This window comes from Thermosphaera aggregans (assembly GCF_014962245.1).
GTDB lineage: Archaea > Thermoproteota > Thermoprotei_A > Sulfolobales > Desulfurococcaceae > Thermosphaera > Thermosphaera chiliense.
This window is the reverse complement of the sequence record NZ_CP063144.1, coordinates 563085-678427: the sequence shown is the minus strand read 5'-3', so window position 1 is coordinate 678427 and position 115343 is coordinate 563085. Positions and strand designations below refer to the sequence as shown.

Here is a 115343-nt window from a genome sequence, read left to right as displayed (position 1 = left end):
AACGATAATCCCTCTTACGTCGATATCGCTCCTACTAATCATCTTGTCAAGGATTTCTTGGGAAAGGTGTTGGAGGGCGTACTTGGGAATAATGTGGCCATAGCAAACATTCTCTTTCAAAGCTATTTCCGTGTGCTTTCTAGGGTAATGTCCACCACCTATCCCGATTACCGGCTTACAATCTGCCGGTGGCGATTCAAGGAGCTTTACAATCGAAGAGGCAATAATGAAGTGGTTTGACGGGTCTCCCCACTCGTCCACGCTGCTACCGATTTCCACGAAGACCAGCGGCTTAGATAGGGAGGTTGGGCCGTGATGTGTTGCCTCGTAGCTAACCTCGTACTCGGCTCGACTACTATTCCTCCAGCTATCATGCAATGCTCGCAAAAGAAGCCAAGAAACCATAGGCGATGATATACCGAGTTCCCCTGGGTTGCCACCGTACAAAGCGTTCCCACCAAAGTTGCCTGTGTGGTGGACCGTGTAACTTTTAACTCGTGCCTCGCTGGAGTGTCTCGACAAGATGATGTATATTTCAACCTCCGGAGGCATTCTATCATCTAGAAAATCAAAATATATCACATCCTCCCTGAATCCTGCTAAAACAATATTCCCGCCTTGAAAGCAGGTTATGCTGTTCTTGCAAACAGAGGATTCTGAAAGCCCCATCTTATCCCTGAGAGCGCGCGCTATTCCCGCACCGGCGGGATCGTTTATGCTGTAAGCAAGACCGTACATTCCCTACACCAATCTGCAATTATAAGCAGAATTCGTTTTTAATAATAAGGGGTTGGAATGAAATTCAACATTGAATCTTGGAGAAAGAGGAAGAAATCCTTCTGGAGGCGAATTCTGGAGGATCTGGAAATAGGGTATTTGGATAAGGACCTTCTCCCTCTCCTCCTATTGCTCAACCTTGACGCACGCATTTACACGATGAGTAGCTGTAGCGGTAGGATCACCCTTGTCGACGGTGACAATCCTTGGAGCAGGGAGGATACTAGCGTGGTTTTTAAAAAGCATCTCCCAATTACTCTCGATGAACTAGCAAGCATTTACCGGGTGAAAGTAGCTAGGAAATTATGGATCGTTGTTACGGGACCCATAATCCATCTCTCTTCTTCCCAGATACCTCTAGCCCTCCGGATCCTTGAACACGCGAGGAAAGAAGGCTATAAACACAGCGGCATCATGCATTTAAGCCGTTCGAAAGGGTTTTTATTAGAATTGTCCACGGGGATCTGGGTCTCGCAGCTTTTGCGAACCGTTGAAAATCTTGTGGTACCCGAGGAGGGTTTAAGCCTTGTTGTCAAAGAGTATAACAGGATACTTTTGGAGGGGAAGAAGCGTCTCGACAAGCTGTATAGCTCTTTAAAACAGATAATCCCTGAAGAAGTGGACCTCGAAGTAAACGAAGACATCGGTAAGAAACTAATGTATCTTGGAAATGTGACTCCGCTACAAGTGTTTTGTGAGCTGGCTGGGATAAACGAGGATTTTATGACTCAGAGGTAAACCACTTCAGACTCATGAATGATATTTTCCAAGTCTTTCTCAGCCTGTTTTAAGTACTCTGCTAGAATATCCCGTACCTCCTTACCCGAGAATGTCGCCGGGCTGTCCGGTTTCAACTTGCATTCGCCGACTTCTCGTGAAAGAACTGAGAATCCAATTTTCCTCGATGCCTCAATTATTTCTTCCTTGTCTATGAAAATCAGCGGACGCGTGACCGGCTTGTCGACGAGTCTTGTTAAGGTTTTAAGATTACTGGAGGTTTGACTGGCAACCTGCCCCAGTGATTCGCCTGTGATGATAAGGTCGCAGTTTTCCTTCTCAGCTATCAGGCTAGCAATCCTGTACATGGTTGCTTTGCATGCTAAGCACCTGTACTTTAGAGGTATCTCAGCGTTTGCAACGATTCTTGAAGCATTCTTCACAATATATGCTTTAAGCCTGTCCCACGGGGTTTTCTCAGCAAGAAGCTTTAAACCCTCCATCGCTCTTTCAACAGCTTGCGGGGACCAGTAAGGGGACATGTCTACGAAGACAGGAATTACTCTAACCCCCCTCTTAACGGCTTGAATGGATGCCAGCGCGGAGTCAACGCCTCCTGAGAACAAGACTACTCCACAACCTTGAATGCCATATGGTAGCCCGCCCATCCCCTTGTAGACCTTGTTGTAAACAAACATTACCCGGGTTCTGACGTCGACTCCTATAACGGCCTCGGGCTCCACCAGGTCGACAACGGCTCCTGTTTCATCAACTACTGCTTTAGATATGAGAGCTGTAAGCTCTTTTCTACCAACGCCGAGACTTCCCTGGAGCTCTATCTTAAACCTTCTAACCCTATCCCTTACCAGGATGTTAGAAATGGTTTCAATAAGAACGGAATAATCTTTCCCGATTCCCACGACAGGGCTGAAAGAAGAGATCCCGGGGACATATCGCAGAATACTTAAGTATTGATCCAAGGGTGAGCCTAACGGATCTATTAGTATTCTAACATTATCTACAACTTTCAATTGCGCCTTTAAGCCTTTCCTTTCAAACACTTTCTCAATGCTTTCTCTCAGGAAAGATAAGTAGGTAGCCCTAGTATTCACTCTTACCATGTATTCCCCGGGTCGCACGAGTATGGCATTAAACATTTATACCAGCCTGTTTAATTAGTGATAGGCGAAAAGACTCTATTAAGGTGATTATATGAGCCAGGAAGTAGGGATCGAGGACTTTTCGCGCATCGAGCTGAGAGTTGGACTGGTCAAATCCGCAGAGAAGGTGCAGGGGAGTGAGAAGCTTATCAGGCTAGTCGTTGACCTCGGGGCCTTGGGCGAGAGGCAGATCATAGCGGGCCTGGGTAAATGGTACCCACCCGAATACTTCATTGGTAAATACATCATTGTGGTTGCAAACCTGAAGCCGAAAAAAATGATGGGGCTTGAAAGCAAAGGCATGCTACTAGCAACAGATACTGATCCGCCCGTGATAGCCACTGTTGAAAAACCAGTTGCTCCGGGAAGCAGGTTGTTTTAAGGAAAAATTTTCGATTCTACTTAGCGAGAGGAAGAAATGTATTTACTGTACCATATCATCCTAGATAAGGCGTAAACAGCTCTCTCAGGCGCTCCGTAGGCTGGTATTCCGTTTCTGTTCAAATACCTTATAGCTTCGTACGTGTCCTCGCCGCCCACGAAACCTGCCACTATAGGCTTAGAAGCCCCGTTTGACTGGTAGAACTCAACAATTGCCTTAGCGAGTTCTCTTGGATCGAGAATCGCAGTTCTACAATACAGCAAAACTATATTGTCAATCTCATCGGAATCTAGTGCAGCCTTCAAAGCTTTCAAGTAATTATCGGCCACGGCCTGTCCCGTTAAGTCAACAGGGTTCTTAGGACTGCCGAACCAGGGCATGGAGGCTTTAAGCTTCTCCTTCAACTTCGGGGACGGGTCCACCAGCTTAACATTGTTCAGCTCGGCTGCATCGGTGGCTAGCACTCCAACCCCTCCTCCATTCGTAATTATGATCGTTCTATCACCTTTAGGTAGTGGTTGTAGAGCGAAAGCCCTTGCAACATCGAACATGTCTTCAACAGTGTATGTTCTTATGATTCCCGCCTGCTTGAAAGCCGCCTCGTAAAGGGAGTCGCTTCCCGCTAAACTCCCGGTGTGACTAGCCGCTGCGGACGCACCTCTCTGGGTTCTGCCAGCTTTAATGACTATTACAGGCTTTTTCTTACTCACCTTCCTCATTCTCTCAACGAACTCTCTACCATACCCGGGCTTCAACCCCTCCAGGTAGATGGTTATCACCTTAGTGTTGGGATCGTCTGCAAGGTATTCCGAGAGCTCGATAACGTCCAGGTCAGCCATGTTGCCAACGCTTACGAGAGCCGACAAGCCTATCTCGTTCATTATGGTCCAACCCATTAACGCAATGCCTAACGCCCCGCTCTGAGTGATGAACGCTATGTTACCTTTCGAAAGCTCAAGCGGCCCGAATGTCGCGTTTATGTTTAACGGGGTGTAAGCGTATCCGAATATGTTTGGGCCTAGAATCCTCATACCATACTTTCTAGCGGTCTCAACCATTTTCTCCTCGGTTTCAACGTTTCCGACTTCCGAGAAACCAGCAGTTATAACTACCGCTACTTTGACACCTTTACGCGCACACTCCTCTATGACGGGCGGAACCTCTTGGGCTGGCACGGTGATAACCGCTACGTCAACCTCGTCGGGAATGCTTGAGATTGAAGGATACGCTTTCAATCCCAGGATTTCATCAGCATTTGGGTTGACCGGGTACAGTTTCCCCGAGTATCCGAAGTATTTTATGTTTTTAAGAACTACATGACCGATCTTTCCGGGAGACCTGCTTGCTCCCACTACCGCTATGCTTTTGGGTTCGAACAAGGCTTTTACCATTTATAAGCACCCCTCAATTCATACGTATTTATCCTCGCATATATAAATTATGATTCAGTGGCTTAAGTGAGCTACATCTTCATTCTCAGGTTCTCGAATACGATGTTGAACCTTCCCGTGAAATACTCAATCACTCCGACCCATCCCAGGTAGGCATAGCCCGGTGAGACCACCTTCCCATTCACGCAGGGATGCGGGCACGCTCCCGTTATTACAAGGTTCGCCTCAGTTTTTTCTAAAACCTCGTCAACGATCCCGGTTGATAAACCACTGCAACACTTGTGTAATCTCCCGTTCAAGAATGAGACGAATACTGTTGCTTCCACGTTCGAGCGGCAGGAATATTCCATCTGGGATCCTGTAAGTCCTAGCCCAATAAACCTTAAATTATCAATTAGGTGGGGTTTCGTCTCGAGCAAGGATCCTTTCGAGGCGAGAACCGAGGCTAGTGAAGAATCGTCAAGATTGCCTGTTACCCCTAAAACCGTTGCCCCGCACTTATCGATCAACCATTCCACGAGGCTTGGTGAAACAGTGTTCCCGGCAAGCACGACGAGCCGTATTCCCCTCTCTTTCAAGTAGTAGCAGAGGAGTCTACCAATAGTCTTGTCGCCGTAAAGCCAGGATGCAACAGCTATTTTTAAACTAGGAGACTGGCTTGACAAACCCCTTACCCTCCACTCCTCCTACTAAAACCCTGCAACTCTCCAATCTGTCACTGCACTGAAGTAACCCTTTTACGAGAACATCACCACCCTCGAATAGTATTGAAGTATATAGTGATTCGAAACTCGTGATCTCAGTGACATCGTAAAGCGGTTCCACAGTAGAGTATAAAACCGTGTAGCTTTCAAGCGCTCCTCGTGAAGGATAGGAGAGCGCGTCCAAACCCCCCTTGATAATCCCGGATAACGTGATTTCGCCAAGGCTTTTGAAATGAGGCTTCAGCAACACGTTCTCTCCTTGACGGGAGTTAAACATGATTGAGTAAGGTGTTCCATTGAACAAACCTCTCCTATATTTCCGATATAAGTGTTTCACCATTCCCACAGGTAGTCCAGATGTTTTTGAAATCCTGGAAGACCAGTCTTCCATCAACCCTTCTGTGAAGGGTTGAAACAGGTCTAACTCTTTCACACACTCTATGATTTTCAGCGACTCTCTCCAACCGTAAATAACTATGTCGATATCGCTAACAGCTGGATTGTGAATTCCTGGCAGGATAGACCCTGTCACACCTATCCCGGTGGTTAAGCCTGTGCAATCATGTAGTGCTTGAATGAGGGATGAAGCCTTCGCTTCCAAGGCATCCACAGGTTTAGATAACAATTGCCTAGCTCGCTCAACAGGATCGTAAATCTTGCGTATCATTGAAACCGGTATCACCGGAACCTGGGCGTCGTAGAAGGGGATGTATTCTTTTAAAACAGCGTGTTCGTGGACTTGAAACGGGTCGTAGGTTTTAACAAGCCTTTCGTAAGATAAACCCCCACTCCTCCAGTAGGTTTCACCGGGAGATGGACAATACTTCAAATAGCCAATAAAGTAGTAAGGAGTATGGTCGTTTCCAACTATAACCCCGTAGCAGTTGTCAATCGTCCCAACATAGTAGTGATCTAAAACAGTGTCCTGTGAAACCAGCACTCCATCCAACCCGTTTTTAATAAATATTCTTAACGTTATCTTAAACTAGTACCTCTGTGAAAGGTGTAATAATGGATCAAATCATCATAGCGCTTGACTATGATGGAGTACTCGTCGACAGCTACAATGGTTTGGAAGAATTCTACCTTGAAGACCTGCCCGCGTTGACAGGGCTTGATAGATCGTTCGGAAGGTATCTTCTATACATGGAATACTTGACGGAGGGATGTGGCCTCTTAAGAATTGACTGGTGGCCGAGCATTATAGAAGTACATGAAGAATTATTCAACCACCTATTGTGGAAATACTGGGAGAGGCGAATCGAAAACTCCGCGATACTACCTGGCGTATTGACAGCTCTAGAGAGGTTTAGGGAAAGAAACTATCGAATAATTCACGTAGGCTTTATGGATGACATACCAGGACTAAAGAAATGGAGGCTGGAAGCAGATGGCCTTGCCCCTTACTTCGACGAAATAATCGTCGTAGGCGAGGATTATCCCTCAAGGCATGAAGCATTAAAATACTTAGAGAAGAAATATGAAAACTCCCTGATCGTTTACGTGGATGATAAACCAGTAAACTTATTCAAGATCAACGTTAAACTGGAGAATAATCCCCGCATCCTCCTCGTTAGGAAAGAGTTCAGGAAGCAATGGAGCTTTCCATGGGATGATCCTGCTGGAAGCTATCCAACTATTAAAAATCTGCTGGAACTCGAAAAGATTTTGGAAATGCCGCGTGAAGTCTCGTAAGAGGCGAGAGGGATCGTGTAGAACTGGGTTTAAAAAGAACTCTAGTAAGTATCCGGGAGCTCTTTCAACTGCTCCAGCACGTAGTCCCTTATTTCAGATATAGCGGGAGGCTTTCCCACAAGCTTTCCATCGATAATATAGGGTTTTAGAAGTGGGTGGTAGCCCGGAGGAACCTCTCCAGGAGAGTCCAGAAGCCTTACTATGTCGTTCAACCCTGGTCTCTTCCTGTAAACCTGCTTAGCACCAGGGAGCTTCCCTCTTTTAGCAACGGGTTTCCAAACCCCGTTCTCGTAAACCTCAACTACATCAGCACTAATATCGATGCTAGGGGGGAATGAAACACTCGTACCTATTCCAAAAGCGTCCACAATATCTCTCAGCTTAACCAGTTCCTCCTCGTCGATGCCTCCGCTGACAACGATCTTAACATTCTTATACCCGTACAGATCCAGTGTCCACCTAACCTCTTCAACAATTTTCCTCATGTTTCCTCTCCTACTTCCCGGCGTGTCAAGCCTAACTCCGTGGAGCCTTTGCCTAAGTGTTTCAGCAGCCATCAAAGCCTCCGTTCTTTCATCATAGAAGGTATCCACCAGCATTATACGGGGAACATTCTCCTCCACGTTTTCGTCGAAAGCCTTCCAAGCTTCTCTTTGATCCCCGAACACAACTATAAGAGCGTGCGGCATCGTCCCAGATGGTGTTAAGCCTAAATACTTCTCGCTAGCAACTCCCGAGACCGCGTCCATCCCACCTATAAACGCCGCCCTGTCAACCATGGGGGCGAGAGCCGGGTGAACTGCTCTCAAGCCGAAGAAAAGCAGTGTCTTATTCATTGCAAGCTTCTTCAGCCTCGCAGCTTTTGTTGAGATGCTCGAATAGTGTCGTAGAATCCCTAGCAAGGCTGTCTCGTAGATGATGAAATCGTCCAGGTATCCCTCGACAATCATTAACGGCTCGCCAGGCTTAAACAGCGTTCCCTCATCCATTGAGTATACATTAACAGGCTTCCCCTCCAGGAGCTTGAGGGCTTCTTCAAGACCCGTGAAAACCGCCCACTCGTAACCTTCGGGGAGGCTCATGGAATGAAACTCCACCCTCACCTTTTTCCGCATATTTCTAGCTCTCAGAATTTTAACCGTCCTCTTGAAGTAAATATCGGTTACCACACCGTTCAACAAATCCTCCTCGGAAGCTACGTAGAACCTCATAACTACTCACCCAGAACAGTTAACACTATTTTCCTCTCACCTCTAGGACCATCCATCTCTAAGAGGAAAATATCTTGCCAAATCCCTTTTAAGATCCTGCAGTCGATGATGGGGAAAACTCTTTCATGCCCGAATAGAGCTGAACCTATGTGAGCGTGAGCATTGTCATCGATCGAATTGTGAAGCCATTTGCTACTTCCCGGTTCAGTTATCTCCTTAACCTTCTCGATTATATCGGAAAGAAGCCCTGGCTCGTTCTCATTAACGATTATGCTAGCCGTGGCGTGTGGAACACTAACTATTAAAATCCCCTGGCAAATCCCCGACTCCTTCACGAATGATTCAACCTCCCTGGTTATGTTGACGAGCTGAAACCTCTCCTTCGTTGAAACCCTTATTACCCTGTTAACGGTTTTCAAAATCCAACACCACTTATACTATTTAATAGCAGGCGAGGCTTAATAACGCAATATTTATAGTTAGCCTAAACAAGAAATACTCAAGGTGGTCTTAGTGGAGGATGACTGGGAATACAGGAGGAGGCGAAGATACTTCTGGTGGGATATTGAAAGAGACATTGAGAGAATGTTCGAAGACATGTTGCGGGAGTTTGAGGAATTATTCAACCCGATGAGGCTGAGAGAGCTGGAGAAGGAGCTGGAGAAACAAGGGATTAAACCATATGTTTACGGGTTTAGAATAACCGTTGGCCCTGATGGGAGACCGGTTGTGGAAGAGTTTGGAAACGTTAGAAGAGTTAAAGGACGACCCATGATAACTGAGGAGAGAGAGCCTTTGGTTGACGTGTTCGAAAGCGGTGACGAGATCACCGTTGTAGCTGAAATCCCCGGTGTTGAGAAAGATAAAATAGAGACCAAGATAAGCGAGGATGGCAAGACGCTGGTTATAAGTGCAAGCGATACTAATAGAAAGTACTATAAAGAGGTTGAACTCCCCTCAGAGGTTGACCCCTCCTCTGCGAAAGCAGTCTACAAGAACGGAGTGTTAGAAATCAAGATGAAAAAGACGAAAAAAGAGAAGAAAGGTTTTAAGATTAGCGTAGAGTAAGGGGTTGTTATTGCTCCTAGGTGTCGTGAGCGACACTCATGACAATATTTTTTCAACTGAAAGAATCGTTAGAGAACTCCTAGACCACGGGGTCAACGCGATCATTCACTTAGGAGATATTGTAAGCCCTTTCACAGTTAAAATGATGAAAAACCTTGTTGGAGATGTGAAAGTGATTGCTGTAAAAGGCAACAATGACGGCGACGTCTACCTCTTGACAACGCTTTTCAGAAATTACGGCTGGTTTTTCAGCCAGGAACCCTTAATCTACGAGATTGATGGTAGAAGGCTCTTCCTACTCCACGGGATGAGTGACGCCTCCTTCACGGTAGAGGTAGCAAGAGCGCTTGCTAAAAGCCTACGCGTTGACGCAGTATTATATGGGCACACGCATCAGCCGCACCAAGAGAATGTTAATGGTGTGGTCCTGTTCAACCCTGGCGAGGGATGCGGGTATTTAACAGGTAAAGTTTCCTATGGAGTAGTTGACACGGCTTCGATGGAAACTAAAATATACTACCTATAGTAAATTATAACATGTGATTTGGGGAGGCTTAATGGTTAAGACTTTGAAGAGTGCGAGTACTCCTGAAACCGAGGAGGGAAGACAGTACCATTTAGAAGTAAAACCAGGCGATGTCAGCAGGTACGTGCTACTACCAGGTGATCCAGGAAGGGTTGAGCTCATAGCCAGCTTCTGGGAGAAAAACTGGAAAGTCTCTCAGCATAGAGAATACGTAACGTACAGCGGCTACTACAAAAACGTGTTCATCACTGCCACCAGCACAGGGATAGGGGGCCCCGCCACCGCCATCGCCGTTGAGGAACTAGCTAGAGTAGGCGCCGACACCTTCATCCGCGTGGGTACAACAGGTGCCTTAATCAAAAACATTGAGGTAGGAGACCTCGTTATCTCAACAGGCGCGGTAAGGCTTGATGGAACAAGTAGACACTACGTGATCCCAGAGTACCCGGCTGTCGCAAGCATAGATGTTACATTGGCTCTTATAGAGGCCGCCGACTCCTTAGGCGTTAAGTATCATGTAGGGTTAACTGCGAGCAGTGACAGCTTCTACGTGGGACAGGAGAGGCCTGGGTTCAAAGGCTACATGCCTCCTTTTCAAAAAGGGCTTATAGAGTTTCTGAGGAGTGTTAACGTTTTAAACTTCGAAATGGAGGCTTCAGTAATATTCACGCTGGCAAACATTTATGGATTGAGAGCCGGGGCTGTCTGCGCTGCGATAGCTAATCGTGAAACAGAGGTTTTTATACCGAACGCTGGAGTTAAGGAAGCTGTGAAAGTTGCAAATGAGGCTGTGAAAATCCTCAGCGAATGGGATGCCGAGCTCCAAAAATCTGGAAGGAAAATTATCACCCCCTCATTAATTACTGAAATTTTGGGAAAGAGGCGCAATGGGTTTGAAAACCAGTGAGAACTATCTTCACGTGAGCGTGGGAAATCTCAACCTTGACATCGTAACATACGTGAGCAAGCCTTTGGAGCCCGATGAGAGCTTGATAGCCGACTCCCTTGAGATTAGGCCAGGGGGCGCAGCTACAAACTACGCTGTAGCCGTTTCCTGGTATGGGCACCGGGCTGTCCTGATCTCATCAGTATCGAACCACGCCCTCTCCATGAGCGCGCTTGAAGCTGTCAGTGAGAAAGGCGTCATAACAACCTTTGCTAAAATAGTTGAGGACGGTCCAGGCATGGTTATAATCATGGTTTACCCTGACGGCAACAGGTCGATGATCAGATATCTCGGCGCAAACCAGTCTCTGACCCCGAGAGACGTGCCGCTGGACTTGCTGAAAGAGGCACACGTGTTGCACGTGGCATCCGTTAACCCTAGCTTAGCCTGCGAGGTAGCGAGCGTGGCTGAGAAATACGTTCCCCTTGTTTCATACGATCCAGGCGGATTCGTAAGCACAGCCCGCTCCAGGGTTTTGAAAACATTGAAGCACGTAGATGTCTTATTCCTCAACAAGCATGAAGCGTTGGTGCTTACCGAGGGTTCTCTCAGTAAGCTGGAAAACCTGAACGTAGAGCTTATCGCGTTAAAACTAGGGAGTAAAGGAGCTGTGGCAATAAATCACGGTAAAGCATGGTACTCTCATGCAGAGCCTGTTGAAAAACCTGCTGATACAACAGGCTCCGGGGACGCTTTCAACGCGCTATTTAATGCGATCTACATTGAAACCGGGAGCGTGGAGAAGGCGTTGAAGTACGCTGTAGCAGCCGGGGCTTTAAAAGCTTCTTGCCGAAGCAGCTTCATATGTGGCGATAAGAGAGTTTTCAGGAAACAGTTAATGAAGACAACGGTTAGGCCGTTATCAGGGAGCATAAGCGATATTGTGAATGAGTAACATGTCCTGTGCTGAACTAGCTAAAACCGTAGGACTCCTGTTGAGTAAAAACGCCTTTTACGGGTACAGAGCGGGGAAATCTAATAGCAAGGTAGTAATGGTTTTAGAAAACCAAGATTTAAAAACAGAGCTCAAATTCTTGAAATCCCATATAGTATTCAACTGCGACCCGGATAACCTTTACCTGACCAGTATTCCAGTTTACTTCGACTCAACGCTATGGGAGGTAATCGACACTCTATCAATGCTTGCCAGCTTCATATCTATTCATAGAATAGGTAAGCTAACAATTATTTACGAGAAGAAAAGCCCTAGAAACATTCAAGTAACGAGAATTTTTAACAAACTGGCATACGCTAGAAGGGTTGATTTTACAACTGTGTCGGATAGACTTAATGCTGCAATTCTCTTAGGAGACTTGCTGGAAACTTCCGAGAAGATAAGGATTATAAAAAGGGATTATTTAAGACGTGAAAACTACGAAGAGTACCAGGTGGAGTTGGAAAAACTCAGCAAGTTGTTGAGGAATGCTGAAAAATTGTTCGGACCCGAATTCACTGAGCTTTTGAAAATTATTGGTGAGACAGTTGAAAAATCTGGAGAGGGATTGTCCGGGGAGGATATTATTAAAGAGATTGTGAGAGAGAAGACTATTTATTCTGGATGGGAAGCAAATACCTTGTTTATAACGCCATCGGATTTAAACATTAACATGGAGCTAGATGTTGTTTCGCAGATTAACGCCGTAATTAATAGGTTGGAGAAGAGTAACATAGAAATATTCGTCTACATTCCCTTCAAGTATTCATTTCTTAGAAGCTATATCACGCTGACCAGCAGATTCATCATTTTCTAACTCGCTCATTGAAAACTTGATCAGCATTGATTCACACATAAAAATGAAAATGTCGAATACTTAAATATTGCCGGAAAGCGGTTGATCCTTATGGAAAAACCCATCAAAATATATCGAAACGAGGATGTCAAAAAGATCGTGGCTTGTATTCCTCAAGGACACTTCCACACAAGATTCATGATAGAGTTAAACGACCAGATAATAGTACTCCAAGAGGCTACTGTTGCGGGATTGGTAAGGGCTTTCGCCCTCACATCTCTACACCCCACGAGACGCTCCATAGTTTTAGTCTCTCAAGCACCCGAAGATCTTAAACAAGGTTTCGCTAAATATCAGTTAATTGAGAGTGGGGAGAAAGCTACATGCGATTTTGATTGAAAAGGATTGTTTCACGATCGTTTCAACGACGCGGAACGCGTATTCATGTAGAAAATTTTTATTTAACAGAAAGAAATATAGATTAAGGTTGATTTGAATTTGACTGGTACTAATAAAATAACAGCTACTACTAGTCTTAAAACATGTTTTGAGCTACTCCCTCTGAATATTCTCAGGCAGAAGCTTGAGGTTACATTGATAGTAACTCTCAACCAGCCTGGTCGTAAGATATATGAATTCGCAGTAAAGGAGTCAGCAAACTATCCGGTTTACGTAGATATTCGCGGCCCTACCTCGAACTGCAACCTAGTCATGATCGGGGAGCAGGTAACTCACGTATACTGCAAGGATATACCTGGTTTCGAAGACACCGTGAAGGAATTAAACCGTATTTTATCTTCGCGAGACTTGTTTGAGGCGAGAGTTTATAAGATAGAACTATACCTTTCCTTAACCGAGCCGGAGCCTCTTGTGAGGCTGGTGCACGCACTCTATCTCTCAACAATAATGTGTAAGTTTGAGGAATCTATCTTCTTCATTCGCGAGCTAGAGAAGAGGTTGCAAGAGGAGTTAACGTCTAAAGCCTTGTTCAAGAAAGACCAAAGCTGCGCGGGCAATTTAAGGAGAGAATTTCGCGAGTTGAAGAAAAAATTTGAAAAAATGCAGTTAGCAGAGTTTCTGGACCAGCTCCAGGCTTTCGCTAAAATATATGCCTCTTGCAAAGCTTAACTCTAGATCCTTGGAAAATCCACTACTGTTTAAATAAGACACGATACTCGGCAAGGCTAACTCAGCGGGTCAGACGATGCTCCCAGTCTTATTCAATACTCAGGACCCAGCCAATCGGAGCTGCTTCCCCGTTGATATCGTTCAAGACCCATGGGCTTGTACGAGAACTATTAACATTTTTTACGGCTCAATACTGCCCGAAATCTTTACTTAATAATTCATTGTTAAAGATAAAAACTGTGTATCAAGTCCTTGAAAACGCATTCAGGGCAAGGCTTCCATATCGTCTTAATTCGTACGAAGCCGTTACGTCGTATCCAGTCCCCGGTGTCTCTAGCGAAAACTAGAGAAGCTTGCACCTTTATCAAGGATTTCACTCAAAATCAAGCCTCTTCAAATATTAGTCACGAGCATTATTCAGAAACAGGGTTCGGGTCCGATGTTTAAGAGGTGACTCATGATTAGGCTTTGCCCCAATAATGGACAGAGGATATAAAAGCCTGAGTTAGATTTTTATATATTCGAATACGATAGAACTCCTGGAGGTTGAAGGTATTGAGTCGTGATCAAATGATAGGATGGTTACTTGTACTATCCTCGTTGATAATTATCATTGTCTACGGATACGTGCTTTTCCTTACAGAGTACAGCTTCATACTCGTCCAGCTAACCCTGATGATCGCTGTAATCGGCGTTTTCGGCATACTGGGATGGATAGGGTACACTCTAGCCACAACGCCTCCGCCTAAACCTATTGAGGAAATTGAGAAAGAGATTGAGGAAGAGTTGAAAAAGCTTGAGCAGGAGGCTAAAGAGGAGAAGACAGGAGAGGCTAAAACGGGTTAAACAGTGCAGTAAACCCCGCATTTTTCAAGAAGAAAGCTTGTGAACTCCTTATCCTCCCTTAACATGTAGTCTAAATAGGTTAGTAGGAACTGGTACTGCTGAATGTACAGATCTACAAACCGGCCTTCATCCACGGTTTGAACAAGCCTCTTAACAATGTTTTCAAACTCTGCATGGCTTTCTTCATGCTCCCTCCTCTTAGCCCGAGGGTAGTTATACTTCGTCATCAACTGCTCTTCAACCCTGAAATGCTCCAGAATAGACTCGTAGGCTGCTTTAATCAAGCCGGGAACCTGGTCCACTCTCCCGTCTAGGATAGCGGTAAAGACCTTTTGGAATTCGGTGAACATTTTCTCATGAGCCTTGTCAAGAACAGGTATCCCGACCTCGTACTTCTTCAACCACTCGATAAAGATAGGTTTAACTCTGTAAACTCGAAGCTCACCCCTGCCTTCTATGCATGCATGAGCAAGAAGCTCGACGTATTTATCAGCGTTTTTTTCAACCCCAAGACACTCAACGTTGACGATCGTTGAAGCCTTCGCCAAAATTAAGCAGTTAACACCTTTCTCATTCCTATAATCTAATAGCAAGTAATCTTCCTCCCGAGCCTTTGAAACCTCCCGTGCCAAATCCCTCAAGGTTTGACCAAGATGCTCCAGTCTTTCAAGCTCAAGCAGGTCTCTTAGCCTGCTTAAGCTTATCTTCTGAGAAGCGTCTCGAAGCATTGGCGAAAAACTCACGCCACAATCATTGCTCAATGAATCGGTGGCTCCTGCTTCTGGTATCAAGACCAACTCCTCATAATTTGTAAATTAATTTTCAAGCTTATAATTCATTATTCAATACACCCTTAGTAATGTCCTCTCGTTTTTAAGGAAACCGCGAGAAATCATGATCCTGAAAAGAGGGAGACTATGCAAGCCGGAAAGTATATACTGGGTTTAACCGTTGCAACGATCTTAGCAAGTATAGTATTCGCCAGCGTATTCGTATACTATCCTGCGAGCGTTCAGGTCTCCCCTACCCCACCACCAGTCATATTTGTCGAAGGAAGCAATAACAATCAGAGAGACTTGTACGGGACAACTATTTCAACCATCATTGATGCAACAGGTACCAGTGCATCAGTCACGCTACACCCCACCTATCAGAGAACATACTACTTGGACGTGTTAAGAATTAAGAACCTGGACTCCCAGGTCTACTACGTGAAAGTGAACATCCACTCGACAATCACTGATGGGAACCTGGCTCGTGCCAAACTACTTCTCTACGACGGGGCAACCAAGGTAGGAGAGGTGGACTTGTTAACAACTCAGCTGCAACCAGGTGGCTGGGTGGTTCTAAACGGCAACGGGGAGCTTAGAATTGACTTTGAATTCATATACGGAACCAACGGAGGTAGCTCAACAACGCCCCCAACCGGAGGCGGGACTATCCTTCTAGAACTAGTATACAGCACTGTAAACACTGAGACGCCGCCGTGAGGTGAATCATCATTGTGGACCAAATCCACTTTTTCGACAAATTTTTTAAAACATCATTGAAAACCCTACTCGTCTTGTTCCTTGCGGCTTCCTGCTTCACAAGCTTGCACGCAGGGGTTTACGTGTTTAACCCTTTGCAAGCACAAATCACTCCTGTTCCACCTCCCGTTATTTTAACAGTTTTAGACAGCCCGCTCGTGCCTTTCAATATCACCAAGAGGTCTAACAACACTATTTACTGGAGCGATTTCGAGCAAACCTCCCCTGATTGGTTGGCAAGAGGGGGTAGCTGGTGGATCTCTGGAAGTGGTCATAAAGGAGGCGGGGTGAGTGGTCAGGATAACAATGGTGGAATAGGAGGAGCGTCACAATATTATTTAAACCTTGCTTTGAGCTCGTACGTGGGGTTCTACGTGGGTGTTAAAATAAGATACGCGGGAACAGGTTGGGCTGGAATAGTCTTGATTAACAATAACCTTAACCGCTTGTATGAGATCTCCATAAACCCTTCTGGCGCTAGCGCAAGACTAAACATTTGGAGCTATAACGTTGAAAGTCTTAATGGGTGGAGTCAATTGGCATCTTCCCCGAACTTCTCCTATACTGACCAATGGTACACATTAATAGTACGCTACCAGTACAGTCCAACCTCCATCGTCATCACCGCGGAAGTCTACTCGGAAAACGGTGTATACTTAACCTCGGTTTCAGCAACAAGCACCAGCAACAGAAGGTTCCCTGCTCAATACGTGGGGTTGGAGATAGATGGGGGGAGCGCTATGTTCGACGACTTCGTCATTTCGAAAAGGAACCCTGCATACCTGAATGTCACAGGACTCTCCCCCAATGCTTCTGCTCGGTTATACGATTCGAATGGAAGCCTCGTAGGGGAGGGGCTGTCAGATGTTAATGGGATAGCGATGCTAAGCGTTGTCAAAGACCTTGTCACGGGAGTGGGCGATGGCGGTGTACTACAGATCTCTTCGAATAATACTTCTTGCTCGGTGAAAACATCTATTCCACTGATAGGTGGCGAGGATTATTTGGTCTCAAGCACTAAGGCTTTCGAGGGATACGCAGATCCTACGTATACAGGTGCTACAGTATTCTTCTACATTAATTCCTCCGACCTGAAACTAAGTGTAATTCAACTGTATTCAATCCTTGCAGAAGAGTTTGAGGTAAGCCTCATCCTAGAATCTATTGAAGCGGTAGGCGAGGCTACATTTAATATCACGCTGGAATCTTCAAGCACGAGTTCATACCCGATAATGGTTGTGAACGGGGAGGTAATATCCCCTCGCACGTCTACCTTGACCCTTCGAGACGGAGGTTTAAAAATAACTGTAAGCGGACTCTTTTTCAGAAGCGTCTACACGGCTAAACTCTCCGTTGAGTACTGTTTTTCGAGTAAATCTGTCTGTGTCTCATATCCTCTTATTCTCTACGGTTTAGGAGGTGGAGAACCGTGAAGGAGAGGATGAGAAGAATTATCCGAATAATATACCTAATTCTAATAGTAAGTTTTAGTATTGGAGCAAGATTCATACCCACTCCGCTAGGTTTTTTCACAGTTTCAGGCTTTTCAATGTATCCCACGCTGAAGCCGGGCGACCTTGTTATCGGGGTGGGATCCTTCATTAGTTCGTATAAGGAGGGAGATGTGGTAATCTATTGTATCGATGTATCAACATGTGTCGTACATAGGCTTATACAGGTGGACGGAACTTACGCTATTACCAGGGGCGATTATAATCCTTCTAACGACCCCCCTATTTCGACCGAGCTTATAAGGTTTAAAGTAATAGGTGCCATACCGTTGCTAATATGGCTTCCATTAATCATGATATCACTCATATTCGTCTTCTTCCCAGTAAGTCCGTGGAAAGGTCTCAAACAAGCCTTTGTACTGGAAACATTCGTGTTCCTTATTTTTCTGCTACTCAATCTTACCTATCTCACTATTTATGTTTTGCAAACCCCTCCGGCTCTGACAAAGTTATCGCTTCCTAGCATGAGCCTTGCAAGATTATTCTCAGAAGCCGGTTACTCGGCATTAACCATAGACTATCACTCAACGGAGTTGAGAATAAAGGGGGTTGAGGAATGTCTTTTAATTTCTCAATCATTAACAATGCAATGCTCCAGCTACTATATCGATAGCGATAAAGTTCTGGTTCATCCGCCCGCCGAGTTTTACGCGCAACTTTACGTTAACAATCTCTCAGCTTTCATGGTTAAGCTAAGACTTTCACTAGACCTGGGATTCCTAATAGGGAAATACCCCTTTGTAATAGACTGGAAGAAGCCCGTTTTATCAGTCATGAATGATAAACTAGTGATTTTTAACCCTAATCCCGTCCCCATTGAAATACTCGGCTACAAGATCAGGAGCAACGTTGAAGGTCTAAGAGTCCAGTATATGGGTGAGGTTAGAGAATTCTCTGCACCTGGCTTCACCCTCCAGCCTTTTGAGACCAGGGAAATCGACCTCGCAGGGATTACAACACAAGGCTATGTTGAAGTAAGATACACCTTCATGAACCAGACCCTTACATGGGTGGGGAGGCTTGACAAGTAATAAGAATAATTTACTGGCCTATCAGTTTATTGCAGGATGCTTTGCAATAGTCTACAGCTTAACCATACTCCTCGTGCTAATAATACCTCTTTACATCCTGGACGGGGTATTAAAGGGCTTCATAGCCTTCTCCTTCTACCAGTTGAAAATAGGTGATACACTGGTCAGAATACCTGAGCTTGAGAAAGCCGTAAGCCTCAGCCTACCGATCACTTTGAACAGTCTTTTCCTACTAGTCCTAGGACTCAATTCAGTTACATACTGGGTCTACAAGAGGCATAATCCATTACTAGCCAGGCTAATGTTCCCGACCTCCTTGGCCTTTATATTCTCCACAACCTTCTTCTATATGACTCACACCGTTTACATAGGGAGAGTGGTTGAATCCCTTATCGGGGAGTGTGTCGAGACAAATTCTGCTGGAATCTTGATCCTTGGGAGAATAAGCATGGAGATATCGCCTCTAGCCAACATCGTACTATCCCCTATTCCACTCTTATTTCTCTCCATTCTCAACGCTGTGGTCGCGACAATGTGGGTTTTACGGACCTATGAAAGGCTACCTCCTTGAAGCATGTAGGACCGAGATTAACAGCAACGTGGAGATAAGCAAGCCCGCGATCACTATTCCTATGAAATCATAGAGGGTTGCCCCCACCCCTGTGCTCACCGTGATCACCAAACCTATAAGAGAGCACAGCAAGCCCGTGATAACGGTGAGAGTGACTTTGTGCCTCCCGTACTTAGAGGCGGTCCCCGCTATAGAAACTATGCCGTAAAGAGCCAGTGAGAACCCTAGAAGCGTGATCATTACCCCGTAGGAGAAGTTAAAAACCCTGAGCAATGCTAAGCGAATGGTCTTAAACTCCCGAGAGATCAATCCCAAGGCAAGTCCGATTAGTGAGCCGACGAAAACTATGTTGTTAGCCCCCGGGTAGACTCCTTTCTCAGCGTCGAACTCGCCTAGGTAGCTTGGGATGAAGCCGTCGCGGGATAAAGCATGAATCGCCCTTAAGGATGAAGCCCATGAAGTCAAAGCCGTGTTGAAAAAGAAGAGGAAGCCTGCGAAGCCAAGCAGTGTAATCAGTAAGGGGTTGCGAAGCGTTAGATAAAATGGGAGGAAAAGCGAAGGCTGCGGTATCATTTCAAGGGTGATAAACCTTTGAAGCAAATCAGGGTTGTTAAAATAGAGGTATGAGTATGCTGCGAGTGATTCGACCCCCGCTGCTTTCACAACACTGCTTGAGAAGAGATAGGTTAGAAGAACCGTGAAATAAGCCGTGAACCCTCCGATTACATAGGCTTTCTCTGGCTCCTTTACCTCGCCCGAGAGAAACGCAGGTATCTCTAAACCCAGGTATGACCAGAAAACTATTAAGGCGTAGTTTAAAGTGGCCGACCTAATATCCGCGGGTAAAAGCGGCTGTAGAAAATGCTGTGCCGCTTCCTCACCGTTAAACACTATTCCCGCAATACTGTGGAACCCCACAATATCATTCTCAACTAATGAAATCGTTGAGAAAGATAGTATTGTGAAGCCGTAGAGGGCGAATAAAACTGTGAGGGGGAGTAGAGTGGTGAAGTATAAAGCCTTTCTAACAGCACCATATCCACCAGTATTGATCATCCAGATTGATGCTACCACAATGACTGAGAAAACCATCATGGAAACCGTTGAGTTTAGAACCAGGCCGAGCCTTGTCAGGAAGCCGTTCCCGGAGTAATATCCGGCGAGATATATTGGTGTGGATAAAAACTCGATGGAAAGAGATGTTAGAAAACCTATGGTGAGAAGCGCGCCGCTGGCAAACATGTAGAAGGCTGTTGATATGAAGGCCATGTAGGGTGAAATTGTCTTAGATATCAAGACGTACGGTCCCCCGATATCCCTCACGTACATTCCTACTTGAATCGTTGTGAGCACTATAGGGAGGAATGCTAGTCCTCCAACAACGTAAGAAATAGCTACGTCGGCACCATACACGCCTTGCCTTCCAATATCCTGCACAGAGTAGATGAGCAGTCCTGATGCGATTGAGTTAGCGATACCCCACAATGCTAGATCATACCATTTGAAAACACGCGCCATCAGACCAGCCCTGAAAAATGTAGAGGTCGATCCGACTATAATATCCTTTGGTTTAAAACATCTCCCATTGAGGATTAATACTAAGGGATTAGATGGCAGTAGCCGCAAGCAAGGAGGTCTCAGCGAAACTATTGCTGTTATAAGACTTAGACAGCATTGTCGACTTCTCCAGGGCTAACAACCAGTTCACCATTATTCTCTGGTTAGCGGAGCAACCTGATCTCGTCTCGGTAGGAGAGGTTGCGAGGGTAGTAGGAGACACCAGGAAGTCAATACTAGACTCTCTGAGAAAATTGGAGAAGAAAGGATTAATCACCAAGTTAGAGAAAAACGGAGAGCTATACGTGGGATTGAGCGACCAGGGGAAGAGTTTTGTAAAGAAGCTTCTAGAGCTCCTCTCACCTATTAGGGACTCTGACGAGGTTTTAGACACGCCTGTTAGGTTGAACATTTCAAAAGAGTTGGTAACGTCGATCAACCTCTACAGGTTAATAGTTCACGCAGGCTTATCGAGGAAGGGTTACTTAATACTGGAAGAAGCCTCTAGGCTCGTAATAGATGGGGGTAGGAATATCAATATTATACTAGAATCCTTCACTAGAAATCCGACCCGGTTTTTCAAGATAGCAAAGCACAAGGGAAAAGACGTATTAATGCTTGACAAGCAGGGGGTAGAAGTCTTAAAGAAGACCCCTCACTACAAAGTCTTCCAGGAAAACCCCATTTACAGGTTATTAGTTGTCTTAACTGGGAGCCCCTGGGCTAGGGAAATTTCGGGCAAGTTGAACACTTTCCTAGGAGTCCTCGTGGCAGGAACCATTACTATGTCAATACTGCTTGAAACTTTCATCCCTCTCGCAATTGGAATAGGGACCTCAGTGCTCATTATAGGGTTAAACCTAGTGTTCGCCAGATTGGGTTTCATCGATGCCGAATAGCCTATCCAATCTTTTCAAAGCCCTCAGCAACCTCTCCCCCATTTTCTCACCATTAACCCTCTTATCAATTTCGAGAGCAAGCAATCTCTCCTCGTTTAAAATGACGAGAAACTTCTTGCCAAGCCTTAAACTGTAAAGAACAAGATAAGCGTGGCCTGGAACCTGGATGTAGAGCTTGTTGAAAATGTTTAAAACTGACTCCTCCAGGCTTGGCGGCCAGTAAGCCAGGATTCCCTCCGAAAAACCTGCTATCAATACGGATTTAACCACAACACCGTCGACCACGGCGCTGAGGCTCTCCCATGCCAACGCCTTCTCCAAAGCCGGCACCAACTTAATCCTTTACGTCAACCTTAAAAACCATGTTCGCTTAATCGGTGAAAAACCTCGTAGATTCGCCGGCTTGCCGATTCCCTGCTTTATGCTTCAGCGTCGCCGGCTGGGCGAATTCTGGGTGAGGGTTTTAAATAACGTTGGGGAGAGATCCCCGTGGTGAAGCCTGTATGGCGAAGAAGGGTATCGTGGGCATTGAGGCCGCGATCGTTCTCATAGCCTTCGTAATAGTCGCGGCCGCACTAGCCTTCGTAGTAATAAACATGGGAATGTACACAACCCAGAAGAGCAAAGAAGTAATGCAGCAAGGATTAAACGAGGCTACAACAGCACTAGAGGTCGATGGGTCAGTATTGGGATACGTTGAAACCGGCCCTGAGGTGACATACATCTACATACCATTGAAGGTTTCACCGGGGCAACTGGCTGTAGACTTCTCGAGCGATAAGATAGACATAGTCATCAACCTCCCAACCGGAGCATACAGTAAGATAAACATGGGCAACGATCCCACGCAAGCAACCGCGCCTGTTGACCTATCCACTCTGCAGCCCTCAGCAACTACTACGCCGGTTGCAGAGATATACATTGTACAGGGAGATGCTGACTATGTGCTGGAACCGGGCGAGAAGTTCATAGTGGTCATCGGACTACCTACAGGTCTAACCCAATACCAGAAGTTCACGGTCGAGATCAGGCCGTTGCAGGGAGCACCGCTAATAGTTGAGAGAACAATACCTCCAACCCTCACAGAGGACGAATTCGTGAACCTAGGGTGATCAGGTTGAATCTAAACCTTTTTTTAACCCCTTACCCTCTTTCCCGGGTGGTTTCATGGCTTCATGTTTTAAGCAAAGTGTTTTGAGGAGGGGTTTGAAAATGGTTTTCATGTGCTCGGCTTGCATGTTTACCGGTTTGCTGAGTGGCTTCATCCTAGCCTCGCAGTGGATAATAACGGTTGTACCTGGTTTAACAGGGATTGGGCTGGCAGTTGCCCTTGGGTTCTCCATTCTTCCAGTGGCAGCCTACATTCTACACGTCATCGTGGATTCCGTTCTCGCGTTAAGGAATCCATCTTACTTTACTGAAAGGGGGCTGGAGGTATGTGCTTGAAGCTCAGACAGCTCTCAACAAGATCTGGCCCTGCGACTGCTGGTTTTGCAGGTTGTTCACGAGGAGAATTCTCTCCCACTACGTTAAAAGTGCGTACGTGTATAGGGTTGAACCCCGTGTCATTCCGGGAGGTGAGACTGAGTTGTCCCAGGAGCTAGATATTGGTAAGGAGTTGAAAGATTTGAAAAACGCGGTCTCAGAGCTTAGGAGCGCCGTGGCTGAGATAAAAGCAGTACTAGCAGATCTAACAGGACCATACAGCTACTATAAGCCTAAGGAGGAGGTGGAGCCAACTCAGCATAGAGCTGAGCAGGTAGCGGTAACCCCGGCTGGGGTTGGCGGAGCACCTGGACCCTCGGCTGAGCCGGGAAGAGCTGAGAAGCCGGTTGAAAAACAGTTAAAGCCTAGTGGGAAGGGTTTTGAGGAGCTTGTAGACATCCTAAGCGAAGCTGGTAGGGTTGTAAGAGAGGAGAGGGAGGCTTTTACAAGTATAAGTCTCAAGCAGACGATCAACCTTATGAAAATGATCTACGAGGTTAGGAAGCTCTATCCTAAAGCAAGTGTTGAAAGAATACTGGACTTGATGGAACAGTTGAGAATAGTGTCGAAGGAGGAGGCAAGCATCTTGAGAACAACGATTAACATTGTTGAGCAATCACTTGAGGAGAACATAACGCCGGAAGAGAACACGCTACTAATGTATATGTTGCTGAAGAATCTCGGGATAAGGGAGGAAGGTGTTGAAGACGAGGTTATGAGGACTGTTTTGAAAACCCTGGCGTTACAGAGGACGAAGAGCCAGCATGCTGTGGAGGCTGAGGAAAATAAGAGCGAGAAGCACCCTAGAAGGGCGAGGAAGGAGGAGTCACCGCAGGGTGTTAGCGATAAATGGGAGAATCAACAACAATAACACACGCGATTTTGACAATCGTCGCAGTGTTAATGGCTTCCCTCTTCGCAGCCGTAGTCATAGGCCAGATTAACACTGTCTTAAACGTAATCTCGAATAGTATTAAGAGCAAATCAGATTCCTATAGGTTGAGCGTAACCATTATACATGGATCACTGGATAGGCAGGCAAGCACCGTATACTTGTATGCTAAAAACACCGGGGATGTAGTATACAGCGATCTCGGAAACATTGACTTCATTGTAACAGATTACTCCGGCAAAACCTTTTACTTCTCAACAAGGGGTGGAACAGTAGAGGTTGTAGAGTACGGGATGCAAAACGGGGTGTTCGAGAAAGGGGAGACAGTACTGTTCCAGATAACGCTGCCGGGATCCTACACGCCTCCGCTAGAGGTGAAGATGGTGCTGTCTAATGGTTATTCGACAGTGTATACTGTTGGATGAGGGTTCCCGATGCCCTCCGAGATCATTATACCGGGTTTCACCGCTATCGTATTACTGCTAATGGTAGCCCTGTCCGTAACGGGGGTCTTAACCACCTCGCTCTCATTAATCGTCAACGCTGTAAGAGAAGCTCAGGAAGACTCGTTAAGAAAGATGAGCAGGGTTTTCATCAAGCAAGCTATCGTCAACTACAGAGACGGGGCTTTGGAGGCTGAGATTCTTGTAGAAAACAGTGGTCCCAACCCTGTTTATAAGCTAGAAGAATGCGATTTAATCATAGAGTACTTCTCTACTGATGGATTGCTTAAATCTATAAGGCTCTCGTATCCTTCCGACTGGCTTGTTGAAAAGGTTTTCCTGGTCGAAAACTACAGTGTAAGCTTCACGGAGCACTCTCTAATAGATCGCGGGGAGTTGGGAGAGATAAGAGTCCTTGCTCACATAAACGATTTAAGTGTTGAAAAGCCTCTCAGAATAGTGTTCACAACGCATTACGGCTCCTCCGACTCTAAATGGGTGTTTGCTAATGCTCAGGGTTAGAATGATCACTACCGGGAATGAAGAGCTCGACACGAAAATGGCTGGGGGGCTACCGTTTCCAGCACTGATAGTTATCGAGGGGGGACATGGTACTGGTAAATCTGTTCTCGTCCAACAGTTTGCTTATGGTTCTTTAAAGAGCGGGTTGAAAGTAACGGTGGTGACCACTGAAACAACCACTATAGGATACGTTAGAGGGATGATTAATGTCGGATTCGACGTTCTCGACGAGTATTTGCGGGGTCAGTTAGTGGTTTACTCGACCCAGATTCCAAGGGTTAAATGGGTTACCTCGACCAGCAAGGACCTGCTCTTCCTAACCCTTAAACACATGGTTTCCAACATTGACAAATACGATGTGTTCGTAATAGATTCTTTCAGCATCCTCGTGAAGGGTTCTAAGAGAGAAGATATTGCAAACTTCCTTACTGTGGTTAAGAAAATTGTTGATAAAGGCAAGCTGATAATTCTGACGATCCATCCAGAAGGGCTCTCGGAGTCGCTGCACGCTGGGCTGAAAGCCATAGCGGACGGCTACATAGAATTAAAAAATGTTGAAATGGGTGGCAGGGCTCTTAAAGTAATGAACATTATAAAACTAAAGGGGGTTCCAACTGTTTTCGAGAACACTATAACTTTCGACGTCGACCCTGCATTCGGTATTAAACTCGTCCCAATGGCTCTTGCGAAAGTCTAGGGTGGGAACATGTCCAGGTTCCAATTGTTAAAGGTAAAGGGCAGGAAGAAGGAAAGGGCGGTTAAGGAGCCTGATTTCGGCGAGAAACCAGCTTACCTTCTAACGTATATGGAGTCTTTTGGAAAACAACATGGGGAGGAACCGAGGTTTGTTGATAGGCCCACTGGAGACATGAAGATGTGGTCCAGGATCAACATAGTGTACCCTGTAGGGGGCGGAGTTTTCATACACGTCACAAACCTGGTTAAAACAGTTACAGGGTACAACCAGTATGTTTCCATCGAGCCCCCGCGGCCCCCGTCCAACGTGTTGAAAGCTATTGAAGAGGCCTTAGCCCTGAAGATTAAGCCGGAGCACGCTTTAGAATCCGCAGAGGAAAGGAAGAAGATCCTGCTGGAGCTTCTTGAAGATGTTTTAGACATAAAGGATAAACCAGTTAACTATGCAACTGTAAAACCAGGCTTCCCCAGAATACCCGTTTACAAAGACGATGCTGATTACGTGAAATATCATTTGATAAGGGATAAAATAGGGGTTGGAATAATAGAACCATTCCTCAGAGACCCTTACCTAGAGGATATAAGCGCTAAGGGTTTAGGAAACATATACGTTGTGCACAAGATATTCGGATCCCTGGAGACAAATGTAGGCTTTCAAAGCGAGGATGAACTAGATGAGTTCATAATTAAACTAGGCGAGAAGATAGGAAAGCCCATATCGAGAGCGCGCCCCGTTGTCGACGCAACCCTGCCTGATGGGAGCAGAATAAACATCGTGTACGGCACGGATGTCAGTCTTTTCGGAAGCAACTTCACTATTCGTAAAGTAGCTAAAACGCCCATTAGCATTACCCAGCTGATAAAGTGGAATACTTTCAACGAGTACGCCGCAGCCTACATGTGGATGATGCTTGCAGAAGGAATGAGCGCTTTCATATGTGGTGAAACCGCGAGCGGTAAGACAACCGCTTTAAACGCGCTCGCCGTCTTCATAAGGCCTAATTACAAGATTGTGTCTATTGAGGATACCGCAGAAGTAGTCCTACCTCACAAGAACTGGGTTAGGGAGCTTACAAGGGACACTGGAAAGCAGGAGAGCAGTGTCACAATGTTCGATCTCCTCAAAGCTGCCCTCCGTCAGCGTCCAAACTACATCATTGTTGGAGAGATCAGGGGCGCCGAGGGCAATATTGCTTTCCAAGCAATGCAGACCGGCCATCCCGTGCTCTCAACATTCCACGCAGCAAACTTGGAGAGGTTGTTGCAGAGGCTGACCAACCCGCCTATAAGCGTCCCGAAGACAAATCTAGATACTTTAAACATTGCCTGGTTCCAGTCATCAGTGTACGATAAGCGGGGAATGCTAGTTCGTAGAATGATCACGATAAACGAGATAATAGGGTACGACCCTAGGTCGGACTCTATAGCAGCCATACCGGTTTTCAACTGGGATCCTACAACAGATGTTCACAGGTTTGCTGGAAGAGGTTCGAGCTACCTGTTAGAGGAGAAGATAGCTGTCATGAGAGGTATTTCGAGAAGAGATATTAAACTAGTTTACGAGGAGCTGGAGTTAAGAGCCAGGTTCCTAAGGCTCTTGGTTGAGAAGAATGTTTTAGACTACAATGATGTTTACAAGGCAGTTATTAAAACATACGAGCTAGGTTTGGAGGAAGCTTATAAGAGGCTTTACAAGGGGGAGTTATTCTAGTTGAGCAAAAGAAAGTTGTTCACCAGCATTAAGGAGAAGCTTTCAGAGTACTTGAGGAGTTTTGTTTTCAAAGCAGTTACTAACAAGTGGTCAACTATCGCCATAGCTATTGCAGACTCTATAGCAGTATACTACATAGTTACAACAATACCCTACTATGTAAACATAATCCTAGGAGGATTTGTCATACTGGGCTCCTTCCTCCTCATCTACTACTTCAATATTCTGAAAAGAATAGGCATAGTCCCTGTTTCAGATGATCTAATATTCATCCTAGTCCATTTAAGATGTTTGGTAACAGGTAATCCTCCTTTAACAACGCTTTTCGGAAAAGTGGGTGAAACACCATTCTATAAGAAGAAGTACTCTGGGATGTTCCATAAGCTGAGAGGCTTGATTAAAAACTGGGGTTACAGCGCTCCCGAAGCCCTCAAGCTTGTTGCGCGGGAGACTCCCTCAAAGGTTGATGAAATGCTTCTCCAGCGGCTCTCAGCCATTGTTGCAACAGGCGGGGATATTAAAGAGTATTTGCGAATAGAGTATAACACGTTGTTCGCAGAATACAAGGCATCCTACAATAGAATGATAGACACGTTAAGAGTTGTTCTCGGAGTTTACACCACGCTCCTAGGTGCATTAACGTTCATGCTTGCAAACCTTATGTTGCTCGGCATGATCTTCGGCAACGTCTCCGAGCTAATCACCACGGGTGTTCTAGGAGTAGGTTTCGCGTTGATAAGTATGGCCCTACTCCTCTACGTGTTCGTGAGAAAACCGTTGTTCGAGTCTAAGCCTAGAAAGAAAACCGGATTCGTAATGCTAATCTCGCTACTAGGTTTAACCGGCTTATTCGTTTTTGCAATAATAGCAGTCTACCTCGTGGTTTCACTGAATATTTTCAATGTTGAATACGTTGCCCTCAGCCTTATGCTGACCGGTGTGTCCCTGCTCCCTGCCGCCATCCTCGTGAAGGTTCATGAGGGAAGAATAACCGAGTACGACATGTTTTTCCCTGCATTCATAAGAAGCTTTGGAGAACACCTTGCTGTTCTCCCAAACATGATCGAATCTCTTAAACCGCTCCTTATAGCTGAATTAGGAAAGCTTAGAAATCTCCTTAAAAGAGTTTACGCAAGGCTTCTAAACAGGGTTGACCCAAGGATTGCCTGGAGCTTGTTCGCGGATGAGTCTTCGAGCGAGATGGTATCAAGAGGTACTCACATCTTCATAGATACTGTTGAAACCGGCGGAGACCTAGGGGAGGCGGGAGCTCTTCTCTCCGACCATGTCAACGAACTGTTCAGGCTCAGGGCGAGCTACGTCCAGGTTTTCAAAACTTTCGAGATAACTCTTTACCTCATGCATTTGATCGTGATAATCCTGCTTATGTTTGTCGGAAGCTTCATAAACATTTTCACCAGCGTTATAGCAAGCTTCGCGGAAAGCATCCCGGGCGAGTATGCTGGGATTATAGGCTTCTTCAACGTCTCCCCTCAGGACGTATCCCTGGTTACAAACCTGATCATGCTTATGATAACGATCGCGGATACCTTAGCCGTTTACTCGGTTAACCCGGGGTCAAAATACGCGATATACTACTACTTATGTATCATGCTGATAATAACAGGTGCAGCCATGTACGCTGGATCTATAATTATCAACGGGCTGATAAGCGGGATCCTGGGACCCACGGGGCTGGGAGGAATTACTTAGGCGCTTTCCTCCCCCCGCTTTTCCTCAGCAAGGGATCAGGGAACATTCTCACATCAACATGGTAGATGAGCTCCGACTCCTTACGGGCAAGCCTGACTATTTTCCTTTTAACAGCGTGAGCCTTGTATATTGGCATCTCCGGATCTAGGAATACGTCAACGCTTACAATGTAGAATGAACCGATCTTCCTAGCCTCCACCGTTTTCAACCTAACCCCGTATAACTCCTTCTCCAAGGCCAGCGTGATCCTGCTCGTTAACTCTGGATCCACGTTGGTACCGCTCAATACTTTAAAGCTATCCTTGAACAGTTCCAGCACGCTGTGGATTATGAAAACCAGCAGGATTATTGTGAACAGTATCTCCAGCGAGTGACTCCTGGTCAAGGCGGTTGCCACCACGCCAACAGTTGCAAAGAACGAGGATAGCGTGTCCATTAACGCATGAGTATAGTCAATCCTTAAAATCTCGAGTCCATATCTCCTGAAATTCCTGCGCTGAATAAGGAACGCTGTAAAGGTTATGAAGCCGCCGGCAATGGTTACGAGCGAGATCCACGGGTCTGTTGTTGATACCTCGTAAGTCACTACCAGGTTGTTAACATAGTCCAGCATGACCCATCCGTAGAAGGCTAGGAGAACAATCATTACGAGAAGGCTTGTGGAAAACTCGACTATCAAAATGCTCCATGGAAATTTTTTACCAACCCTGCTAGCATAGTAGATTGAGAAAAGCATGATAAACTCGACAATAGTGTCGAGAGTCCAGTGGAAGAAGTCTGTTAAGAGAATAACGCTCGAATAAACAGTGAGGGCAAGCCCCTCAATAATCACTCCTGACAAACTGAGAAGGGCTGAAGCGATGAAGGCTTTCCTAGCTTCGATGAGGCGTGTGCTGAGTCCAAAACCCAATGAAACCACCCCCATAGGCAAGCCATAAAAACAGTGCAAGGCTTGCGAGGTTTAATCATGCTTCACAGTTATTTCTAAATAGTGCTTATATATTATATTGCCAGTTACGTATAAGTTTTTCTTTTAAACTAGTCCAGCGATAACTGTGCTAAATGGGATCGGCTGTTGGCGCGAGGAGAGGAAAACCTGGAGATTAAAGCCAGGGATCCGGCTACGGAGGCATACCTGGTCAGGGCTTTGAAAACCACGATACCCTTGGTCCTCGTGGAAACCGTCTCCAGTCTCTACTCACTAGCAGACACCTACTTTGTATCCGGTCTCGGCGAGGAAGCCCTCGCAGGGGTTGGAGTAGCAGGCTATATTCTATGGCTTTACACCGTGGTTTTCGCACTATTCCAAGCTCCTTTAATGATTCTTGTATCCCAATCCATCGGTGCTGGTCTGAGAGAGAAGGCTCGCGGAGTAATCGGCGAGGTTTGCGTGAAAGGGGGCTTTACAATCCTCCTAGTGACAATAGCGTACTATCTAGCATCCCCAGTCTTTCTAGCGGTTCAGTCAGGATTATCGGGCACCGTCTATGATAACGCACTAACATATCTTTTAATACGAGTAGCCGGTCTCCCGGTCTTCTATTTCTCAATGTGTTTCGACACCGCGATAATAGCTACAGCCAGGACTAAGATAACCCTGCTGGTGAACACGCTCGGTTTAACCGCTAACATAATCCTCGACCCCTTGCTCATATACGGCTACCTCGGCTTCCCTAGGCTAGGCATTGCCGGTGCTGCGTACGCTACGGTAATATCCAGTGTTTTCACGATCCCGTTGCAGCTCCACTACCTCGGCAAACTAGGTCTCAAACCCGCTCTACGCAATGGCAACAGCTTTTTCACAAAAATAATCAGCCTTGGAGCCCCGGCATTCCTTGAAAGACTAGTCTTCTCCCTGGGTAACAATGTTTACGCAGGCGTTATCTCTCGAATCAGCCCCCGGGTCATGGCAGCCCATAACATAGGGCTGAGGATTGAAAGCCTCATCTATATGCCAGGCTTCGCGTTCGCTACAACAGCTTCGACGCTTGTAGGGCAGAAGATCGGGGAAGGAAGGGTTGACGAGGCTCATAAAGTAGGGTTTGAAACAATAAAGCTAGGGGCATTGACCATGGGGTTGCTGGGGCTCGTGGTTGCGGCTGGCGGCAGGGTTCTGGTAACCCCTTTCTCGCCTGACGAGGAGATCGCAGGATTAGCGGCCACGTACCTGCTTATCGCAGGGCTTAGCGAGCTCGGGCTCGGTCTCTCAATGGTTGTTGGAGGAGCGATAAGAGGGGCTGGAAACACTAAAATACCCTTCCTAGTCAACACCGCCTCCCTCTACCTGTTCAGAGTGGCTCCTTCAATACTTCTCTCAAAACCCCTGGGCGTGATCGGTCCTTGGCTGGCAATGTTCCTCGACGTGTATGCGAGAGGCATCATCCTCCTCGCTGTTTACAGGAGAATGTTTCATAAGCTAGCTGTAAAGCATGTTTAGGTTTTATATAATTGAATAACGATATCAAACCATGGGCTGAAGACCTTTGACCCAGGGAGTGACTGCTGTAGTATTGGCAGGCGGGATGGGCACACGCTTCCATCCTTACACCGAGGTTGTTCCGAAACCCATGATCCCAATAGGTGTTGACGAGAAACCTGTTCTTGAATACATTGTCAGATGGCTTAGCAGATTCGGCGTGAAAAAGTTCATCTTCCTGGTTAACTATCGGTGGAAGTATATTCAAAACTACTTCGGAGACGGATCACGCTTCAACGTTGAAATCAAATACTCTATCGACGAGCCAGACGGGTATACCAACACAGGCGGCTCAATACTTAAAGCATACAGGGAAGGATTATTCACAGGCACGGCCATAATATGGTATGGAGACATACTGGCACCTCTGAACGTTGAAGACCTGCTCCGCTACCATCAGGATAAGGGGGGCGATTTAACATTAGTGGTTACTAAGAAGTACAAGGTGCCAGTTGGCGTGGCTACTCTTGGCAACGATTTCTCAATAATAGGGATGAGGGAAAAGCCTGATTTAGATATCAATGCCACCATAGGCGTAGGCGTTCTCGAGACAAGGGTGCTTGACGACGAGTTGGAGAAGGATCTCGGATTAGACTTCGACTTCATGGGAGACCTGGTACCGTGGTTGATCATGAGGGGTTCGAAAATTTACGGCTACGTTTACAGCGGGGACTGGTTCGACGTGGGAAGCTTGGAGAAGTATAAAAAACTGGACAACAACTATTTGAGCGAGCTTTTCAAGGTATAACCTAGGATCCGAAAGCCCTGTCGCCAGCGTCCCCGAGCCCTGGCACTATGTAACCTTTCTGATTCACCTCGGGATCTATCCATATAGCGTACATTTTCAAATCCACGCCGAGCTCGTCCGCCTTATCCCTGAGCTTTGCCACCGCTACAGGTGTTGAGAGAACTGATGCAATATAATACTTCTTAGCCCTCCCCTTCTTCACAACCTCCTCAAGAATTCTTGCAAGCGTGGAGCCTGTTGCAACCATGACGTCACTTATAATCACTACATCGTTAGAGGTTACAGAGGGCATTTTAACATATGAAACATCTATTTCGAACTCATAGTTCTGCATTCCCTTCTCCTCAACTCTTTTCGCAGCGATAACGCCCTGCCTAGCATTGTAGAAGACTTTTATAAGTCCCTCCGTCAAAGGCCATGCAGCCCTTAAGACAGTGACGATTATCGTGTTATCCATGTCCTTAATCCTGATCCCTTTAACCTTAACGCCAAGCGGTGTCTCAACAACCGCTTCCTCAGTCTCCATGTCCTCGGCTATCTCCATTCCAAGGATCCTGCCTAGCTTGACGAGGCCTTTCCTGAACTCTATCTGCGAGGAATCCTTATTCCTTAAAAGAGTTAGGATGTGATGAGCATACTTCCTGTTTACAACCTGAACCTCGAACACGAACCCACGCCCAACTATTCACAATTGGATTTAAAAAGCTTTTCAGCAAGGGAGAATGTAAAGCAAATCCCAGCGTTCCTAGGAAGACTTAAATATTGCAGAACCCACTAACTATATACTTGGTGGGTATTCAGAGGGATATGTATGAAGAAAATACTTGTACTAATATCTATCCTACTCTTAACCGGGTTAATCATCCCTGTAGCTACTCCTGTGACATCTGAGTCGGTAGCAGCTAGGTCTGGCTTCGGTAAAGCATTCGTAAGCCCGTTCCTCAACGATGACTCATTCTGGAGTATTGGAGCATATGCTGAGGATCCAAGCCTGTTATCCTTTGACGCTCCCGAAGAGCCTTTCACGCTTGTGAACGAGGGTAGGGAGACAGGCAGAGTCATAATAGTGTTGGATAAAGCAACACCTATCAGCGTTTTAAAAGGAAAAACAGCAGGGTTACTAGGAGCATTCCCCACACACCTGTACAACGTGATCTTCGCGATTGTTACCAGGGATCAGGTTGAGCCCTTATCCAGGACGCCTGGAGTGCTAGCTATCCTACCCGATGTCAGGATTGATGCTTTGATAAATAAGGAGGCAAGGGCGATTCAGGAGCTCTTGGCAGAGGAGCCGGCTCAAACCGGGGGTTTAGAAGCCTTTGACTACAGCAGCTATCACTACACCTTGAACATAACGGGCGCGCTGGATACATGGGCAACCTACGGCATCACTGGAGAAGAGGTTACGCTCGCAATCATAGACACGGGTGTCGACTTCGGATCACCCGGGCTTGGCTTAGACTCAATAGCCAGGGACAAAAAGACTGGTCTCCCGTTAATCCTGGACGTGAGCAGTCTCGGACTAGTCTTAACACCGGTTGCAGGCCAGGATGTGGGAGAAGGATACATTTACGTAAACGCTTCAGAGCTATACGTGTTCCAGCCTCCATACTATGTTTGGAAGTGGACCAACCAGCTGTGGGTCAGGGTGTCGGGGTGTAGATCCGCGAACATATGGGTTCCATGGCTCGCTAACTCAACATGGTATATTGGTAACATAACCCGTTATGGGCCTGTGAAGTTTGGATTAATGCTCCAGTACATGACAACCTCGGTCGCAGGCACTTCAACAACCATTTACTACACAGTGCCGATTATAGTGGTAGACAGTGATGGCGACGGATCCTATGACACCTTATACGCTGACACTACCACCGCTCTCTACCTGTTAAGGCAGGCCCTGGCTCCAAGCCCCTGTAGCGTGAACATACCGGGAACCCTAGGCTTAACCCCCGACTTCTCCTTCGCCGACGAGGAACCAATTAGATACGGGAACGAGGTGATAGCAAGAGATCTCGATGGTGATGGCTTAACAGACTACTCTATTGGAACGCTTGCAGGAGGCGTTTACGATGCAGCCTTCGCTATACTCTTAGACAAGATTGGCATCTGGAGGAATTATGTCCTCCCGCTCCCACCGCTCAATGGTTACCAAACCACCGAGATTTTATCAATACCTGAGATATGGAGGGGCGAGCCGGTAGCCTTTATATGGCCAGGTCTGGACCCTGAAGGAGACTACGTGGTTTTAGAATACGATTACAACAGCCATGGAACATACTGCGCGAACACTGCTGCAGGCAGGGGCATCTACGCGCAAACAGGCTACGGGGTTAGAAGCATTGCGGGCCAGGCTCCAGCAGTAAAGCTTGGAGCCGCCCCAGGCCTCTACTACGGGACCGTGGCAACAGCGATATACTTCTTCAGCGGTTTCGACATAGTAACTCCGTACGGGGAGGGATCAATATATCTCTGGCCCAACCTGCTCGCGAACCCGTGGATAGCTTTCGAAGGCTACACGTGGAGCTGGGCATACATCGGGGAGCACCAGGTCGACATCACTAGCAATTCCTGGGGCGCGAGCGGCTGGGCCCTATGGGGCTGGAACACAGGCTTCGACCCCACTAGCGTGATATTCGACTACACCATAATCACGTCTGGAACAATTCACTTCGTCGCAGCCGGTAATGGTGGTCCAGGATACGGCACGGTTTCATCGCCCGCTGCCTCAACCCTCGCGATAAGTGTTGGAGCCGCCACGGAGTTCACCTACAGACCGCTCTACGGCTACCTCTGGCCGGGCTCGAGCAGGCAGGTTATCACGTGGAGCAACAGGGGTCCAAGCGAGCTGGGTGTTGTGAAGCCTGACGTCGTAGCTGTGGGAGCTTTCGCGTGGGCTGTCGGCAGGACATGGGATGCCCTAGGCAATGTTTACGGCATAAGAAACCTCACGGGATGGCTGGCATACAACCTGTTCAGCGGAACCAGCCAGGCAACCCCGATGTCCGCTGGTGTTGGAGCACTAGTGGTTTCAGCGTACAAGGCTAAGTATGGTGAGAGGATGCCGCCGCACTTGTTGAAGACCATTTTAATGAATACCGCGCAGGACATGGGCTTCGACGAGCTTTCCCAGGGAGCCGGCTTCGTCAACGCTTACAAGGCCGTCAAGGCAGTGCTGGATGGCAATATTCCACTGGTCTATTCAACAAGCATTCTCAACGACCTGTTGAGCGAGACAGCTCTGTCATATGAGTTAATGACCTATGGCGATGTATTAACAGGGAGCTGGTTTGAACCGAAAATATTCATCCCATCAGTCAGGGCCGGGGCAAGAGCCACCAGGCCGTTAACAGTGAAGGGTGCTGGAAGCTACGAGATCTATCCCATGGTTTTGAAACAGGTTAACACTACAGGGATTTGTGATATAACGCTCGGTGTGCTCGATCCAACCGTAATCACCGCGTGCAACGGTGATCAGCTAAACTTCAGCGTAACAGCAGCTACAAGGTATGGACACTTAGTGCTTGACATAGAGGCTTTAAAAACCTACGACTACTTTGAGATCGAGGTCATATACCCGTACGAGTACTTTGAAGCCGGTGGCAGGGCAGGAGCTTACAGCCTGCGGATTGGGACATCGATAGCTGAGCTCGCCTACTGGATAGATGGGAACGCGGACGGCGTATTCTCCTGGAGTGAAACCGCTAGAATGATGTACGATATTAGGAGGGCCAACGCGCTCAGGATTCAGTATGGAGACCTAGAGGGAAGCATTGCCGAGATTGAAAACCTTGCAAGGGAGCTGATGGGGGTCGACCCTACACAGTATCCAAGGTATCTGGTTATGAGGCTTGGAGTATCAGGCGCAACCTACAGGGGCACCCTCCCCGTGAAGGTGAGGGTTGTAGGGTACAAGTATCAGAGCTGGGATGCCGTGACTGTTAGCCCCTCAAGGTTCATACTATCCGGTGGCGAGAGAACGGTCACGGTTACCGTTAAGGGCCCGTCAACCCCTGGCTTCTACAGCGGCTACATCGTGGTTGTTGAGAAGACAAAGAGTCTGAGATACCTTGTACCGATCTCATTCTTCGTGCCAATAGAGCTGAGAGGGACCAGGCCGATCGTGTTAAACCCTGTCGAGGAGCTAACCCCGAGGAAGAACACGTATCTGAGAGGAGCATTCGACTACACGTGGAGGTATGAGTCAGGAGATTGGAGAGTGTTCAAGGTTGTCGTGCCTCCAACCTTTAAGAACATATGGGGGCTCGGCATACAGGTGACTTGGCCAACCTTTAACAATGAAAACTATGCCAGCAACCTGGACGTACACTTCTACGGGCCTTACACGTACTACATGGTTGACGATGAAACCTCGCTAGTATATGAGTTCAAGGCGCCTGGTCTACAGCTGGCTGCTGAGCTGACAAGGGACCCAGCCGGTGGAAGCAGCTACAACCCGACAAGATTCTGGGATAGCGTGGCCCCAGGGTTGTCAGTTATTGTTAGCCCGATGTCCGGTCCTGGAATATACAGGCTTGTTGTGAGGAACATACAGTTCAGGGGAGCAGAATACGTTGAGCCCTTCACTGTGACCCTGACCCCGCTTACAATGTCATCGGTGAAGATCCACAACCCCGCGGCCGGCAAGATACACTACACGGTCATCATCAACGCTCCAAGCCAGTTCCAGCCTGACGTGGTGTACTACACTGGGGAAGGAGTCTACACGTCACCATTAACCGGTGAAACATATTATGTTGAAGATGTTTCCGAGCTTGGACTATCAGTGAGCCTTGGAACCCCATTGACCAGCTCGGGCAGGTACAGGTTTACGGCAACAATAACATACACGGGCGAGACCCCGCAGGCATCCTACATACTACCTCTCTCAGCAGTGATGAAATACCCTGTTACGACTTCAGGTTGGCTAAACGTCAACGCAACAGTCTACTTCTACTGGGACGAGATACCTGTCTACTTGAAGTTCGACATCTAAACCCAAGCTTTTTTCAACCCAATCCTTCCTCAACCTCGGTGAAAAACTTATAAACAACACAACACTCTCTTTAAACTATTAGAGGGCCCGTCGTCTAGCCTGGTATGGACGCCGCCCTCACACGGCGGAGGACCGGGGTTCAAATCCCCGCGGGCCCATTAAAACCATATAGTTCAACACGTGCTCAATGGGTTACAGCGCTTCAATGCAAGCCCTTACTCCGCAACAGCTCCTTGTTCTTCCTCGGGTCGTAGCATACTGGGCATTTTTTCCAGTTAACAGGTATGTAGAAGACCCCTTGTTCCGGATGACGGGGGCACTTATATTCTTTCAAATTCTCGCCCATGTTAACCCATTCAGCATTGACGCCTGTCTTATCAAACTTTAAAACCCAGTAGCAACCAATCATTGGCTTAGCCCCATGGGAGTCATCCCTGTATAGGAAGCCCAGGTTCAGGTAGTTGTTGAGTTTTTGACCATAGTGGACATGCCCTTCTATTTGGATCAACGCGTTTGTAAGCTTCTTGAAATGGTGTACGAGGAACACTGTTTTACCATCGACCAGTTGAGGCGTCGATGTTATCTTATACTTGCCGAGGCTTTCAACCCTGCCGTGCTCCAAGCACTTGCCGTGCTTGAGGGAGGAAATCAGTGATTCCGTCTCCTTACCTATCCTTAACAAATCCTGGTACTCCTTTCTTGAATACGCTTTCATACGGGGGTGATCCTTGGAAGCCTTTCTCAGAGCTAACGAAAGCACTATTGTTAATTCCCTGAATGGAATCCCCCATACGAAATAGTAAGGGATCTCTAAACTCTCAATTAAGTGGAAAACCTCATACACCTGTTTCAAAACACTCTCTGGATCACTGATTAAATCTGCATTGGTTAAATCACCCGCGATCAACATGTAGTCAAAATTCTCTCCTTCCAGCCTTTTCGCAAGCATTTTCAAAACATCAACATTGCCGTGGAGATCGCTAAAGGCTAGAACCCTCAACTAACGTGCCACCTCAAACACCCTGCAGGTTGAAATCTCTCGAGGCATCCCGAATATTCCCCCGGTGTTCTCACTCCCAGAAGTAACATCTCTTTCAATATGCTGGATTTACCATTACTGAAATCAATTAAGTTCACTGCTCTCCACTTTGCCCTTCACAATTAAATAGATGTTTTAAAGAGAAAAACATTAGTGTTCACTTAGTTAGGACAAGCCTGCCGAAAATGTTAACACTGTTGGAGAAATCCCTTGCTAGTGCGAGGGCGTGGTCAACAGTTTATCAAGTGCTTTTCACTAGCCGCTTTTCTCAGCCTGTTCATAATGGTTAGTCCTAGCCCCTGGTCAGGGAATCCCTCGGCATACACTATGGAGCACTCTTCCTCATCAACTTTTCTCAGGATGGTGAAAAGGTTTCGAGCAATCTCGAAGGGGTTCTCCCTAGATCCCAGCGTGAACGTTTCAGCTCCAACACCTGAGTAGTGCTGAAGGGTCTCCAAGGTTGCCAGTATGCATGGTTTCCCATCGCTTCCAGCCAAGGCCTGGGTCTTTATGTACTCAGCCAATGCTTTAAGGCATTCCCGAGTGTAAGAAGAGGGTTCGACAAGCACCAGCTTCGCCTCCGGAGCGTAATGCCTGTACTTCATGCCTGGGGCAAGCGGTTTCTCCACCTGTCCCAAGCCTTTAGCAAACTCTGGGATAAGTATCTTCCTCCCCAGTATTTTCTCGACTTCCTCAACAGGTATAGCACCAGGTCTCAACAATACAGGGGGTTCCGTGACAATGTTCACCACTGTTGACTCAACCCCATAAAGGGTTTCTCCAGCGTCAAGGATTACTTCAACCCTGCCGATCAAATCCCTGACTACATGGGTTCCGCTTGTCGGACTGGGCTTCCCTGATGGGTTCGCGCTAGGAGCAGCTACCGGCTCTCCAGTCTCCCTTATAAGGGATAGAGCAACCGGGTGGGAGGGCATTCTGACAGCAACAGTGTCAAGCCCTGCTGTAACGATCCTGGGAACCCTTTCGCTTTTAGGCAGGACTATTGTGAGAGGGCCTGGCCAAGCCTTCTCCATCAACTTGTAAGCATCCTCAGGTATCCGCGAAGCAACCTTCTCAACCATTTCAATAGAGGATACGTGAACTATTAATGGATTATCGCTAGGCCTCCCCTTCACTTGGAAAATCTTGGAGACAGCTCCCTCATCCCAAACCAGTGCTCCAAGCCCGTAAACAGTTTCTGTGGGAAACGCGACTAAGCCGCCTCTCATGAGCACTCCGGCGGCATACCGTATTTCGAAACAATCCTGCTCGAAACCCTTCAGCCTGAAAACAATTGTCAAGCCTAACCACCCTTTCCAAGGGCGTCAAACGATAATAATGTGTTTAAGGAATTATTAACCGGTGGAGTTTTTGGAGAGGCTTCCAACAGGGGTTAGAGGGCTTGACGAGCTAATAGAGGGCGGAATACCTAAGGGATTCACGGTAGTAGCTGTTGGAGAACCGGGAACTGGCAAAACAGTTTTCTCAATACAGTTCACAGCCACGGGACTAGCAAGAGGTGAGAAATGCATATACGTTACAACGGAGGAGTCGAGGGAGAGCATTATCAACCAGGCGGCGAGGCTTGGCTTCGATTTTGAGGACGCCTTGAGAAAAGGAAGCCTTGTCATCATAGACGCGTTGATGTGGGAGTACGGGGATGTTTGGAGCATTAAGGAACTGGATGTGGAGGAGTTGATCTCTAAGGTGATAGAAGCCAAGAAGTACTTGGGCCCTGGTCACACAAGGCTAGTAGTTGACTCAATGAGCGCTTTCTGGCTAGATAAGCCGGTGATGGCTAGAAAGTACAGTTACATGTTGAAGAGAGGTCTGGCGAAGTGGGATTTAACAATAGTGGCTACGGCTCAGTACGCTGTTACATCAGCCCTTGGATTCGGGTTCGGAGTGGAGCACGTGGCTGACGGCATACTAAGGTTCAGGAAAGCCATCATATCAGGAGTGCTCAAGAAACTCCTCATAATCGAGAAGATGAGACAGACAAACCATGATAGAAGAGTTTTCGAAATAGAGGTTAGGGATGGAGAAGGCTTGGTTGTTGTAAAACCGATCGAAATATCGGGGGATGCCCTCCGGAGGCTAAGTCCTTCTCCTTACTTCGAGGAAGGCGAGGTCAGGTTTTAAAATTACTCATCAACCTGAAGAACCATGTTAGGCAAAAGGAGTACTGCACAGGAGGTTTAAATCCATAACTAGTACAGGCTTCTTCCCCCAGGGGTCTAATCCGGCAACCCTGAAGCCTTTGTTTACAAGAATTCTTGTCAAAGCCTGATTCTCACACCAAACAAACCCGTAATCCCCGAGTCCAAGACCCTTAACCGCGGCTAGATACGCTAGGGATTTCTCCAATGCCAGGTCCTTATAGTCCACAGAGCCTGTGTTAACAATGTCGAGTAGTTGAATAGATCCTTTGACAGGTAAACCTACAGCTCTTGCAAGCCTCTCCCACTCATCCCCCGAGGGTTCTCTGAAGACAATTACCGCACAGGATTCACCCTGTGCTGCAAGTTTGAAAAACAATGCTCCTTCGGAGGCTTCCGCGGTAATCCTTTCAGTCTCTTCCCGACCAGCCTTCTCAACCCACGTTCTAACCTCATCCTTTAGACACTCCCTTACATATTTGACAGCGTTCCTGACCGACACCTCGGAAATGCAAAAGACTGTTGCTAAATCCTTCTCGAAAACCTTCTTCCCTGTAACGAGCCCTGACTCGTAGAGAGCTCCTGCGGCGAGAGCTGACCTGCTTAGAGCCCTCACAGGATGGTCAACCTTCAACCTGGTTGAGGAAAAGCGGTCGAGAAGCCTCAAAACAATCCACACGGCATTGCCGGCAACGGATGGATCCAGCCTCAGCTTCTTCGAAGCATAGATAACGTAATCTAAAGGTTCGCAACCTGGTAGTCCTAACGCTTTAAGAACATAAGTGAAAAGGTTTCTACCGCCTGTAACCCATGCTTCGAGGCATCTAGGGCTTATACATATGTTTCTGCTTCTGAGCGCGACATAGACTGCTAGAGCTACTTTAGTCCTCCCGTTGAGCTGCTTGGTCGCATGCTTGAAGGAAGGATTGTGAAGGACTTCTAAAGCATCACTTACCAATTCTTCGGGAAAGAAAGTATTGGTTTTCACGGATACTTCGCTAAGGATTTCGACAACAGTATTCTTAAACCTGTTTAAACGCTCTTCTTCCAGGATTGCCTACACCAATATATAATTGTCTCCGCAAGGTGTTAAATCTTTTGCCTCATGAAGCGGCTACCTTTTCTAATAACCCGTTAAAACACATAGGATTTTGGAGGAAACCATGGGTAGCTGCAAGCTCTGCGGGAGGGCCTCCCCTGTCATTAGCAGTGTGATCGGTGTATGCGCCGAATGCTTGAGAAGTAGAGGGGGTGAAGCGTTAAGCATTGCCCGCGAAGCCCACGCCAAGTATAGGGCAGGGCTAGGGTTACCGGTGACGCCTCCGCGAGCTGAGGAAGGGGTTAGATGCAGTATCTGCGTCAACAATTGCGTGATACCTGAGTCGGGGAAGGGGTTCTGCGGGATCTGGGTTTCCGAGAAAGGGTTATTGAAAACCGTAGCGGGCGTGGATGCTTCCATAGGTTACTATTATTTCGACCCCTTACCCACGAACTGCGTTGCCACACCAGTCTGCCCAGCCGCAACCGGAAAGGGTTATCCCAAGTATGCTGTAAACCCCAGGGTTGAACACGGGTTTTACAACCTTGCAGTTTTCTTCGCAGGATGCAGCCTAGACTGCTTGTTCTGCCAGAACTGGGAGCATAAAGACATGGTTGCCGAGCCTGAATCAAGGAAGCGGCCTGTTTTCAATGTGGATGAGCTTCTACGAGCAGGCTTGAACAGCAAGGTGACCTGCGTATGCTTCTTCGGCGGCGACCCAGGGCCTCACGTAGTGTTCGCTCTCAAGTTTTCACGACAGCTTTTAAAGGAAGCTCGTGAAAGAAGCTTTGTTAAAAGAATCTGCTGGGAGACCAATGGACTCGTCCACCCCTCTTTATTCAAGGAGATGGTGAAGCTCAGCTTGGAATCCGGCGGCATTGTAAAGGTTGATTGGAAGGCTTGGAACCCTTGGATTTACGAGGCTTTAACAGGCGTGGATGGAGTAAAAGCTCTCGAGTATTTGAAAACAAATGTTAAGACCGCATTAGAGGTTTGGAATGAGAGAAGGGAAATACCAATACTTGTTGTCAGCATGCTACTGGTTCCAGGGTACGTGGACGAGGTAGAGGTAGCGAACGTTGCAGAATATGTTTCCTCGCTGAACCCTGAAACACCCTTAATCCTGCTGGCATTCCACCCCAACCACCTGCTCAGGGATCTTCCTCCCACAAGCACGAGGCATGCCATGAAAGCTTATGAAGAAGCCGTGAACAAGGGTTTAAAGAACGTATATGTAGGGAATGAGTGGTTGCTCGGCAACTATTACTAAGTAGTATGATATGGAAAGGGTGGAGTTTTCAACGAGGCAAAGAGTTTTAGATAAGATTATATTACATTAGTGGGACATTGGTACATTGCTTTATATATTTGTTTGAAGAATTTAGAAATGGTGGATAACTTGTTCGGTAACTGGGGAAAAATCATTCGAGTAGACATGTCCTCCGGAAACATCAAGGTTGAAGAATGGGGAGAGGATGTAGCGAGGAAGTGGATTGGCAGCAGGGGGTTAGGGATATACCTGTTGCTCAAGGAGATGGATCCCGGAGTTGAGCCTCTTTCAGCTGAGAACAAGCTAGTGATATCTGCTGGGCCCTTAACGGGAACCTCTGCTCCGACCGCTTCCAGGTATAACGTGATCACTAAGAGCCCGCTCACAGGGTACATCGCCTTCAGCAACTCGGGCGGTTACTGGGCAGCCGAGTTGAAGAGGGCAGGCTACGACGCAATCATCGTAGAGGGTGCTTCCGACAAACCCTACTACCTATTCATTCACGACGACCACGTAGAGCTTAAAGACGCCACCCCCCTCTGGGGCTTGAAGATGTCTGAGACGGAGTCCTGGATTAGGAGGCAACATAATGACCCACACATCAAGGTGCTGGGGGTTGGACCGGCGGGAGAGAAGCTTGTCAGGTTTGCAGCCGTGATGAACGATGGTCACAGAGCAGCAGGTAGAGCTGGCGTGGGAGCTGTGATGGGGTTCAAGAAGCTTAAAGCAATCGCTGTGAGAGGAAGTAAAACAGTGAGAGTTGCAGACCCCGAGAAATTCATGCTCGTTGTGAGGGAGAAGGTTAACAAGATCAGGAATGACCCGGTTGGGGGTGGAGGGCTCCCGAAGTTTGGGACATCTGTGCTAGTTAACATCATCAATGAAAACGGTCTCTATCCGTATAAGAACTTCCAGGAATCACAGTTCCAGTATGCCTATGAGCAGAGCGGTGAGGCGATGGTTAAGAAATACTTGGTTAAGAATAAGCCGTGCTACGCCTGCCCAATAGGGTGTGCAAGAGTTAACAAGTTGCCCACGATTGGCGAGACCGAGGGGCCTGAGTATGAGAGTATATGGGCGTTAGGCTCGAACATGGGTATTAACGACTTGGCAACGATCATTGAAGCAAACCACATGGCTGATGAATACGGCTTCGACACTATTTCTCTCGGCGGGACATTGGCCACAGCCATGGAGCTTTACGAGAGGAAACTTATAAAGGATGAAGACCTTGGCGATTTCCCACCTCCACGCTTCGGAAACACCGAGGTTCTCCACTACTATATTGAGAAAATTGCTAAGAGAGAGGGCTTCGGCAACCTCCTGGCAGAGGGAGGCTACAGGCTGGCTAAACACTTCAACGGGGAACAATACTTCATGGGGGTTAAGAAGCTGGAGCTACCGGCTTACGACCCAAGGGGTGCGGAGGGACATGGCCTGGGATACGCTACTAACAATCGTGGAGGCTGCCACATTAAGAACTACATGATAAGCCCCGAGATACTTGGCTACCCGAAGAAGATGGATCCCCACGACATAAGCGACGAGAAGATCAACATGCTAATACTCTTCCAACACCTGACAGCAGTCATAGACTCGTCGGGCTTGTGCTTGTTCAGCACGTTCGGCTTGTGGGCAGATGACTACAGGGACTTATTGAACGCCGCTCTTGGATGGGACTACACCACCGAGGACTACTTGAAGATTGGAGAGAGAATATGGAACGCTGAAAGGCTTTTCAACCTTAAGGCAGGCTTAAAACCGCTTGAGGAGGACACTCTCCCGAAGCGGCTTTTAGAGGAGCCTGTTCCAAGCGGGCCAAACAAGGGCAGGGTTGTAAGGCTGAAAGAAATGTTGCCGAGGTACTACAAGCTCAGAGGCTGGGGCGAGGACGGGACAATACCCTATGAAAAACTCAAAGAGCTGGGACTTGAAGAGTTCGCTTAGTTTTTAACCCTTTTTTCACAAAACCCTTATCCAAAAGGTGTTCTCAATGCCCATAGAAGTCAAGGTTTTCGCAACACTCATCGATCTCGTAGGGAAGAGAAGGCTGTACGTTGAGAAAGCGGATACTGTTAAGGAGCTATTAGACGTCCTCGACGAGCAGTACCCTGGTTTCAAGAAACAATTAGAGGGAGGATACACTATTCTCGTAAACGGGTTGAACATTGAGCATTTGAATGGGTTTGAAACAAGCCTCAAAGATGGAGATGTAGTCTCAATCTTCCCGCCAGCTGGAGGAGGCTAGAAGTGTCGGCTAAGCCTGGGGAAGAGGAAACCAGTTATGTCTTCCCAGCCTATGATGGAGAGTTCGTGGTGAAGCCGAGGCTTGATTTAAGAATCCTCTTCATAGAGCCCACGACAAGGTGTAACCTGAGGTGCGAGATGTGCTTTAAACAGCACTGGACGGATCGGGAAGGGGATATGGAGTGGGATTTGTTCGAGAAAGTACTTGGAGAAGCCGCAAAGTTTCCGAGGCTGGAGGCAATTGTTTTCGGAGGGATAGGTGAGCCGACAGTTCACCCTCGGATTAGTGAGATGATCGGGAGAGCGAGTGGAATGGGTTTCAAAACATACGTAACCACTAATGGATTATTCCTAAATTCTTCCGAAATGTTGGAACTGGTTGAGATGGGGTTAACCGGAATCTACTTCTCAGTGGACTACATGCCTTTTTTAGAGACCCATCTCCAACACGCATCATCTAGTGTCGTGCTGGAAAGAATTAAAAATATTGCAGAGTGGAGGGCTGAACACAGGTCTGAAAAGCCTTTTCTAGGAGTTCAAGTAGTTGTTACTAAGCATAACTATAAGTATCTTCCAGAACTTGTGAAATTGTTGAAGAATCATGGGGTAGACGAGGTTCTTGTTTCAAACCTGATACCGGTTCATCATTCTGCGCGAGACATGATTGTTTACGATGGCTCGGTGAACATGGAGCCCGTGGTTGAGGAGCTGGAGAGGTTAGCCTCAAGGGGCGTGAGGCTCAGGCTTTCATTATTCAGTTTGAAAACTGAGAGAAGATGCTTTTTCGATGAGGCACGGTCAACGGTTGTAAGATGGGATGGTGAGGTATCACCGTGCTACCGTTTCCTCCACAGCTATAAAGAATATGTCTTCGGAAGAGAGAAGCAGATCAACCATTACTCCTTCGGCAATGTGAAGGATAAGGGTTTAGATGAGATCTGGATGAGCAGGGAATACACGAGGTTCAGGTTTATCACTCGAAACTACTACTACCCGTCGTGCACGGATTGCTGGCTAAGGGATTCATGTGACTTTGTAAGGTCTAGCGATGTAGACTGCTGGGCTAATCAACCATCCTGCGGAGACTGCTTATGGGCTAGGAACCTGATACAGTGTCCCATACCTATTTAACCCTTACAGGATCGATAGCATGATTGATTAGGGAAAAATATATAAATGAGAAGAATTTTAACGCCGAAACTACTTGAACACCTCAGCCATCTCCTCATTGCCGGGTAGTTTCAACATAGCGTCTATTGCTTCCTCGGCCTGAGAAACAGACCTGGTTCTCACATCATACATCAACCACTCCAGCAAGACATCCCTGCCCGGTTCAAGGAACGCTTGAAGAGCCCACTCCATCCTCATCATTCTCGGCAACAGCACTTGTTTCAAGACTTTATTGTTCGGCGGGGTGACGCTGATTCTTTTCACACCTCTGGCATCTATTACTGCTGGAACCTCCACGGCTACACTATCGGGTAACCCAGGTATCAAACCATTGTTCAAAATGTTGACTTGATATTTTCTCGGTATATCAGCCACTATAGACTCTACGATATCGATTACTTGCTCACCGCTGGGTTTTGGAGGAATGAGCATTGTCAATGGAGCATTCTCAGCCTGCATGAAGCCCTTAATCATCTCCATTTGATATGCAAGGTAAGTTGTATAGAGTGCCCACCCTATCTCCGAGTCGGGTCCGCCGTAGGGTCCATACCATCTCTTTTTCGTCTCAAGATTCCAGTGATATTTCCAGGTACCACCCCTGACCGTGTCTCCTATCGGGAACATTCCATACCTCAAGTACATGTTGACCGCGGCAGGCGAGAGCTGAATGTCAAAGGGGTTGCTGGTGGTTGCCCGCCACCTCTCCCAGTACCTCTCAGCATCCTCCTTTATCCACTTGTCTATTAACTCGTAACCGTTGAGACCGTTGTATCTAAACTTTGTAAGCCAAATTACATGATTGAACCCTGTCATCTCTGCTTCAACCTTTGAAGGGTCAAGGCGCAGCTCTCTAACAATATTCCAGAACTCCATGTGCCCATGGCAAATACCTATATTCTTTACCTTGGTAATCCTGCTTAGCAACGTGGTCAGCTCGAAAACAGGGTTCGCGACATTGATAAGCCATGCATCCGGCGCATACTCCTCAATATCCCTTGCAATGCCCAGAGCAAGCTTGAACTGATGATAACCCCATATGGTATGGTAGTCGCTTACCATGTTCCACTCGACACTGTTTATCCCCCTGTAGTACCCCTTCCTCTCGGTAGCCTCCCTCAGCATTTCATAGTACCTGTGCCCCTTGGCCATTGCACTGTTGATTACGAAATCCGAGTCGCTTATAGCCTCGACACGGTTAGTGGTCGCGTGGAACTCTATGTCGGCGTGTATCTCTCCAGCATATCTTTTCGCAAAAGCGTAAACCAGTTTCAACCTTTCCTCGTCAATATCCATTAAAAATACTTTAGCACCCTGTAGAGTTTTCTTCAACATGATGTCAACAAGAACCCTTGTGGACCATACTGCAGAGCCTGCTCCTATAATGGATATTTTAACTGATCTACCTGGAGAACTCATGAGTCCCACAATTAAATATCTTCAATGATAAGGTAAAATAACTATTGCTTAAAGGCTAAATATGTGGGAGATTGCTAAATTCTAACACCGGGCTTGTAGTCCTCCCTGGATATGCCTGTAATGTGAGAGAAGTACGTGCACGCTATGTCGTGAGCCTCCTTCTGAAGATGCTTGGGACTGGATTTCAGAATACTTGATGCTTCATCCCATGTCAAGCCCTGGAGACCCTTAGTGATCAAGATCAACTCCATAAGTCTTGTCAACCTGGGCCTCTTCTCTGGCGGGAGAAGCCAGTGTGTTCTAGCAAGAGTGAACATAAGGTCAGCAGCAGCCTCAAACGTCATCGGTCCGAGGCAGTACGTCCAGAGCCTGTCAAGCTGTATCGGAGTGAGGAGCCTGCTCAGGTCGATATCGTAGAAGGGCTTGCTGGACAGGAGGATGTGAGCAATCTCCGGCTCCATTTCCCTGTAGTTCACCGGGAGGCTGTTGAGAAGCTTATGCTTGAACTCCTCTCTCGCTCGTTCCACCATTACACCAACCCTTTCCGTGATAGGCTTCAACACTAGAATAGTGTACTCGCCGCTCACAGGGTTTCTGTCAGGGCTGATGTGAAGGGGTGTAAACCCGTTCCTAACCCAGAAGCGTAGAAGCTCCTCGCTCACGCCGAACCCTGAGCCAACCCAGTCGAGCCCGCGCTCCCCAGCCTCCTCCACCAGTTTTCCAAGCGCCCAGGACCCTATCCCTTTTCCCTGGGCGCTTGGATGGGTTGCTATCCTCACAATCCTCCAGCCCCTTGTAGCGGCGAAATCAATTATTCGGATATGTTTCAGAAACCTATCGGGGATAATGTTGCCCGGTATTTTAGATCCTTTCAACAACTCCTGCGCTGTTGCCTCGTCAATAGGGCCCTCCTCAGCAACCTGCATAGCGCACACTATTTTACCGGTTTTAGTTTTGACAGCACGGATAAGGTGGTGTGGAGCATCCGCTATCATGCCGAGGTCATCGGGCTCATTCCTGTAGTGGGCGAGCACGTATATGCCGAAGAGCTCCCTGAGCTCTTTCTCGTTTTCAAATAGCTCGGCTGGCTCGTACTTCACATATATGAGGTCTTTTTTCTCAATTGCTTCAAGATCCTCCTGGGAAAGCTCAGCTGGCTCAGCATCAAGCAGGAGGGTATCAAACTGCCACCTCTCAACTGGGTCGTTCAAACCATACCTTATAGGCTCAACCATTTCATACTCTATGAGCCTAGTGCCCTGGTGGCTTCTTATTCTTTTCAGAAATCTTACCGTGAAGCCTCTTCCAGCTCCTTCATATCCGTGTATTGTTGACGAGAAGATAATCCTGTCATGCGCCTCCCATATCTTGTATAGAAGGGGTACATGGATGCCGGCTGCCTCGTCTACAACAACAATGTCTCCACGTATCTTCGGGATGTTTATGGGCTCCCAATACTCTATGCTGAACTTTTCACTCCTCAACTCTATAACGTTTCCCTCACGCTTAACCTCCTCATACTTGTAATCAAGCGAGTCCAGGGCTTTCTTAGCCAGCATCATTAGTGATTGAACATTGCTCGGCTCAGGCGCTGTGACGAGAATTCTCGGCTTAGGCTTAACCCTCCTGAGCAGGTGAATTAATCCGACCACTCCTATTCCTATAGAGCAGCTCTTTCCCCTCCCCCTGTCAGCTGTTAAAACCATCACCGTCTTCTCACTCTTCCTAGGCTTCTCGAACAGGTTCTCCATTAGTTTTAAAACATTAACCTGATCCTGGGTTAAAGCATGTTCGTAAATTATTTTGGGGAACAGCATTTCCACAGGCAGTGTTATGCCCTCTCTACGTCCTGCTGAACCCAGCTTGAAGCTCAGCTTCTTAATTAAGCGATTGTTGTCAACATCGTATATGCATATCCCGTCATGTTTCAATAACTGTTTTTTAAACCAGGTTATGAAGACATGTCTCGGCTCAGGATACTGGGGCGTAGTCAAACCTACTTTAAAAATTGTTTTCAACCCGTCCCACGAGGACCATGGAGGGGCTAGAAATATTATAAGCCCCCCGCCTTCAACAATTCCGACAAGCCTGCCAACATCGTTCGGCTTCAAATCCTTGGTTAAATCCATTACGAGAAAGCTGAAGGTCATTCCCAAGTATTTATCGCTCTTCTCGTACACGCTGAACTGGAATCTAACCGGTTTAAAACCCTCCATTATTTTCTCGAAAGCCTTCTTCAACTCCTCCGCTTCAGGGAACTCGTCGTGGTAGATATAGAGCCCGTTAAGCTCCCTCTTCCCCAGCCTCATCCAGCGTTTCGAGTGGTATTGTATGAGTCTAGATGCGACAGCAGCCATTTTACCTGTGTCACTGCCTGTTAAAACATATAGGGCCCTAACCCTGTTCTCAACCAGCTGGTCAACGATCCTGCCATGACTAGTAAGTATTTTTAAAAAAGATGCTGGGATCTTTTCCGGCAATCAGAAAGCACCCAGAGAAGGTTTTACCCGTAGGGTAGGGAAACTCTTCTCACCGGGCCGCTCCCGCTCACTCTCTTCAACTCTCTTGCCAGCCTCTCATACATTTCAATATCTTCCTTCGAGAGTGAAGGCGGCACTTTCTTCAATGCTTCTATGAAATGCCGCATCTCCACCTTCTTAACGGAGGGCTTATCGCTCTCCCCGATGGACTCCCTTATAGCCATCATTGCAGCCTCCCTGCACACTGCCGCTATGTCCGCGCCTGTGTATCCCTCCGTTCTCCTTGCAAGCTCTTCAATGTTCACGTCCTCCGCTATAGGGGTTTTCCTAGTGTGGACTTTAAATATCTCAACCCTGGCCCTGAGATCGGGCGGTGGAACATATACTAGCCGGTCAAACCTGCCTGGGCGGAGAAGGGCTGGATCAAGTAAATCCGGCCTGTTCGTCGCCGCTATCACCACTACCTTCCTCAACGGCTGAATACCATCCATCTCTGTGAGGAGCTGGTTAACAATCCTGTCAACGACGCCGCTCGGGTCTGACCCTCTTGCCCCTGCTATCGAGTCGATCTCGTCGAAGAATACTACCGATGGCGCGACCATCTTGGCCCTTCTGAATATTTGTCTAATAGCCTTCTCCGACTCGCCAACCCACTTGCTCAAGACCTCGGGTCCTCTAACAGTTATGAAGTTAGCACCGCTCTCGGTGGCCACGGCCTTTGCTAGCAGTGTTTTACCTGTGCCAGGAGGCCCAAACAGCAATATTCCTTTCGGAGGCTCGATACCCATTTTCTCAAACACGGAGGGATACTTCATCGGCCATTCAACAGCTTCTTTCAGCTCTTGCTTAACGGTTTCCAACCCTCCAATATCCGCCCACCTCACCTCCGGAACCTCCACGAACACCTCCCTGATTAGCGAGGGCTGCACGTTTTTCATCGCTGTCAGGAAATCGTTCATCGTAACCTTCAGCTTGGATAGCTTGTCAGCGGGTATGGGTTGACCGATCTCTATCCCCTCTTCCTGCATGAATCTTCTCAGGGCACTAATAGCAGCCTCCTTCGCCAGCGCCGCTATGTCAGCACCGGTGTATCCGTGCGTTATATCAGCTATCTTATCCAGGTCTACATCCTCGCTCAGCGGCATATTCCTCGTGTGAACAGCCAGGATCTCTCTCCTAGCTTTTTTATCGGGAGGCGGAATCTCTATCTCCCTGTCAAACCTGCCCGGTCTCCTCAAAGCCGGGTCCAGGGCGTCCGGCCTGTTCGTCGCGCCTATGACTATTACCCTACCTCTCTCCTTCAAACCATCCATCAACGTTAGAAGCTGGGCTACAACTCTTTTCTCAACCTCGCCCGTAACCTCCTCCCTCTTGGGGGCAATGCTGTCTATCTCATCAATGAAAATGACAGAGGGCGCGTTGGCTTCTGCTTCTTCGAAAATCTTCCTCAACCTCTCCTCGGACTCCCCGTAGAACTTGCTCATTATCTCCGGGCCATTAATCGTTGTAAAGTAGGCTCCAATCTCGTTGGCAAGCGCCTTGGCCAGCAAGGTCTTACCGGTGCCCGGGGGCCCGTAGAGGAGGATCCCCTTAGGGGGTTCTATGCCGAGGTGTTCGAAAAGCTCAGGATTCTTTAAAGGAAGCTCCACAATCTCTCTTATCTTCTGCTTAGCCTCCTCTAAATCCCCTATGTCCTCCCAGGTTATCTTGGGGACACCCTCCCTAATAGCCTCGGGCCTAACCGGCTCCTCCCTGACTTCAATATATGTCCTATCGGTAACGTAGACTATGGGAGCCGGCTGAGTATTGGTGACCACGAACCTTAAAACCATGCCGAAGATAGGTATTTCAACAACCTCGCCCCTCTTCACCGGGTTGCCAATAATTCTCTCCCTAACATACTCTGACAAATCACCCATCACCGGCAACCTGCCCACAGGGGCAAGCGTGATCCTTGTAGCAGCCTCAACCTTTACAGGTCTAACAGTCACGTAGTCTCCTGGCGAAACCCCAATGCTTTTTCTAACATAGCCATCAATCCTTATCAAACCAGCATCCTCATCCTCAGGATAGGCCCTCCAAGCCTTTACAACCTCGCTTCCCTTGGGCCCGATAACCTCTATGAAGTCTCCTATGGTTATCCCGAGTGCTCTCATACTGGCTGTGTCGATTCTGCCTATTTTCCTCCCAACATCCCTCTGCCTAGCTTCGCCGACGCGTAAGCGTATTTCTCTATCAGACTTACCTTGTGAAGGCATGTAAAACACCTTGCCGTAACGCTAATATTTTGAATGCTTAAATAACATTTTAACTCTTAGGATATATTTAGTGAATCCAAATGGTTGAGAGAGTTAAGACAGGCATTCCTGGCTTCGATGAAATTTTAAACGGGGGTATACCAAAGAGGAACGTGGTATTACTGAGCGGGGGTCCGGGGACAGGTAAATCCATTTTCGGGACACAGTTCCTGTGGAACGGCCTCCACCTGGGTGAGGGAGGAGTATACGTTGCCTTGGAAGAACATCCTGTCCAGGTAAGAGTGAACATGAGGCAGTTCGGCTGGGATGTGAGGCAGTTTGAAGCCGAGGGGAAGTTCGCCGTTGTCGACGCCTTCACCGGAGGTGTCGGGGAAGCTGCTAAGAAGGAGAAATACGTGTTGAAAGACCCTGACGATGTCAACGAGCTTGTTGACGTGTTGAGAACTGCTATTAAGGAGATTAATGCTCAAAGGGTTGTAGTGGATAGTGTGTCAACACTCTACCTGACAAGGCCCGCTGTAGCTAGGAGCATTGTTCTCCAGCTGAAAAAGGTCTTATCAGGCATGGGGACTACTTCAATACTTGTTTCACAGGTATCCGTAACGGAGAGAGGGTTTGGAGGGCCCGGTGTAGAGCACGCCGCGGACGGTATTGTGAGGTTAGATCTTGACGAGGTTGATGGAGAGCTTGTGAGAAGCATGATAATTTGGAAAATGAGGGGGACCGCGCACAGCATGAAGAGGCATATTTTCAACATCACGGACAAGGGGATAATCGTCTATCCTGACAAGGTGCTGAAGACCAAGCGGTACTACCTTGTCTCAGAATAAAGTTTAAAACCTTTACACAATCCTTTTTAAATTGGATTGATTTAGCATGAGTAATTTGCTTAATCCTTACGGATTTTACCGACACGCGTGTCCAAACTGCGGGGGCGAGATAAGCGATCACCGGCTTTTCTACAAAGCCCCTTGCGAGAAGTGCTTAAGCGAGGACGCTTTCAAAAAAGTTTTGAAAAGGATTAGGGAGGGAGCTCTTCGAGATTATAGGAGTGTATTAGAGGCTTACTACGAAGGCCTAAAAGACCCTAGAGGCTTGAAGCAGTTGCTTGACGAGGAACTAGCACTTGGGGATTTCGAAGAGTTCTTTGAGAAAGCTACCAAGGGTAATAAGCTGTGGAGTGCTCAGAAGACATGGGCCAGGAGGGTGTTGAAGAACAAGTCTTTCAGCATAATAGCTCCAACCGGGACCGGTAAGACTGTTTTCTCTTTAATCATCTCCCTCTACACTGCATCGAAAACCTCTTCAAATGGAGGTGTGAGACGCGTCTACCTTGTCTTCCCAACACTTCCCCTACTTCTCCAGGCTGAATCCAAGATAAAACAGTTCGCAGTAAACGCTGGCTTGAAGATCTGTGAGGAGGCGGAAGACAAGTCCTGTCTCAAAATCCTAGCGGTTCATGGGAAGAGCGATAAAAAATCTAAGGAAGAGTTAATGGAGCGGGTGAGGAACGGAGATTTCGACATACTCTTATCGACGAGCGCGTTTTTCCACAAGAATTTTGAACTCTTGAAGAATAAGGATTTCGCCCTCATAATAATGGATGATGTCGATGCGGTGCTTAAAAGCGGTAAGGCTGTTAAAAAGCTCCTGAACCTTGTAAATGTTACAGACGATGCAATAAACGATGGCTTGAACCTTATTAAACTACGCCAGAGAATCGTGTTCTCCACTGGTGAGGAAAAGGAGAAGCTTTCTGCTGAAATAGAAGAGCTGGAGAAGAGAGTAGCCAGGGTGAAATCAGGGATTAAGACAACCCTGGTAGTGAACAGCGCGACTGGGAGACCCCGAGGAATATACCCTAAACTGTTCAAGGTATTCCTGGATTTCGAAGCTGGTTCAAAGCCTGAGGCTATTAGGAACATCGTGGATGCTTACGTGGAAGCAGATGACCCGGAAAATGCTCTTCTCGAAATAGCTAGCAAGTTGAAGGATGGCTTCCTGGTTTTCGTACCCGTTGACAAGGGGGTTGAATACGCTGATAGGGTTGCCGAGCTTCTTAGAACCAGGGGTTTGAAATCCGAATCATTCCATGCGAAGAAGAAAGTAGATGTTTTAAACGATTTCGCCCGAGGCGAGTTAAACTGCCTTGTCGGCGTTGCAACCTATTATGGGGTGATGGTTCGAGGAATAGACCTTCCTGAAAGAGTTAAATATGTGGTGTTCCTAGGGGTTCCAAGACACAAGTTCAGCACAACCCTTGAGGAAATCTCACCCAGCGACCTGCTAAGAATTATCACCGTGTTAAGGGAGATCGCGCCCGAGGATTCGAAGAAGGAGTTGGAATCCCTGACGGGAAGATTGTCTAATAGGTTGAAGCGTATTAGCCAAGGAGCATTATTCAAGTTGAGAGAAGACTTTGCTAAAAAATTGAGAGGCGAGCTAGTTGAGGAAACCCCTTTGATAAAGGACTTGGTTAGAGCGTATGAGCTAGCCCGAGAGTTGTTGAGAGATGAGGAGACCTGGAAGAAGCTGTCGAGGCTGGGCGATGTTGGACTGTTAAGAGAGAACGGGAGGCAATACTTGTTAATCCCGGATGTGGCAACTTATATACAGGCTAGTGGAAGATGCTCAAGGCTGTATCCTGGAGGGATAACGAAAGGCTTGTCTGTAATCATTGTCGACGACAGGAGGCTGTTAAACGGGCTGAGCAAGAGGTTGAGATGGGTTTTCGAGGGATTATCCATAACCGACCTCAGAGAGCTTGAGCTGGGAAAGCTGATCGCGGAGATAGAACAGGAGAGGGTGATTGTTGGGAAAATCCTGCGAGGAGAGTATCGCCCGGAGGGACAGGTAGACCTGATCAAGTCCGCCCTCCTCATCGTTGAATCTCCGAACAAGGCTAAAACGATCGCAAACTTCTTCGGCAAGCCTAGCGTGAGAGTCCTTGGAAGAAACCTGCAGGCCTACGAGGTCACCATAGGGGATTACGTGCTAACAATCGTTGCCAGCGCAGGACACGTTTACGACCTTGTCGTCGACCTACAGGAAAACTACGGTGTCAGACGGATTGACTCAAGATTCATCCCAGTGTACACCGACATAAAGAAGTGTGTTAACGGCCACCAGTTCGTGGATGAAGCCGATAAGTGCCCGAGATGTGGAACAAGCACGGTGGTGAGGAAGGCGGACATTGTGAGAGCGTTGAAAGAGTTGACGAGGGAGGTTGACCTGGTGCTGATAGGCACAGACCCGGATTCCGAGGGAGAGAAGATAGGGTGGGATCTAAGAGTCCTGCTGGAGCCTTACGCGAGAGATGTGAGAAGGGTTGAGTTTCATGAGGTTACTCGTAAAGCAATTCTCGAGGCTATAAGGAATCCGAGATCTTTCGATACACGGCTGATTGGGGCACAAATAGTGAGAAGAGTAGAAGATAGGTGGATAGGGTTCTCACTCTCGGGGATAGTGCAGAAGTATGCCTGGGCCTCATACTGTTTTGAAAACCTCCAAGATAAAGGACATGACTGTTGCAGGGAGAACAGAAACCTCAGCGCTGGCAGAGTGCAAACACCTGTACTCGGTTACATTATAAAAAGGTATAAGGAGAAAGAGGATAAGAGCCTTTACAAGTACAGGATCCTTGCTGATAAAAACGGTGAAAAAATCCAGTTCACTATTGACAGGGTTCAAGCAGTTAACGCCGGGTTAGTAAGCATCCTGGAAAACACCGAGAAAAGAAGGAAAAAGGATAGGAATTACCCGCGCTTGTTGGTAAAAGAGAAGGAAGTGATCGTGGAAGTTAAGAATCCTCCCCCACCATTCAGCACTGATGCTCTCCTTGAGGAGGCTTCAAGAAGCCTTGGATTAGCGACGACAAGGACTATGGAGATTGCGCAGGACTTGTTTGAAATGGGCTTGATAACTTACCATAGAACTGATAGCACAAGGGTTAGTGAAGCAGGCTTAACAGTGGCGAGACAGTATCTTGAGGAAAGGTTTGGCGAGAAGTACAAGGAGGTTTTCCAGCCTAGGACATGGGGGGAGGGAGGCGCTCACGAGGCGATACGTCCTACAAGACCTATAGATGCTGACCGGCTTGCCGAGCTCGTCAGGGAAGGTGTTATAGTGCTCACTGGAAGATTAACAAGGCAGCACATACTGGTTTACGACCTCATATTCAGGCGTTTCATAGCCAGCCAGATGAAGCCTGCAAAGATTGGAAAGCAAATCCTCACGGTAACGATTAACAGTGTTGAAACGGCTGTGGAGAGAGTTGTTGAAATCGTTGAAAAAGGCTACCTTGAAGTATACCAGGATGTAAGGATAGAGGCGAGGATCACTGAGGGCGAGGGGGAGATTAAGGAAGTAGTGGAGATCAAGCCCCCTATGGCTAGGTATCACGACGTTATCAGGTGGATGAAGGAAAATGGCATCGGGAGGCCTAGCACCTATGCCAAGATTATTCAGACCCTCCTGGATAGGAGGTATGTCGATGTTACCAAGAAACATAAGGCTTTGAGACCAACAGAGAGGGGTATGTTTATCCATAAGTTCCTGAACGAGAAGTTTGGAGAAGTAGTAAGCGTTGAAACCACCAGAAGGCTTGAGGAAGATATGGAAATGATCGAGAAAGGGAGGATAAGCTATATGAAAATCCTCGAGAAACTATACGACGAGCTACGCGAGAAAATCCTTGATAATCCTGTTACCAAGAGTTTAGAAGAGGAGTATTCTGAGAAATGCGGTAGAAAACAGTGATGCTGTATGACTAGCGGGTTTGAAATCATAAATACCGAGGAAACTGGCCACTCCAGGATAGGCATAGCTCATATACCCGTGGTACTTGACGGGTTAAACATGAATATTGAGAAAGCAAGGAGGATTGTATTCTACGCTAACGAGTTGAACATTAAGACAATAATCCTTCCCTACTCACTGCCCCATGGCCCAGTAATAGGTTTCTACAACCCCTTAAAGCTCAGCAAGCAGGAGTTGAAGAAACGGTTTGGTGTTTCGAAAACGCATCTAGTACAGAAAGTGTTCAAATTCGCTTCTAACACGTATGGAATAAATATTTTCCTGCCGGGCATTGTAGAAGTATCTGGGCACGCAATCTATCATTCAACCTTCCTCTACACACCGCACGCAGAGGACAATAATCCTTTTTCCCAGAGAAAAATGTTTCTATCTCCAGTTGAGGAGAAGCTTGGGTTTGCACGTGGAAGAAGCCTGTTTGTTTTCAACCTGGGCAATTTTTCCTACGGGGTTTTGCACGACGAGGAAATCCTCATACCCGAGCTACTTAGAGCGTGCAGGCTCCTAGGGGCTTCCACACTCATTCTTTCAGCCTCTCCGCTCCTCCAAAACATGGGGAAAACGGTTGAAATCGCCAAATCCCTCTCCTATATTTTCAACCAGAAACTAATCATACCCGGCGGGTTCGTGGTCGATAAGGAAGGAAAAACCCAGCATGTTACTCCTTCAATAGTTGTTTCCAAAGAAGGAGAGATCGTGGTCAAGTATGAACAGGAAACTCCTTCACTGATAATTGTAGGAGATGAGCCTAGTAAACCGCGGGATGAATTATCCGAACACGTCAAAGCTAAGTTATTTAGCTACCTTAAGGATTTGTTTAAACTGGAGTTGAATCATGGAAGAGAAGGTTCTCCCGGTTAAAGTCAACTCGATTAACGATCTCGTAAGGCTGGCTGTCTCAACGGTCACGCCTCAGGCTTTAACCTACATTATCAGGTTCCGGCTGAAAGATAAGATCGTGATCGGGATTCTAGGTGTTTTCAGGGATTATTACAAGTATTACGGTCTCCCATTATTTTACTACTATATTGTGAACCCTGCTGAGCACCCGATGCTTTCTGAGGCAAACTACGTGGTGGTTTCAACAAGTGAGGAGAGGTTTGAATTCGCCAAGCAGCCTAAGCCGGGTGTTTCAATACCGATTATAGGCTTGTCTGAGAAACCGCCCTTCATACCGGATCTGGAGTAAAAACATTTTTCAACGGAGTTTTTAAATAGTATTCTGCTACCTCAACCTTATTATCAATCTTTTACCCATTACGACCCAGTATTCTACCTCACTACCCTGCTTCAGCTTAGCCCGTAAATCCTCCTCAATACTGGACTTGTCCACTTCGAAAGTTTCAAAACTCTCCATATCCATTAACTGGAACTGCTCCCCCATGTCCGCGATTATCTGTCCAACTCTCTTATCAATGATTGGAACCTCTACTTGCGAGTCGGCTGGAGCAACGAGCGTTTTCTTGTTCCCTGTGAAAAGACTGATCGCTACTACGTTTGCCTTCGCGCTCCCATGCTTCCCTGTCTTCGCCTTTGAGATTTCAACTATCCTGCATGGTTCTCCATCAATTATTATGAAGCTGCCTGGTTTCAGGTTGCCGAGTGTTTCATAGTTCTTACTCATGACCTCCACCTAGTTAACACTATCCCTGGATATTATGGCTTATTAGAATATTAAAAGGTTTCCATCAAACAACCTTCATAACCACATACCTGTTGTAATCAACAATAACTCTGTAATATCCTCTGAGACGGTGGTCAACCGCTGGGTCCCCTGTGTCAACCCGGAGACGGTCAAGACTCCTTATTTTCGACTCGGTTGAAACTATTATGATATCGTTTTTATCAATCCCGCTGAGAAACCTAGGGGAGAATTGCTGATTCCCTCTGCCAAATATGAAGCCTTGGCCGCCGATAGGGGTTACTATGACTTTCACCCTGCCATAGTCCCTTAAAAGTTTCAGCAAATGAGCTTCCCACGCGTCCTTGTAGAGTAGCTTCCCGTTCAATACGACATCTACTCCCAGCATAGTGTACTCCAGCCCCAGAGCCCTTGCTATCGCTTTAACAGTTGACCCGGGGCCTAGAACATACACGGTGTCCTGGGACATGTTCTCGACAACGTACCTTGCTATGGCTTCTTTATTCTCCTCATCATCGATGCTCGAGAATAATGTTTTCCCTCCCTGGGTCATTTCCTGGTGGTAAACGGTTTTCAAATATCCGTAGAGGCGGATGACGAGTTCATCCCTGCGGAATGCCTCCTCGTCAATATCTAGAACTTCTCTCTCAACAATAGCTGCCTCACCTTTCAGGAAGGCTTCGAGTAGGGCCGCAGCAGCCCTCGGGTTCACGGCGAACACGCTACTATACATTTTAACCCCGCTCGGCACGCCGATCACCGGAACTGCTTGATCAATCGCGTCTGCAACATCGCGGGCTGTTCCATCACCTCCAACGAAAACCAAGAGGTCTATCCCTTTCTCCAACATTAACCTGGCAATCCTTCGCGTATCCTCTGCTGTAGTGACCTCGCCGATCTCTCCGACGATTTCAGCCAGCCTGCTCGCGTGCCTGCTTTTCCGAACAATATCTGCTCCCATGATCCCCGGTGCTGCTAAGATCTGAAATCCTTTAGCATTTACCTCGTTCAGAAACTGTAGCGCTCTCAGAGGAGACTCCGGCTGAGCACCCCTTTCCAGCGCGAGCTTGAAAGCGTATCCATCAGTTCCCTTGAGACCAACCCTTCCACCCATCCCAGCTATCGGGTTAACTAGGAAGCCTATCCTGTAAACCTTCATACCGTGGTCACATCCAGTTAATAAGGCTTCAGCCTAACGAAGCTGGTTTTCGAAGCCTTATATAAGCCTGGCTCAAGAATTGTGATCTCACTTATCGAGGAGTCCTGTGGAAGATAGTCTAAAATCGTGATCGAGCCTGCGGCTAAGGAGTCGGCAATCCTGAACGTGGCGATCTTGTAGTAGTCGAGAAGTACTTGATCACCGCAGGGTTGTCCAACCCAGTGGGTTAGGTACAGGTGGGGATTATTACCGAGCAGCATCATTAATCCAGTGTTGAACCCGTTGCAGGATGGTATGAACTCTTTTGATGAATCATAAGCTTTAACCACGCACTGGTCAAGCGCCTCTTGCTCTCCCAGGCAGTCTCCGATTTTTTCTATGAGGAAATAGCCTAGGAGCTCGGAGTCAACCCTGATCCATGGGTAAACTCCAAGGAGGCTGGCAAGCCTCAGCTTATCCGCTCCCCCGTTGTGAGCAAACCATGTGGCACCATTCTCTAATAGTGTTATGAATGGGTGCAAATACTCCTCGCCGTAGGGCTCGCTTCTGGAGGCTTTTCGAGAATGGATTAGCAGCACGGCTTCCTCATATCGTTTCAGCCTGCTCACTATGAGATTAATCATTCTCAAGCTCTCAGTGTCGAAAACAGGGCGAATCGATCTATGCTGGATGATGCTGGGCTTCCCTCCAACCAACCCTATAGCCGCTATCCCCCATCCATCATCGTGCGATAATGATTTTCCACCGCTGGCTTTCTCCAAATACCTGTCATGCTCACTGCTTTTCACGAAAGCCTCCATAATAAGCTCTAGTTTTTCCAAGCCGTCTTTTCCAAGCCACGCAGTGAGAAGTCTGCACATATTTCTCATCCATTAGTTTTAACTAATTTTGAATTAAAAAGATAGAGGTTTTGCCTGGACGTTGAGTTCTAAGTCCCCCAGGTATTTCTTAACCAGCTCTTCTACCACTTCTTCAACTGTTTTATTAATTCTCTCGCTCTCCCCATACACTCTCAGGACGGCTTGGTTGAACCCTGGATATAGGTGAAGGCTTGCGACAAACCTTCCCTGATACATCATTCTTATACTGTAAGAGTGTCTTTCAGCATATAATCCTCTCTGATTAAGCTCTTCCACGAGCTTGTTTAAAACCTTGACAGGTATTCCCCGCGGTGTGATCAAAAGTCATCGCCTTTCAAGCAACAACTAGGCTTTTTCATCGTATTAACCTAAGCTGTATGAGTGATTTTATATTTTCCAATACTCATAACAAGTAAGTGATGAAAGGGCTCGAAAGGTCTGATAGAGTGATGACCCCGCGCAGGATTGATACCTCATGAGCACGCTTGTGATAGGCATCACAGGGGCCAGCGGCATACCATATAGTGTTAAACTGGTCTCGCTGACCAACCTGTTGAGTAGAAAGTACAGCAACGTTTACGTTGTCTACACGATAGCGGCTGAGAAGGTTTCCATAGAGGAGACTGGACTACGGCTCTCAGAGTTTCTAAGAACCGTTAGCGGGTTGAAAGGAGTTTACAGCGAGGATGAGCTGGAATCCCCGCTTGCAAGTAGTAGCAGGCTTGTGGGAGCTGACATGGTTATCGTACCAGCATCGATGAATACTGTGGCAAAGCTTGCAACTGGTGTCCAGGACAACCTTCTCTTACGTGTAGCATTATCTGTTCTAAGGCTTAAAGGTAAACTGGTTATTGTGCCACGGGAAACCCCGTTATCCCCGGTGGACTTGCGCAACATGTACAGGCTCAGCATGGCAGGGGCTGTTATCCTCCCAGCCTCGCCCGCGTTCTACCATCAACCAAGAAGCATAGATGACATGGTTTCCTTCATAGTGGGTAAAATCCTTGACGCCCTCGGCGTTGAGCACGATATATATCGTAGATGGAAAGCTAGCTGAAAACCCCGGGTTAGAACAGCCTTAAAAACCCTTGTTAATTATCTTGCAAAATCTGAGATATCATAGTCCTCGATCGACTGCAACTCCCTGAACAACTCCTCGTCACTCACATGCCTCGTCTTCTTCTCCAAGGCCTTAGCACACCTTCCATCAGGCAGGAGCGCGTTTATCTTGCAACCAGAATACTGGCACTCGCTCCCTATGCACTCTCCGCCTGTAAGCCTGCAGTAGGCTACTCTCATGTATTTTCCGCGGAAAGGCTTGTTAAGCGTGAACAGTGCTGCCTTGTTGCATATGAAAAATGGGCAGAGCGGGTTGCAGCGATCCCCAAGCGGCTGGGGCTGGAGAACCCTCTCCCTCTGCTCGTAATCCTTCCTGGATGGCTGTTTCTGATAGTCGTCACGGGGCTTGTGATACCCTCTATGGTATCCTTCTCTTCTCTCGTATCCATGGTAGCTGTTCAAGTAGCATACCCCTCTCGCAACTTATTCAGACCAGCCCTTCCGATTATAACCGACTTGAGTAAATCATATTTCTAAAAAAGTTTAAATAGATTAGGCTAGGGTTTCCACCAGTCGAACTCATAATATTGAACTCCGCCATTCTCCACCACAGCCACTACCAGCTTCTTCCTAACCGAGTGAAGCAACCGCCCCATTCTCACCAGCTCTATAGGATCTATTTCCTCCCCACCCCTGTAAACCTGAACGCCGAAAGGTGCATGGTCTATTCCTGGGCCAAGCTTGTAAGCTAGGTAGTCACAGCCGAACTTCAACCCTCTCCTCACCACGAAGCCCCTGGTCCTCAAGTCTTTGAATACAGCGTAGAGCTCTGGAAATCTTTTTATCCTCTCCCTACCCCATTCGTAAAGCTCGCTGAAGCCTACCTCCCTGTTTGAGTAGAGGATTTTAATTCTCCCTGCTTCAACGAGATAGGCTGCCTCTATCAGTGAGAGCTCCAGGGGGCTGGAGATATTCCTCTCTCTAGGTTTGACGACGCCTAGGAAGGAGCCGAAATAACCGTCCCAGTAGAGTTCATTAGCACATTTGTAGTCAAGGACAACAGCTCTATTATGTAAGAGGAATCCTTTGCACTCTCCCGCTTCTAAATCCCTCTCACCAGGGCTAAGTACCGTACTTCCTCACCGATGTTTCTGAAATCGTCGCAGACGTCTTCAAGGTACTCTATAATATCTTTCAACACCATTAAGCCTGTCAAGTTGTTAGCTAGTTTCGAATACACGTGGAATGTTATCCTCCTGAACAAGTCGTCTGCTTCCTCTTCCAGCTTGACTATCTCGTTAAGATCGCTCATTATTTTCCTCGGAGCCGTTGTCAGCTTTGAAAGAGCCAGCTCTAGTGAATCCCTCTGCTTCCTGATGATGTTAGTCATAACTCTTATTGTTGACACAAGCTCCCTGTCTAATTGCACATTATTATCTTTCAACAGGACAATCCTGTATGCTACACCGTCGAGGTGCTGGATTATTTTTTCAAAATCATACACTACCTCAATATAGCTTCTAGAGTACCTCATTACCTCGCTACTCTTAACAAGATACTCCATTACTATGGTCTTCGTCTCCTCAGCCTTTGTTTTCACTTCAATAAACCTCTCATATAGCTTGTGGACATCGTTTCCATCAACATAAGCGTTGACAAGTGAGTCTATCAGCCTCGCAGCCTCTTCCACGATTCTCGAAAAATTGACTAAATACTCGACCGCTGTCAGCTCTGCCAGCGAGCTGTTTTCTACCGCGCTCATCTATCTCCCCGTTTTCTACTAATTTATTTGAGGGTATTTAAGAATACCATTTTTCAAAGTGATGAAGCTTGCCGAGGTTTCTAGTGGTTGACGCATTGGCAAGGGCTGAGGGGAGCAGGTACTCTACCTTTGACGTCGTCGGCTCCGGGCCAAGGGTTGTTGCAGGCCTCCTTGCCGAGAAATATGAAACGCTTCTTAAACCGTACGAGGAGGTTTACAGGAATCCTTCAAGCTATCTCGATTACGAATTCGTAATGGTCTCAGCAATGACTAGCGACAAGGTAGCTGTCAAGAAGCTTGTCTCAAAACTGCGAAGGAAAGGGTTCAAGGGTAAAATAGTCCTCGGAGGTCCTGTCAGTAGCGAGGGAGCAGATATACTGAGGCTTTACAGGGAAGCAGACTACCTGATAATTGGGGAGGCCGAGATACCCCTGCGAAAATTCGTTGAATGCGTTGTCGAAGAATCCTGCGAGATTAGCAAAGTACCCGCACTAGTTTACAGGGAGAAGGGGCAGGTCGTGGCCACCGGCCCACATGTGCACACCCCTGAGGAGTTGCTAAATATTGTGAAACCTTGGACCATGGTGGACAAATCTTACAAACCTCCCTCAGTGTTTCGCATATACGTTGAAGTGGTTAGGGGGTGCAGCAACTACCATAGGCCTCTCTTAAAAAACCTTGGATGCTTAGAGTGCTTTAAGTGTAGGGTTGGATCGCTGGCTGAAAGGCTTGAATGCCCTGCGAGCATTCCACCCGGGTGCGGGTTCTGCAGTGTCCCATACCTTTTCGGCCCGCCTAGGTCGAGGAATCCCGTGGCGGTTCGGAGAGAGGTGGAGGAGTTGATCGCTAACGGTGCTAGGAGAATAGTGTTAAGCGCTCCAGACTTTCTCGACTACTATAGGGTGGAAAAATGCGAAGCTGGAGTTCTGACAGACCCGTGCAACCCCCCTGCTAATATCGAGGCGATTGAAGAACTGTTAAGCCAGCTCGCATCAATCAGGGAGGTTGAAAAAGGATCCGTTACAATCAGCATTGAGAATGTTAAGGCATGCCTCGTGAACCAAGAGGTGGCTTCTCTCCTGGGGAAGTACTTGAAAGGCACAACCATTCACATAGGTTGTGAGACAGGGGATGCAGAGTTCAACAACCGCGTCCTGGGCAAGCCCATAAGCCCCGGAGACGTTGTCAAGGCCTCGAAACTCCTGAGCGAAAATGGTTTGAGACCTTACGTCTACCTAATGTACGGTTTGCCTTTCATGGATTCGAGAACCTACTTGAAAACTCTAAACCTCGTAGACGAGCTGGCCGGCACCAACGTGGAGAAAATAACGCTGTACAAATACATTCCATTGCCGCAGACCTCGTTCTCGATGAGGAGGCTCCCGCTAGGGTTTAACAAGGAGATCATATCGTTAATGAAAAAGCGTGTAGAAGAATATAATTATGCAATGAAGAAAACTCTTCAAGGGAGCACCGTAGAAGTATTCCTGTTGGAGACTGAGAGAGGTGTGTACGGGTACCCGGTCAAACATGGACCGGTTGTCTTCGTTGAAAAAGGACCCAAGTTCTCGGGAAAGATTGACGGTTGCAAGGCAAGAGTCCTGATAAAGGAGGTTGCCCCCAGGTATGTTAAAGGGGTTCTTCTCGAGATCGTAGAGTGCCCAGGAGCTGATTGAAACCAGTTATTAAACTCCTTGTCTTGTCAACACACTCCTTGCAAGTCGAGTTTTCAAGCTTTTCAAGAAGCTCTTCCAGCAAGTCTATTAAATACGGTATCCCGATAATCTTTAAGTAGCTATAGTACGCTCTAACGAATCTCCCCAAATTGCTCGTCAAATATTGTTTTGAGAATCTATCAGGGTTCAAGGATAGAAGAGCTGACTCCTCCAGTAGCTTATCCAGCCCTTTAAGGAAGACCATTACCCGGTTATCGTCTACTCCAACATAACCCGTTGCTACCTTAGCTTGTGAAAGAGTTTCCTCGTACTTGTCAACTAGCGACTTCATCAAGGAGTACAGGGATGTCTCATCAACATCATTGTCTCGATTTTCTAAGGGTTGCGATGCTATTGTCAGCCACCCCGTTCAACTTAAGCTCATCCGGGTGTACGTAAATAGTGTTCTCTTCCTGTGATTCAATAACCAGTGCTTTAAACATGAATTTTTTCCTACCGGCAACGACTACTTCAACGCTATCCCCGTCCTTAATCCCAAGCATTCCGGCAATAGGCTTGGGGATCTTGGCCAATGGCTCCTTCAAAGATTCATCATACTTTACCCTTAATCTTTTCTCGGAAAGTATCTTTTCTTTCTTCTTCAGCTCGGAAGCTGGCGGTATGATCGAGACTAGTTTTGAAATATCTGGTTTCTGTTGCCGCTCCTGAGTGTTCTTAACCTGTTCTCCCTCACTCATCGGATTCCACCATAATTATATATGTCATATCTTAGTTTTAGATTATGCTGGTTAAAAAACAGTGATCCCAAGCTTCTCGGCCAGGTGTTTCTTCAAGTCGTTTAAATGAACTCTCTCTTGCTGAGTAGTATCCCTGTCCCTCACTGTTACAGTGTTGTCTTCAATGCTCTGGTAGTCCACAGTTATCGCCAAGGGAACTCCTATCTCATCAACCCTTGCATACCTCCTCCCAATACTGCCGTCGTCGTCGTAAATACAGTTGAAGCCTGCCCTGACGAGATCCCAGTATACTTTCCTCGCTAACTCCACGATTTTCTTATGTTCGGGTCTCGAACCAGTCACCAACGGGAAAACCGCTACATGGTATGGAGCTATTTGCGGTGGGAGGGTTAGAACGGTTTTCTCCTCCCTTATCTTGAGGTTGTTTTCCAGCACAACGTAGAGAAGCCTTTCCAGACCGAACGATGGTTCAACCACATGGGGGATTATCTTGACTCCGTGGATTTTCTCAACCTCCTCTTTAAACGTGAAGAACTCCTTGCCCAGCCTTGAACCATTAACCTCTATGAAGCCTGCCTTCTCAAGCTCCTCGTAAAGTTCTGAAGGCCGCTTCTCTGACAGCTTCTTCATGAACTCGGAGTACTTGTCTCCGAAGGCTTCACGTATTTTTGAAACGTTTGGAAAAGCCTTTCTCACCGTCTTCTCCATAGGCTTCTCGAACCGTTTGAAAAAGGTTAGGTCTGCATTACTGAACATTATGTGTCTCTCCAGGTCGTACGTGGTCCTGTAGGCGTAGCCTGCTACCTCGATCCACCCATACTTCTCGGTCTTAACCTCCTGGTCAAATGTTTGCGCAGAGTAGTGTGCTCTCTCTTTTGGAAGCTTCTCGATAAACCTTGTTCTCGCGGGATCTATTCCAATATCCCTTAGGAACCTGCTTCCAACACCCATCCATAAAGCAAGCCATGGAGTCTTCACTACGCCGTTTTCTATAAGCTCTCTAACAGTGTACGTCCTAGGTTCCGAAACCCCTTTCTCCCTGTCCTCCGCTGTCAGAACATTCAGTTTTTCATCAAGGATGTCTTGAGACAGGTATTCGCGAATATCCTCGGCAACGGTTTCAGGGTCGAAAAAGAACTCTATCTCCATAATGGTGAACTCTCTCAGCCTGAGTAAGCCCTGCCTCGGCGATATCTCATTCCTCGCAACCCTCCCCACCTGAGCAATGCCTAAAGGTAGCTTATTCCTGGTTATTCTTAGAACATTAGCGAAATTCACGAACATGCCCTGGGCGTTCTCCGGCCTTAAATAACCCAGTGAGCCCTTGTAGGGTCCTATCTCTGTTTTAAACAGTAGAAGCGTGTAAGAGGGCTCGGCCAGCTCTCCATTACATACTGGGCATTTAACGTTTCTCTCGACAATAATCTTTTTGTATTCCTCAGGAGACAACCCCTCTGCTTCTACCCCGAGAACCTCCTTGAGAAGATGGTCAACCCTGTAGATCCTTCCACACTTTAAACACTCGGTAACCGGGTCTGTGAAGCTTTCCTCGTGCCCGCTGGCCTTGAATACGACTCTAGGATTAATAATAGGGGTCTCCACTTCCACAACCATGTCGTTTGAGTAGACGAAATGCTTCAGCCATAAATCCTGGATCCTCCTCTTAAGTAAAACACCGAGAGGGCCGTAATCGTAGAAACCGGCAACTCCCCCGTATATTTCGAAAGAACCCCAGAAGAAGCCTCTTCTCCTTGCAAGATCCATTACTGCGTCATAAATCTCTTCACTACTGCTCACTAAACCCCCCTCTAATTACGGAATGATAATTTAATTAACTTTATATAAGCATTTATAGCAGGCGGTGTTTGAAATGGGAGTGTTAGAGCTGCTGGCACAGGAAACCATTAGCTTCGCATGCCTTCCAAAGGCTCATTCAGGGTGGAGCCTGCTAGGAATTCCTTTCGACTCTACCACTACCTATAAGCCGGGAACCCGTTTCGCGCCCGATGCTGTGAGGTCTACATCCTGCAACCTTGAATTCTACAGCATCTTAACAGGGCTGATCCTTGAGGATGAGAGGATCAATGATATTGGAAACCTGGTTCTTCCACCAGGAGACGTTAAAGAGGGTTTGAGAATAATCGAGGATGCTGCGAGAGAGATTCGAAGCCTTTACCCGAATACCCTCCCAATATTCATAGGGGGAGAACACCTTATCACATACCCTATAATGAAAGCGTTCGGCAAAGACGTTGACACGCTAGTGGTTTTCGACGCCCACCTGGATCTTAGGAACGAGTATTTAAACTCGAGATACAACCATGCAACCTTCCTAAGAAGAGTTGTTGAAGAATTGGATTTAAACGTACTGCACATCGGGTCGAGAGCTTATAGTAAGGATGAGCTCGACTATGTAAGAGCTTCCGGGTTGAGAATGCTAAACATCCTGGACTTGAAGGATCTGGAAACGGTGAGTAAGGAGTTTAAAAACCTTGGCCGAACCTATATCAGCCTGGACATCGATGTTGTAGACCCAGCCTACGCTCCAGGGGTTGGAAACCCTGAGCCGCTAGGCATGGACCCCTTCACACTTCTACGAGTTATCAAGAAAATATTCGAGTCCGGAAGCAGGGTGATGGGCTTCGACCTGGTCGAGGTTAACCCGTTAGTGGACGTTAACGATGTTACAAGCGCGCTGGCCGGGAAAATCATCCTAGAAGTAATGGCGATGGATAAATCTATTAGAATTGCTAAATAGCTTTGACAAGCCTGTAAGGCTTAGCCAATTTATAAACTATCTCGTAGGTGCACCTGGGACACTTGACCTTGCCTCTGCCGAAAACCTTCATCTCCTCCGGGTCGAACACGTGGCCGCATCTACCACATCTGTATTTTACCATAGCCTCACCCAACCTAATCCAAGCCGTTATCCTAATTATAAATTTTTAAGGGAGTGCTAGATAATTATTATAGACACAAACAGGTACAGGTTGGATATGGTGATGTATTCGAGCCTGGACGAGTCTCTCTGCGGTGGACTTCCTCCGGAGCTGTGCGAGCAGCTATCCATAGAGCAACAGGTTATCAAGATAAGGCTTGACGAGAGGAAGTTTGGCAAGGAAGTAACAATAATAGAAGGGCTTCCAGACGATAAGAATCTTTTAAAACAAATCGCTAAAACCCTTAAGACAAAGCTAGCTACTGGCGGAACCTTCAAAGAAGGCAGGATCGAGCTTCAAGGAGATCATAGGCACAAGGTTAAACAAATATTGATTGACGAGTTTGGCTTCCAGCCTGAAAACATTTTGATACTGGACTAGCCCGCTATCAAACAGCGTTTGCGTCTAAACCAAAAATTTTCGCCAGCTCCTTATACCTGTTCCTCACCGTTACCTCAGTAACTCCTGCGACATGGGCTACCTCTTTCTGAGTCCTCTTCTCGCCAACCTCCAGGGCTGCCACGTAAACAGCCGCAGCCGCAAGCCCAGCGGGATCCTTGCCCCCTGTGACCCCGTGCTCCCTTGCCACGTTTAAGAGCTCGACAGCTCTCTTAACAACAGTGCCCGGCAACCCTAGTGCGTGAACTATTCTAGGAACGTAGTCGACAGGGTCGGTGGTGCCTACTTTAATATCCAGCTCCCTGAGAAGTAGCCTGTAGCATCTTGCAATATCCTTCCTCCCTATACGGGTATGCCTTGACACTTCATCAAGCGATCTCGGAACCTTCAGCTCCCTGCACGCAACGTAAACAGCTGCAGCTATCACGCTCTCAATGCTTCTCCCCCTTACAAGCCCTTTCTCAACCGCCTCCCTGTATATTCTAGCAGCTTCCTCCTTAACGTGTGATGGAAGGTTCAACAAGTCTCCCAGTCTCTCCAGCTCGTTCATTGCCTGCGCCAAATTCCTATCCATGCTTGTGAGTATCCTCGTCCTAGCCTGCCACTTCCTAAGCTTTATCAACTCCTGCCTCTTACCCATAAGCTTCCTGCCCGCAGCATCCTTGTTAGAGTAGTCGATAGCGGTTGCAAACCCCATGTCGTGAACAGTAGTGGTTAATGGTCCTCCAGTCCTAGCTCTCCTACCCCGCTCCTCCGGGGTGAAGGCCCTCCACTCCGGCCTCTCATCTATTATTTTCTCCTCAACAACCTCGCCTGTTTCCAGGCAAACATACTCCCCGTGCTCACTATCGTACACTAGTTTCTCATGCGGGCACGGTGGCTTCGGCTTCGACTCCTTGCCTGTTTCTACAGAAGTATTCTCAACATGGGTATCCTCCATAAGGAAACACCAGCCTTTAAATCTTTGAAATAATCCCCTTATAAATTTTTAGAAATACTTAAAAAATGCCTCGTTGAAAAAGTTTTTAAATCAGCCTCCTAAGTAATGAAGGTTAAAAATCCCTCTGGAAATATACTTCTATTGATAGCCGGGTCGTCTAGCGGCCAAGGATGCGGGGCTTTGGTCCGCTCGGAAGATACCCCGCGACCGGGGTTCGAATCCCCGCCCGGCTATTATTAAGTTAAATATTCTCCGGCGAGATAATAACTCACAGTGGTGCAGAGTTTGACGGAACTGGTTTACCAGCATGATTCTTATCTGAGAGAGTTGGAGGCCACAGTCCTCAAGACTCTTCCAAACAAGCTCATCCTGGATAAGACAATCTTTCATCCCAAGAGCGGTGGTGTTGATAATGACACGGGATGGGTTGTTCTCAAAGGGCTTGAAATCCCAGTGGTAAACGTATATTATGACAAGGATTCAGGATTATTGATCCACGAGCTTGAAAAAGGAGTGGATGCTCCCGTAGGAGTCAAGGTGTGGTTGAAGCTTAACTGGAATAGGCGATACAGGTTGATGAGGCTTCACACAGCTGCACACATATTATCGGCTATAATGTACAGAGACTACAACGCCCTTATAACCGGCGGAAACATCTCCGAGGAATACGGGTACGATGACTACAGCATGGAGGTTTTTGACAGAGAAGCATTCCTAAAGGCTGTTGAAAAAGCGAACGAGATTGTTAAACAGGCTCTGGAGGTAAGAATCTACTGGCTACCACGAGAGGATGCGCTGAAGATACCTGGCGTGGTGAAGCTGGCTGCTAAAATGCCGCCCTCCGTGGATAGGCTTAGAATAGTTGAGATACCTGGGGTTGACGTGCAGGCAGATGGCGGTCCTCACGTGAGGAATACGTTGGAGATAGGTGAGATCGTTCTCCTAAGGATTGAGAACAAGGGGAAGAATAAGAAGAGGATTTACTTCACCGTGCAACCCTAGGTGGTTTTATGGCATTGATCGAGCTGAAGCATGCAGGGCTGAAGGTCAGCAGGCTCGGTCTTGGAACATGGCAGTTTTCATCAAAACTGTGGGGTACAAGCCTGTCCACGATGCAGGTTTCACTGCTCTTAAGCACGGCTATGGCACACGGTATAAACCTGATCGATACTGCTGAAATATATGGGAATGGGAGATCGGAGAGGCTGCTCGGCGAAGCTGTTCTCAGACTCAACGCCCGGGAAGAGTTCGTAGTGGTAACGAAAATCGCGGGATTCCGCAAACCTGCTTTCGAAGAGTTCCTGAAAGCATTTAAAAACAGCCATAAGAGGCTGGGGTTTAAACCGGATATAGTTCTCCACCACTGGCCTCCTCGGAAAAAGGATGAAATATGCCGTGTTGTCAACGCTCTTGAATCCCTTGTGACCCAGGGCTACGTTACTGCTTACGGGCTGTCAAACTACGGGTTGAAGGAGCTGGAGGAAGCGTTAAGCTGTACTAAGAGAGTAGAGCCTGTTGCCAACCAGCTACAGTACAGCCTCGCGTACAGATTGGTGGAGAACGAGCTCCTCGACTACATGAGAAGAAACAATATAGCCTTATTAGCGTGGAGCCCTCTCGCTAAAGGAGCCCTAGCCGGTTTAACAAGGGCTAAGACGTTTGCCCAGAGAGTGGACAGCGTGTTTAAAACCGCTTCAGAAGACAGGGAGCTTCAAGACCCGTTGAACCAGGCGGCTGTGAAGCACGGCGCACCTAAATCAGCCGTAGCCTTAGCATGGTTGATTAACAAGGGCGCAATACCCATTGTCGGAACCACTAATCCTGCAAGAATTACAGAGTATGCTAAGGCTTTATCAATAAGTCTTGACAGCGAAGACATGGAGTTGCTTGATAAGTCCTCTGAGAAATACGTGAAGCACTGGGGTTTAATCTATAGGCAGCCCACCCCTTTCGCGTCAATGCCCCGCAGACTCCAGAGACTGCTCGTCGCCCTGATGCGGGGAATATAGCTTGAGAATACGGGTAACCCGTCACGTAGCACTTCTAGTCATCATTATTGGAGCGGGGCTGATAGTCAGGCTTTCCCTAGCTCCATACACGAGCGGTAGCGACATAGCCCAGTTCGCAGGCTTCGCTGATACTTTCCTATCTAAAACCCTTTGCTTTTTCAAATACTCCAGTACAGGATCGCACATAGGTGAAAACTGGCCGTATCCATGGCCATACCCGTACGGCCCCATCCTAGTAATTCTCTTATCAGTCCCGAGAATGCTTGCGCCGACACCTGTAGCCCATTTCTGGAAGGCAGGAGTATACCATGTGTACGTCCCAGTGGACTGGATCATCGCTTCTAAATCAGTTTTCATACTATTCGATACCTTATCGGCGTTAACCATTTACCTTATTGTTAAGCAACTATCTCCTCGGAAGGCACTGTTAGCAACAGGTTTTTACTACTTAAACCCTGCTACAATCTACATCTCATCAATATACGGAATGTTCGACGCGGTAGCGTTCTTTCCTCAAGCATTATCCATTCTCCTTCTTCTAAAACGGGGCATCGACTCTGTTAGAGACACTGTTATAGTGTCTGCTCTCGCAGGTCTCTCCGTCGCAGTAAAGCCTAACGTTATTTTGCCAGCACTTGTCATTGCAGCTTACGCTTGCAGACCTTTCCTTAAAGAGGTGAAGAGGGTGGTTGCCGGGGTTTTAGGCTTCGCAACCGGCTTGCTTATTACTTACATGCCCTTCGAGCTCTTCTGTCCTGGAAGCTTAATTATATACTACCAGGCTTTGAAAAACACTGGTACACCAGGATACACACCGCCTCTCTGCTACAGTTTCAACGGGTTCTCAAGCCTTGCAACCTATATGAATTCGAAAACAGGCGGAGACTTCACCTGGGTGACGTCGAACTGGTGGATCCCTGTTCTCATCCTATTCACTCTCCTCTTCTTGAAGCTGTTTAAAGAACAGTTCAGCATGGAGTCCGCGCTAGAGAATTTTTACATCTCATACTTGATATTTCTAACCACCTACTGGAGGGTTAATTATCAATACTTCGCCCCGATGATGGGTTTCACCAGCATGTACTTTGTCATAGACCGCTTCAATACTTACAGGAGGGGTTTGTCGATAATATACTCAATCTTCGTGATTATATGGTTCTTCATGTTTCCGGTGAGCTGGTGGGGGCATGCTCACATAGAGAACCCCAACTACTGGGTTATCAGCCTGCTGGATTCAATCTCCCTAATGGTTTTCGCCGAGGAAGCCTACTTACTGTACAGTATTTTACTGACTCTTCTCGGCTACGTCGTGCTCACGGCTTTCTTTCTGCCCTTGAAGCAGGAGTGCAATGGTCAAGTATCGAGGGATCCTCTAAATCCGGGGTAATGTCTAAGCCTTCCCTCACCGTTTCACATATCTCCCATGGAAACACAACCCACTTGTCAACTACTTCATAGTAGTAGTCAGGCTTAAGCGGGCTCCATGGCTTGACGAAGATGGCCAGGGACTTCAACCCTGAGTAATTGTATTTTGACAGTAAATCTACTACAGTGTTTATTGTTCTCCCAGACTCTATGACGTCGTCAACGATGAGGATTTTCTTATAGTCAAGCCTGGGAAGAGCCGTGAAAGTCACGAACGGCTTCTCCCCCCTCTTGTCAATCCCCTTGTAGAATTTCACGCCCACATAGCCTATCTCATCAATACCTAGTATGTCGCCAATTATTCTCGCAGGTATCAGCCCTCCCTTGACAATCGACACTATCGTGTCAGGGCTGTACTCCTCGAGAACTCTTTTCGCCAAGATAGACAAGGCTTTATGTATCTCTAACCAGCCAATATACCTGTACTTAATGTTGGAGACCATGGATTACTTTATGGAGGAGTAGATTTATAAATCAAGAATTTTCATAGATTCTCATGGGCGCATGACCAAGTATGTTTTCATAACAGGAGGCGTTCTATCAGGCCTCGGGAAAGGTATAACCACAGCCTCCATAGGCTTACTCCTGAAAGATGCTGGCTACACTGTTACCGCTGTGAAAATAGACCCCTATCTGAACGTTGACGCTGGAACAATGAATCCTTACATGCACGGCGAGGTATTCGTCACCTATGACGGTGGTGAAACAGACCTCGACCTAGGGCATTACGAGCGCTTTCTCAACACCGACTTGTCTAGAAACAACAACATAACATCTGGTCAAATATACTTCAGCGTCCTGGAGAAAGAGAGGAGAGGGGATTACCTGGGGCAGTGTGTCCAAGTTATCCCGCACGTGACTAACGAGATTAAGGATAGGATTAGAAGGATTGCGAAGGACTCGGGGTCTGAAATAGTTCTAGTCGAGGTAGGCGGCACGGTGGGAGATATTGAGGGTCTCCCATTCCTTGAAGCGATTAGGCAGCTCCGCGTCGAGGAAGGAGTGGCCAACACTATGTTCATTCACGTGGCACTAGCCCCGGTCCTTCCTAGCGGCGAGGTTAAGACGAAGCCTGTTCAACACAGTATTCAAGAACTGAGGAGAATAGGTATCCAGCCAGACGCCATAATAGTTAGATCGCTAACCTATCTCGACGATGATGCGAGGTATAAGATAGCCTTATACGGTAACGTGCCCTTGAACGCTGTGTTCAGCAGTCCCGACGTGGACTTCATCTACAAGGTTCCCTTAATCCTTCACCAGCAAGGTGTTGCAGACTATGTGTTAAACAGGCTGGGATTGTCTAAGAAGAGAGAGATCAGGCTTGATGAGTGGAAAGGGTTTATTAAAAACTATGAGGAATCAGCTAAGCCTGTGAAAATAGCCCTTATCGGAAAATACACTAAGGTTCGAGACAGCTACATCAGCATAGTGGAGGCCCTGAGACACGCTGCTGTCTGGGAAAAAGTCAGGCTAGTTCTAAACTGGTATGAGGCAACCGAGATTGAGCAGGGCATGCAAAACCCTGAGGAATTACTCGAGAATGATGGAGCCATCCTTCTCCCAGGATTTGGGAGAAGGGGGAGTGAAGGTAAGATCAAGGCTATAAAACTGCTCCGGGAGAGCGGTAAGCCAGTTCTGGGCATCTGCTTCGGCATGCAGTTAATGGTTGTGGAAGCAGCCAGGAACGTGCTAGGATTAACAGGTGCTAACAGCACCGAGCTGGACCCGGCGACTCCCTATCCTGTGATAGATTTGCTTCCAAGCCAGAGAAACATTTCAAGCATGGGGGGAACCCTTAGACTTGGTGATAAGAAGATAGTGATAGTGAAGAATACGAGGGCGTGGGAGGTTTACAACGCGCCCGAAGTCTATGAGAGGCACAGGCACAGGTACGGGGTAAACCCGAGGTATGTCGAGGTTTTGGAGAGGGCGGGGTTGAAAGTCAGTGGCTGGAGCGAGGAAGGCTTCGCCGAGATAATTGAGCTAGCGGATAACAAAGTGTTCTACTTTGGAACACAGGCACATCCTGAGTTTAAAAGCAGACCGCTCAGGCCCAGCCCCGTGTACAAATACTTCGTTAAGCAGGCGATCCAGGGTTACAGGTAAAAAATATTTGCCTTTCAAAACATTGTTAAAAACATACCCGATGATGAGCCGTCAGGCGTCTAGCCGAACGGTGAAGAAACCTCCGGCTTTGAGGGGCTTTTAAACATTATAAAAGCCCTACACAATACTATTTAGATCGGCCGGGGTGCCCGAGCGGTCTAAGGGGGTGGGCTCGAGACTTTCCGGCTTCTCCCGGGAGACCCACTGCCCCCTGCGGGGCGCGCGGGTTCGAATCCCGCCCCCGGCGTTAAGTTTTTCATGCCTGTTCTTCAACAATGTTTAAATATTTGTGGGGATAAAGTTAATGTATAAAAGTGGGGTTGGAAATGCGTATTTTTTATACGCGTATAGAGTGTATGGGGAAAACTCGTATTCACGGAGAATGTAGGAGTTTCAAATCCTTCCCACAAATAAATCCTGTGTAGGTGGTTATATGGTTGAACTCACCGGTGAACTACTCCTACAGGTGGTTATTGCCGCGGGGGTTCTGGCCGCAGTAGCTCTTGGATTGTTTACATATCTTATACTTGTAATAAAGCGAGTGTATAAGAGTATTGAAGATTTCAAAGGAATAAGGATTATAGAGAACCTTGACAGGGCTAGGAGAGTGGAGGTTGAAATACCGGGATTACTTGGCAGGATAAGCATTCCTTATGAAAAGCTCCCCGACTTCCTCAAAACAATCGGGATCCCTCCATGGATAGTTACTGGGCAGGTGGTCTCCGTTGAACAGAAACCAGCCAATCGTGACGAACGCGTTTTAAAAATATATGAGAAACTATCTGGGTTAGAGTTCTCCAGGGAAACGGGGAAGGTTAAATGCCCTGAGCACGGCTGGCAAGATTTTACGATTGATGAGGAAGGAAGACTCTTATGCAGTGCTGGAAACCATGTGCTATACGATCCTGTTCAAAAGCTTGCTGAGAAGGAAAAAGAGGTTGCAGAGCTGAAAGCGCAGTTGGAGAGGTTGAAGCAGGAGGTTGAAGAGCTTAAGCAAGCTGCTCAGCAGAAACCCGGCAAGGGTAGGAAAGAAGCTTCCACCGGGAAGGCCCCCTCCCGTGAAACCCCTCCCCAGGAGCAGCAATAGCTTGTTATACCCCTAACTTTTTATCATTTCTTTATTAATATAGCGCATAATTGATTATTATCCCACTATGATAATTTCAAATTCCTGGGCTAGAACGATTTAGAAGAGTGCGGGGGGTGGGATTTGAACCCACGCAGGCCTACGCCATCGGGTCCTAAGCCCGACCCCTTTGACCAAGCTCGGGCACCCCCGCATCATTTTGATTGGATAATTCAGGAGTTAATTTAAACTTAACCCAGAAAAGAATAGGTTAGCCTAGTTCCGCAACGATTTCCGACTTATCCTTGAGCACTAGGGCTCTTCCACCAGTGGGTTTCACAAGCTGTGTTCCACAGACCTTGCATCTCGTGGGGAAAGATGCGTGGCTGAAAACAATGTTTTCAGCGCCGCAGGTTTTACATATTACCTTGTAGAAGCGGCTTCGAGGCTGAGGTATGAGTAGTTTCCTCTTCCTCATACCTACTTACCCACCTCTACCAGCTCAGCCTTCTTCAACCTTATACCCTCGGTGTGGAAGGTATATCCGCACTTGGTGCATTTAAGCTTTAACACGGTCTTCTTAGTTACCTTGGCGAAACGCTTCTGCTCAGGCTTCCTTTTTGAGCCGTAGCCTTTCTTCTTCCTAGCATACCTTCTCTCTCCCTCGGCAAGGCTCCTTCTCTTACCGTGCTTGTAGATCGCTACTGAGTGGTCGGTGTGTGTCCTGCACTTGGGGCAGTATGTCGTTATTACCTTCGGTATCCTCATTCGTAAACACCTTCAATTAACTCCTTTAACGTGAAAATCCTATTAAAAATATTACCATCTCCTATCCTTCAAACCCATGTAGTAAGCCAAGTTGTTCGCGGCAACATGGAGAAGCAATATGAGCAGGAAGGTTGAAATAATGTAGCCAGGGTTTTCCGCGAACTCCTCAAAACCTACTGCAAGGTAGAAGAGCGTGGAGAATGTTACGAAGTCAAGCTGGTCGACCACCGGGAGCGGGTCGCCGGGTTTGATCCCCAGCCTCCTTTTAAGGAAAGCCCCTGCTAAATCCCCTAAAAGCCCGAAGAGGCCTGCAAGCCCCCCGATAATGTAGAAGGGGTTGTCGAAAACAATAGAGATGAGCGAGCTCGCTACGAAAGCATAGGTAACACCTATGAGCAAACCCTCCCAGGTCTTGTTCGACCCGAGCAGAGGTCTCCTGTCGACGAAGGCTCTACCGGAGTCTATTCGAAACACGCCTTTAACAAGTACTGGAGTCCCGTTAGCAACCATTACTGGGATGTAGAATTTCACCAGCCAGTACACATACTCCTCTATCATGCTACACCCACACTGCTCCCTTCTCATTTATTTCAAAGTAATTAACCAGGGGCACCTTATATTTTGGCTTGACAAGTTTGACAAACCTTTTATCCCTTTCAAACCCTACTTGAAACACCGTGTCGAAATAGTATTCCAAGAGGCTCATGCCGGAGGCTTCAACATCATCCTCTCCAGCCCGAACCTGTGCTGACGCCAATACTTTAAAACCCTTCTGCACGCTCATGCTTCTTAAAAAACCCAGTGAAAAAGTGAACTTTGCTAGGGAAGACTCCTCGTATGCAACCGCCCTGTAGAGAGAGTTGATGCTGTCTACGACCAGGATTCGAAAATCCATGTAGCTAAGCTGTAGGAACAGTTCCAGCAGCTTGTCAAGCTCGTGAACCTCTGCGAACAACGTGTTAGCATAGTTTTCAGCCTGCTTACCCACTTTCTCGTAGTGCAACGTTTCCTCAGTGGAAATGTAGAGGCAGGGGCCGTCCTCCCTGCACAAATCCCTTGTCAGGGTCAGCAAGATATTGGTTTTACCGGCTCCCGCTACCCCGTAGAACAAGCACATAGCGGACTTCGAAACCAGGTCGTGAATCCTTAATCCCCTGCTCCTTATCGCAATCCCCAATAGATATTATAAGCCGGGGAATATTAACCATTATAATGGTTTAAGAGGTTGCAGAAAAAACACCTTGTCATCGCCATCTACGACCCTGAATGGTTTATGCAGGTCCGGGAATTATTGAGGAAGCGGGGGGTGTTATTCAGCTACTACTATGAACCCGGTGAAATCCCGTTATCGAGCGTCTTCTACACCGATCACAAGGAGATTGCTGACAGCGTCTCCGAGAGAAAGGATTTAGAAGTGGTTTACGACCCCAAGCATGACTGCAGGAAGATCGAGCAGGCGGTTTTAGCCACATATCTAATTGAAAGCTTCCGGGAACTCGTCATAGGCGTTGATCCTGGAAAGTACATCACTTATGTCGCCCTAGGTGATGGAACCCTGGTAGACTATGGGAAAACCGATCTCCTCGGCTTCATAAAGGATTTGAAGTATTTTCTAGAATGCATTCCCTCGCGGAGCTTCCGGGTGAAAATAGGGGCTTCGCCTAAAGGATTAGAGCTGGTGCAGGTTTTAAGCAAGGAGTTTAGAATACCTTTTGAAATAGTATCCGAGGAGAAAACCTCCCCAGCTATTGAAAGCCGCGACGAAATCCGGTATATAGCCGGGAAGATGAAAAGAGGGCTTAGGCCTTTCAGGTTCAAGGACGTGTACGCGGCTTACCGGATAGCTTTGAAAAAAGGTGTTGAGGTGTCATGACACCCGAGCTAAGCGTTTCAAAAGGGGGCTTCTTAAAGGTTTACGGGCCTGTGAGCATACTTGTCAAGAAAGGCGCCATAGATGTTCTCGGAAAAGTATTCGTTGAAAAAACTAGGGTGATAGTTCATAAAACTAAAACCTACATAATCCGGGCCCTTGAGGATTCAGAACTGGACTTGGTGATGGGTGAAGAAGCCTCCGTGCAACCCCTCGAGGAAGACGACCCCTACCTTGCCAAGTACGCTCTCAGCCAGGAACTGGCCTCAAACCCTGGTAGACTAATAGTGCTGGTGGGCGGGACCGATAGCGGTAAATCATCTTTCGCAACCCTCTTATCAAACATTGTGTTGCAGAAGGGCGGGAGCCCCGCAATAGTTGATGGTGATGTAGGCCAGTCAAATATTGGACCACCCGGTTTCGTATCAGCTGGAAGGATTACGGAGCCCGTGCTATGGGTAGGGGAGGCTAAGCCGGAGAAGCTACGGTTCATCGGTGATGTAAAGCCTCACGTAAACATCTGGAAAATAATAAATGCTGTTAAAGAACTAGCCTCCGAATACTTCAAAGCCGGGAGCACTCACGTTATCGTGGATACTGACGGCTGGATCAGAGATGAAAAAGGGCTGAGGTACAAGGTTTCACTTATTTCAGCTCTAAAACCAGATGTTATAGTTGTTTTCGGAGCCGATATCTCCCCTTACTTCAGAAAGTTCAGCGCTCACGGTGTTAGAGTGGTAGAGTTCAATATACCTGCTACGAGGAAGGTTAGAAGCAGGGATGAGCGGAGGATTCTTAGAAGCATGAAATATAGAGAGTTTCTTCACGAGGCACCAGTAGTTAAACTCGATTTTGAAAACCTAATCATCAATGGTCTTCCCATCCTTGAAGGTGTTCCAGTAGATGTTGCAAGCGTGGAGAAATACGTTGAAGGAAAAATCTCTCACGCTTCACTTCTCCCAGATAAGCTCTACTTAGCCGGCAGTGTAAGAAGGGTTGAGGAGGAAGGGTTGAAAAAGGAGTTTGGAGTGGCTAAAATAGCTGTTTTCGAACCCGGCGCCGAGAGAAATCTCTACGCCGCCGTCTCCAACGGCAGCTTAGACTACCCTGCTTTAATCGATAAAATTGATTTCCAAGGGAGGAGGATAATTATTAAAACAAGGTTCACGGATAAGATTAGTGAGCTGAAGGTTTCAACAATAAAGCTCAGGGATGATTTCACCGAGGAGTTTTTGGAGGTGTTCTCTTGAACCCTCTACAGTTGATACGTGAAACAGCCCGTAAAGCCGGAAAACCCGTTGAGGAGTTAGGAAAAGTAGAGAGAGATTATGCAATCACCCGGTTAGCATCCTCAAACCGTGGAAAACTCTTCCTGTTCGAACTTGAAGGAACAGAGTTCACAGGCTACACCAACCTGGTGACTGCGAGGAAAGACGTGTATGCTTTGTTTGAAGCTACCACAGACTTAGAGGTTTACAGTAGAGTTATTAAAGCATTGGAGAATCCTGCACTGCTCGATACCGTGGAGTTCGACGACTACTTTGAGAGAAGGGACTACACGCTTGACTCGCTCCCATTCGTGAAGTATTATAGGGATGATGGTTCACGGTACTTGACAAGCTCCATATACATCATCTGCTACGAGAAGACGTGCAACGCTAGCTACCATAGAACCATGTACAAATCCCCTGCAGAAGCCCCGATTAGAGTAGTCCCGAGGCAGCTCCACTTCCTGATGAAGAAATACCATGATAGAGGCGTTGACGCCCCAGTCGCAATGGTTCTTGGGGCAGACCCCTATTTCGAGTTAGCAGCTGCGATGACTCCCCCGTTAGGCGTTTTCGAAGCATCCGTGGCAGCGGCAATGTCGGGCTACAACAAGGTTGTTAAAACCCCATTGTACAAGATACCTGTACCTGCAAACGCCAGCGTAGTCGTGGAAGGAGTCTTATCAAGAGAACTCGCCGAGGAGGGGCCTTTCACAGACATACTGATGCTCCTGGATGGTAAGAGGCTTCAGCCGGTTTTCAAACCAGCAGGATTCTACGTTAACAAGCACCAAACCCCACTATTCCACGCAATAATCCCCGGGTTATGGGAGCACCAATTCCTAATGGGCTTCCCTAGGGAGCCTTTAATATACGAGGAGGTTAGGAAAGTAGCCCCAGGGGTTGTGAAGGTCCGGCTAACCGAGGGCGGGGGCGGATGGCTCCACGTAGCCATATCGTTGAAGCAGAACTCCCCTGGCGAGGCGAAACTAGCAGGACTAGCTGCGATATCTGCCCACCCTAGCGTTAAACACGTGTTCATCGTTGACGAAGATATTGACGTCGACAATCCATTGGAAGTAGAGTGGGCGTTGGCTACTAGGCTTAAAGGGAGCGAGGACATAATAATCTTAAAAGATATCAAAGGCAGTACTCTAGAACCCAGGAGCAGGGAAGGGATTGGGGATAAGGTTATTTTCCTCGCTGTGAAACCATTCAATGAACCATGGGATAAGTATAGGAGGGTTGTTGTCGAGTAATGTATCTCACTCCTTTTCAGGAGAGAATGCTTAAAGGAGAGTTCGGATGGGTTTACGCTAAAGCGCTCGAGATAATTGTGAAAGTAGGCGAGGCCCTGGGCTCTGACAGACTTGTGGAAATCACACATGCACACGTATCCGGTGTCTCATACTCGAACATAGGCGAACCCGGGCTGGAGTTCTTAAGAGACTTCTACAGGGAGAGGCCAAGGTTCCGAGTCTACACCACCATAAACCCAGGCTGCGTCGACTACGGAATGCTCTCCCAGGTAATTGACAACAAGTATTTCAGCAAGCAGGCATTGATAGATGAAGCACTGGTTGGAATGGGCGGTAAGCCCGTGTTCACCTGCATACCCTACTACCATAGACCGCCGATGCCGGGCGAGCACTTGGCATGGGGCGAGAGCAGTGCCGTGATTTTCGCCAACTCCTACTTCGGGGCTAGAACAAACCGTGAGGGCGGGCCCTTAGCGCTGGCTTCAGCCTTAACAGGTTTCACATATCTTCACGGTCTTCATAGTCTTGAAAACAGGGTTGCAAGGGTTCTGGTCGAATTATCACCATTAATTGATAATAAGCCCCTATCTCTAGCCGGCTTGTGGATTGGGGAAAACATTAGGGACATCCCCGTTGTAAAGATTAGGGAGAAACCTTTACACGAGATTAAAGCTCTACTGGCAGCGATGGCGGCATCCGGATCCCATGCACTAGCAGTGCTCGACGGCATAACCCCTAGGGAAACTTATAAAACAGAGATAGAGGAAACCATTACCCTGGAACCTAGCGACGTGGAAAAATATGTTGGAGAGTTGCCTGGTCTAGGCGGGACTGTTTTAGGATATATAGGATGTCCCCACACGCATCCAGAAGAGCTTGTTGCTCTCAAGCGCTTACTTGAAAAATATCGAGAGCCCAGGAGGGGCAAGCTTCTCGTTACAATGCCACCTGAGCTTGCCTCCACCTATTCTCCCCTGATGAAATTCCTCTTGTCGCGGAAGGTGGACATAGCCTTGGGAACCTGCCCTGTCGTATCCGTGTTAAAGAAGAAATATGATTACATGTTGACGAATAGTGGAAAGGCATATTTCTACATGAGGAAGATACATGGGCTTAAAGCAGGTATTGCAGGCTTAAAGGAGATAGTTGAAAGCATCTACGCTTAATCACGATGGGGAGGGGGAAACGTGAGTTTGAAATGGAGGATTAAACGAGTGGTTGATGGCGACTGCTCCGGAGAACCTGTTGTTTTAAACCAGTACTTAAGCTTCTTCGGTGAAGTAGACCCTGTCAGAGGAGTTGTCAGAGCAGACTTTGGCGAAGTTGAGATGGCTGGAAGAGTGCTTGTTTTCAAGGGTTCGCGAGGAAGCACTGTGGGCTCATACATCATATATGCTTTGAAAAAGAACAACGTCCATCCATGCTGCATGATCGTTAAGGAGGTGGAGCCCATCTTAATAGCAGGATGCGTGTTAGCGGGCATCCCCTTGTTTATTGTCGAGGAGTTCGAAGAGTTTTCAACAATATTATCCAACAAGAAACTTGTTACACATAGGGAAGGGGAGGATTATGTCACGGTTGAGTAGAGGGTTTTTCATAGTGTTAGAAGGCATTGATGGTGCAGGGAAAACCACGCTTGCGAAAATGCTAATAGACATGTTTAAATCAAAGGGGATGGAGGCTGTTTACACTTACGAGCCAACAGACTCGCTAATAGTTAGAGCCGTTAAAGGGGAGTATTCTTCCTACAGGGATGCCTATGTTGACGCCTTAGCCTTCGCCCTCGACAGGCTTATCCATGTGAAAACCCTGATACAGCCAATGCTTGAGAAAGGGGTTTGCGTGGTCTCGGACAGGTATTTCTACAGCAGTATAGCCTACCAGTCAGCCATGGGGGCTCCCTTCGAGTGGGTTGTGGAAGTGAACAAGTATGCTTTGAAACCCGACCTGGCAATATATCTTGACATTCCCCCCGAGGTAGCCATGGCTAGGAGGCAGGGGCTCCCTTCAAGATTCCCCGAGTTCGAGGAGAAAGAGTTTCTCAACAGGGTTAGGCAGAACTATAAGAGAATGGTTGCCCAGGGATGGCTCTTGGAGGTTGACGCTACAAGAGAAGTGCAAGCAGTCTACTCGGAAGTACTTGAGAAGGTTAGATCGCTCTTTAGTAGCGGCATGGTTTAGGGCAACTCCGGGGGTTCACGGCGGCTTCGGCAAAGACTGCTTCTCCCGGCTGATTTCCTTCAATCTTCTAATTCTTTCTAAAACCTCGAGCCAGCCTATTATCTCCCTGGGATCCACATCCTCGCTCTCGCTTTGCTCCTTTATTATGTTGAGTGTTTTCTCCTCGAGCTTGTCTAGCACTCCTATCAACGTAATCCTTTCCCTTATCTCCTTGACTTCTTCATCGCTCTTAACCAAGTGGACTTTCCCGTGAACCGCGCAGACGATTTCTCCCGACCTAAGCTTGAACAACGGAAGGCCGCACCCTTCGACAGGGCATGTTAGCGATAGCATTGTTGCACCTGCTTTCAAGTACTCGGCCATGATCTTAGTATAGTCTTTTCTCTCACCCATTCCAACCATCTCTCCATAATAGTTTTATTAATCACACTCATATATGTTTATGAGGGATGGTTAACAGGTGATTATGATGGCGAAGGTGCCTGACAACGAGGTTAAGTTAAGGAATGCTATCTACCTTTTAGTTAGCATAGTTAACGACACAGCTGTTCCCAGGAATATTAGAAGAGCGGCCACGGAGGCTTTAAACCAGTTGCGCGATGAAAAACTGACCCCGGGCGTTAAGGCTGCAAACGCGATCAGCCTTCTAGACCAGGTTAGCCAGGATCCTAACATGCCTTTGAACACTAGGACTAAGATCTGGCAGATCATAGCAATACTTGAGACAATCCATGACTGAGGAGCCCTGGTCTTGACCAAGGTACGTGTCAGAGGGATATACGCAACCGCCCTCTCACACCTATTTTTGAAACACGGGTACAGGATTGTCCAGCCAAGCGAGGTAATAGCCAATAGGCTTAACATAGGCTTCGACAACTCTCCTCCCGATGCAACGGTGAAGGACGCTGAGGATGATTCAGTCCTTATCATAGGCAAACCCTCTGAGGCTAGGTCCATTTTCGACTTACTCTCAGGAAGTTTAAAGTTCGTCTTTAGGAAAGCCTCGAGGATTGAGGTAAACTCGATCTATCTTGGAAGAGTTGAAAAAACAGTGCCCGGGGCTTGCGTTGTAGATGTGGGTGATTTCAAGGGAGTGTTGAGGGATTGTAAAGGCTTGTCCGTGAACGATAAGGTCATTGTAGGGGTTTCCAAGCCCTCGTGGAGTGAGGGTGAGCTTGTTGAGCTTACCCGAGAGTTCAAAATGCTCGGAGATTTTGTCTCTCTCATCCACGGAAACCCTAGAATAGTTTTCTCCGAATACATCAGGGATAGGGTGTTGAAGAACAAGCTTTCCGCCATAGCTTTATCCAAGCTCATAGGCTCCGGGCTCGGGGTGAAGTTCAGGAGCAGCGCGAGGTTCGCGGACCCGAGGGATGTTGAGGCTGAAATAGACGCGTTGTTGGAGGAGTATAAGAGGTTGATGGAGGTGGCGAAGAGTGTTGGAAACCCGTGCAGGCTGAGAACCGGGGAGTTCATAGGATTAATCTCGCTAACAAGTATTGCGAAGAAAATCCTAGACCATGAGAGACGGGCAGTGACTCCAACCATGCCAGGGCATCATGAATTGAAAAACCTAGGATTTGGTGACGAGCTAGACCTGGTTGAAAACCTTGCTGGAAAAGGCTGTAGTTTAAGCCTTGTAGGGGGTAGTTTGAGAGAGTGGATTATCAGGAAAATATCTGAGACAAAGAGGTTTAGAATCCTACACTACTCGCCTGTTAAAGGAGTCAGGGAGCTCACCCCAGGGTTTCTCGAGCATTACAAACTTGTTCAAGGAAGGGCTTGCCTTGTTTTAGAAAGGGTTTTCACTAGTGAGGGGGTTTACGACGGGTTAGGCATTGAAAAACTCCCCGGTGACAGAGACTTGTTAATTATCAAGGAAGGCTCCTACGTGATAAGCCATAACTATTTCAGGAATGGGAACTGGCTGGGCAGCTACATAAACATTAACACGCCGCCGGAACTCGCGCCAGGAATAGTGAAATACCATGATCTCGTGGTCGACGTCGTGGTGAAGCCTGGTGAAAACCCTGTGGTGATAGATTTGGAGCAGCTTTCATTTTTAAAAACGAGGGAGGTTGTGAGCGAACACCTTTATGTTTTGGCTGAAAGAGTTGCCGACATGGTTATTAAGAATCCTGAAGCCTATGTCTGTGAAAATTATAGAGAGCCTGAAAAATGCCTAGCAACGGACTCTTCTAACACCTGAAAAAAATCAACCCTCTCAGTATCGGAAGCCATAAATTCGGGAAACAAGAACTTACTCAGTGGGAGCTGGTTTTCATGAAGACCCTGCACATCGTTGCTGTTTTAATTCTCATTACCTTAATTGCAAGCATCCTGTACTTCCACCTTAAAGATTTCGTCCAGGAGTCTGGGGAAGTAGAGATCCTCGCTAAAGAAGCTTACATTTCCTGCGGCGACTTGTACATTAAAGCAGTGTTTAGAAGTAGAAGCGGTAGCTCCATCTTGATTGATGAAGTACTTGTGGAAGGGGTTAGAGTCTCCATTAATGGAGGAATAGGCTTTAATGGAACCGCATATGTGAGAGTCGAGACAGAAAATTTAGAAGCCCAGGATATGGTTGCTTTAAACATCATCATCTATAATGCTTCTTCCAAGCAGGGAGAAAGTATTCCGGTTTACATCAAGGCTGGGGACGCTCTCCAATACAAGCTCAATGTAACAGTCACTAGGGCGTTTTGCTATGAGAACTTTGATATCAATATTTATGAAGTATACTACTCAGGAGTATTCAACATTGTGTTAAGAATAAGGAACATTGGGGATAACCCCGCCACCATAGACCAGGCATTTATCGATGGAAAAACCCTCAGCAAGGCTAATGCAAACTCGAATCTTCCACTACCTCTAACTTTAAGACCGGGTGAGGAGAAAACGGTTACGATATGGTTAACAACGGGGTATACGCATGGGCAAGTTATAGAGCTAAGGCTACACACTATGGGTGGTAATGAATACTCTAAACTTATAACCCTGCCGTGAGATATTCAATGATAATCCCTCGCTTACCTCCTTTCACTATTAAAGATGAGATTAAGGATGCGGGATAGGATCTGATAATTCGAAGCATACTCAAGGATTCCAAGGAAGGGTTCTTAGCTATATGTGTGAAGTGCGGGGGGTGGGATTTGAACCCACGCAGGCCTACGCCATCGGGTCCTGAGCCCGACCCCTTTGACCAAGCTCGGGCACCCCCGCACTATTAATGTGTTTAATAAGTTTGGGCTATAAAAAACATTGATATTTGAGGTTTACCTACTTCTTGAATAATATCCTGCTCAATCCTAATCCTATGGCTAGGAATAAGGTTGCGACTACTCCCGTGACAATGTAGTCTGTCTGCGAGATAATTTTTTCACTAGTGTATGTGGAAGTGTAAGTTGTCGTCGTTACTGATTCCAAGATCTGCGTGGTTGTTAACATGGTTGAATGCGTAACGGTTTCCGTCCTAGTCGTGGTCACCGTTACCGAGGTCGTTACGGGAGACGTAACTGTTTGAGTAGTAGTCGTCGTCTCAGTAACCCTTTCAGTAACTCTCTCGGTAACGGTTGTCGTCACCTGTTGCGTGTTTAGATCTATCCAAATAGGGTTGTTAATCGCCCTGTTATTCTGCATGTCGTAGGCGATTAAAACGATATACCCGTTCTCAGTCCCGTTAGTCGCCAGGGATGCTGGAACAGTTATTTCCAGAGTCTTGGACGTCGCTGACCCTAGAGGGATGGTTTGGATAATCCTGCCTCCTTTACCATATACTTCAACCTTGCTTAAGCCAAGTACTGAGAAGAGTTTAACCCTTAGCGTTACGTTCTGGGAGAGGGATGCTACGCCGACAGTGGTGCCCGGTAACGGGTCGGAGAACAGGAAGGGGCCGTAAGATATGAATGTCCTCCCATACTTTTCAGCCAGGGCTAGCGAGACAGGGTTGGGGCCGTTGGGTAGGTAGGCGACAAGCCTGGGTTTCCCGGTGTATGTCTGCATGATAACGTCGTGGACATCGCTACCCGCTGTCAAATATTTCCTTATATTCAAATCCCATAGCGTGAACATTTTCGTCAATGTCCTCTGGCTATTAGTGCCCCATGGACCCAGCTCCGCAGCATCCCAGTCCTCATAATACCCTCCAGGAATATTGTTCATCTCCTGAGCTATGAACAACCCGCCAATCCATGGGTGATTAGCCCTGACCATTATCGCTCCAGCCGCCCTGGCAGCTGTTATGATCTCCCTCATGGTTCCCCTGTAAACAAGCTTTGAAGGATCAACCACGGGATAGACGTTGAAGTGGGCCCAGTCAGGGGAGATTTCCACTCCGCACACGAACGGCACGCTACGAGCCTGCGTTATTGCCTGGATCACGGGGCAGTTTCCAACGTAGTCGTGGTCGCTGACGAAAACAATATCCAGTCCTGATGCAAGCTGGGCTGCCACGAGCAGGTCAGGAGGCGTCCTGCCATCCATCCAGTCGGAGTGGTGGTGGAGGTCTACCATGTACCATCCTTCATCAAAGGGTTTGATGAGGATCTCGACAGTTACATTAACATTAACAATTTGCTCACTAGCCACCGATACGTTGATGGTTTTAGCAGTGCTTATGAATCCCGCGCCCTTATCGATCGTTAAGTTATAGGTGCCTGGGGCTAAATCGATCACTGCCTTTCCAACATCGTAAACATCAGTGTACACAGTCGTGACGGCTAAGTACATGACAGGGGGCACGTATCCCCCGCTGACAATTATTCTCGCATCAGTCGAGGCCCCGGTGTCATTCCTAAACACTGTTAACACTACCCTGCCAGGGGGAACCACGTCGGTGAAGTTTAATTCGAGATCCTCGCCTGGCGCAACTGTGAGATTCTGCCTCGTGCTGGGAGCGTGTGCCTTAGCAAGCGCGAAAACACTGTAGGATCCTGGAGCTGGAAGGCTTAAAGTGTATGAACCGTTTTTCACAAGCCCCCAGCAATATGGTCTGCCGTTGGATTCGACCATTACCACTCCTTTAGCCAACGCTTCACCCTTACTTGTCCTGGCCTCCCCATGGATTGATGCTAGCCCTCCCTCCCTAATGGTTTGAACCGTTTCCGCTATCTTACATAAGTCCCCTTCAGGATACGCTATCAAGTATGCTTCGAACACTCGTGACTCGCCCGGGTTCAGTGTCACCTGGTAGAAGGTGTCTGCGAAACTGCTGTGGAGAGCTATATGGGTGTAGCCTGGCGAGTATAGGCCCAGAGCGTAATCCTCATGGTATGCTGCAACCCAGTCCTCAGTTATCCCGTAGCCTGCTTTAGGAGATGTTGTGATCCTGCCTGTTCCAAAACCAGGTGCGTAAGCCCACCCCCTCTTCAGCGAGACGGCTGGACCCATTATATGGTTAGAGTATGATACCGTGTCATTGTTCGTCACAGTTATGACTGTTCTCAGATACGGCTTGCCCGCTTCGAGAATGTACGTGTAGTTTACGGCTAAACCCTTCCACTGCCCCAGGGCAGTAATAACAGCCCTTGTGGAAGAATTCTCCACTATCTGGAAGCTAGTTATAGTTGCCCAGTTCCCCCAGTCGTTCAAGGGAAGGCTGAACTGTGCTAAGACATCTGAAGAACCGGGGGCGACCGGGGCAAGGTCTACAATGTGACCGGGCGGAATCCCCCATGGCGGGGTTGTTGAAATACCGAATGCTACAGCGATATACTCGTTCATTACGGTGATGTCTTCAGGACCCTTCGCCTCTCCCTCCATTATGGGAGTGGGACCTTTGATTACGATGACTCCGCTGTGAGTTCCTTGAAGGGTTTGGAGTGATCCAGCGAATCCTAGGATAATAGGTGTTACCAACAGTAATAACAGGAAGATCCTGGTTGAAGACATTCAACCACCTTATGAAAAATTTCTTGTTCAGAGAATAAAAATGTTTGAAACAAGGAGTGGCGGGGCCCGCTGTTAAGCGGGCGATCCATAGCGGGGGGTGGATTTCCACGGGCTTGACGCCCGCTTTGAACCACCGACCTCGGGGTTATGAGCTTCGCGGACAGGTCTATCGACTACTGTCTCCCGCGGGCTACCAGGCTGCCCTACCCCGCTGTTGTGCCCCGCCAATTATGATTTGATTAGAAAACAGTGCTTATAAAGATTAATGAAGTAAGTGAGTTAAGGAAAAAGTGTTCTTATTCGAAAACAAATAATTCCTCATCATACCTTCTATCGAGAACAGTGCCCGGAGGCAGTGTTTTTATCTGCTTCTTGCCTAGATACTCGGACAGTCTCCTCCTGGCTTCCTCCAAGGGGATTGACCCGTCAATCCAGTTTAACGGCACCTTGACGTTCATCGGCCTTGCTGGCACGATGTGACGGGTTGCCTTGTGAGCGAAGACCTCCCCTCTCAGCGCGACCTTGCGGACTTCTTCCTTTGTTATAGTAGGGGTTATCAGTGAAACCGTTACCTCTCCTTTTCTCGCTTTTTCAAGTGCCTCCTCCTCAGTTACGTACCCAACGTCGAAACCAGAGTTTTTAAGCGCGTGCTCTATCTTCTTCACCCAGTCGTATATTATTTTAATATCGCTTGCCGGGGAGACCACGCCTGAAACGCTGTCGCCATCGGTTACCGCTACTACAAGCTTTCTCGCTTTTAACAAAGCGAAGGCGTCGTCAATGCTTGCCACCTTCGTCATCCTCAGCCCTAGCCTAGATATAACCGATAATGCCTCGCTAGGACTGCTAGACTTCTTAAAGGCTGTTCTACACCAGGACCTGAGCTTGACCTCGGGGTTGTCGTAATCTATTAGGCAGACCGGCATGTACGGGAATTTCAGAGTCTGCGCAGCCGCAACCCGGTGCATTCCATCAAGCACTACCAGTGTCTTCTCATCAACTATGACAGGGTCTTTGAAGAAGCCGTCCTGCCTGATCTTTTCCACCAGTTTCTCATACATCTCCGGTATTATCTCTTCGTGAATATGGAGCTTGGACACTTCCTCCAGGGTAATCTTCAATACTAAGTGCTTCGTCTTAATCTCGAAAAACGACATAACGGGTCACTTCTTGAAGAACTCCACTATCTTCCTGGCAACCTCTATGCCGGCTTTCTCCTGCGCCTCCTTCGTGCTAGCCCCGATGTGAGGTGTTAACACAACGTTCTCGAGCTTCGTCAACGGGTGATCCCTTGGCAGAGGCTCCTCTTCAAACACGTCCAGCCCGGCCCCAGCTATCCAGCCCTCGCTAAGGGCTTTGACCAGTGCGGCTGTGTCCACTACTGCGCCTCTGGAGGTATTTATGAGTATGGCTGTCTTCTTCATCAATCTCAGCCTCTGTTCATTGATCATGTGCCTTGTCTCGGGCAGTAGGGGTACGTGAATAGTTACTATGTCAGACCTCTTCAACAACTCCTCAATGCTCACGCACTCAGCCCCCAGCTCCTTGCTCAAGTCCTCCCTGCAGGAGACATCATAGTAGAGTATGTGCATGTTGAACCCGTATTTAGCGATTCTCGCGACAGCGCTTCCGATGCGTCCAGCACCTATAACGCCGAGGGTTTTGCCTGATAGTTCAACACCCATCGCCTCCTTCTTAGCCCAGTACCCCTCCCTCATCTTCCTATCACTGAAGGCTATTTTCCTCGCAACAGCAAGCATTAATCCTACAGCGAGCTCTGCAACACTCTGGGTCGATGACTCGGGCGCGTTGATCAGTGTAATCCCTTTCTCTTTTGCAGCTTCAACATCGATATTGTCCAGCCCCACGCCTGCTCTCGCAATTACCTTCAACCTGTCCGCAGACTCTATTACCTTCCTCGTAACCAAGGGCTTGCTTCTAACTATTAGCCCGTCGAAGCCTTTTATCAGCCTCGCCAATTCTTCCTCGGGTGGTTCCTCAACAACTGATACTTCGAACCCGTTTTCCCTTAGAAGCTGGATTGCCTTCTCATGAATGCGGCTTGCTACAAGGATCTTCAACACTCTCACCTCGGGTTCACAATATGAGGAAGGGAAAATATAAAAGTATTGAAAAAACTACTTCTTTACTCCAAGGGATTTCAAGACTTCCTCTAGGTTCCTGAACAAGAGGTCTATGTCCTCGTCTGTTATATAGCCCATATGCCCTATGCGGAATGTGTCATCCTTTACTTTACCGTAACCCTTAGCTATTTCAAAACCCCTCTTCCTCAACTCCTCATATATAACCGGCCCCTTGATTCCCGGGGGATTGTATATCACGGTGATGGTTGGACTGTAGTAGCCTGGCTCGGCGAAGAGCTTGAGGCCGAGGTTGAGCGCGCCTCTCCTAATCTTCTCAGCCCTGTCAGCATACATTTTCAACCAAGCTTCTTTCCCACCCATCTTTTCGATGATTCTCAACACCACGTTCAATCCAATGATCTGGGGCATAGGCGGAGTCGTAGGTGTTGACCACTGTTTCAAAAGCACGTCCCTGATCTCCAAGAGGTCGAAGTATAATCCCCTCTCCGGAATATTCTTCGCCTTCTCGAACACGGCCTCGCTGACAGCTGCCATGGCAAGCCCCGGTGGAACACCAAATGCTTTCTGACTACTGGAGAACACAAGGTCGATACCCCATGCATCCACCTTAATGTCCGCTGCACCCATGGCGGAGACAGCGTCTACGAAAACCATCTTCCCCCGCTCCTTAGCAACCTTTGCTAACTCTTTCAACGGGTTGAGCACGCCCGTGCTGGTTTCATTGTAAGTGATCGTTACTGCTTCGACATCAGGGTTCTTCTTCAAAGCGTCGTCTAACTCCTCCGGCAAAACAGGCTTACCCAAAGGCTTCTCGAGGACTACAGGCTTTCTCCCATTCCGCTCAACCGCTTCCCTATACCTGTTCCCGAACTCTCCTATCACGGTCACCAAGACTTTGCCCCCGGGGGACACGGCGTTTCTAATACTGGCCTCCATGAAACCCGTCCCGCTCGAAGGAATTAGAAGTATCGTTGATTTCTCCGCCTCAAGGAACTTGGCAAGCCTCAGCGTTGTATCCTTGTGAATCTCCTGATACTCCTTAGACCTGTGGCTGAACATCTGTATCTTCATAGCCTCCAGGACTTCGGGGAAGCACGCGACAGGGCCCGCGGTGAACAATTTCATTGGTTTAGGCCACGCGATTTTTTCAACTTCCTTAACCACATCCGGGTACTTCATAATTCACGCACCGTTTTTGATTATCCAGGAAAAGGCTTAAATAGGATTCTAAAGGTCCCAGTCGCTCCACCTACATCATTGCTCAGTACGTCTCTGCCCGGTCATCCCTGATATTTAAGTTTAAACATATAATATTATTAACCTTGAGTGTTCGGAAGGGGGTAGTGGTTGAAAATATTCATGAAGCTTCCAAGCAATAGGTGGATACTTGTCAAGGACAGGCTGAAACAGGTGACGATTCGCTCGGGGAGGAAAACGACCAGATACGTTCTAGTCGGGGAGACGATGAAGGAAGAGCCGGTTTTCCCTGAGAAAAAATTCGAATCCCTCACAATCCCGTCGGGAAGAGTTAACAAGTTCGTGATAAGACTCCTTGACATTAGAAGCCCTCAGGACGCCATAGTGATCTTATCCCCGCTAGACCCTGAGAACTACCAGGTCGAGTTCACGGGGATTAACCCCCAGCTTATCAAGGATTTGATTAACAGCGTGATTGAATAAGAGGGTTCAAGCCCGGCTTCACGCAGGTTTAGGTTCCGTGAAAAACCTTCTTATCAAGATATTCCCATCCTTATCCCTACTAGCCTCTAACCTCTCTACAACAACCCTGTAATTGCAGACGGGGCATTTCAAAACTAGTGACACCCTGGCAACCCCGTTGCTCAACTTCTCCGATTCAAGCGTGAAGAGCATTTTATTCGCGTCCCTAGGGCACTTACCCGTATCCATCGCTAACACCTTTAGAATCAATTAAACATCCATGTTTTTATATTATCTCAAAATTAAATCTCTAAGAGGGTGTGCTCGTTGGATTTCACCGGTAAGATTCTGAGCATAATTCAAGATTTGAAAGTGGACGCCCTTATTCTAACAGCCCCGGATAACACCGAGTACTTCACAGGTGTTCCGACAATCGCCGACTCCACCCAAATCCTCTATGCAGATAAAAACGGAAGCGTAAAACTCTACGTTCCTGTCTTAGAGTTCTACAGGTTCCGGGATAGTTTAAAAGACAGGGCTGAAGTGTACGGTGTTTCTAAATCGATTAAACCGGATGATGCTGTAGTGGTCGATAAGGATTGGAAAGAAATAATTAACGATCTACTAAGAGAGAGCGTGAAAGTTGGTGTTGACAAATCCTTTCCATCCACTCTTTCACACTTGTTGACAGAGCTACCGGGCGAGAGAATCGTTGACGCTTCCGGCAGGATATGGAAGGAGAGAATGGTTAAGACAAGGGAGGAGGTTGACGTGATAAAGAAGGCTATTGAAATAACTTCTAAAGGCATATACACGCTGGCATCAATGGTTACTGAAGGAGTTACCGAGGCCGAGCTGACAGGTTACTTCGAGGAAAGAGTTAGAAGAGAGGGAGTCAGCCAATATGCTTTCGAGCCCATTATCTCCTTCAAGCCCAACAACAGCTACCCACACAACGTCCCAACATCCAGGAAGCTGGGTAGGAGCGATATTATACTAGTAGATGTCGGGGTGAAGTATGGGGGTAGGTGTAGCGATATTACAAGGATTTTAAAATACGGGAGGCTGGGCGAGGAGGAGAAGAAAGCTCTTGAGCTTGTGGAGCAAGCTCTCCACGTAGGTATAGAGTCCATACAACCAGGCGTTAAAGCCGGTGAGCCAGCGTTAAAGGTGGTTGAGTTCTTCGAGAAAAACGGTGTAGGGAAGAAATTTATCCATGGTCTTGGGCATGGAATAGGCGTGGTTGTTCACGAACCACCTTATTTAAGACTGGGGAGTGAAACCGTGCTCGAGCCTGGCATGGTCTTCACCGTTGAACCCGGGCTATACTATCCTGGGAAATTCGGGGTTAGACTTGAGGAGGATGTATTGCTGACAAAGAAGGGTCCTAGGATTCTGTCTGGTAAAACAAGGTTGATCATTGACCTAGCTCGTTAAGAGTGCTAATGCTTATCAATCTCTCAGGAGGGGATATCGCTATCCTGCCAACAGTGGTCACGTTGCTTGTGAAGACTTTCGAAGGCGTAACATCTCCTGTAATGCTGGCTCCGAGCCTGTTTGCGATTACGTAGCCAACCACTATGTCGGTGTTTCTAAGTTTTTTCGTTAACGAGATGAAGTGGTCTATTTTTCCAACCGATGCATAAGCTGATTCAAGCGATGCCGACCCGTAAACTCTCAGCCTTAACTTCCACCCGCGATTTTTAAAGAAATCACGCAGGTTCTTCAGCTCTTCAATAGTATCGAAATAAACCGATGCTATTCCAGTCCTTTGCGCAGGATATGATTCAACCAGTCTTCCATCAACATATACTTCGCGATTGATAACCCCGTACCATTCACGCGTGAAAATGTTCTCTACAACTCCTACAACATCTTCAGGAATGCTTTGAGGATTTAACTGCTTGTAAGGGAATATTGCCAAGGATACTGAAGCAAAGGGTACTCCCACGGAGTAGTTGAGGCTTCCATCTAACGGGTCTATTAGTACCACGTAATCCGGCTTCTCGCTCAACCTGTACAAGCCTTTTTCCTCGCTAACAACCCAGATGTTGAGACCTGTTCTACGCAGTTCCTCAACAGCATGCTCCTCGGCTACTATATCTATGCGTCTAGAAGTATCCCCGGTCACGCCTAAACCTATCACTTCAGAGTAAGCCGTGTCGCCATAGCACTCCCTGAGCAACCCGGTTAAGCTTTCAGAAACACTCTTGACGATTTCAAACAGTTCGCGGGCATTCTTCATCTAAATCGCCGGTTCTCATTGAACAAACATCATGGTAGAGCCGCCGCCGGGATTCGAACCCGGGACCTCTGCCTTACCAGGGCAGCGCTCCACCAGGCTGAGCTACGGCGGCCTGTTTAAAATTGTTTAGGAGAAAGGACTAAAATATTTAACTATTACTTTAGGATGGAGATTTATTAACTGAGGGCTGAATACTTTCAACAGGGCAATATGGAACCAATAGTGCTTGTGATAATCGGGTACTGCCTCGCGTTTTTCATGGCAGTGAATATCGGGGGAAACGATGCCGCTAACCCGGTGGACACGGCCGTAGGCTCCGGCGTCCTAACAGTTCGTCAAGCTCTCGCCCTTTTCTCGATAGGGGTTTTCGCAGGGGCTCTGCTACAAGGCTCGTTCGTGATCAAAACCATTGGGAAGGGCATCGTCCCCACAATACCATTAGCCGGAGCTGTAGCGACAGTCCTGGCAGCGGGTTCATGGGTGTTGATAGCTACTTTGAAAGGAATGCCGATTTCAACATCTCAGAGTATTGTGGGAAGTGTGATAGGCGTTGGCCTTGGAATGGTTCTTAAAGGCGAGCTGTCCCTGGGAGACTTGAATTTCAGTGTTCTATCCAACATTGTGTTAAGCTGGATAATATCGCCGCTATCAGCAATACTTCTCTCACTAAGCCTTTACACGGTTCTTCAAAAACGTTTAACAATGCTTGAAACCACTCCGGGAGGGAGGAGGGCTATTAAAATACTCATGATCCTCACACTGCTATTCTCAGCATACTCTTTCGGCGCTAACGATGTTGCGAACGCTACAGGGGTTTACTTATTTGTAACATCGAAATACCTTGGCTTGCCCGATGCCCACACAATGCTTGTTCTCGCGTCAATGGGTGCTGCAGGCATCGTGGTGGGCGGCTGGAGTATCGGTCGTAAAGTAATAGACACTGTTGCGTACAAGATAACGAAGCTCGACTACGGGTCAGGAGTGGTTGCTGAAGCTTCAAACTCTCTTACCGTTTGGCTATTCACAACTATTCCCTCGTGGCTAATAGGCTACGGCATGCCAATATCAACCACTCACGCATCAGTCTCATCTATTATTGGAGTAGGGTTGGCTAAGTACGGGAGGAAATGGTTTCAAGGCAGTAAAAGCGTTGTGTTAAAGATTGTCTTCTCCTGGTTGCTAACTCTCCCCATAACTATAATAATCGGAGCAATACTTTATCATATTATAGGGCTCCTGGTGGGGGTTATATGAGCACCTGGTTCTGGACCTCCAAGCAGATGGAGAAGAAGATTCTTGAAGACCATTTGAAACATGTTGAGAAAGTCGTAGAGACAGCTCGGGCGCTAGAGGACTCTATCTCTCATGTGAAAAATCGCGACCTCAACTCTTTCAGAAAAGATTATGAAAAACTCTCCTCGCTTGAGAGAGAGGCCGATGTTTTCAAGAGGACTCTCATGAAGGAGGTTAGCCAGGTCTTAATCCACCCCATAGACAGGGAGTACTTGATAAATCTGACACTAAACATTGACCAGATCGCAGGCTACTGCCGCGCCGTTGGAAAAAGAATCCTCATACTCATGGATGCTTCAGAAGAGTTGGAGGAGCACGTGATTGAATACATCTCCACCGTTTCTTCTAAAATAAGGCATATTGCCGAGCTCATCCTATCCGCTCTTCAAAGCCTGAAAAGGAGTGCCCAGGAGACGATAGAATACACTAATGAGATTGAGAAAATAGAGGAAGAGGTTGACGACTTGAAGCTCGAAGCGTATAAGATAGTTCTTAAAAAATGCAATGAAAAATCCATAGAGTGGTGTATTCTGAGCAAGGAGATTATCGACACCTTGGAAGAGGCCACTGACAGAGGAGAAAGGGTTGCCGACATTATCAGAATGCTTGCTGTATCTTTAAGCTAGTGTAAGTACCTCCATATCTTTATATTCTTAATTTCTACATAATTTTAACTTAGATTGGAGAGTGGTTTGAATGCCTATTATTGGCGCATATGTTATATTTTCCACGAGTGTGACGATGGAGCCGTTAAGCCTTCTAGGATTCATGTACGACCTTCAAACATTCTTCAAGAATGTCAAAAACGTGAAAACCCTTGCTTCCAAGGAGGGAAAAGTTTCGCTTCAAGCAAAGGTTAAAACATTCCACGGGTTTGACCGCGAGCTCGTGTTCGACCTAAACGTGGAGAGCGTTACTCAAAACAGCATCATCATAAAAGGGTCTGGCGAACTGGCCGATTTCGTGTTGAAAGCCGAGGTGAAACCAGCTGATAAAGGGAGCATGGCGGATATACGCATTAACTGTGAGTCGAAAGAAGGCGGTGTGTGCAACAATTTCGTATCACTACTTTACTCCGGGCTGTTAGAATTGTTTGAGAGACCTCCCAAAGTTTCTGTTAAACCCCCACCAATTACTGTACCGCCAACTCCTCCAACACCGACACCAGCCCCGGTTAAACCTGAAGCTCCTGTTCCTACGCCGGCACCAGCCGCGCCAGCTCCTAAGAGAGAGGAAGAGGAGTATCCTGTTGAAAAACTGCTAGATGAGACATACCTAGCGGTTCTTATGCTTAAATCAGACCTTATAACCACTAAAAACCTGAGCCCGGGATGGACGATTAACGATCTCGTTAAGACAACCCTGGAGTCGATAAGGGAGATTGCCAAATACAAATTGGCATTGATAACGATACGCGACCCGTTGAACAGGATGAGCGTAACCATACCTGTTTCAAGAGCCGGGGACTTCATGGGCTTCGTAGGTGTAGTGGATAACAAGCCATTGAAAGGATATACGAGCGACCTTGAGAAGACCATGCCCATAATGACAAGAATGCCTGTTACCATTAGACTATGGGGCGTGAAAGAACTGGTTTAACCCCAAAATTATGTTTTATTTTAAACGGTGTTTTTACCAGTAAACCTTGCCCAGTTGCTTCAACCATCTTCTTTAACCCGGAAACTAAGGCCACTGGCTTGACCAAAGCCCCACCAGTGGAGGAGTGGTTTGGTTGGGAAAATAAAGATATAAGCCCTTTTCAACCTTGATACTTTTGAAGGGCCCGAGCATAGAGCCGTTAGGCAATGATGACCCCAGGCCACGTGAACTGTTGGAGGTGGCCCGGGTAGCTCAGCCTGGATAGAGCGCCGGGCTGTGGAAGCCCGTGATGAGGGGCTTGCTGAAACCCGGAGGTCCCGGGTTCAAATCCCGGCCCGGGCCCTTATTTTAAAAAATGATTTAAACAACATGTTTTGAAACACGGCTGGGTAACCTATTTCTCTCTGAGAATCACTATACCGTGTCCATTCTTTATGCGAGCAGCTATTGACGACCAAGCCCTGAACTCGTGAAGACCGTCTTTAGGCCCTATGTAGTCAACCTCGGAGTTGCCGCCTACGGCCACGTCGACCACCTCTGGTGTTGAGGAGAGTATTATGGTCTCCTTCTCGCTGATGAGCGGCGTAATAACAATGTTGGATACGAAGGCTTTAACCCTTTCCAAGGTGGTTAACCCTGTTCTAGAATCAACTCTTAACAGCTTAGCATACCTGGCAGGATTAATTATCATCATAATATTTTTATGGAAGCCTGAAGACATCAGGGTTGAAACCGCTCTCGCAACATCGTTAACAACCTCATCTCCACTCTCCCATGTGCCGACATCATATGTGATGGTTTCCTTACACTCGAGGAGCCGTTCCAATACAAGCCTGTCCTCAGCTAAAACCAGCTCCCTAGATGCTTTGAAGACATCGGGCAAGCTTAAATCGCTCACGCCTGACAACCAGTTGTCGACTTCTCTCCGGCTGATTAAGAAGTTAACCGATACTTCGTTTAAAGGTATAATTATCTGTTTACCTGGCTCTCTCTCAAACACCGTGGATGAAGCCCCTTTCCCAAGCATTATCACCGGCAGGTTGTTCCTTATCAAACTCAGCTCTTTCACCGTGTTTCTAACCTGAGCCTTAACAAACTCCTCGAAATCGCTCCAAGATTTCGCGTTCCCCTTCCTCACGGGCTCAGCGGAACCGGCTGTTTCCACCCCTGTTATCTCCCGCACTTCTTCAGCACCCTTCTCCAACTCCTCCACTTGTTCAGGATCCATGTTTTTAAGCATTGCAAGGAATTCTCCAACGTGTGTCTTCTCCTCTAAAGCCACGTCTTCAAATACTTTCCTAACCTTCTCATCCTCGATCGAGCTAGCCAACTGTAAATACAGGTTAATCGCGTCTAACTCAGCAATAATAGCTAACCGTAACGCCTGAGCCACCTCGCTACTCGACAGCTTTTTAGATGAAGGAATGTCTAACGGGTTCTTGCTTAACATTATATCCCCATTCTAAATAATGGTTGCATGCCCTTATTATTTGTGACGTCTAACTAACCATTTCACATTGTTTCTATTAAGACAAATTTAAAAAATTAACCAACATTAAGCACAGGTAAATAGTGATGAGCCTGCTCGAGTTTATACGCAAGGATTAAGCCATTGATGTAGTGTGAGCGATCCTGGGTGGAACCTGTCAGGCAAAAATGCTTTTCCCGATAAGTTCAGAGTTAGCCTTCGCAATGATCTACAATGGATCGTTACAAGGGTTGGGTCGGTATCAGAGCCTTGTTATAATTGTGAGGACGGTACTGTGTGATTTTGTAGCCTTAGGGTTGCTGATAAACCCGGTACCCTTTCTGGTGAGAGCCGGGTTGGAAGAAGCCTCCCTGAGCATATAGTCTTTTTCCCCATAAACCTATAACATATTCTAGACGGTGAGGTAGTTGAGGATAAAGCTGATCGCTTTCGACAGCATGGGAGTTAGATCAATGGCTACTTTCATAGAAACTTCCGAAGGCACGTTTTTCATTGACCCTGGAGCCGCCTTGGCGCCTAGGAGGTATGGTTTACCGCCGCATGAAGAAGAGCTGAAGACTCTGCGAGAAAAACTCCACGCGATATATGACTATGCGAGAGAATCGGACTACATTGTCATTTCACACTATCATAGAGACCACTACCTATACCGGGTGGGAGAGGAAGAGTACTACGCGGGTAAAAATCTTCTCATCAAGCATCCACGAGTATTCATAAACCCTAGTCAGAGAATAAGGGCTTACGTCTTGCTAGAGAAAATGAACGTGAAAAACCTTGCGAAATCGATAGTGTACGCGGATTCAACCAGTATGAAGATAGGCCGGGTTTCACTGGAGTTTTCACACCCTCTTTCACATGGACAATGCGGTTCAAAACTCGGATGGGTTTTAACCACCGCGATAACCGAGGAGGGGGTGACCGCAATCCATGCTAGCGATATCCAGGGCTGCCTCTGCCAGGATTCTTTCAACTATTTAATGCGTAAGAAACCGGATTTTCTAATAATGAGCGGGCCACCCACATACCTAGGTGAGGATCAGAGGGATTTCACAAACCTTGAGACGCTGTTAAAGAATATCAAGCAGAACACCGTTCTAATCCTTGATCACCACCTCCTGAGAGACCAGCACTATAAGAAGTATTTTGAGAAGCTGGAAAAGCTGAATACGAAGGTAAAAATCAACACCGCAGCAGAGTTTATGGGTGAAGAGGTTAGATTGTTAGAAGCTAATCGCAACATCCTCTGGAAAAACCATGATCAGAGATGATGACTTGACTGTATTCCTGAATTAGTTAGATCTCGAACAGTACTTTCAATGAAGTATATTGGGTGTTAACCTGCGCTGGATTGGCTTCTCCCGGCTATTTCACGGTAGTACTTAACTATTTGCGGGTAATCTCTATCGCCCAAGCCGTTGCGACCTGCCAGGTGGTACATTGATGAGACGGCATCAGACAGGAAGGAGGGTAGACCCTTGTATTTTAAAGCGCTTGCTACGTAAGAGTAGTCCTTCCCCGCATTGTCCACGGTGAACCTTGGCCTCGAATCTCCGAGAGCCCTATCCCAGTACCTGTTTAACACTGGCTCGATCCAAGTGTTCTGGGAAACCCTTCTCAGCACGTCTAACTCGATGTCCCATGATGTGAGCAGCATGATAGATTCTGCGAGAACCGCGGGGAGGGCGAGTGCTAAATTGTTTAAAGCCAGCTTAACCACCATCGCCTTTGGCGGTTCTCCAATGTAGTGTATCCGCTCGCTGTAAAGCTTTAAGACATTGGTTGCTTTCTCAAGCAAATACTCCTTGGTTGAAACCATTGAGATCAGCCTGCACTCTCGCGCCTCACTCGTGCTTCCGAAAACAGGTGCTTCAACATAGTCAATTCCTTTTAACCCGAGAATCTCCATAGCCTCCAGACTGGTAGAAGGTGTGACGGTGCTAGCGTTTATGAAAACTTTTCCAGCGATCTTCCCGCTCTTTGACGCAATGCTGAATAATACTGTTCTCAACGCTTGATCATCCCTTACAAAGGCAATCGCGGCTTCAACATTTTCAACAAGCTCTGAAGGAGAATCGTATACTCGGGCCCCTAGCCTCCTACCTAGTTCTTCAGCCTTTGATCTTGTCCTGTTGAACAATGCTACTTCTACATTTCTACCCGTCAAGCACTCGGCTAGGCTGGACCCCATGTTTCCAGTTCCAATTATTCCAACAATCATCATAACACCTACGATATAATATGTGTTGGGGTTTACTTAACTTTTAAAATCAGATAATTAATTTTCGCATTGAATGTTTTTCAATAAGTAAACCAGATGCGGCAAAACCGCTTTCAAACGGTTCTTCCATGTTAACCAATATTTTCCCGTTAAAACACCATATTGTAATCAATATTGCTTGAAAAAGACTTGCATAAGGGATGAGAACGTTATCAGCGCGTAGGCTAGGGTAAGGTTTGTTGAAGGAATCTGCCCTAGAAAGAACACGCCCCAAACCGCTGCCAAGACCGGCTCTAAAACGCCTATCAGGGATGCTGTTGAAGCCTTAACTTTCTCAAGTCCTTTGGAGAGTAATAGGTAAGGTAGAATCGTGCAGAAAATTGCTAAATAGATCCCCGCGGCAACCGCGGCGTAGTTTACAACTGTCTTCACGCGGAAACCTGGAACAACAAGTGTGAGTATTGTGGTTATTAAAGCTGCGTACGGCATTGCCCCGAGTGAAACATTCAACGCGCCGTTTCTCCTGGAGTAGTTCCTCGCGATTGAAATGTATAAACCGTATGATATGCCGGAGCCTAAGCCTGCTGCAAACCCTGTCAAACCCTGCGACTCCTTACAGGTTTCAAAACCAATCATTGATAATGCTAATAACAATAAAACAAGTGATAGCGCGTCAAGCCGGCCCGGCTTCTCACCGTATAGCAGGGATCCCAGCGTGCTCCACAAAGGAGCCGTGTAGAGTAGGAACGCGGCAACCCCTACGCCTGCAGAGACTGCTGAGAGCGAGAAAAGAATGAAGAGGGCTCCGAGGAAGACGCCTGATATTATTGATGAAAAGCTTCTACTTCTAAATACTATCAAAGACACGGCCCCAGCCCCCCAAGCCCTCACCAGGGCGGCTAAAGCCGGGTCAGTGCTATACACGCTCGCAACCCCTATGGTGCTCCATAGGACTGCGGCGGATAAAACGTACAGTTTGTGTTTCACCACTCTCATTCCTTTGCTTCCCCTAAAACTCCTTGTGTTTCATTATATACCCTGTCACAGGTGTAAGCTAAAACCTAGCACTTAACTGTTTCGATGCATTATGATTATTTAACCCTACTACTAAGTTTTATAAGATTCGAATCAGTGATTATTAGAGAGAAGGGCCGCCGTAGCTCAGCTCGGCTAGAGCGCCGGACTCATACGGGTTGTAAACCGTGGTCGTGAGGCCCAGGGGAGATCCGGTTGCCCCGGGTTCAAATCCCGGCGGCGGCACTTCTATTCCTTCATCCTTATATAACAGCTGGATCTTAGTATTATATGGTGAGTATTTTGAAAGCAGTGGCTCGAACAACTATAATACTCGTCCTCATAATTGTTGCTGCAGTGGCTGGAGCCTTAATATACTACTACTCTACTCAACCCGTGGCCGAGTGGAAAATAGGCATAGTTTACGATATTGGCGGTAGAGGGGATTTAAGCTTCAACGACATGGCATACCTCGGAGGAAACAGGGCTGCTAAAGATTTCAACCTGAAGCTTGTTGAAGTCCAAAGCAAGAGCGAGTCGGACTACCTGCCTAATCTCAGGAGCCTTGCTAAATCAGGTGATTACGTTGTTATAGTGGCTGTTGGATTCTTAATGGCTGACGCAGTAAGCCAGGTTGCAGAAGAATATCCGAACCAATTATTCGCTATAATCGACGCAGTAGTGGACAAGCCTAACGTTTTAAGCGTCGTGTTCAAGGAGCATGAGGGAAGCGCCCTAGTAGGAGCCTTAGCAGCCATGGTTGCACACTACTACAACTACTCAGCCGTGGGAGTAGTCCTCGGCATGGAGATCCCAGTGCTATACAAGTTTGAAGCAGGGTATTACTGGGGGATAAGGTATGGTGAAGCCAAGTATGCTGAGAGAGCAGGCGTGAACATCACCCCGTTGACAATACTTTGGACTTACACTGGAAGATTTGACGACCCTGCTGGAGGTAAGACCGCGACCCAGGCCCAGCTAGCCCAGGGAGCCGGGCTGGTGTACAATGTCGCAGGCGCGACAGGGCTGGGAATATTCGAGGCTGTTGAAGAATACTGTGCTTCAAGAGGCAGGACTCAGGGGCCGCCTTTCGGCATCGGTGTTGATGCTGATCAAGACTGGATTAAGCCGGGCTTCATAATTGCGAGTATGATGAAGAGGGTGGACGTTGGCGTTTACACAGCTGTAAAGAGAGCATTAGAATATAGAGATGGGAAAATCCAGAAGTATGGAGGCATTCTCGAGCTGGGATTAGCTGAGGGCGGTGTAGGCGTGAGCAGTGTGGAAGACCTGGATACTTTCCTGAGCATTGCAGAGCAAGCAGGTAAGACTGTGAATAAGACGGATATTATTGCCAAGGTTCAGGCTCTACGAAACTCCATCCCATCCTGGATATGGGAGGAGGTTGCAAAACTCCAGAACGAGTTGAAGACGAATAAGAATATAGAGGTTAGAGGCGTTAAGTTCTCAGATATCGAGGCGGCAATACCGCTCGACGCTTCCGAAATACAGCAGATAAGGCAGGCTCTCGGAGCTTAAACTTTTTTTAAACCTACAAGCCTTTAAACCTATGTAGATTTTAAAGCAGGTGTTTAAATGTCTAGCGTAGAGTTTATCGTGGAGATGCTGGATATTTGGAAAACCTACCCCGACGGGGTAAGAGCGCTTGAAGGTGTTAATTTACGGCTCAGGCGCGGGGAAATACACGGGTTGCTCGGTGAGAACGGGGCTGGGAAGACAACTTTAATGAGAATTCTCTCGGGGTTGATAAAACCGAGTCGTGGAACAATAATAGTTAATGGTAGAAAAGTTTTCTTTAAAAACTCGTCGGAAGCTCTCTCACTAGGTATTGGAATGGTTCACCAGCACCCAGCCTTAGTGCCTGTTTTCACAGCTAGGGAGAACATTTACCTTGGATTGAAGTCGAGTCAAATCGATGACGCCAAACTTGAGGAAGTAATGAAAAGCTCCGGCCTCATAGTCCCGCTGGACGTTAAAGTGGAGGATTTATCGCTCGGATTAAGGCAGAAGGTGGAGATCATAAAGATGCTGTACCGGGGGGTTGACGTTTTAATCCTTGACGAGCCCACTACTAATATGACTCCGATAGAAACCGAGGAGTTGTTCAGAAGCCTTGTTAAATTGAAGAATGAAGGGAAAACAATCGTCTTCATCTCGCACAAGCTTAGGGAAGTACTACAGGTCACCGATAGGGTCACGGTTTTAAGAAAGGGGAAGGTTGCGGGAGAGGTTGAAACAGGGAAAACCACTCCTGGAGAACTGGCGAGGCTGATGGTTGGCAGAGAGGTTTTCCTGAAAATAGAGAAGAAGCCGAGAGAGTTTGGGAAACCTCTTCTAGAGGTTGAAGACTTATGGGTTAAGGGTGACTTAGGACAGGATGCTGTTAGAGGCGTTACCTTCAGAATCCATGAAGGAGAAATATTCGGGATAGCGGGGGTTGAGGGGAATGGGCAGGTTGAGCTAGTTGAGGCTGTTACTGGATTGAGAAAGCCTTTGAAAGGGAGAATAGTTTTCAACGGCATGGAGTTGAGGGAGGCAAACCCGTTGCTGCTCTACAGTAAGGGATTGGCTCATATCCCGGAGGATAGGCAGAAAATGGGTTTAATACTTGAAATGAGCTTGTGGGAGAACAGCATCCTAGGGCTTCACACCACTAACGCGTTCACGAGAAAGCTAGGAGTATTCAACTACGAGAAAATATTTTCATATGTTGGTAAAATTGTTAAGGAGTTTGAAATACTCGCCCCTAGCATCTACACGCCTGTGAGAAGCCTCAGCGGCGGTAACCAGCAAAAGCTAGTGGCAGCGAGGGAGTTATCCAAGAATCCTCTGCTAATCGTGGCTAACCAGCCGACAAGAGGCCTCGACGTAGCTGCTACTGAGTATATTCGTAAACTACTCGTCCAGCTCAGGGATGAGGGTAAAGGTGTTTTACTTGTTTCAAGCGATCTCGACGAGGTACTGGAGCTTAGCGACAGGGTTGCAGTCATGTACAAGGGGGAGTTCATGGGGGTTGTGAAGCCTGGTGAGGTAAGTATTAAGGAGTTAGGATTAATGATCGGCGGGTACAGGTTGAGCGAGGTGAGGGCAGGTGAAGCCTAGTTCAATCCTTGGAAGCATTGACTTGTCGAAGCTTGAGGATGACATCGTAGAAGTTGTCTTCGCAGTGTTAGCAGGGTTCGCAATATCCGGCTTATTGATGGCTGCTGGAGGATTCGACCCGATCAGAGCCTATGTTTCATTATTTAAGAGCGCGTTCGGCGACTTATACGGTGTTTCAACCACGCTGAGTTTCGCAACACCTTTAATGCTGACCGGTGCGGCCTTCGCGGTAAGCGTTAGAGCAGGCGTCTTCAACATCGGGGCTGAGGGGCAAGTGTACATGGCGGCTCTCGGCGCGGTGATCGTGGCATCGTTATCGCTACCCAGCGAGCTGTACTTAATTGCCGAATTCCTCTTCGGGGTCTTGTTAGCGATTACATGGGCCTCGATAGCAGGCTTCTTGAAGTCTCAGAGAGGGGTTAACGAAGTCGTGTCAACAATCATGCTGAACTGGACTGGCTTCTGGATAGTTGAATACGGTAGAACATACGTGTACTTCGACCCTGCAGAGCCTCAGAGGACTATCAAGATACCTGAGGCGGGTAGGCTACCGCTCCTGGTACCGGGGACGGAGCTTTACGCTGGCATAATCATCTCGCTAGTAGCTACAGTAGTCGTGTACGTGATAATGTGGCACACGTCGCTGGGATACGAGATCAGGGCAACCGGTCTCAACCCGATCGCGGCTAGATACGGTGGCGTTGAAGTCAGGAGGTCAATGCTTTACTCGTTCATAATAGCTGGTAGCCTAGCAGGTCTTGCCGGAGTCATGGAGGTTGCTGGAAGACCTCCCCACTACGCCATCACCACAGGGCTTTCGAACCTTGTAGGATTGGGGTTTGACGGGCTCGCTGTCTCGCTCATCGGGAGAAACCACCCATTAGCAATAATTCCAGCCGCAATATTCGTGGGGGCTTTGACAGCAGGCTCGCGGGGTATGCAAATTGAGAGCGGGGTACCGCTTGAAATGGTGAAGGCTGTTCAAGGAATAATAATCCTCATACTAGCTGTGCCGGGGCTTGTTAGAATGTTGAAGCAGTGGAGGGGGAAGAAATGATTGATGCTCAGGCAATAGTTAACATACTAATCCAAACCTCCTATGCTGCAACCCCGTTACTCCTGGCTGCTGTAGGGGAAATAATCGGGGAGAGAGCAGGAATTGTAAACATCGGCTTAGAAGGCATAATGCTCATCTCAGGCTTTGCCTCAATAGTGTTCGCATACATGTTTCAATCACCGTTTGCCGGGGTGGTTGCAGGGGTTTTAATAGGAGGGTTTATTGGGCTGTTACATGCTTTAATCACTGCCTACTTAAAGGGCGACCATGTAATTAGCGGTATAGGTATAAACCTTTTCGCATCCGGCTTCGTGCCATACGGGGTTGAGGCGGTATGGGGTGTTAGAGGATACTTCACAATCCCCGCAAGCCTCAAGGTTCCCCGAATACCTGGGACAGACCTGTCCCCAATATTTCTCGCTAGTTTAATACTAGCACTAGGGTCTTACTGGGTATTGTTTAAAACACCCTACGGGTTGATTTTAAGAGCCTGCGGTGAGGAGCCCAGGGCTGCTGAGTCGACAGGGGTGAAAATAGAGCTGACCCAAGCCCTTGCCTCCACGATTACGGGATTATTCACAGGGCTGGCTGGGGCTTTCCTAGCCATAGACTGGCTGTCCTCGATAACCAAGAACCTTCCCGCGGGTAGAGGGTTCATATCGCTGGCTATTGTTAACTTCGCCAACTGGAACCCCCTGCTTGGGGTGGTTGGGAGCTACTTATTCGGCTTCTTCTGGGTTTTGATAGGGTGGTTGAAGCTTACTCCATTGAAAGAGATGATACCGTTGCCTTTGATGGAGACCATACCCTACATTGCTACCCTCGCTGTCACCGCGGGAGTTATAGGTAGAGCCAGGCCTCCCAGGTTTACCGGAAGACCTTATAGGAGGGAGTAGCGTGAAAACATTATGCTTCTCCATAGCCTCATCCTCCATTGGCGTTAATTACTCTCGGCAAATTGAGAAAAAAGTACGTGGTATGTTGAACAGCGTCAACGCTAATATAGCATACGATGGAATACTGGATTCTCCCTCGGCTGAAAACATAGAGGAATGCCTGCTCAGAGTAGTGTTCATAGCTACAGGGGGGACGGAGAAAATCGTTGCCGCGACGGCTGAGAAGTCGCGTTTCCTCATCCTACTAGCCCATAAATACTACAACAGCCTTCCAGCAGCAATAGAGGCTTCGTCACTGCTTAGGAGGAACGGGTTCAAGCACGTTGTGAAACTTGTCGAACCTGTTGAAGAAACAGTAGAGGTTTTGGAAAAGGTTTTGAGAGTTGCCAGCGTGGTCGACAGGTTTAGAAGTGCAAGGTTTGGATTAATCGGGGGCGTGAGCGACTGGCTTGTATACAGCAAGCTGAGCCCTGATACGCTTCGGGAGAAGCTGGGCTCGGAGATTGTTGAAATACCTGTTGAAGCTCTTGTTAAAGAGTATGAAAGGGCTGGTCCCCTCGAAGATTTGCCAGGTGTTTGGGAGAAGGCTGCCGAAGTACATGTGCCAAGGCACGAGGTTGAGAAGGCCTTGAAAATATACGTCGCTTTGAAAAGTATAATTGAAAACTACGGGTTAAGCGGGATCAGCATTAAATGCTTCGACATTATTCCTTTAACAGGGACAACTGCCTGCCTCGCCCTATCCCTGCTCAACTCTAACGGGTTCCCAGCCTCCTGCGAGGGCGACCTCCCCCTCCTTGTTTCGATGGCTATGGGTGAGTGGATCTCTGGTAAGCCCGTTTTCATGGGTAATCCATCCTTTATCGAGAACAATGAAGTAGTCATAGCCCACTGCACCTCGCCTCTAATAGGAAGGTACTTGCTTCACACGCATTTCGAAACAGGCAGGGGAGTAGGAGTCAGGGTTGACTACCCGGTTGGCGGGAAAGTAACGGTTTACAGAGTAGACTCCGATCTCGAGGAGGTCAGGATAGGGGTTGGCACAATACTAGCTCACGAATGGAGCGAGTCCTGGTGTAGAACCCAGGTTAGAATCGGTCTCTCAAACCCGTGGATGATTGTTGAGGAACCTATAGGAAACCATTACGCACTCCTACTCGGCGACCACGGCTCGGAACTAGAGATGCTTGGGAAGATTCTAGGTTTGAAGGTAAGGTATATGTAAAAAACTACTTTGTTTTCCTTGCAACGAATGGGGTATAATCCTCTACGGAAGAGGGGTCGTACCGGATTCTTGAACCTTTCTCAGCTGATAGATATGCGTGCATCATTAACTCTACTACAAGCCTCCCGTCATACCAGTTCTCATAGGGGAGTTTACCGGCTAGGAAGGATTCAACCATGTGGGCGTCTTCAGCCTGATACCCATAGGTGAAGGCCTCGTCGGGTAGGACAGGCATCAATCCTTGCTCCGCGTTCTGTTTCTCAACAAACTCCTCACTAGCCGGTATCTTAATGTTCCTGCTTATGAATGTGAACAGTTCAGGCTGGAGAGTATTGATTGATAAACTGTACTCCGGGCCCAGCACTTCAAAGGTGAGCCTTAATCCAGCGCCCACGAACGACCACGAGGTCCTCGCCTCGGTTACAACCTCGTTGCCGTCTTCATCCCTGTATTTAACCACGGTCAACGCGTAATCCTCGGCAGGCTCCTCAAGGAAGTCAACGTTAAACCTTTTCTTCAAATCATCCGCGTAAGGCTGCTTAACCCATTTCAGGAACGCTGTTTCACCATAGATTTCCACCGGCTTCAGCGAGCTCTTAGGCTTGGACGGGTCTAGTAGTAGGTGCCTAGAGGCTTCTATACTGTGGCATGCCATATCTATTAATACTCCCCCGCCCGATATGCTGGGAACCCAGAACCATGAATTGTGCGGTCCGGAATGCTCCTCCGCAGCTCTTGAAAGGTAAGGTCTTCCCGAGTACTTTGCTCCGATGCTCCAGACTACTTCCTTCCCCTTGATAACAGACGGCATGAAGACCTGGTTTTCCAAGTAGCCGTGAAGGAGGCCTGCCTTCTCGACAAGCCTGATCATTTCATTAGCCTCCTTCATGTTCCTGGCCAAGGGTTTCTCGATAGCTACGGCTTTAATGCTGCTCTTGCCCTGGACGACTTCCTCAGCAATAATCCTCGTAGCCTCAAGATGCAGGTTGTTGGGAAGCATTATCCACACAGCGTCAATATCTTTATCTGAAGCAAACTCGTGCATGTCTGTGTATATCTTAGGACGCTTAAACCCGAGCGACTCTATGAACGAGGCTAGTGATTTAGCAGACTCCTGGCTTCTCGAGTAAACGGCTGATATCTCCGCGTTTCTCACCATTTTAAAAGCTCGGGCATGGAATTTTGCAACAAATCCTGAGCCGAGGAATCCTATTCTCAGAGAATTGTTTCCTCCCATCTTAATCCCATTTTAAATTTTGTTTTACTTCACTAAAATACTTGATTGTGATTTTCAACGAGGACTTTACACTAAGTAAGGCGTTAGAATGATCGATATGAGCAGGAACCCCAATACCACCATTAACACTATCACTAAGGTTTTGAAGTAGTTCTTGATCAGCTCCCTGGGGGCGGTAGTGTGAGACGGGATTAGAGTGAATATGACGTAGCCGAGCGTGCTGACGAGAATTATGCTCCATCCAATAGTGTACAAAGTCTTGTCGACAGGCTGGAAAATTAGTACGAGGCTGATTAACCCCATAATGATCAATAATTCCTCAATAAGCCTTCTGTTGACCTTAACCACTGCCACCACCTACGTCAATCCTTTTACTACTGTCGGGGTCGAAGAAAAGTATTTTGTCTAACGGTATGGAACACCAGACTCTTTCACCCTCCCCGATCGATAAGTTGGAGAAGATCCTTGGATCCATTTTCACTTTAAATTCTGCGCTATCCGACTCAACATCTACAACATAGTAGGTTCCCATGAATTCGATAACTCTGACAACCCCTTCAATGACTGCAACACCATCCAGCCTCGTGACAGGGGTTTTGGAAATCTTGACGTGCTCGGCGCGGAATCCTGTTAAAACCTTCTCATAACCTTTGCTCTTCAAATCCTCCAGTATTCTCCTCTCGCTTAAAACCGGTTTTCCGCCTATTCTCAAGGAGTCCTGCTCAACACTTGCCTCGACGAAGTTCATGCCCGGCTCGCCAAGGAACCATCCAACGAAAACAGATTCTGGATGATCGTAAACTTCCGACGAGGTTCCAACCTGCTCTACAACTCCGAAGTTCATTACTGCAATCTTGTCCGCGAGGGTTAAAGCCTCTATTTGGTCATGGGTAACGTATATTATTGTTTGCTTAAGCTCTTTCTGAATCCTTTTCAACTCAGCTCTCATAATCACTCTCGAAACCGGGTCTAGGATGGTTAATGGTTCGTCCAAAAGGTATAGTTGCGGCTCCTTAGCGATCGCCCTGGCCAGTGCAACCTTCTGCTTATCAGCAACACTTAACCTGTCAACGTGAGCGTTGAGTATGCTTTCAATCCCGACTAGCTTAGCGATCTCCACCACTCTTTCACGTGTTTCGCTAGGGCTAAGCCCTCTCGACCTTAAAGGTAAGGCGATATTGTTGAAAACCGTGGTTGGATAGAGAGCGTAGAACTGGAAAACCATGGAGACATCGCGAATCTCTGCAGGCACATCGGTAACGTCTATTTCGTCAAATAGAACCCTTCCCTTGGTCGGTTTTTCCAGCCCGGCTATTATTCTTAAAAGAGTTGTTTTCCCACACCCGCTGGGGCCTAGAATAGCGAAGAACTCTCCATTGCTTATCTCCAGGGAAACATTTCTCAAGGCCTGAACGCTTCCGAAGGATTTTGAAACATTATCTATTCTAACACTAACCATTCGCTTCACCTCACTAATGCCCCGGTGTCGAGGTTGTAGAAGTTTAATCCCTCCCTGCTGATGCAAACCTCGACTGGTTCGTTGAAATCTATGAGGGGTTTCTCGTACTTCAAGGCTTTGAACAAGTGATTCTTGTACTCTGCGAAAACGAGGAACTCGCTACCCCTGTACTCGTATCCGAGAAACCTCCCCTTCAACTTTAAGCCGTCGCAATTCTCAACTGATTTCTCAATGATGGCGGTATCGGGGTGGGAGGCTAACACTATGTTCTCTGCTGGGATTTCCTGGAGATCTCTTAAAACACTCTCTGATATTGCAATGTCCAGCTCACTCATTATTACTGTTTTACCGCCCTCTGCCTTCTTTTTCACGATTACCTCGTTGAGAATCTTACCGGTTAAGTACCTTGCTATGTCGAGCCTTGAAGGCTTGTAGTATAGTTCAACTGGTGTGCTCCTCTGAACCACCTCGCCTTTTTCAATGAAAACAACAGCATCCCCTAACGCCAGAGCATCCAGGGGGTCTGAGGTTGCTAATACGAGCGTCTTACCAAGTATTGTTTTAAGCTTCTTAAACTCTGTTCTCAAAGCATACCGTATCTTAGCATCAAGATTCGAGAACGGTTCATCCAGCAGATATATCTCCGCTTCCTTAGCAAGGGCCCGTGCTACTGCAACCCTCTGCCTCTCGCCCCCGCTGAGCTTGTCCGCTCTCCTATCCAAGAGGTGCTCTATCCTCAAAATACCCGCTATCTCTCTTACCCTCTTGTCAATGAAATCCTTGGGCTTCTTCTCCGCTACCATAGGAGACGCGATGTTCTCGTAAACCGTCATGTGCGAGTAAAGCGCTAGTGTTTCGAAAACCATGGAGACTTTTCTCTCATATGGGGGAGTTTCATCAACTCTAACACCATTAATGTAGATGCTGCCTGAATCCTGCTTCTCCAAGCCGGCTATGATTTTTAAGAGCGTTGTTTTCCCGGAGCCAGGCGGCCCCAGTAGCACCAGCAACTGGCCTTTCTCCACTTCGAATGAAACGTTTTTCAACACCTCCTTGCCCCTAATCTTTTTAACAATCTCTGAGACGATCAAGGCTTTCTCCATAAAACTATCTCCTCACTGTTCCAAAAGTGAGTCCTCGCAGCATGTGTTTCTGAAGCCAGAAGACCAGTATTATTATCGGGATAATGTATATTACTTCTATGGCAGCAACCCTGCCCCAGTTGAAGCCCCTTTCCCCTCTTATACTGCTCAGCAGTACTGAGGTTGGCTTGGTGTCTATTCCGCTGAGGAGCAGTGCGAAGAGGAACTCGTTCCATATGGTTATCGCGGCGAAGGCTGCTGATGCCGCTATCCCGGGGATAACCATCGGTAGCACTATTTTGAATAAGATGTACATTGTTGAATGCCCATCTATCATCGCGGCTTCATCAATATCCTTGGGCACGTCATCTATGAAGCTCTTCGTCATCCAAACCGATAGGGGGAGAGCCATCATTCCGTATACTAGGATTAACCCGAGGTATGTGCCTTTCAACCCTACAGTATAGTACATTATGAAGATGGGGATTATCAGTGTTATAGGAGGCATCATTCTTGTCGATAAGATGTAGAACATTAGGAGGTTCTTACCTTTCACCTTAAACCTTGAGAAAGCATATGATGCGAGAACGGCGAGGGCCAGCGCCAAGCCTACTCCGCCAGCCGTTATGATTGCTGAGTTCACTATCGCTGAGTAAGCACCGTACTCATATGCTTCTACGAAGTTCTCTAAGGTAGGCTGCGTTATGACGAAGAACCCGGTGAACATTTCAGCCCTGGGGCGGAAGGCAAGGTTGAACATCCCGTAGATTGGGAGCAGGTAGATAACCACAATAGTGATTAGAATCCCCAGCTTCAGGTATTTGCGAATCTTGTAGACCCGTGTCTCCCTCCTATAATCCCTCACTCCTTCTCACCTCCGAGAACGTATCTCATGAAAACATTCGTCATGAAAATCACCACGACAAGGACCAGGTAGCTCATCGCCGTTGCAGAACCAAAATCCCATCTTTCGAAAGCGAGCTTGTAAATGTAAACCGATATTAACTCCGTTGTAGAGCCCGGGCCCCCGGCAGTTAAGACGTAAATGGAGTCGAATGTTTTCAACGCATCCATGAATCTGAAGATTAACGCTATGGCTAGCATGGGCTTGATGTAGGGAAGTATCATGTATCTGAACTTGTACCGGAATCTTAGAGAATCAACCCTGCTCTGCTCTATCAGGTCGCCTGGGATGGAGCTTATGCCCGCTATCAGGAGGAAGGTTATGAAAGGAGTCCATATCCATGTTTCAACCGTTATCACTGTTAGCAATGAATAGGGGATTCCTAGAGGGCTGATCTCGTTGCTGAACCATAAGACCCGTGTGCCGAGGACTGATTCCAGGAAGTTGTTTACTGGTCCAAGGTTTTCATCAAACATGTACCTGAAGAATAATGCTGAGGCTATGGGCGCGATCATCAACGGTATCATGAAAACCGTGAGCAGTGTTCTCTTCCCCTTGAAATCCTCGAACATGAGGAGTGCTACTGTTAAAGCTATGCCGAATTGGAAGAGGAGGGAATAGAAGAGGAAGGTGCCAGTCCTCTGCAACCTGTCCCATGCCTCAGGGCTAGTTAGCATTGTAATATAGTTTAAGCCGCCGACATACCTAGGCGTTTCCCTAATAATTATTGAGAACCTGTGGAAGGAAATGCCTAGGCTCCATATAAG

The 115343-nt window shown here is 47.5% G+C and carries 116 protein-coding genes, 9 tRNA genes and 1 pseudogene (2 of these 126 cut by a window edge); 70 read left to right on the top strand and 56 right to left on the bottom strand.

Annotated elements, in window-relative coordinates; genetic code table 11:
* Nucleotides 1-738, bottom strand: the 5' portion of a protein-coding gene (locus IMZ38_RS04030) for a D-aminoacyl-tRNA deacylase (RefSeq protein WP_193435636.1). It extends 84 nt beyond the left edge of the window; only the first 738 of its 822 coding nucleotides appear in the window; it begins with the start codon at nucleotides 736-738; its stop codon lies beyond the left edge, outside the window.
* 57 nt (nucleotides 739-795) lie between these two features.
* On the opposite strand from IMZ38_RS04030, the gene IMZ38_RS04025 reads away from it, so the two are divergent.
* Nucleotides 796-1515, top strand: a complete 720-nt coding sequence (locus tag IMZ38_RS04025; protein ID WP_193435635.1) for a tRNA(Phe) 7-((3-amino-3-carboxypropyl)-4-demethylwyosine(37)-N(4))-methyltransferase — start codon at nucleotides 796-798, stop codon at nucleotides 1513-1515.
* Here the strand turns inward: IMZ38_RS04025 and IMZ38_RS04020 are convergent.
* The gene (locus IMZ38_RS04020; protein WP_193435634.1) at nucleotides 1506-2651 is read right to left on the bottom strand and encodes a tRNA sulfurtransferase; all 1146 of its coding nucleotides are present in this window, start codon (nucleotides 2649-2651) and stop codon (nucleotides 1506-1508) included. The two genes, IMZ38_RS04025 and IMZ38_RS04020, sit on opposite strands and share 10 nt — an antisense overlap.
* Nucleotides 2652-2706: 55 nt before the next feature.
* Between IMZ38_RS04020 and metG the strand changes: the two genes are divergently transcribed.
* Complete coding sequence (gene metG, locus IMZ38_RS04015; protein WP_193435633.1) at nucleotides 2707-3036, top strand: methionine--tRNA ligase subunit beta; 330 nt, start codon at nucleotides 2707-2709, stop codon at nucleotides 3034-3036.
* 20 nt (nucleotides 3037-3056) lie between these two features.
* Here the strand turns inward: metG and acs are convergent, their stop codons facing one another.
* The 3 genes from acs to IMZ38_RS04000 form a co-directional block, all read right to left on the bottom strand.
* Nucleotides 3057-4427 carry an acetate--CoA ligase alpha subunit gene (acs, locus tag IMZ38_RS04010; RefSeq protein ID WP_193435632.1) on the bottom strand — a complete coding sequence of 457 codons (1371 nt, stop codon included), beginning with the start codon at nucleotides 4425-4427 and terminating at the stop codon, nucleotides 3057-3059.
* 71 nt (nucleotides 4428-4498) lie between these two features.
* Nucleotides 4499-5092, bottom strand: coding sequence for a hypothetical protein (locus IMZ38_RS04005; protein WP_193435631.1), 594 nt, complete (start codon nucleotides 5090-5092; stop codon nucleotides 4499-4501).
* On the bottom strand, nucleotides 5073-6071 hold the full coding sequence (locus IMZ38_RS04000) for a hypothetical protein (RefSeq protein ID WP_193436908.1): 999 nt from the start codon (nucleotides 6069-6071) through the stop codon (nucleotides 5073-5075). Before IMZ38_RS04000 ends, IMZ38_RS04005 begins: the two co-directional genes overlap by 20 nt.
* A 71-nt stretch (nucleotides 6072-6142) precedes the next feature.
* On the opposite strand from IMZ38_RS04000, the gene IMZ38_RS03995 reads away from it, so the two are divergent.
* Complete coding sequence (locus tag IMZ38_RS03995; RefSeq protein WP_193435630.1) at nucleotides 6143-6826, top strand: HAD family hydrolase; 684 nt, start codon at nucleotides 6143-6145, stop codon at nucleotides 6824-6826.
* Between the two features lie 41 nt (nucleotides 6827-6867).
* Here IMZ38_RS03995 and IMZ38_RS03990 read toward each other — a convergent pair whose 3' ends face one another.
* Nucleotides 6868-8037: a nicotinate phosphoribosyltransferase gene (locus IMZ38_RS03990; RefSeq protein ID WP_193435629.1), complete on the bottom strand. Its 1170-nt coding sequence runs from the start codon at nucleotides 8035-8037 to the stop codon at nucleotides 6868-6870.
* A gap of 2 nt (nucleotides 8038-8039) precedes the next feature.
* Nucleotides 8040-8456 (bottom strand): secondary thiamine-phosphate synthase enzyme YjbQ, encoded by a 417-nt coding sequence (locus tag IMZ38_RS03985; protein WP_193435628.1) that lies wholly within the window; start codon nucleotides 8454-8456, stop codon nucleotides 8040-8042.
* Between the two features lie 94 nt (nucleotides 8457-8550).
* Here IMZ38_RS03985 and hsp20 point away from each other — a divergent pair, with 94 nt between their 5' ends.
* The 8 genes from hsp20 to IMZ38_RS03945 all read left to right on the top strand — a co-directional run bounded on the left by hsp20 (nucleotide 8551) and on the right by IMZ38_RS03945 (nucleotide 14281).
* Complete coding sequence (hsp20, locus tag IMZ38_RS03980) at nucleotides 8551-9105, top strand: archaeal heat shock protein Hsp20 (RefSeq protein WP_193435627.1); 555 nt, start codon at nucleotides 8551-8553, stop codon at nucleotides 9103-9105.
* Between the two features lie 10 nt (nucleotides 9106-9115).
* Nucleotides 9116-9631 carry a metallophosphoesterase gene (locus tag IMZ38_RS03975; RefSeq protein ID WP_193435626.1) on the top strand — a complete coding sequence of 172 codons (516 nt, stop codon included), beginning with the start codon at nucleotides 9116-9118 and terminating at the stop codon, nucleotides 9629-9631.
* 31 nt (nucleotides 9632-9662) lie between these two features.
* On the top strand, nucleotides 9663-10538 hold the full coding sequence (gene udp, locus IMZ38_RS03970) for a uridine phosphorylase (RefSeq protein ID WP_193435625.1): 876 nt from the start codon (nucleotides 9663-9665) through the stop codon (nucleotides 10536-10538).
* A gap of 19 nt (nucleotides 10539-10557) precedes the next feature.
* Nucleotides 10558-11472 (top strand): carbohydrate kinase family protein, encoded by a 915-nt coding sequence (locus IMZ38_RS03965; RefSeq protein WP_264408896.1) that lies wholly within the window; start codon nucleotides 10558-10560, stop codon nucleotides 11470-11472.
* Nucleotides 11465-12328, top strand: a complete 864-nt coding sequence (locus IMZ38_RS03960) for a hypothetical protein (RefSeq protein ID WP_193435623.1) — start codon at nucleotides 11465-11467, stop codon at nucleotides 12326-12328. Before IMZ38_RS03965 ends, IMZ38_RS03960 begins: the two co-directional genes overlap by 8 nt.
* A 90-nt stretch (nucleotides 12329-12418) precedes the next feature.
* A complete protein-coding gene (locus tag IMZ38_RS03955; protein ID WP_193435622.1) occupies nucleotides 12419-12706 on the top strand; it encodes a hypothetical protein in 288 nt (95 codons plus the stop codon).
* Nucleotides 12707-12805: 99 nt separating this feature from the next.
* Nucleotides 12806-13435 (top strand): hypothetical protein, encoded by a 630-nt coding sequence (locus IMZ38_RS03950; protein ID WP_193435621.1) that lies wholly within the window; start codon nucleotides 12806-12808, stop codon nucleotides 13433-13435.
* Between the two features lie 555 nt (nucleotides 13436-13990).
* A complete protein-coding gene (locus IMZ38_RS03945) occupies nucleotides 13991-14281 on the top strand; it encodes a transcriptional regulator (RefSeq protein WP_193435620.1) in 291 nt (96 codons plus the stop codon).
* On the opposite strand, the gene IMZ38_RS03940 is transcribed toward IMZ38_RS03945, so the two are convergent.
* Nucleotides 14278-15072, bottom strand: a complete 795-nt coding sequence (locus IMZ38_RS03940; protein WP_193435619.1) for a bacteriohemerythrin — start codon at nucleotides 15070-15072, stop codon at nucleotides 14278-14280. The two genes, IMZ38_RS03945 and IMZ38_RS03940, sit on opposite strands and share 4 nt — an antisense overlap.
* A gap of 126 nt (nucleotides 15073-15198) precedes the next feature.
* Between IMZ38_RS03940 and IMZ38_RS03935 the strand changes: the two genes are divergently transcribed.
* Genes IMZ38_RS03935 through IMZ38_RS03920 form a run of 4 tightly spaced genes read left to right on the top strand, consistent with a single transcriptional unit; the run spans nucleotide 15199 to nucleotide 18923 of the window.
* Complete coding sequence (locus tag IMZ38_RS03935) at nucleotides 15199-15771, top strand: hypothetical protein (protein WP_193435618.1); 573 nt, start codon at nucleotides 15199-15201, stop codon at nucleotides 15769-15771.
* 56 nt (nucleotides 15772-15827) lie between these two features.
* Nucleotides 15828-17243: a hypothetical protein gene (locus IMZ38_RS03930; RefSeq protein WP_193435617.1), complete on the top strand. Its 1416-nt coding sequence runs from the start codon at nucleotides 15828-15830 to the stop codon at nucleotides 17241-17243.
* Nucleotides 17240-18352, top strand: coding sequence for a signal peptidase I (locus IMZ38_RS03925; RefSeq protein ID WP_193435616.1), 1113 nt, complete (start codon nucleotides 17240-17242; stop codon nucleotides 18350-18352). Before IMZ38_RS03930 ends, IMZ38_RS03925 begins: the two co-directional genes overlap by 4 nt.
* Nucleotides 18342-18923 carry a hypothetical protein gene (locus IMZ38_RS03920; protein WP_193435615.1) on the top strand — a complete coding sequence of 194 codons (582 nt, stop codon included), beginning with the start codon at nucleotides 18342-18344 and terminating at the stop codon, nucleotides 18921-18923. The genes IMZ38_RS03925 and IMZ38_RS03920 overlap by 11 nt, the downstream gene beginning before the upstream one ends.
* Here IMZ38_RS03920 and IMZ38_RS03915 read toward each other — a convergent pair.
* Together IMZ38_RS03915 and IMZ38_RS03910 are read right to left on the bottom strand one after the other, a co-directional pair.
* A complete protein-coding gene (locus tag IMZ38_RS03915) occupies nucleotides 18912-20441 on the bottom strand; it encodes an APC family permease (protein WP_193435614.1) in 1530 nt (509 codons plus the stop codon). The genes IMZ38_RS03920 and IMZ38_RS03915 overlap by 12 nt on opposite strands.
* Nucleotides 20442-20529: 88 nt before the next feature.
* Complete coding sequence (locus IMZ38_RS03910) at nucleotides 20530-20703, bottom strand: hypothetical protein (protein ID WP_193435613.1); 174 nt, start codon at nucleotides 20701-20703, stop codon at nucleotides 20530-20532.
* A gap of 31 nt (nucleotides 20704-20734) precedes the next feature.
* Between IMZ38_RS03910 and IMZ38_RS03905 the strand changes: the two genes are divergently transcribed.
* A complete protein-coding gene (locus IMZ38_RS03905; protein ID WP_193435612.1) occupies nucleotides 20735-21379 on the top strand; it encodes a hypothetical protein in 645 nt (214 codons plus the stop codon).
* On the opposite strand, the gene IMZ38_RS03900 is transcribed toward IMZ38_RS03905, so the two are convergent.
* Entirely contained in the window at nucleotides 21341-21712 is a 372-nt protein-coding gene (locus IMZ38_RS03900; protein WP_193435611.1) for a hypothetical protein, read from the bottom strand. The two genes, IMZ38_RS03905 and IMZ38_RS03900, sit on opposite strands and share 39 nt — an antisense overlap.
* A 170-nt stretch (nucleotides 21713-21882) precedes the next feature.
* Here IMZ38_RS03900 and IMZ38_RS03895 point away from each other — a divergent pair, with 170 nt between their 5' ends.
* Genes IMZ38_RS03895 through IMZ38_RS03860 form a run of 8 tightly spaced genes read left to right on the top strand, consistent with a single transcriptional unit; the run spans nucleotide 21883 to nucleotide 28841 of the window.
* On the top strand, nucleotides 21883-22491 hold the full coding sequence (locus tag IMZ38_RS03895) for an archaellin/type IV pilin N-terminal domain-containing protein (protein ID WP_193435610.1): 609 nt from the start codon (nucleotides 21883-21885) through the stop codon (nucleotides 22489-22491).
* Nucleotides 22492-22546: 55 nt separating this feature from the next.
* Nucleotides 22547-22825, top strand: coding sequence for a hypothetical protein (locus IMZ38_RS03890; protein ID WP_193435609.1), 279 nt, complete (start codon nucleotides 22547-22549; stop codon nucleotides 22823-22825).
* Nucleotides 22818-23735 carry a hypothetical protein gene (locus IMZ38_RS03885; protein WP_193435608.1) on the top strand — a complete coding sequence of 306 codons (918 nt, stop codon included), beginning with the start codon at nucleotides 22818-22820 and terminating at the stop codon, nucleotides 23733-23735. Before IMZ38_RS03890 ends, IMZ38_RS03885 begins: the two co-directional genes overlap by 8 nt.
* On the top strand, nucleotides 23714-24181 hold the full coding sequence (locus IMZ38_RS03880) for a flagellin (protein ID WP_193435607.1): 468 nt from the start codon (nucleotides 23714-23716) through the stop codon (nucleotides 24179-24181). The genes IMZ38_RS03885 and IMZ38_RS03880 overlap by 22 nt, the downstream gene beginning before the upstream one ends.
* A gap of 9 nt (nucleotides 24182-24190) precedes the next feature.
* A complete protein-coding gene (locus tag IMZ38_RS03875; protein ID WP_193435606.1) occupies nucleotides 24191-24721 on the top strand; it encodes a type II secretion system protein in 531 nt (176 codons plus the stop codon).
* On the top strand, nucleotides 24708-25418 hold the full coding sequence (locus tag IMZ38_RS03870) for an ATPase domain-containing protein (RefSeq protein ID WP_193435605.1): 711 nt from the start codon (nucleotides 24708-24710) through the stop codon (nucleotides 25416-25418). The genes IMZ38_RS03875 and IMZ38_RS03870 overlap by 14 nt, the downstream gene beginning before the upstream one ends.
* A gap of 9 nt (nucleotides 25419-25427) precedes the next feature.
* Entirely contained in the window at nucleotides 25428-27128 is a 1701-nt protein-coding gene (locus IMZ38_RS03865; RefSeq protein ID WP_193436833.1) for a type II/IV secretion system ATPase subunit, read from the top strand.
* The gene (locus tag IMZ38_RS03860; protein WP_193436832.1) at nucleotides 27129-28841 is read left to right on the top strand and encodes a type II secretion system F family protein; all 1713 of its coding nucleotides are present in this window, start codon (nucleotides 27129-27131) and stop codon (nucleotides 28839-28841) included.
* On the opposite strand, the gene IMZ38_RS03855 is transcribed toward IMZ38_RS03860, so the two are convergent.
* On the bottom strand, nucleotides 28834-29751 hold the full coding sequence (locus IMZ38_RS03855) for a cation diffusion facilitator family transporter (protein WP_193436831.1): 918 nt from the start codon (nucleotides 29749-29751) through the stop codon (nucleotides 28834-28836). The genes IMZ38_RS03860 and IMZ38_RS03855 overlap by 8 nt on opposite strands.
* Nucleotides 29752-29916: 165 nt before the next feature.
* Here IMZ38_RS03855 and IMZ38_RS03850 point away from each other — a divergent pair, with 165 nt between their 5' ends.
* Both IMZ38_RS03850 and IMZ38_RS03845 read left to right on the top strand, forming a co-directional pair.
* Nucleotides 29917-31278, top strand: coding sequence for an MATE family efflux transporter (locus tag IMZ38_RS03850; RefSeq protein WP_227410932.1), 1362 nt, complete (start codon nucleotides 29917-29919; stop codon nucleotides 31276-31278).
* A 58-nt stretch (nucleotides 31279-31336) separates the two neighbouring features.
* On the top strand, nucleotides 31337-32065 hold the full coding sequence (locus IMZ38_RS03845) for a nucleotidyltransferase family protein (protein ID WP_227410931.1): 729 nt from the start codon (nucleotides 31337-31339) through the stop codon (nucleotides 32063-32065).
* Nucleotide 32066: 1 nt separating this feature from the next.
* Here the strand turns inward: IMZ38_RS03845 and upp are convergent, their stop codons facing one another.
* Nucleotides 32067-32732 (bottom strand): uracil phosphoribosyltransferase, encoded by a 666-nt coding sequence (gene upp / locus IMZ38_RS03840; protein WP_193436829.1) that lies wholly within the window; start codon nucleotides 32730-32732, stop codon nucleotides 32067-32069.
* A gap of 144 nt (nucleotides 32733-32876) precedes the next feature.
* Here upp and IMZ38_RS03835 point away from each other — a divergent pair, with 144 nt between their 5' ends.
* Nucleotides 32877-37061 (top strand): S8 family serine peptidase, encoded by a 4185-nt coding sequence (locus tag IMZ38_RS03835; RefSeq protein ID WP_193436828.1) that lies wholly within the window; start codon nucleotides 32877-32879, stop codon nucleotides 37059-37061.
* Between the two features lie 83 nt (nucleotides 37062-37144).
* Nucleotides 37145-37219, top strand: a tRNA-Val gene (locus IMZ38_RS03830).
* Between the two features lie 44 nt (nucleotides 37220-37263).
* Here IMZ38_RS03830 and IMZ38_RS03825 read toward each other — a convergent pair.
* Together IMZ38_RS03825 and IMZ38_RS03820 are read right to left on the bottom strand one after the other, a co-directional pair.
* Complete coding sequence (locus IMZ38_RS03825; protein WP_193436827.1) at nucleotides 37264-38061, bottom strand: metallophosphoesterase family protein; 798 nt, start codon at nucleotides 38059-38061, stop codon at nucleotides 37264-37266.
* Between the two features lie 269 nt (nucleotides 38062-38330).
* The gene (locus IMZ38_RS03820) at nucleotides 38331-39401 is read right to left on the bottom strand and encodes an L-threonylcarbamoyladenylate synthase (RefSeq protein ID WP_193436826.1); all 1071 of its coding nucleotides are present in this window, start codon (nucleotides 39399-39401) and stop codon (nucleotides 38331-38333) included.
* A gap of 70 nt (nucleotides 39402-39471) precedes the next feature.
* Between IMZ38_RS03820 and IMZ38_RS03815 the strand changes: the two genes are divergently transcribed.
* Nucleotides 39472-40242, top strand: a complete 771-nt coding sequence (locus tag IMZ38_RS03815) for a KaiC domain-containing protein (protein ID WP_193436825.1) — start codon at nucleotides 39472-39474, stop codon at nucleotides 40240-40242.
* A 27-nt stretch (nucleotides 40243-40269) separates the two neighbouring features.
* Here the strand turns inward: IMZ38_RS03815 and IMZ38_RS03810 are convergent, their stop codons facing one another.
* Nucleotides 40270-41217: a transcription initiation factor IIB family protein gene (locus IMZ38_RS03810; protein WP_193436824.1), complete on the bottom strand. Its 948-nt coding sequence runs from the start codon at nucleotides 41215-41217 to the stop codon at nucleotides 40270-40272.
* A 193-nt stretch (nucleotides 41218-41410) separates the two neighbouring features.
* Between IMZ38_RS03810 and IMZ38_RS03805 the strand changes: the two genes are divergently transcribed.
* From IMZ38_RS03805 to IMZ38_RS03790, 4 genes are all read left to right on the top strand, one after another.
* Complete coding sequence (locus IMZ38_RS03805) at nucleotides 41411-42568, top strand: radical SAM protein (RefSeq protein WP_227410930.1); 1158 nt, start codon at nucleotides 41411-41413, stop codon at nucleotides 42566-42568.
* 129 nt (nucleotides 42569-42697) lie between these two features.
* On the top strand, nucleotides 42698-44515 hold the full coding sequence (locus IMZ38_RS03800; protein WP_193436823.1) for an aldehyde ferredoxin oxidoreductase family protein: 1818 nt from the start codon (nucleotides 42698-42700) through the stop codon (nucleotides 44513-44515).
* 46 nt (nucleotides 44516-44561) lie between these two features.
* Entirely contained in the window at nucleotides 44562-44816 is a 255-nt protein-coding gene (locus IMZ38_RS03795) for a MoaD/ThiS family protein (RefSeq protein ID WP_193436822.1), read from the top strand.
* A gap of 2 nt (nucleotides 44817-44818) precedes the next feature.
* On the top strand, nucleotides 44819-45946 hold the full coding sequence (locus tag IMZ38_RS03790; RefSeq protein WP_193436821.1) for a tungsten cofactor oxidoreductase radical SAM maturase: 1128 nt from the start codon (nucleotides 44819-44821) through the stop codon (nucleotides 45944-45946).
* Nucleotides 45947-46015: 69 nt separating this feature from the next.
* On the opposite strand, the gene IMZ38_RS03785 is transcribed toward IMZ38_RS03790, so the two are convergent.
* From IMZ38_RS03785 to IMZ38_RS03775, 3 genes are all read right to left on the bottom strand, one after another.
* Nucleotides 46016-47401, bottom strand: coding sequence for a family 4 glycosyl hydrolase (locus IMZ38_RS03785; RefSeq protein ID WP_193436820.1), 1386 nt, complete (start codon nucleotides 47399-47401; stop codon nucleotides 46016-46018).
* Between the two features lie 74 nt (nucleotides 47402-47475).
* Nucleotides 47476-49881 carry a tRNA(Met) cytidine acetyltransferase TmcA gene (locus IMZ38_RS03780; RefSeq protein ID WP_193436819.1) on the bottom strand — a complete coding sequence of 802 codons (2406 nt, stop codon included), beginning with the start codon at nucleotides 49879-49881 and terminating at the stop codon, nucleotides 47476-47478.
* A 23-nt stretch (nucleotides 49882-49904) separates the two neighbouring features.
* Nucleotides 49905-52139, bottom strand: a complete 2235-nt coding sequence (locus tag IMZ38_RS03775; RefSeq protein WP_193436818.1) for a CDC48 family AAA ATPase — start codon at nucleotides 52137-52139, stop codon at nucleotides 49905-49907.
* Between the two features lie 80 nt (nucleotides 52140-52219).
* Here IMZ38_RS03775 and IMZ38_RS03770 point away from each other — a divergent pair, with 80 nt between their 5' ends.
* The 4 genes from IMZ38_RS03770 to IMZ38_RS03755 are packed head-to-tail and all read left to right on the top strand — an operon-like array spanning nucleotide 52220 to nucleotide 58143.
* Nucleotides 52220-52969 carry a KaiC domain-containing protein gene (locus IMZ38_RS03770; protein WP_193436817.1) on the top strand — a complete coding sequence of 250 codons (750 nt, stop codon included), beginning with the start codon at nucleotides 52220-52222 and terminating at the stop codon, nucleotides 52967-52969.
* Nucleotides 52970-53015: 46 nt separating this feature from the next.
* Nucleotides 53016-56897, top strand: a complete 3882-nt coding sequence (gene rgy, locus IMZ38_RS03765; protein WP_193436816.1) for a reverse gyrase — start codon at nucleotides 53016-53018, stop codon at nucleotides 56895-56897.
* Nucleotides 56898-56903: 6 nt separating this feature from the next.
* Nucleotides 56904-57815: a carbon-nitrogen hydrolase family protein gene (locus IMZ38_RS03760; protein WP_193436815.1), complete on the top strand. Its 912-nt coding sequence runs from the start codon at nucleotides 56904-56906 to the stop codon at nucleotides 57813-57815.
* Nucleotides 57790-58143, top strand: a complete 354-nt coding sequence (locus IMZ38_RS03755) for a hypothetical protein (protein ID WP_193436814.1) — start codon at nucleotides 57790-57792, stop codon at nucleotides 58141-58143. The genes IMZ38_RS03760 and IMZ38_RS03755 overlap by 26 nt, the downstream gene beginning before the upstream one ends.
* A gap of 36 nt (nucleotides 58144-58179) precedes the next feature.
* Here IMZ38_RS03755 and IMZ38_RS03750 read toward each other — a convergent pair whose 3' ends face one another.
* The 4 genes from IMZ38_RS03750 to IMZ38_RS03735 all read right to left on the bottom strand — a co-directional run bounded on the left by IMZ38_RS03750 (nucleotide 58180) and on the right by IMZ38_RS03735 (nucleotide 60936).
* Nucleotides 58180-58578, bottom strand: coding sequence for a translation initiation factor IF-5A (locus IMZ38_RS03750; protein WP_193436813.1), 399 nt, complete (start codon nucleotides 58576-58578; stop codon nucleotides 58180-58182).
* 64 nt (nucleotides 58579-58642) lie between these two features.
* Nucleotides 58643-59755 (bottom strand): ATP-NAD kinase family protein, encoded by a 1113-nt coding sequence (locus IMZ38_RS03745; protein WP_193436812.1) that lies wholly within the window; start codon nucleotides 59753-59755, stop codon nucleotides 58643-58645.
* 17 nt (nucleotides 59756-59772) lie between these two features.
* A complete protein-coding gene (locus IMZ38_RS03740) occupies nucleotides 59773-60624 on the bottom strand; it encodes a class II glutamine amidotransferase (RefSeq protein ID WP_227410929.1) in 852 nt (283 codons plus the stop codon).
* Nucleotides 60625-60648: 24 nt separating this feature from the next.
* Nucleotides 60649-60936 carry a hypothetical protein gene (locus IMZ38_RS03735; protein WP_193436811.1) on the bottom strand — a complete coding sequence of 96 codons (288 nt, stop codon included), beginning with the start codon at nucleotides 60934-60936 and terminating at the stop codon, nucleotides 60649-60651.
* A 154-nt stretch (nucleotides 60937-61090) separates the two neighbouring features.
* Between IMZ38_RS03735 and IMZ38_RS03730 the strand changes: the two genes are divergently transcribed.
* Nucleotides 61091-61672 (top strand): UbiX family flavin prenyltransferase, encoded by a 582-nt coding sequence (locus tag IMZ38_RS03730; protein ID WP_193436810.1) that lies wholly within the window; start codon nucleotides 61091-61093, stop codon nucleotides 61670-61672.
* A gap of 38 nt (nucleotides 61673-61710) precedes the next feature.
* On the opposite strand, the gene IMZ38_RS03725 is transcribed toward IMZ38_RS03730, so the two are convergent.
* From IMZ38_RS03725 to IMZ38_RS03715, 3 genes and pseudogenes are all read right to left on the bottom strand, one after another.
* Nucleotides 61711-62136: a hypothetical protein gene (locus tag IMZ38_RS03725; RefSeq protein WP_193436809.1), complete on the bottom strand. Its 426-nt coding sequence runs from the start codon at nucleotides 62134-62136 to the stop codon at nucleotides 61711-61713.
* 95 nt (nucleotides 62137-62231) lie between these two features.
* Nucleotides 62232-62750 (bottom strand): annotated as a pseudogene (gene endA, locus IMZ38_RS03720) (tRNA-intron lyase); the annotation flags it as partial.
* A 26-nt stretch (nucleotides 62751-62776) separates the two neighbouring features.
* The gene (locus tag IMZ38_RS03715) at nucleotides 62777-63436 is read right to left on the bottom strand and encodes a DUF47 domain-containing protein (RefSeq protein ID WP_193436808.1); all 660 of its coding nucleotides are present in this window, start codon (nucleotides 63434-63436) and stop codon (nucleotides 62777-62779) included.
* A 68-nt stretch (nucleotides 63437-63504) separates the two neighbouring features.
* On the opposite strand from IMZ38_RS03715, the gene IMZ38_RS03710 reads away from it, so the two are divergent.
* A complete protein-coding gene (locus tag IMZ38_RS03710; RefSeq protein WP_193436807.1) occupies nucleotides 63505-65112 on the top strand; it encodes a B12-binding domain-containing radical SAM protein in 1608 nt (535 codons plus the stop codon).
* Here IMZ38_RS03710 and IMZ38_RS03705 read toward each other — a convergent pair.
* From IMZ38_RS03705 to glyS, 3 genes are read right to left on the bottom strand one after another with little or no spacing between them, the layout of a single operon-like run.
* Entirely contained in the window at nucleotides 65066-65443 is a 378-nt protein-coding gene (locus tag IMZ38_RS03705; RefSeq protein WP_193436806.1) for a hypothetical protein, read from the bottom strand. The two genes, IMZ38_RS03710 and IMZ38_RS03705, sit on opposite strands and share 47 nt — an antisense overlap.
* A 28-nt stretch (nucleotides 65444-65471) precedes the next feature.
* A complete protein-coding gene (locus tag IMZ38_RS03700) occupies nucleotides 65472-65849 on the bottom strand; it encodes a hypothetical protein (protein ID WP_193436805.1) in 378 nt (125 codons plus the stop codon).
* Between the two features lie 51 nt (nucleotides 65850-65900).
* A complete protein-coding gene (glyS, locus tag IMZ38_RS03695; protein WP_193436804.1) occupies nucleotides 65901-67646 on the bottom strand; it encodes a glycine--tRNA ligase in 1746 nt (581 codons plus the stop codon).
* 73 nt (nucleotides 67647-67719) lie between these two features.
* Between glyS and speB the strand changes: the two genes are divergently transcribed.
* Nucleotides 67720-68607 (top strand): agmatinase, encoded by an 888-nt coding sequence (gene speB / locus IMZ38_RS03690; protein WP_193436803.1) that lies wholly within the window; start codon nucleotides 67720-67722, stop codon nucleotides 68605-68607.
* Here speB and IMZ38_RS03685 read toward each other — a convergent pair.
* On the bottom strand, nucleotides 68600-68749 hold the full coding sequence (locus IMZ38_RS03685; RefSeq protein WP_193436802.1) for a TFIIB-type zinc ribbon-containing protein: 150 nt from the start codon (nucleotides 68747-68749) through the stop codon (nucleotides 68600-68602). The genes speB and IMZ38_RS03685 overlap by 8 nt on opposite strands.
* Before the next feature lie 102 nt (nucleotides 68750-68851).
* On the opposite strand from IMZ38_RS03685, the gene yciH reads away from it, so the two are divergent.
* Nucleotides 68852-69169 (top strand): translation initiation factor, encoded by a 318-nt coding sequence (gene yciH / locus IMZ38_RS03680; RefSeq protein ID WP_052891824.1) that lies wholly within the window; start codon nucleotides 68852-68854, stop codon nucleotides 69167-69169.
* Between the two features lie 7 nt (nucleotides 69170-69176).
* Here the strand turns inward: yciH and IMZ38_RS03675 are convergent, their stop codons facing one another.
* Nucleotides 69177-70127: a transcription initiation factor IIB gene (locus IMZ38_RS03675; protein ID WP_193436801.1), complete on the bottom strand. Its 951-nt coding sequence runs from the start codon at nucleotides 70125-70127 to the stop codon at nucleotides 69177-69179.
* Nucleotides 70128-70273: 146 nt separating this feature from the next.
* Between IMZ38_RS03675 and IMZ38_RS03670 the strand changes: the two genes are divergently transcribed.
* The 4 genes from IMZ38_RS03670 (at nucleotide 70274) to IMZ38_RS03655 (ending at nucleotide 73523) form a co-directional block, all read left to right on the top strand.
* Nucleotides 70274-70360: transfer RNA gene (locus IMZ38_RS03670), tRNA-Gln, on the top strand.
* 52 nt (nucleotides 70361-70412) lie between these two features.
* Nucleotides 70413-71129: an alanyl-tRNA editing protein AlaXM gene (gene alaXM / locus IMZ38_RS03665; RefSeq protein WP_193436800.1), complete on the top strand. Its 717-nt coding sequence runs from the start codon at nucleotides 70413-70415 to the stop codon at nucleotides 71127-71129.
* A gap of 8 nt (nucleotides 71130-71137) precedes the next feature.
* Nucleotides 71138-72136 carry an aldo/keto reductase gene (locus IMZ38_RS03660; protein WP_193436799.1) on the top strand — a complete coding sequence of 333 codons (999 nt, stop codon included), beginning with the start codon at nucleotides 71138-71140 and terminating at the stop codon, nucleotides 72134-72136.
* Nucleotide 72137: 1 nt separating this feature from the next.
* Nucleotides 72138-73523: a hypothetical protein gene (locus tag IMZ38_RS03655; protein ID WP_193436798.1), complete on the top strand. Its 1386-nt coding sequence runs from the start codon at nucleotides 72138-72140 to the stop codon at nucleotides 73521-73523.
* Here the strand turns inward: IMZ38_RS03655 and IMZ38_RS03650 are convergent.
* Nucleotides 73450-74004: a phosphoribosyltransferase gene (locus IMZ38_RS03650; RefSeq protein WP_193436797.1), complete on the bottom strand. Its 555-nt coding sequence runs from the start codon at nucleotides 74002-74004 to the stop codon at nucleotides 73450-73452. The genes IMZ38_RS03655 and IMZ38_RS03650 overlap by 74 nt on opposite strands.
* Nucleotides 74005-74065: 61 nt before the next feature.
* Here IMZ38_RS03650 and IMZ38_RS03645 point away from each other — a divergent pair, with 61 nt between their 5' ends.
* The 3 genes from IMZ38_RS03645 to IMZ38_RS03635 all read left to right on the top strand — a co-directional run bounded on the left by IMZ38_RS03645 (nucleotide 74066) and on the right by IMZ38_RS03635 (nucleotide 76757).
* Nucleotides 74066-75670 (top strand): CTP synthase, encoded by a 1605-nt coding sequence (locus IMZ38_RS03645; RefSeq protein ID WP_193436796.1) that lies wholly within the window; start codon nucleotides 74066-74068, stop codon nucleotides 75668-75670.
* A gap of 139 nt (nucleotides 75671-75809) precedes the next feature.
* Nucleotides 75810-75917 (top strand) — tRNA-Ser (locus IMZ38_RS03640).
* 186 nt (nucleotides 75918-76103) lie between these two features.
* Entirely contained in the window at nucleotides 76104-76757 is a 654-nt protein-coding gene (locus tag IMZ38_RS03635; protein WP_193436795.1) for a hypothetical protein, read from the top strand.
* 108 nt (nucleotides 76758-76865) lie between these two features.
* On the opposite strand, the gene IMZ38_RS03630 is transcribed toward IMZ38_RS03635, so the two are convergent.
* From IMZ38_RS03630 to IMZ38_RS03610, 5 genes are all read right to left on the bottom strand, one after another.
* Nucleotides 76866-76950, bottom strand: a tRNA-Leu gene (locus IMZ38_RS03630).
* 57 nt (nucleotides 76951-77007) lie between these two features.
* The gene (locus tag IMZ38_RS03625) at nucleotides 77008-77214 is read right to left on the bottom strand and encodes a 30S ribosomal protein S27e (RefSeq protein WP_193436794.1); all 207 of its coding nucleotides are present in this window, start codon (nucleotides 77212-77214) and stop codon (nucleotides 77008-77010) included.
* Between the two features lie 2 nt (nucleotides 77215-77216).
* Nucleotides 77217-77504, bottom strand: a complete 288-nt coding sequence (locus tag IMZ38_RS03620) for a 50S ribosomal protein L44e (RefSeq protein ID WP_013130023.1) — start codon at nucleotides 77502-77504, stop codon at nucleotides 77217-77219.
* Nucleotides 77505-77555: 51 nt separating this feature from the next.
* Nucleotides 77556-78062, bottom strand: a complete 507-nt coding sequence (locus tag IMZ38_RS03615; protein ID WP_193436793.1) for a CDP-archaeol synthase — start codon at nucleotides 78060-78062, stop codon at nucleotides 77556-77558.
* A gap of 1 nt (nucleotide 78063) precedes the next feature.
* Nucleotides 78064-78681, bottom strand: coding sequence for an AAA family ATPase (locus IMZ38_RS03610; RefSeq protein WP_193436792.1), 618 nt, complete (start codon nucleotides 78679-78681; stop codon nucleotides 78064-78066).
* Nucleotides 78682-78729: 48 nt separating this feature from the next.
* On the opposite strand from IMZ38_RS03610, the gene IMZ38_RS03605 reads away from it, so the two are divergent.
* Genes IMZ38_RS03605 through tmk form a run of 6 tightly spaced genes read left to right on the top strand, consistent with a single transcriptional unit; the run spans nucleotide 78730 to nucleotide 84082 of the window.
* A complete protein-coding gene (locus tag IMZ38_RS03605; RefSeq protein WP_193436791.1) occupies nucleotides 78730-79377 on the top strand; it encodes a hypothetical protein in 648 nt (215 codons plus the stop codon).
* Nucleotides 79374-80624, top strand: coding sequence for a Clp1/GlmU family protein (locus tag IMZ38_RS03600; RefSeq protein WP_193436790.1), 1251 nt, complete (start codon nucleotides 79374-79376; stop codon nucleotides 80622-80624). Before IMZ38_RS03605 ends, IMZ38_RS03600 begins: the two co-directional genes overlap by 4 nt.
* A complete protein-coding gene (locus tag IMZ38_RS03595) occupies nucleotides 80621-81901 on the top strand; it encodes a UbiD family decarboxylase (RefSeq protein WP_193436789.1) in 1281 nt (426 codons plus the stop codon). Before IMZ38_RS03600 ends, IMZ38_RS03595 begins: the two co-directional genes overlap by 4 nt.
* The gene (locus IMZ38_RS03590; protein WP_193436788.1) at nucleotides 81901-83067 is read left to right on the top strand and encodes an aconitase X catalytic domain-containing protein; all 1167 of its coding nucleotides are present in this window, start codon (nucleotides 81901-81903) and stop codon (nucleotides 83065-83067) included. The genes IMZ38_RS03595 and IMZ38_RS03590 overlap by 1 nt, the downstream gene beginning before the upstream one ends.
* A 21-nt stretch (nucleotides 83068-83088) precedes the next feature.
* On the top strand, nucleotides 83089-83487 hold the full coding sequence (locus tag IMZ38_RS03585; protein WP_193436787.1) for an aconitase X swivel domain-containing protein: 399 nt from the start codon (nucleotides 83089-83091) through the stop codon (nucleotides 83485-83487).
* A complete protein-coding gene (tmk, locus tag IMZ38_RS03580) occupies nucleotides 83471-84082 on the top strand; it encodes a dTMP kinase (RefSeq protein WP_193436786.1) in 612 nt (203 codons plus the stop codon). Before IMZ38_RS03585 ends, tmk begins: the two co-directional genes overlap by 17 nt.
* Before the next feature lie 15 nt (nucleotides 84083-84097).
* On the opposite strand, the gene IMZ38_RS03575 is transcribed toward tmk, so the two are convergent.
* Nucleotides 84098-84475 (bottom strand): Sjogren's syndrome/scleroderma autoantigen 1 family protein, encoded by a 378-nt coding sequence (locus IMZ38_RS03575; RefSeq protein WP_193436785.1) that lies wholly within the window; start codon nucleotides 84473-84475, stop codon nucleotides 84098-84100.
* Between the two features lie 76 nt (nucleotides 84476-84551).
* Here IMZ38_RS03575 and IMZ38_RS03570 point away from each other — a divergent pair, with 76 nt between their 5' ends.
* From IMZ38_RS03570 to IMZ38_RS03560, 3 genes are all read left to right on the top strand, one after another.
* On the top strand, nucleotides 84552-84821 hold the full coding sequence (locus IMZ38_RS03570; RefSeq protein WP_193436784.1) for a UPF0147 family protein: 270 nt from the start codon (nucleotides 84552-84554) through the stop codon (nucleotides 84819-84821).
* Nucleotides 84822-84833: 12 nt separating this feature from the next.
* The gene (locus IMZ38_RS03565; RefSeq protein WP_193436783.1) at nucleotides 84834-86291 is read left to right on the top strand and encodes a ribonuclease FAU-1 family protein; all 1458 of its coding nucleotides are present in this window, start codon (nucleotides 84834-84836) and stop codon (nucleotides 86289-86291) included.
* Nucleotides 86292-86365: 74 nt separating this feature from the next.
* Nucleotides 86366-87088, top strand: coding sequence for a hypothetical protein (locus tag IMZ38_RS03560; RefSeq protein WP_193436782.1), 723 nt, complete (start codon nucleotides 86366-86368; stop codon nucleotides 87086-87088).
* Nucleotides 87089-87219: 131 nt separating this feature from the next.
* Here the strand turns inward: IMZ38_RS03560 and IMZ38_RS03555 are convergent.
* From IMZ38_RS03555 to IMZ38_RS03530, 6 genes are all read right to left on the bottom strand, one after another.
* Nucleotides 87220-87304 (bottom strand) — tRNA-Leu (locus IMZ38_RS03555).
* A gap of 57 nt (nucleotides 87305-87361) precedes the next feature.
* Nucleotides 87362-89971 (bottom strand): CehA/McbA family metallohydrolase, encoded by a 2610-nt coding sequence (locus IMZ38_RS03550; protein WP_193436781.1) that lies wholly within the window; start codon nucleotides 89969-89971, stop codon nucleotides 87362-87364.
* A gap of 88 nt (nucleotides 89972-90059) precedes the next feature.
* A tRNA-Met gene (locus IMZ38_RS03545) sits at nucleotides 90060-90184 on the bottom strand.
* Nucleotides 90185-90267: 83 nt separating this feature from the next.
* Entirely contained in the window at nucleotides 90268-91128 is an 861-nt protein-coding gene (locus IMZ38_RS03540; RefSeq protein ID WP_193436780.1) for a ParB N-terminal domain-containing protein, read from the bottom strand.
* A 6-nt stretch (nucleotides 91129-91134) separates the two neighbouring features.
* Nucleotides 91135-92052: a hydroxyacid dehydrogenase gene (locus IMZ38_RS03535; protein WP_193436779.1), complete on the bottom strand. Its 918-nt coding sequence runs from the start codon at nucleotides 92050-92052 to the stop codon at nucleotides 91135-91137.
* 57 nt (nucleotides 92053-92109) lie between these two features.
* Entirely contained in the window at nucleotides 92110-93255 is a 1146-nt protein-coding gene (locus IMZ38_RS03530; RefSeq protein ID WP_193436778.1) for a pyridoxal-phosphate-dependent aminotransferase family protein, read from the bottom strand.
* 168 nt (nucleotides 93256-93423) lie between these two features.
* On the opposite strand from IMZ38_RS03530, the gene IMZ38_RS03525 reads away from it, so the two are divergent.
* Nucleotides 93424-93756 (top strand): hypothetical protein, encoded by a 333-nt coding sequence (locus IMZ38_RS03525; RefSeq protein WP_193436777.1) that lies wholly within the window; start codon nucleotides 93424-93426, stop codon nucleotides 93754-93756.
* Nucleotides 93757-93774: 18 nt separating this feature from the next.
* On the opposite strand, the gene IMZ38_RS03520 is transcribed toward IMZ38_RS03525, so the two are convergent.
* Nucleotides 93775-93984 carry a hypothetical protein gene (locus IMZ38_RS03520; protein ID WP_193436776.1) on the bottom strand — a complete coding sequence of 70 codons (210 nt, stop codon included), beginning with the start codon at nucleotides 93982-93984 and terminating at the stop codon, nucleotides 93775-93777.
* 78 nt (nucleotides 93985-94062) lie between these two features.
* Here IMZ38_RS03520 and IMZ38_RS03515 point away from each other — a divergent pair, with 78 nt between their 5' ends.
* Nucleotides 94063-95172: a M24 family metallopeptidase gene (locus IMZ38_RS03515; RefSeq protein ID WP_193436775.1), complete on the top strand. Its 1110-nt coding sequence runs from the start codon at nucleotides 94063-94065 to the stop codon at nucleotides 95170-95172.
* Here the strand turns inward: IMZ38_RS03515 and IMZ38_RS03510 are convergent.
* Nucleotides 95153-95980: an inositol monophosphatase family protein gene (locus IMZ38_RS03510; protein WP_193436774.1), complete on the bottom strand. Its 828-nt coding sequence runs from the start codon at nucleotides 95978-95980 to the stop codon at nucleotides 95153-95155. The genes IMZ38_RS03515 and IMZ38_RS03510 overlap by 20 nt on opposite strands.
* A 38-nt stretch (nucleotides 95981-96018) precedes the next feature.
* Nucleotides 96019-96092: transfer RNA gene (locus IMZ38_RS03505), tRNA-Thr, on the bottom strand.
* Between the two features lie 98 nt (nucleotides 96093-96190).
* Between IMZ38_RS03505 and IMZ38_RS03500 the strand changes: the two genes are divergently transcribed.
* From IMZ38_RS03500 to IMZ38_RS03485, 4 genes are all read left to right on the top strand, one after another.
* Nucleotides 96191-97234, top strand: a complete 1044-nt coding sequence (locus tag IMZ38_RS03500) for an inorganic phosphate transporter (RefSeq protein ID WP_193436773.1) — start codon at nucleotides 96191-96193, stop codon at nucleotides 97232-97234.
* Entirely contained in the window at nucleotides 97231-97899 is a 669-nt protein-coding gene (locus tag IMZ38_RS03495; protein WP_193436772.1) for a DUF47 domain-containing protein, read from the top strand. The genes IMZ38_RS03500 and IMZ38_RS03495 overlap by 4 nt, the downstream gene beginning before the upstream one ends.
* A gap of 70 nt (nucleotides 97900-97969) precedes the next feature.
* A complete protein-coding gene (locus IMZ38_RS03490; protein WP_193436771.1) occupies nucleotides 97970-98872 on the top strand; it encodes a hypothetical protein in 903 nt (300 codons plus the stop codon).
* Nucleotides 98873-99113: 241 nt separating this feature from the next.
* A tRNA-His gene (locus tag IMZ38_RS03485) sits at nucleotides 99114-99214 on the top strand.
* Nucleotides 99215-99266: 52 nt separating this feature from the next.
* Here IMZ38_RS03485 and IMZ38_RS03480 read toward each other — a convergent pair.
* Nucleotides 99267-100322, bottom strand: a complete 1056-nt coding sequence (locus IMZ38_RS03480) for an encapsulin (RefSeq protein ID WP_193436770.1) — start codon at nucleotides 100320-100322, stop codon at nucleotides 99267-99269.
* A gap of 446 nt (nucleotides 100323-100768) precedes the next feature.
* Here IMZ38_RS03480 and IMZ38_RS03475 point away from each other — a divergent pair, with 446 nt between their 5' ends.
* Nucleotides 100769-101629 carry an MBL fold metallo-hydrolase gene (locus tag IMZ38_RS03475; RefSeq protein ID WP_193436769.1) on the top strand — a complete coding sequence of 287 codons (861 nt, stop codon included), beginning with the start codon at nucleotides 100769-100771 and terminating at the stop codon, nucleotides 101627-101629.
* A gap of 65 nt (nucleotides 101630-101694) precedes the next feature.
* Here IMZ38_RS03475 and IMZ38_RS03470 read toward each other — a convergent pair whose 3' ends face one another.
* Both IMZ38_RS03470 and IMZ38_RS03465 read right to left on the bottom strand, forming a co-directional pair.
* Nucleotides 101695-102579 carry an NAD(P)-dependent oxidoreductase gene (locus IMZ38_RS03470; RefSeq protein WP_193436768.1) on the bottom strand — a complete coding sequence of 295 codons (885 nt, stop codon included), beginning with the start codon at nucleotides 102577-102579 and terminating at the stop codon, nucleotides 101695-101697.
* A 168-nt stretch (nucleotides 102580-102747) separates the two neighbouring features.
* Entirely contained in the window at nucleotides 102748-103575 is an 828-nt protein-coding gene (locus IMZ38_RS03465) for a DMT family transporter (protein ID WP_193436767.1), read from the bottom strand.
* Between the two features lie 154 nt (nucleotides 103576-103729).
* Here IMZ38_RS03465 and IMZ38_RS03460 point away from each other — a divergent pair.
* The 6 genes from IMZ38_RS03460 to IMZ38_RS03435 all read left to right on the top strand — a co-directional run bounded on the left by IMZ38_RS03460 (nucleotide 103730) and on the right by IMZ38_RS03435 (nucleotide 109894).
* Nucleotides 103730-103839 (top strand) — tRNA-Met (locus tag IMZ38_RS03460).
* Between the two features lie 45 nt (nucleotides 103840-103884).
* Nucleotides 103885-105132, top strand: a complete 1248-nt coding sequence (locus IMZ38_RS03455; protein WP_227410927.1) for a BMP family lipoprotein — start codon at nucleotides 103885-103887, stop codon at nucleotides 105130-105132.
* Nucleotides 105133-105189: 57 nt separating this feature from the next.
* Nucleotides 105190-106716, top strand: coding sequence for an ABC transporter ATP-binding protein (locus IMZ38_RS03450; RefSeq protein ID WP_193436766.1), 1527 nt, complete (start codon nucleotides 105190-105192; stop codon nucleotides 106714-106716).
* Entirely contained in the window at nucleotides 106706-107773 is a 1068-nt protein-coding gene (locus IMZ38_RS03445; protein ID WP_193436765.1) for an ABC transporter permease, read from the top strand. Before IMZ38_RS03450 ends, IMZ38_RS03445 begins: the two co-directional genes overlap by 11 nt.
* Complete coding sequence (locus IMZ38_RS03440; RefSeq protein ID WP_193436764.1) at nucleotides 107770-108669, top strand: ABC transporter permease; 900 nt, start codon at nucleotides 107770-107772, stop codon at nucleotides 108667-108669. Before IMZ38_RS03445 ends, IMZ38_RS03440 begins: the two co-directional genes overlap by 4 nt.
* A gap of 1 nt (nucleotide 108670) precedes the next feature.
* The gene (locus tag IMZ38_RS03435; protein ID WP_193436763.1) at nucleotides 108671-109894 is read left to right on the top strand and encodes a hypothetical protein; all 1224 of its coding nucleotides are present in this window, start codon (nucleotides 108671-108673) and stop codon (nucleotides 109892-109894) included.
* 4 nt (nucleotides 109895-109898) lie between these two features.
* Here the strand turns inward: IMZ38_RS03435 and IMZ38_RS03430 are convergent, their stop codons facing one another.
* From IMZ38_RS03430 to IMZ38_RS03405, 6 genes are all read right to left on the bottom strand, one after another.
* Nucleotides 109899-111131 (bottom strand): Gfo/Idh/MocA family protein, encoded by a 1233-nt coding sequence (locus tag IMZ38_RS03430; protein ID WP_193436762.1) that lies wholly within the window; start codon nucleotides 111129-111131, stop codon nucleotides 109899-109901.
* A 66-nt stretch (nucleotides 111132-111197) separates the two neighbouring features.
* A complete protein-coding gene (locus tag IMZ38_RS03425; protein ID WP_193436761.1) occupies nucleotides 111198-111479 on the bottom strand; it encodes a hypothetical protein in 282 nt (93 codons plus the stop codon).
* Nucleotides 111472-112590 (bottom strand): ABC transporter ATP-binding protein, encoded by a 1119-nt coding sequence (locus tag IMZ38_RS03420; RefSeq protein ID WP_193436760.1) that lies wholly within the window; start codon nucleotides 112588-112590, stop codon nucleotides 111472-111474. Before IMZ38_RS03420 ends, IMZ38_RS03425 begins: the two co-directional genes overlap by 8 nt.
* Before the next feature lie 5 nt (nucleotides 112591-112595).
* Nucleotides 112596-113693 (bottom strand): ABC transporter ATP-binding protein, encoded by a 1098-nt coding sequence (locus IMZ38_RS03415; RefSeq protein ID WP_193436759.1) that lies wholly within the window; start codon nucleotides 113691-113693, stop codon nucleotides 112596-112598.
* A 4-nt stretch (nucleotides 113694-113697) separates the two neighbouring features.
* Nucleotides 113698-114537: a carbohydrate ABC transporter permease gene (locus IMZ38_RS03410; RefSeq protein WP_193436758.1), complete on the bottom strand. Its 840-nt coding sequence runs from the start codon at nucleotides 114535-114537 to the stop codon at nucleotides 113698-113700.
* On the bottom strand, nucleotides 114534-115343 hold the 3' portion of the coding sequence (locus IMZ38_RS03405; RefSeq protein WP_227410926.1) for a carbohydrate ABC transporter permease. Its footprint extends 96 nt past the window's final position; the window shows 810 of its 906 coding nt (coding positions 97-906); the start codon falls outside the window, past its right edge; it ends in the stop codon at nucleotides 114534-114536. The genes IMZ38_RS03410 and IMZ38_RS03405 overlap by 4 nt, the downstream gene beginning before the upstream one ends.

Bases quoted from the DNA above. Each gene is read 5' to 3' on its own strand.
- IMZ38_RS03755 (WP_193436814.1), top strand. From the start codon at position 57,790: ATGGAAGAGAAGGTTCTCCCGGTTAAAGTCAACTCGATTAACGATCTC.
- IMZ38_RS03625 (WP_193436794.1), bottom strand. From the start codon at position 77,214: ATGAGGAAGAGGAAACTACTCATACCTCAGCCTCGAAGCCGCTTCTAC.
- udp (WP_193435625.1), top strand. From the start codon at position 9,663: ATGGTTAAGACTTTGAAGAGTGCGAGTACTCCTGAAACCGAGGAGGGA.
- yciH (WP_052891824.1), top strand. From the start codon at position 68,852: ATGTATTCGAGCCTGGACGAGTCTCTCTGCGGTGGACTTCCTCCGGAG.
- IMZ38_RS03760 (WP_193436815.1), top strand. From the start codon at position 56,904: ATGACTAGCGGGTTTGAAATCATAAATACCGAGGAAACTGGCCACTCC.
- IMZ38_RS03490 (WP_193436771.1), top strand. From the start codon at position 97,970: ATGCCTATTATTGGCGCATATGTTATATTTTCCACGAGTGTGACGATG.
- IMZ38_RS03550 (WP_193436781.1), bottom strand. From the start codon at position 89,971: ATGTCTTCAACCAGGATCTTCCTGTTATTACTGTTGGTAACACCTATT.
- IMZ38_RS03795 (WP_193436822.1), top strand. From the start codon at position 44,562: ATGCCCATAGAAGTCAAGGTTTTCGCAACACTCATCGATCTCGTAGGG.
- IMZ38_RS03420 (WP_193436760.1), bottom strand. From the start codon at position 112,590: ATGGTTAGTGTTAGAATAGATAATGTTTCAAAATCCTTCGGAAGCGTT.
- IMZ38_RS03455 (WP_227410927.1), top strand. From the start codon at position 103,885: ATGGTGAGTATTTTGAAAGCAGTGGCTCGAACAACTATAATACTCGTC.
- IMZ38_RS03935 (WP_193435618.1), top strand. From the start codon at position 15,199: ATGCAAGCCGGAAAGTATATACTGGGTTTAACCGTTGCAACGATCTTA.
- IMZ38_RS03650 (WP_193436797.1), bottom strand. From the start codon at position 74,004: ATGGTCTCCAACATTAAGTACAGGTATATTGGCTGGTTAGAGATACAT.
- IMZ38_RS03785 (WP_193436820.1), bottom strand. From the start codon at position 47,401: ATGAGTTCTCCAGGTAGATCAGTTAAAATATCCATTATAGGAGCAGGC.
- IMZ38_RS03730 (WP_193436810.1), top strand. From the start codon at position 61,091: ATGAGCACGCTTGTGATAGGCATCACAGGGGCCAGCGGCATACCATAT.
- IMZ38_RS03570 (WP_193436784.1), top strand. From the start codon at position 84,552: ATGGCGAAGGTGCCTGACAACGAGGTTAAGTTAAGGAATGCTATCTAC.
- IMZ38_RS03740 (WP_227410929.1), bottom strand. From the start codon at position 60,624: ATGAGAAATATGTGCAGACTTCTCACTGCGTGGCTTGGAAAAGACGGC.
- IMZ38_RS03575 (WP_193436785.1), bottom strand. From the start codon at position 84,475: ATGGGTGAGAGAAAAGACTATACTAAGATCATGGCCGAGTACTTGAAA.
- IMZ38_RS03440 (WP_193436764.1), top strand. From the start codon at position 107,770: ATGATTGATGCTCAGGCAATAGTTAACATACTAATCCAAACCTCCTAT.
- IMZ38_RS03660 (WP_193436799.1), top strand. From the start codon at position 71,138: ATGGCATTGATCGAGCTGAAGCATGCAGGGCTGAAGGTCAGCAGGCTC.
- IMZ38_RS03620 (WP_013130023.1), bottom strand. From the start codon at position 77,504: ATGAGGATACCGAAGGTAATAACGACATACTGCCCCAAGTGCAGGACA.
- IMZ38_RS03495 (WP_193436772.1), top strand. From the start codon at position 97,231: ATGAGCACCTGGTTCTGGACCTCCAAGCAGATGGAGAAGAAGATTCTT.
- IMZ38_RS03700 (WP_193436805.1), bottom strand. From the start codon at position 65,849: ATGAGTGAGGGAGAACAGGTTAAGAACACTCAGGAGCGGCAACAGAAA.
- speB (WP_193436803.1), top strand. From the start codon at position 67,720: ATGGGAGTGTTAGAGCTGCTGGCACAGGAAACCATTAGCTTCGCATGC.
- IMZ38_RS03890 (WP_193435609.1), top strand. From the start codon at position 22,547: ATGGCTTCATGTTTTAAGCAAAGTGTTTTGAGGAGGGGTTTGAAAATG.
- rgy (WP_193436816.1), top strand. From the start codon at position 53,016: ATGAGTAATTTGCTTAATCCTTACGGATTTTACCGACACGCGTGTCCA.
- IMZ38_RS04020 (WP_193435634.1), bottom strand. From the start codon at position 2,651: ATGTTTAATGCCATACTCGTGCGACCCGGGGAATACATGGTAAGAGTG.
- IMZ38_RS03865 (WP_193436833.1), top strand. From the start codon at position 25,428: ATGTCCAGGTTCCAATTGTTAAAGGTAAAGGGCAGGAAGAAGGAAAGG.
- IMZ38_RS03875 (WP_193435606.1), top strand. From the start codon at position 24,191: ATGCCCTCCGAGATCATTATACCGGGTTTCACCGCTATCGTATTACTG.
- IMZ38_RS03775 (WP_193436818.1), bottom strand. From the start codon at position 52,139: ATGCCTTCACAAGGTAAGTCTGATAGAGAAATACGCTTACGCGTCGGC.
- IMZ38_RS03750 (WP_193436813.1), bottom strand. From the start codon at position 58,578: ATGAGTAAGAACTATGAAACACTCGGCAACCTGAAACCAGGCAGCTTC.
- IMZ38_RS03745 (WP_193436812.1), bottom strand. From the start codon at position 59,755: ATGAAGGTTTACAGGATAGGCTTCCTAGTTAACCCGATAGCTGGGATG.
- IMZ38_RS03715 (WP_193436808.1), bottom strand. From the start codon at position 63,436: ATGAGCGCGGTAGAAAACAGCTCGCTGGCAGAGCTGACAGCGGTCGAG.
- IMZ38_RS03615 (WP_193436793.1), bottom strand. From the start codon at position 78,062: ATGATAGAGGAGTATGTGTACTGGCTGGTGAAATTCTACATCCCAGTA.
- IMZ38_RS03835 (WP_193436828.1), top strand. From the start codon at position 32,877: ATGAAGAAAATACTTGTACTAATATCTATCCTACTCTTAACCGGGTTA.
- IMZ38_RS03465 (WP_193436767.1), bottom strand. From the start codon at position 103,575: ATGAGAGTGGTGAAACACAAACTGTACGTTTTATCCGCCGCAGTCCTA.
- IMZ38_RS03960 (WP_193435623.1), top strand. From the start codon at position 11,465: ATGAGTAACATGTCCTGTGCTGAACTAGCTAAAACCGTAGGACTCCTG.
- IMZ38_RS03480 (WP_193436770.1), bottom strand. From the start codon at position 100,322: ATGTTAAGCAAGAACCCGTTAGACATTCCTTCATCTAAAAAGCTGTCG.
- IMZ38_RS03600 (WP_193436790.1), top strand. From the start codon at position 79,374: ATGACACCCGAGCTAAGCGTTTCAAAAGGGGGCTTCTTAAAGGTTTAC.
- IMZ38_RS03880 (WP_193435607.1), top strand. From the start codon at position 23,714: ATGGGAGAATCAACAACAATAACACACGCGATTTTGACAATCGTCGCA.
- IMZ38_RS03430 (WP_193436762.1), bottom strand. From the start codon at position 111,131: ATGGGAGGAAACAATTCTCTGAGAATAGGATTCCTCGGCTCAGGATTT.
- IMZ38_RS03635 (WP_193436795.1), top strand. From the start codon at position 76,104: ATGGTTGAACTCACCGGTGAACTACTCCTACAGGTGGTTATTGCCGCG.
- IMZ38_RS03915 (WP_193435614.1), bottom strand. From the start codon at position 20,441: ATGGCGCGTGTTTTCAAATGGTATGATCTAGCATTGTGGGGTATCGCT.
- IMZ38_RS03895 (WP_193435610.1), top strand. From the start codon at position 21,883: ATGGCGAAGAAGGGTATCGTGGGCATTGAGGCCGCGATCGTTCTCATA.
- tmk (WP_193436786.1), top strand. From the start codon at position 83,471: ATGTCACGGTTGAGTAGAGGGTTTTTCATAGTGTTAGAAGGCATTGAT.
- IMZ38_RS03450 (WP_193436766.1), top strand. From the start codon at position 105,190: ATGTCTAGCGTAGAGTTTATCGTGGAGATGCTGGATATTTGGAAAACC.
- IMZ38_RS03540 (WP_193436780.1), bottom strand. From the start codon at position 91,128: ATGTCGTTTTTCGAGATTAAGACGAAGCACTTAGTATTGAAGATTACC.
- IMZ38_RS03770 (WP_193436817.1), top strand. From the start codon at position 52,220: ATGGTTGAGAGAGTTAAGACAGGCATTCCTGGCTTCGATGAAATTTTA.
- IMZ38_RS03520 (WP_193436776.1), bottom strand. From the start codon at position 93,984: ATGGATACGGGTAAGTGCCCTAGGGACGCGAATAAAATGCTCTTCACG.
- IMZ38_RS03470 (WP_193436768.1), bottom strand. From the start codon at position 102,579: ATGATTGTTGGAATAATTGGAACTGGAAACATGGGGTCCAGCCTAGCC.
- metG (WP_193435633.1), top strand. From the start codon at position 2,707: ATGAGCCAGGAAGTAGGGATCGAGGACTTTTCGCGCATCGAGCTGAGA.
- IMZ38_RS03955 (WP_193435622.1), top strand. From the start codon at position 12,419: ATGGAAAAACCCATCAAAATATATCGAAACGAGGATGTCAAAAAGATC.
- IMZ38_RS03990 (WP_193435629.1), bottom strand. From the start codon at position 8,037: ATGAGGTTCTACGTAGCTTCCGAGGAGGATTTGTTGAACGGTGTGGTA.
- acs (WP_193435632.1), bottom strand. From the start codon at position 4,427: ATGGTAAAAGCCTTGTTCGAACCCAAAAGCATAGCGGTAGTGGGAGCA.
- IMZ38_RS04025 (WP_193435635.1), top strand. From the start codon at position 796: ATGAAATTCAACATTGAATCTTGGAGAAAGAGGAAGAAATCCTTCTGG.
- IMZ38_RS03415 (WP_193436759.1), bottom strand. From the start codon at position 113,693: ATGGAGAAAGCCTTGATCGTCTCAGAGATTGTTAAAAAGATTAGGGGC.
- IMZ38_RS03870 (WP_193435605.1), top strand. From the start codon at position 24,708: ATGCTCAGGGTTAGAATGATCACTACCGGGAATGAAGAGCTCGACACG.
- IMZ38_RS03590 (WP_193436788.1), top strand. From the start codon at position 81,901: ATGTATCTCACTCCTTTTCAGGAGAGAATGCTTAAAGGAGAGTTCGGA.
- IMZ38_RS03560 (WP_193436782.1), top strand. From the start codon at position 86,366: ATGAAGACCCTGCACATCGTTGCTGTTTTAATTCTCATTACCTTAATT.
- IMZ38_RS03645 (WP_193436796.1), top strand. From the start codon at position 74,066: ATGACCAAGTATGTTTTCATAACAGGAGGCGTTCTATCAGGCCTCGGG.
- IMZ38_RS03500 (WP_193436773.1), top strand. From the start codon at position 96,191: ATGGAACCAATAGTGCTTGTGATAATCGGGTACTGCCTCGCGTTTTTC.
- IMZ38_RS03530 (WP_193436778.1), bottom strand. From the start codon at position 93,255: ATGAAGTACCCGGATGTGGTTAAGGAAGTTGAAAAAATCGCGTGGCCT.
- IMZ38_RS03995 (WP_193435630.1), top strand. From the start codon at position 6,143: ATGGATCAAATCATCATAGCGCTTGACTATGATGGAGTACTCGTCGAC.
- IMZ38_RS03510 (WP_193436774.1), bottom strand. From the start codon at position 95,980: ATGAAGAATGCCCGCGAACTGTTTGAAATCGTCAAGAGTGTTTCTGAA.
- IMZ38_RS03705 (WP_193436806.1), bottom strand. From the start codon at position 65,443: ATGAAGTCGCTAGTTGACAAGTACGAGGAAACTCTTTCACAAGCTAAG.
- IMZ38_RS03685 (WP_193436802.1), bottom strand. From the start codon at position 68,749: ATGGTAAAATACAGATGTGGTAGATGCGGCCACGTGTTCGACCCGGAG.
- IMZ38_RS03675 (WP_193436801.1), bottom strand. From the start codon at position 70,127: ATGGAGGATACCCATGTTGAGAATACTTCTGTAGAAACAGGCAAGGAG.